The organism is Bradyrhizobium sp. LCT2, assembly GCF_009931255.1.
Lineage (GTDB): Bacteria > Pseudomonadota > Alphaproteobacteria > Rhizobiales > Xanthobacteraceae > Bradyrhizobium > Bradyrhizobium diazoefficiens.
On record NZ_CP034432.1, the window covers coordinates 6,769,793 to 6,884,248 of the forward strand.

At 65.7% G+C, this 114,456-nt stretch carries 105 protein-coding genes and 1 pseudogene (2 of these 106 only partly in view); 61 read left to right on the forward strand and 45 right to left on the reverse strand.

Annotated features, from left to right (window positions below; all coding sequences use genetic code 11):
• From EI171_RS32285 to EI171_RS32320, 8 genes are all read left to right on the forward strand, one after another.
• Positions 1-295, forward strand: the end of a protein-coding gene (locus EI171_RS32285; protein WP_161535730.1) for a fumarylacetoacetate hydrolase family protein. The gene continues 491 nt to the left of window position 1, outside the view; only the last 295 of its 786 coding nucleotides appear in the window; its start codon lies off the left edge, out of view; its stop codon occupies positions 293-295.
• A gap of 298 nt (positions 296-593) precedes the next feature.
• A complete protein-coding gene (locus EI171_RS32290) occupies positions 594-2,000 on the forward strand; it encodes a hypothetical protein (RefSeq protein ID WP_161535731.1) in 1,407 nt (468 codons plus the stop codon).
• A gap of 178 nt (positions 2,001-2,178) precedes the next feature.
• Positions 2,179-2,382 (forward strand): hypothetical protein, encoded by a 204-nt coding sequence (locus EI171_RS32295; protein WP_018647766.1) that lies wholly within the window; start codon positions 2,179-2,181, stop codon positions 2,380-2,382.
• Between the two features lie 58 nt (positions 2,383-2,440).
• Positions 2,441-3,088: a hypothetical protein gene (locus EI171_RS32300; protein ID WP_028172226.1), complete on the forward strand. Its 648-nt coding sequence runs from the start codon at positions 2,441-2,443 to the stop codon at positions 3,086-3,088.
• A gap of 1,075 nt (positions 3,089-4,163) precedes the next feature.
• Entirely contained in the window at positions 4,164-5,159 is a 996-nt protein-coding gene (locus tag EI171_RS32305) for a nitronate monooxygenase family protein (protein ID WP_161535732.1), read from the forward strand.
• A 238-nt stretch (positions 5,160-5,397) separates the two neighbouring features.
• On the forward strand, positions 5,398-6,366 hold the full coding sequence (locus EI171_RS32310) for a zinc-binding dehydrogenase (RefSeq protein ID WP_161535733.1): 969 nt from the start codon (positions 5,398-5,400) through the stop codon (positions 6,364-6,366).
• A gap of 133 nt (positions 6,367-6,499) precedes the next feature.
• Entirely contained in the window at positions 6,500-7,873 is a 1,374-nt protein-coding gene (locus EI171_RS32315; protein ID WP_161535734.1) for a cation-efflux pump, read from the forward strand.
• 227 nt (positions 7,874-8,100) lie between these two features.
• A complete protein-coding gene (locus EI171_RS32320; RefSeq protein WP_011085924.1) occupies positions 8,101-10,431 on the forward strand; it encodes a PAS domain-containing sensor histidine kinase in 2,331 nt (776 codons plus the stop codon).
• A 2-nt stretch (positions 10,432-10,433) separates the two neighbouring features.
• On the opposite strand, the gene EI171_RS32325 is transcribed toward EI171_RS32320, so the two are convergent.
• Complete coding sequence (locus EI171_RS32325) at positions 10,434-11,327, reverse strand: LysR family transcriptional regulator (protein ID WP_011085923.1); 894 nt, start codon at positions 11,325-11,327, stop codon at positions 10,434-10,436.
• A 224-nt stretch (positions 11,328-11,551) separates the two neighbouring features.
• On the opposite strand from EI171_RS32325, the gene EI171_RS32330 reads away from it, so the two are divergent.
• From EI171_RS32330 to EI171_RS32350, 5 genes are read left to right on the forward strand one after another with little or no spacing between them, the layout of a single operon-like run.
• Complete coding sequence (locus tag EI171_RS32330; RefSeq protein WP_161535735.1) at positions 11,552-12,040, forward strand: formate dehydrogenase subunit gamma; 489 nt, start codon at positions 11,552-11,554, stop codon at positions 12,038-12,040.
• Complete coding sequence (locus EI171_RS32335) at positions 12,037-13,593, forward strand: NADH-quinone oxidoreductase subunit NuoF (RefSeq protein WP_161535736.1); 1,557 nt, start codon at positions 12,037-12,039, stop codon at positions 13,591-13,593. Before EI171_RS32330 ends, EI171_RS32335 begins: the two co-directional genes overlap by 4 nt.
• Before the next feature lie 10 nt (positions 13,594-13,603).
• Positions 13,604-16,477: a formate dehydrogenase subunit alpha gene (fdhF, locus tag EI171_RS32340; protein WP_161535737.1), complete on the forward strand. Its 2,874-nt coding sequence runs from the start codon at positions 13,604-13,606 to the stop codon at positions 16,475-16,477.
• Between the two features lie 4 nt (positions 16,478-16,481).
• A complete protein-coding gene (gene fdhD / locus EI171_RS32345) occupies positions 16,482-17,309 on the forward strand; it encodes a formate dehydrogenase accessory sulfurtransferase FdhD (RefSeq protein WP_011085919.1) in 828 nt (275 codons plus the stop codon).
• Positions 17,299-17,532 carry a formate dehydrogenase subunit delta gene (locus tag EI171_RS32350; protein WP_161535738.1) on the forward strand — a complete coding sequence of 78 codons (234 nt, stop codon included), beginning with the start codon at positions 17,299-17,301 and terminating at the stop codon, positions 17,530-17,532. Before fdhD ends, EI171_RS32350 begins: the two co-directional genes overlap by 11 nt.
• Here the strand turns inward: EI171_RS32350 and EI171_RS32355 are convergent.
• From EI171_RS32355 to EI171_RS45030, 14 genes are all read right to left on the reverse strand, one after another.
• On the reverse strand, positions 17,489-20,476 hold the full coding sequence (locus EI171_RS32355) for a bifunctional [glutamine synthetase] adenylyltransferase/[glutamine synthetase]-adenylyl-L-tyrosine phosphorylase (protein WP_161535739.1): 2,988 nt from the start codon (positions 20,474-20,476) through the stop codon (positions 17,489-17,491). The two genes, EI171_RS32350 and EI171_RS32355, sit on opposite strands and share 44 nt — an antisense overlap.
• Positions 20,473-21,933, reverse strand: coding sequence for an ATP-binding protein (locus EI171_RS32360; RefSeq protein ID WP_161535740.1), 1,461 nt, complete (start codon positions 21,931-21,933; stop codon positions 20,473-20,475). Before EI171_RS32360 ends, EI171_RS32355 begins: the two co-directional genes overlap by 4 nt.
• Positions 21,917-22,597, reverse strand: coding sequence for a response regulator transcription factor (locus EI171_RS32365; RefSeq protein ID WP_038965709.1), 681 nt, complete (start codon positions 22,595-22,597; stop codon positions 21,917-21,919). Before EI171_RS32365 ends, EI171_RS32360 begins: the two co-directional genes overlap by 17 nt.
• A 271-nt stretch (positions 22,598-22,868) precedes the next feature.
• Complete coding sequence (locus tag EI171_RS32370) at positions 22,869-24,446, reverse strand: Do family serine endopeptidase (RefSeq protein WP_011085914.1); 1,578 nt, start codon at positions 24,444-24,446, stop codon at positions 22,869-22,871.
• Positions 24,447-24,669: 223 nt separating this feature from the next.
• Positions 24,670-26,013 (reverse strand): methyl-accepting chemotaxis protein, encoded by a 1,344-nt coding sequence (locus EI171_RS32375; RefSeq protein ID WP_011085913.1) that lies wholly within the window; start codon positions 26,011-26,013, stop codon positions 24,670-24,672.
• A gap of 126 nt (positions 26,014-26,139) precedes the next feature.
• Positions 26,140-26,622 (reverse strand): cytochrome c-type biogenesis protein, encoded by a 483-nt coding sequence (locus EI171_RS32380; RefSeq protein ID WP_161535741.1) that lies wholly within the window; start codon positions 26,620-26,622, stop codon positions 26,140-26,142.
• Positions 26,623-26,626: 4 nt separating this feature from the next.
• Positions 26,627-28,609 carry a heme lyase CcmF/NrfE family subunit gene (locus tag EI171_RS32385; RefSeq protein WP_028172237.1) on the reverse strand — a complete coding sequence of 661 codons (1,983 nt, stop codon included), beginning with the start codon at positions 28,607-28,609 and terminating at the stop codon, positions 26,627-26,629.
• On the reverse strand, positions 28,606-29,115 hold the full coding sequence (gene ccmE / locus EI171_RS32390) for a cytochrome c maturation protein CcmE (RefSeq protein WP_011085910.1): 510 nt from the start codon (positions 29,113-29,115) through the stop codon (positions 28,606-28,608). Before ccmE ends, EI171_RS32385 begins: the two co-directional genes overlap by 4 nt.
• Before the next feature lie 34 nt (positions 29,116-29,149).
• Positions 29,150-30,259, reverse strand: coding sequence for a c-type cytochrome biogenesis protein CcmI (gene ccmI, locus EI171_RS32395; RefSeq protein ID WP_011085909.1), 1,110 nt, complete (start codon positions 30,257-30,259; stop codon positions 29,150-29,152).
• Between the two features lie 131 nt (positions 30,260-30,390).
• Positions 30,391-30,660, reverse strand: a complete 270-nt coding sequence (locus tag EI171_RS32400; RefSeq protein ID WP_028172238.1) for a hypothetical protein — start codon at positions 30,658-30,660, stop codon at positions 30,391-30,393.
• A 100-nt stretch (positions 30,661-30,760) separates the two neighbouring features.
• The gene (locus EI171_RS32405) at positions 30,761-32,164 is read right to left on the reverse strand and encodes a hypothetical protein (RefSeq protein WP_161535742.1); all 1,404 of its coding nucleotides are present in this window, start codon (positions 32,162-32,164) and stop codon (positions 30,761-30,763) included.
• 161 nt (positions 32,165-32,325) lie between these two features.
• Positions 32,326-33,702: a sensor histidine kinase gene (locus EI171_RS32410; RefSeq protein WP_011085906.1), complete on the reverse strand. Its 1,377-nt coding sequence runs from the start codon at positions 33,700-33,702 to the stop codon at positions 32,326-32,328.
• 94 nt (positions 33,703-33,796) lie between these two features.
• Positions 33,797-34,471: a response regulator transcription factor gene (locus EI171_RS32415; RefSeq protein ID WP_011085905.1), complete on the reverse strand. Its 675-nt coding sequence runs from the start codon at positions 34,469-34,471 to the stop codon at positions 33,797-33,799.
• A 229-nt stretch (positions 34,472-34,700) separates the two neighbouring features.
• A complete protein-coding gene (locus EI171_RS45030) occupies positions 34,701-34,856 on the reverse strand; it encodes a hypothetical protein (RefSeq protein ID WP_165448146.1) in 156 nt (51 codons plus the stop codon).
• A 235-nt stretch (positions 34,857-35,091) separates the two neighbouring features.
• On the opposite strand from EI171_RS45030, the gene EI171_RS32420 reads away from it, so the two are divergent.
• The 7 genes from EI171_RS32420 (at position 35,092) to EI171_RS32450 (ending at position 41,317) form a co-directional block, all read left to right on the forward strand.
• Positions 35,092-36,075 (forward strand): Ku protein, encoded by a 984-nt coding sequence (locus EI171_RS32420; RefSeq protein ID WP_011085904.1) that lies wholly within the window; start codon positions 35,092-35,094, stop codon positions 36,073-36,075.
• A 58-nt stretch (positions 36,076-36,133) separates the two neighbouring features.
• Positions 36,134-36,370 (forward strand): hypothetical protein, encoded by a 237-nt coding sequence (locus EI171_RS32425; protein ID WP_028172241.1) that lies wholly within the window; start codon positions 36,134-36,136, stop codon positions 36,368-36,370.
• A gap of 183 nt (positions 36,371-36,553) precedes the next feature.
• Positions 36,554-36,757 carry a hypothetical protein gene (locus EI171_RS32430; protein WP_333925903.1) on the forward strand — a complete coding sequence of 68 codons (204 nt, stop codon included), beginning with the start codon at positions 36,554-36,556 and terminating at the stop codon, positions 36,755-36,757.
• A gap of 190 nt (positions 36,758-36,947) precedes the next feature.
• A complete protein-coding gene (locus tag EI171_RS32435; RefSeq protein ID WP_011085902.1) occupies positions 36,948-37,112 on the forward strand; it encodes a Flp family type IVb pilin in 165 nt (54 codons plus the stop codon).
• 154 nt (positions 37,113-37,266) lie between these two features.
• Positions 37,267-38,808: a thymidine phosphorylase family protein gene (locus tag EI171_RS32440; RefSeq protein WP_161535743.1), complete on the forward strand. Its 1,542-nt coding sequence runs from the start codon at positions 37,267-37,269 to the stop codon at positions 38,806-38,808.
• Positions 38,805-39,725 (forward strand): ribose-phosphate pyrophosphokinase, encoded by a 921-nt coding sequence (locus tag EI171_RS32445; protein WP_371740283.1) that lies wholly within the window; start codon positions 38,805-38,807, stop codon positions 39,723-39,725. Before EI171_RS32440 ends, EI171_RS32445 begins: the two co-directional genes overlap by 4 nt.
• Complete coding sequence (locus EI171_RS32450) at positions 39,722-41,317, forward strand: MBL fold metallo-hydrolase (RefSeq protein ID WP_161535745.1); 1,596 nt, start codon at positions 39,722-39,724, stop codon at positions 41,315-41,317. The genes EI171_RS32445 and EI171_RS32450 overlap by 4 nt, the downstream gene beginning before the upstream one ends.
• A gap of 34 nt (positions 41,318-41,351) precedes the next feature.
• Here EI171_RS32450 and EI171_RS32455 read toward each other — a convergent pair whose 3' ends face one another.
• Entirely contained in the window at positions 41,352-42,320 is a 969-nt protein-coding gene (locus EI171_RS32455; protein WP_049832421.1) for a phosphatase PAP2 family protein, read from the reverse strand.
• 243 nt (positions 42,321-42,563) lie between these two features.
• On the opposite strand from EI171_RS32455, the gene EI171_RS32460 reads away from it, so the two are divergent.
• From EI171_RS32460 to EI171_RS32470, 3 genes are all read left to right on the forward strand, one after another.
• Positions 42,564-44,126 (forward strand): hypothetical protein, encoded by a 1,563-nt coding sequence (locus EI171_RS32460; RefSeq protein WP_161535746.1) that lies wholly within the window; start codon positions 42,564-42,566, stop codon positions 44,124-44,126.
• 172 nt (positions 44,127-44,298) lie between these two features.
• Positions 44,299-45,297 carry a glycosyltransferase family 2 protein gene (locus tag EI171_RS32465; protein WP_028172246.1) on the forward strand — a complete coding sequence of 333 codons (999 nt, stop codon included), beginning with the start codon at positions 44,299-44,301 and terminating at the stop codon, positions 45,295-45,297.
• 8 nt (positions 45,298-45,305) lie between these two features.
• Complete coding sequence (locus EI171_RS32470) at positions 45,306-45,989, forward strand: class I SAM-dependent methyltransferase (protein WP_246740315.1); 684 nt, start codon at positions 45,306-45,308, stop codon at positions 45,987-45,989.
• 1 nt (position 45,990) lies between these two features.
• Here EI171_RS32470 and EI171_RS32475 read toward each other — a convergent pair whose 3' ends face one another.
• A complete protein-coding gene (locus EI171_RS32475) occupies positions 45,991-47,436 on the reverse strand; it encodes a hypothetical protein (RefSeq protein WP_161535748.1) in 1,446 nt (481 codons plus the stop codon).
• A 337-nt stretch (positions 47,437-47,773) separates the two neighbouring features.
• Here EI171_RS32475 and EI171_RS32480 point away from each other — a divergent pair, with 337 nt between their 5' ends.
• The 5 genes and pseudogenes from EI171_RS32480 to EI171_RS32500 all read left to right on the forward strand — a co-directional run bounded on the left by EI171_RS32480 (position 47,774) and on the right by EI171_RS32500 (position 57,841).
• Complete coding sequence (locus EI171_RS32480; protein ID WP_161535749.1) at positions 47,774-50,527, forward strand: calcium-binding protein; 2,754 nt, start codon at positions 47,774-47,776, stop codon at positions 50,525-50,527.
• Positions 50,528-50,761: 234 nt separating this feature from the next.
• A complete protein-coding gene (locus EI171_RS32485; protein ID WP_202633035.1) occupies positions 50,762-51,157 on the forward strand; it encodes a hypothetical protein in 396 nt (131 codons plus the stop codon).
• 154 nt (positions 51,158-51,311) lie between these two features.
• Positions 51,312-52,970: pseudogene (locus EI171_RS32490) on the forward strand (thiamine pyrophosphate-requiring protein); the annotation flags it as partial.
• 109 nt (positions 52,971-53,079) lie between these two features.
• Complete coding sequence (locus EI171_RS32495; RefSeq protein WP_202633036.1) at positions 53,080-56,118, forward strand: GAF domain-containing protein; 3,039 nt, start codon at positions 53,080-53,082, stop codon at positions 56,116-56,118.
• Between the two features lie 79 nt (positions 56,119-56,197).
• Positions 56,198-57,841 carry an alpha/beta-hydrolase family protein gene (locus EI171_RS32500; RefSeq protein WP_161537126.1) on the forward strand — a complete coding sequence of 548 codons (1,644 nt, stop codon included), beginning with the start codon at positions 56,198-56,200 and terminating at the stop codon, positions 57,839-57,841.
• A gap of 3 nt (positions 57,842-57,844) precedes the next feature.
• On the opposite strand, the gene EI171_RS32505 is transcribed toward EI171_RS32500, so the two are convergent.
• Positions 57,845-59,431 (reverse strand): MDR family MFS transporter, encoded by a 1,587-nt coding sequence (locus EI171_RS32505; protein WP_161535753.1) that lies wholly within the window; start codon positions 59,429-59,431, stop codon positions 57,845-57,847.
• Positions 59,432-59,582: 151 nt separating this feature from the next.
• Positions 59,583-60,098 (reverse strand): YcgN family cysteine cluster protein, encoded by a 516-nt coding sequence (locus EI171_RS32510; RefSeq protein ID WP_011085887.1) that lies wholly within the window; start codon positions 60,096-60,098, stop codon positions 59,583-59,585.
• A 294-nt stretch (positions 60,099-60,392) separates the two neighbouring features.
• Here EI171_RS32510 and EI171_RS32515 point away from each other — a divergent pair, with 294 nt between their 5' ends.
• Genes EI171_RS32515 through EI171_RS32525 form a run of 3 tightly spaced genes read left to right on the forward strand, consistent with a single transcriptional unit; the run spans position 60,393 to position 63,847 of the window.
• Positions 60,393-62,678 (forward strand): transglycosylase domain-containing protein, encoded by a 2,286-nt coding sequence (locus tag EI171_RS32515; RefSeq protein ID WP_028172255.1) that lies wholly within the window; start codon positions 60,393-60,395, stop codon positions 62,676-62,678.
• Positions 62,679-62,687: 9 nt separating this feature from the next.
• Entirely contained in the window at positions 62,688-63,266 is a 579-nt protein-coding gene (locus tag EI171_RS32520) for a DUF1214 domain-containing protein (RefSeq protein ID WP_011085885.1), read from the forward strand.
• Positions 63,263-63,847 carry a DUF1254 domain-containing protein gene (locus tag EI171_RS32525; RefSeq protein WP_161535754.1) on the forward strand — a complete coding sequence of 195 codons (585 nt, stop codon included), beginning with the start codon at positions 63,263-63,265 and terminating at the stop codon, positions 63,845-63,847. The genes EI171_RS32520 and EI171_RS32525 overlap by 4 nt, the downstream gene beginning before the upstream one ends.
• A gap of 325 nt (positions 63,848-64,172) precedes the next feature.
• On the opposite strand, the gene EI171_RS32530 is transcribed toward EI171_RS32525, so the two are convergent.
• The 5 genes from EI171_RS32530 to EI171_RS32550 form a co-directional block, all read right to left on the reverse strand.
• Positions 64,173-64,943 (reverse strand): amino acid ABC transporter ATP-binding protein, encoded by a 771-nt coding sequence (locus EI171_RS32530; protein WP_161535755.1) that lies wholly within the window; start codon positions 64,941-64,943, stop codon positions 64,173-64,175.
• A 20-nt stretch (positions 64,944-64,963) separates the two neighbouring features.
• Positions 64,964-65,659, reverse strand: coding sequence for an amino acid ABC transporter permease (locus EI171_RS32535; protein WP_161535756.1), 696 nt, complete (start codon positions 65,657-65,659; stop codon positions 64,964-64,966).
• On the reverse strand, positions 65,656-66,450 hold the full coding sequence (locus EI171_RS32540; protein ID WP_161535757.1) for an amino acid ABC transporter permease: 795 nt from the start codon (positions 66,448-66,450) through the stop codon (positions 65,656-65,658). Before EI171_RS32540 ends, EI171_RS32535 begins: the two co-directional genes overlap by 4 nt.
• Before the next feature lie 70 nt (positions 66,451-66,520).
• Positions 66,521-67,429: an amino acid ABC transporter substrate-binding protein gene (locus tag EI171_RS32545; RefSeq protein ID WP_161535758.1), complete on the reverse strand. Its 909-nt coding sequence runs from the start codon at positions 67,427-67,429 to the stop codon at positions 66,521-66,523.
• Positions 67,430-67,448: 19 nt separating this feature from the next.
• Entirely contained in the window at positions 67,449-68,609 is a 1,161-nt protein-coding gene (locus EI171_RS32550; protein WP_161535759.1) for an aminotransferase class V-fold PLP-dependent enzyme, read from the reverse strand.
• Positions 68,610-68,790: 181 nt separating this feature from the next.
• On the opposite strand from EI171_RS32550, the gene EI171_RS32555 reads away from it, so the two are divergent.
• Positions 68,791-69,591, forward strand: a complete 801-nt coding sequence (locus EI171_RS32555) for an IclR family transcriptional regulator (protein WP_161535760.1) — start codon at positions 68,791-68,793, stop codon at positions 69,589-69,591.
• Here EI171_RS32555 and EI171_RS32560 read toward each other — a convergent pair.
• From EI171_RS32560 to EI171_RS45930, 4 genes are all read right to left on the reverse strand, one after another.
• Complete coding sequence (locus tag EI171_RS32560) at positions 69,577-70,785, reverse strand: MFS transporter (protein ID WP_161537127.1); 1,209 nt, start codon at positions 70,783-70,785, stop codon at positions 69,577-69,579. The genes EI171_RS32555 and EI171_RS32560 overlap by 15 nt on opposite strands.
• A 124-nt stretch (positions 70,786-70,909) precedes the next feature.
• The gene (locus EI171_RS32565) at positions 70,910-72,280 is read right to left on the reverse strand and encodes an NAD(P)-binding domain-containing protein (protein ID WP_161535761.1); all 1,371 of its coding nucleotides are present in this window, start codon (positions 72,278-72,280) and stop codon (positions 70,910-70,912) included.
• A 48-nt stretch (positions 72,281-72,328) separates the two neighbouring features.
• Positions 72,329-72,646 carry a helix-turn-helix transcriptional regulator gene (locus tag EI171_RS32570; protein WP_060911193.1) on the reverse strand — a complete coding sequence of 106 codons (318 nt, stop codon included), beginning with the start codon at positions 72,644-72,646 and terminating at the stop codon, positions 72,329-72,331.
• 90 nt (positions 72,647-72,736) lie between these two features.
• Complete coding sequence (locus EI171_RS45930) at positions 72,737-72,937, reverse strand: GDCCVxC domain-containing (seleno)protein (protein ID WP_074077126.1); 201 nt, start codon at positions 72,935-72,937, stop codon at positions 72,737-72,739.
• Between the two features lie 156 nt (positions 72,938-73,093).
• On the opposite strand from EI171_RS45930, the gene EI171_RS32575 reads away from it, so the two are divergent.
• The 7 genes from EI171_RS32575 (at position 73,094) to arsC (ending at position 77,341) form a co-directional block, all read left to right on the forward strand.
• Positions 73,094-73,420: a helix-turn-helix transcriptional regulator gene (locus EI171_RS32575; protein WP_028172265.1), complete on the forward strand. Its 327-nt coding sequence runs from the start codon at positions 73,094-73,096 to the stop codon at positions 73,418-73,420.
• A 4-nt stretch (positions 73,421-73,424) separates the two neighbouring features.
• Entirely contained in the window at positions 73,425-74,699 is a 1,275-nt protein-coding gene (locus EI171_RS32580) for an MFS transporter (RefSeq protein ID WP_161535762.1), read from the forward strand.
• On the forward strand, positions 74,696-75,238 hold the full coding sequence (locus EI171_RS32585) for a hypothetical protein (protein WP_060911191.1): 543 nt from the start codon (positions 74,696-74,698) through the stop codon (positions 75,236-75,238). The genes EI171_RS32580 and EI171_RS32585 overlap by 4 nt, the downstream gene beginning before the upstream one ends.
• Positions 75,239-75,359: 121 nt before the next feature.
• Positions 75,360-75,722: a helix-turn-helix transcriptional regulator gene (locus EI171_RS32590; RefSeq protein WP_060911190.1), complete on the forward strand. Its 363-nt coding sequence runs from the start codon at positions 75,360-75,362 to the stop codon at positions 75,720-75,722.
• Complete coding sequence (locus EI171_RS32595; RefSeq protein ID WP_161535763.1) at positions 75,715-76,242, forward strand: arsenate reductase ArsC; 528 nt, start codon at positions 75,715-75,717, stop codon at positions 76,240-76,242. The genes EI171_RS32590 and EI171_RS32595 overlap by 8 nt, the downstream gene beginning before the upstream one ends.
• Entirely contained in the window at positions 76,242-76,943 is a 702-nt protein-coding gene (locus EI171_RS32600) for an MIP/aquaporin family protein (RefSeq protein ID WP_161535764.1), read from the forward strand. Before EI171_RS32595 ends, EI171_RS32600 begins: the two co-directional genes overlap by 1 nt.
• Positions 76,940-77,341, forward strand: coding sequence for an arsenate reductase (glutaredoxin) (gene arsC / locus EI171_RS32605; protein WP_060911187.1), 402 nt, complete (start codon positions 76,940-76,942; stop codon positions 77,339-77,341). The genes EI171_RS32600 and arsC overlap by 4 nt, the downstream gene beginning before the upstream one ends.
• Before the next feature lie 61 nt (positions 77,342-77,402).
• Here the strand turns inward: arsC and EI171_RS32610 are convergent, their stop codons facing one another.
• From EI171_RS32610 to EI171_RS32620, 3 genes are read right to left on the reverse strand one after another with little or no spacing between them, the layout of a single operon-like run.
• A complete protein-coding gene (locus EI171_RS32610) occupies positions 77,403-78,290 on the reverse strand; it encodes a DUF1259 domain-containing protein (protein ID WP_161535765.1) in 888 nt (295 codons plus the stop codon).
• Between the two features lie 37 nt (positions 78,291-78,327).
• The gene (locus EI171_RS32615; protein ID WP_161535766.1) at positions 78,328-78,561 is read right to left on the reverse strand and encodes a hypothetical protein; all 234 of its coding nucleotides are present in this window, start codon (positions 78,559-78,561) and stop codon (positions 78,328-78,330) included.
• Positions 78,562-78,575: 14 nt separating this feature from the next.
• Positions 78,576-78,809: a hypothetical protein gene (locus EI171_RS32620; protein WP_028172273.1), complete on the reverse strand. Its 234-nt coding sequence runs from the start codon at positions 78,807-78,809 to the stop codon at positions 78,576-78,578.
• A gap of 233 nt (positions 78,810-79,042) precedes the next feature.
• Here EI171_RS32620 and EI171_RS32625 point away from each other — a divergent pair, with 233 nt between their 5' ends.
• The gene (locus EI171_RS32625) at positions 79,043-80,122 is read left to right on the forward strand and encodes a Cj0069 family protein (protein WP_161535767.1); all 1,080 of its coding nucleotides are present in this window, start codon (positions 79,043-79,045) and stop codon (positions 80,120-80,122) included.
• A gap of 54 nt (positions 80,123-80,176) precedes the next feature.
• Here the strand turns inward: EI171_RS32625 and EI171_RS32630 are convergent, their stop codons facing one another.
• The 3 genes from EI171_RS32630 to EI171_RS32640 all read right to left on the reverse strand — a co-directional run bounded on the left by EI171_RS32630 (position 80,177) and on the right by EI171_RS32640 (position 83,471).
• Positions 80,177-81,157 carry a tripartite tricarboxylate transporter substrate binding protein gene (locus EI171_RS32630; protein WP_161535768.1) on the reverse strand — a complete coding sequence of 327 codons (981 nt, stop codon included), beginning with the start codon at positions 81,155-81,157 and terminating at the stop codon, positions 80,177-80,179.
• 170 nt (positions 81,158-81,327) lie between these two features.
• Positions 81,328-82,320 carry a zinc-dependent alcohol dehydrogenase family protein gene (locus tag EI171_RS32635; protein WP_161535769.1) on the reverse strand — a complete coding sequence of 331 codons (993 nt, stop codon included), beginning with the start codon at positions 82,318-82,320 and terminating at the stop codon, positions 81,328-81,330.
• 323 nt (positions 82,321-82,643) lie between these two features.
• Positions 82,644-83,471 carry an MBL fold metallo-hydrolase gene (locus EI171_RS32640; RefSeq protein WP_161535770.1) on the reverse strand — a complete coding sequence of 276 codons (828 nt, stop codon included), beginning with the start codon at positions 83,469-83,471 and terminating at the stop codon, positions 82,644-82,646.
• Positions 83,472-83,564: 93 nt separating this feature from the next.
• On the opposite strand from EI171_RS32640, the gene EI171_RS32645 reads away from it, so the two are divergent.
• Positions 83,565-84,437, forward strand: a complete 873-nt coding sequence (locus EI171_RS32645; protein WP_161535771.1) for a LysR family transcriptional regulator — start codon at positions 83,565-83,567, stop codon at positions 84,435-84,437.
• Here the strand turns inward: EI171_RS32645 and EI171_RS32650 are convergent.
• Complete coding sequence (locus tag EI171_RS32650; RefSeq protein ID WP_028172279.1) at positions 84,421-85,182, reverse strand: hypothetical protein; 762 nt, start codon at positions 85,180-85,182, stop codon at positions 84,421-84,423. The genes EI171_RS32645 and EI171_RS32650 overlap by 17 nt on opposite strands.
• Positions 85,183-85,196: 14 nt before the next feature.
• Complete coding sequence (locus tag EI171_RS32655) at positions 85,197-85,385, reverse strand: hypothetical protein (RefSeq protein WP_028172280.1); 189 nt, start codon at positions 85,383-85,385, stop codon at positions 85,197-85,199.
• Positions 85,386-85,641: 256 nt separating this feature from the next.
• Between EI171_RS32655 and EI171_RS32660 the strand changes: the two genes are divergently transcribed.
• Positions 85,642-86,619 carry a DUF2336 domain-containing protein gene (locus EI171_RS32660; protein WP_161535772.1) on the forward strand — a complete coding sequence of 326 codons (978 nt, stop codon included), beginning with the start codon at positions 85,642-85,644 and terminating at the stop codon, positions 86,617-86,619.
• Here the strand turns inward: EI171_RS32660 and EI171_RS32665 are convergent, their stop codons facing one another.
• The 4 genes from EI171_RS32665 to EI171_RS32680 form a co-directional block, all read right to left on the reverse strand.
• Entirely contained in the window at positions 86,620-86,964 is a 345-nt protein-coding gene (locus tag EI171_RS32665; protein ID WP_161535773.1) for a DUF1491 family protein, read from the reverse strand.
• A gap of 53 nt (positions 86,965-87,017) precedes the next feature.
• The gene (locus EI171_RS32670) at positions 87,018-87,227 is read right to left on the reverse strand and encodes a hypothetical protein (protein WP_028172283.1); all 210 of its coding nucleotides are present in this window, start codon (positions 87,225-87,227) and stop codon (positions 87,018-87,020) included.
• A 155-nt stretch (positions 87,228-87,382) separates the two neighbouring features.
• Entirely contained in the window at positions 87,383-88,129 is a 747-nt protein-coding gene (locus EI171_RS32675) for a peptidoglycan-binding domain-containing protein (RefSeq protein WP_161535774.1), read from the reverse strand.
• The gene (locus EI171_RS32680) at positions 88,122-90,014 is read right to left on the reverse strand and encodes an ATP-binding protein (protein WP_202633037.1); all 1,893 of its coding nucleotides are present in this window, start codon (positions 90,012-90,014) and stop codon (positions 88,122-88,124) included. Before EI171_RS32680 ends, EI171_RS32675 begins: the two co-directional genes overlap by 8 nt.
• A 389-nt stretch (positions 90,015-90,403) precedes the next feature.
• Between EI171_RS32680 and EI171_RS32685 the strand changes: the two genes are divergently transcribed.
• Both EI171_RS32685 and EI171_RS32690 read left to right on the forward strand, forming a co-directional pair.
• Positions 90,404-90,838 carry a DUF5330 domain-containing protein gene (locus tag EI171_RS32685; protein WP_028172286.1) on the forward strand — a complete coding sequence of 145 codons (435 nt, stop codon included), beginning with the start codon at positions 90,404-90,406 and terminating at the stop codon, positions 90,836-90,838.
• A gap of 68 nt (positions 90,839-90,906) precedes the next feature.
• Positions 90,907-91,335, forward strand: coding sequence for a SufE family protein (locus tag EI171_RS32690; RefSeq protein ID WP_011085853.1), 429 nt, complete (start codon positions 90,907-90,909; stop codon positions 91,333-91,335).
• A 134-nt stretch (positions 91,336-91,469) separates the two neighbouring features.
• On the opposite strand, the gene EI171_RS32695 is transcribed toward EI171_RS32690, so the two are convergent.
• Together EI171_RS32695 and EI171_RS32700 are read right to left on the reverse strand one after the other, a co-directional pair.
• Positions 91,470-91,886, reverse strand: coding sequence for a MucR family transcriptional regulator (locus EI171_RS32695; RefSeq protein ID WP_011085852.1), 417 nt, complete (start codon positions 91,884-91,886; stop codon positions 91,470-91,472).
• Between the two features lie 157 nt (positions 91,887-92,043).
• Positions 92,044-92,907 carry a DUF308 domain-containing protein gene (locus tag EI171_RS32700; protein WP_161535776.1) on the reverse strand — a complete coding sequence of 288 codons (864 nt, stop codon included), beginning with the start codon at positions 92,905-92,907 and terminating at the stop codon, positions 92,044-92,046.
• Between the two features lie 307 nt (positions 92,908-93,214).
• On the opposite strand from EI171_RS32700, the gene EI171_RS32705 reads away from it, so the two are divergent.
• Complete coding sequence (locus EI171_RS32705) at positions 93,215-94,864, forward strand: glycosyltransferase family 39 protein (RefSeq protein ID WP_161535777.1); 1,650 nt, start codon at positions 93,215-93,217, stop codon at positions 94,862-94,864.
• Between the two features lie 183 nt (positions 94,865-95,047).
• Entirely contained in the window at positions 95,048-95,827 is a 780-nt protein-coding gene (locus EI171_RS32710; RefSeq protein ID WP_011085849.1) for a class II aldolase/adducin family protein, read from the forward strand.
• Positions 95,828-96,129: 302 nt separating this feature from the next.
• Here the strand turns inward: EI171_RS32710 and EI171_RS32715 are convergent, their stop codons facing one another.
• The 3 genes from EI171_RS32715 to EI171_RS32725 all read right to left on the reverse strand — a co-directional run bounded on the left by EI171_RS32715 (position 96,130) and on the right by EI171_RS32725 (position 100,642).
• Positions 96,130-97,524, reverse strand: a complete 1,395-nt coding sequence (locus EI171_RS32715; protein ID WP_161535778.1) for a M20/M25/M40 family metallo-hydrolase — start codon at positions 97,522-97,524, stop codon at positions 96,130-96,132.
• 37 nt (positions 97,525-97,561) lie between these two features.
• Positions 97,562-98,890 (reverse strand): glycosyltransferase family 87 protein, encoded by a 1,329-nt coding sequence (locus EI171_RS32720; protein WP_161535779.1) that lies wholly within the window; start codon positions 98,888-98,890, stop codon positions 97,562-97,564.
• A 132-nt stretch (positions 98,891-99,022) separates the two neighbouring features.
• A complete protein-coding gene (locus tag EI171_RS32725; protein WP_161535780.1) occupies positions 99,023-100,642 on the reverse strand; it encodes a helicase HerA-like domain-containing protein in 1,620 nt (539 codons plus the stop codon).
• Positions 100,643-100,989: 347 nt separating this feature from the next.
• Between EI171_RS32725 and EI171_RS32730 the strand changes: the two genes are divergently transcribed.
• From EI171_RS32730 to EI171_RS32800, 15 genes are all read left to right on the forward strand, one after another.
• Complete coding sequence (locus EI171_RS32730; protein WP_011085845.1) at positions 100,990-101,355, forward strand: hypothetical protein; 366 nt, start codon at positions 100,990-100,992, stop codon at positions 101,353-101,355.
• 24 nt (positions 101,356-101,379) lie between these two features.
• On the forward strand, positions 101,380-101,787 hold the full coding sequence (locus EI171_RS32735; protein WP_011085844.1) for a DUF4332 domain-containing protein: 408 nt from the start codon (positions 101,380-101,382) through the stop codon (positions 101,785-101,787).
• A 276-nt stretch (positions 101,788-102,063) separates the two neighbouring features.
• On the forward strand, positions 102,064-102,924 hold the full coding sequence (folP, locus tag EI171_RS32740) for a dihydropteroate synthase (protein ID WP_028172291.1): 861 nt from the start codon (positions 102,064-102,066) through the stop codon (positions 102,922-102,924).
• Positions 102,921-103,289, forward strand: coding sequence for a dihydroneopterin aldolase (folB, locus tag EI171_RS32745; protein ID WP_027544155.1), 369 nt, complete (start codon positions 102,921-102,923; stop codon positions 103,287-103,289). The genes folP and folB overlap by 4 nt, the downstream gene beginning before the upstream one ends.
• 1 nt (position 103,290) lies before the next feature.
• The gene (gene folK / locus EI171_RS32750) at positions 103,291-103,782 is read left to right on the forward strand and encodes a 2-amino-4-hydroxy-6-hydroxymethyldihydropteridine diphosphokinase (RefSeq protein WP_161535781.1); all 492 of its coding nucleotides are present in this window, start codon (positions 103,291-103,293) and stop codon (positions 103,780-103,782) included.
• 81 nt (positions 103,783-103,863) lie between these two features.
• Positions 103,864-105,735 (forward strand): methylmalonyl-CoA mutase family protein, encoded by a 1,872-nt coding sequence (locus EI171_RS32755; RefSeq protein WP_161535782.1) that lies wholly within the window; start codon positions 103,864-103,866, stop codon positions 105,733-105,735.
• On the forward strand, positions 105,732-106,196 hold the full coding sequence (locus tag EI171_RS32760; RefSeq protein ID WP_011085839.1) for a GFA family protein: 465 nt from the start codon (positions 105,732-105,734) through the stop codon (positions 106,194-106,196). The genes EI171_RS32755 and EI171_RS32760 overlap by 4 nt, the downstream gene beginning before the upstream one ends.
• Before the next feature lie 23 nt (positions 106,197-106,219).
• The gene (gene scpA / locus EI171_RS32765; RefSeq protein ID WP_161537128.1) at positions 106,220-108,376 is read left to right on the forward strand and encodes a methylmalonyl-CoA mutase; all 2,157 of its coding nucleotides are present in this window, start codon (positions 106,220-106,222) and stop codon (positions 108,374-108,376) included.
• Between the two features lie 37 nt (positions 108,377-108,413).
• Entirely contained in the window at positions 108,414-108,710 is a 297-nt protein-coding gene (locus EI171_RS32770; RefSeq protein WP_011085837.1) for a nucleotidyltransferase family protein, read from the forward strand.
• Positions 108,711-108,742: 32 nt separating this feature from the next.
• The gene (locus tag EI171_RS32775; RefSeq protein ID WP_161537129.1) at positions 108,743-109,516 is read left to right on the forward strand and encodes an RsiV family protein; all 774 of its coding nucleotides are present in this window, start codon (positions 108,743-108,745) and stop codon (positions 109,514-109,516) included.
• Positions 109,517-109,644: 128 nt separating this feature from the next.
• Positions 109,645-110,637: a tripartite tricarboxylate transporter substrate binding protein gene (locus EI171_RS32780; RefSeq protein ID WP_028172295.1), complete on the forward strand. Its 993-nt coding sequence runs from the start codon at positions 109,645-109,647 to the stop codon at positions 110,635-110,637.
• A 162-nt stretch (positions 110,638-110,799) separates the two neighbouring features.
• Positions 110,800-111,291, forward strand: coding sequence for a tripartite tricarboxylate transporter TctB family protein (locus tag EI171_RS32785; protein ID WP_060911165.1), 492 nt, complete (start codon positions 110,800-110,802; stop codon positions 111,289-111,291).
• 3 nt (positions 111,292-111,294) lie between these two features.
• Positions 111,295-112,806, forward strand: coding sequence for a tripartite tricarboxylate transporter permease (locus EI171_RS32790; RefSeq protein WP_011085833.1), 1,512 nt, complete (start codon positions 111,295-111,297; stop codon positions 112,804-112,806).
• Positions 112,807-112,857: 51 nt separating this feature from the next.
• On the forward strand, positions 112,858-113,847 hold the full coding sequence (gene meaB / locus EI171_RS32795) for a methylmalonyl Co-A mutase-associated GTPase MeaB (protein ID WP_161535783.1): 990 nt from the start codon (positions 112,858-112,860) through the stop codon (positions 113,845-113,847).
• Positions 113,844-114,456, forward strand: partial view of a pyroglutamyl-peptidase I gene (locus EI171_RS32800; protein ID WP_028172297.1) — the 5' portion only. 35 nt of this gene lie beyond the right edge of the window; only the first 613 of its 648 coding nucleotides appear in the window; it begins with the start codon at positions 113,844-113,846; its stop codon lies beyond the right edge, outside the window. Before meaB ends, EI171_RS32800 begins: the two co-directional genes overlap by 4 nt.

Below are 114,456 nucleotides of genomic sequence, written 5' to 3' on the forward strand. Positions count from 1 at the left end.
GGGCATCGACGATTACGGCCCGTTCGGCCCCGTCATCGCGACCGGCCTCGATCCGGCCAAGCTCGTGGTCCGCACCATCCTCAACGGCGCGGAGCGGCAGAACTACCCGATCTCGGACATGATCTTCAGCGCGCAGGAGCTGGTGAGCAGGATCTCCCACGACATGACCCTGCTGCCCGGCGACCTCATCGCGGTCGGCACCTCGGTCGGCGTCGGCGTGATGAAGGAGCCGGAGAATACGGTCACCGTCGCGATCGACGGGATCGGCGAGCTCACCAACGAGTTTCGGCTCTAGCTCCCGTCGTCATTCCGGGGCGGCGCAAGGCGCCGAGCCCGGAATCCATTTATCCGCAGTCTCTGCCGCCCGATGGATTCCGGGCTCGCGACTTCGTCGCGCCCCGGAATGACAGCGAAGGGCCGCAGCCCCCTCGGGAAAACTCGGCACTTCATGCTGCTCTCCACCGGTCAGCTGATGCAATCAGTCGTGGATCGCGCGGCCGGATACATACCGCTCCCCCGCGCGCCCCTTGATCTCGGTTCCGCTCTCCAATAGCAATCATGGCGAAAATGTGTGCCGGCGTGAGGAAGTCACGATGTGGCTGTTTTTCCTGGTTGCCTGGTTCGTCCTGCTCGCTGCCATCGCGATCTTCGCCCAGCAGGCGTTCGGTTACGACGTCACCCACCTGCCCGCCCTGTTTGCGGGCCTTCCCATGCCGCAGCGCATCGCGACCGGCGCGCTGCTGGCCGTGGCGCTGGCGCTGATCTGCGCAACCGCCTTTCGGCTCTCGCGCCAGGATCGGCGACTGGGCAAGCTGCGCGACCGCCTGAAGAAGACCCGCGAAGACGTCGTCGTCGCCCACGCCCTGCAAAACCACCTCGACGCCACCGTCCAGCACCTGATCGAGAGCGACCCGAGGGAGGCCGTCTCCACCCTTCACGACAAGCTGGGCGAGACCGAGCAGCGCGCCCTGCTCCAGCAGGGCCGCAACGAATCCACCGACATGCACGACCAGCTCGCCGAGATCCGCCGCCGCCAGCAAGGCCTGCGCGAGATGGTCGGCAAGGTCGCCGAGCAGCGCCGCGCGGTCGAGCCGATTTTCACCGAGATCCGCGACCGCCAGAACCAGCTCGAACGGTCGCTCCACGACCTCGAGACCGACGACCGCAAGAACAACCTCGCCGACCGGCTCAAGGACATCGCGCACGACATCTCGGCGCTGCTCGCGCGGGTGAACACGGTCCAGGACACGTTCGCGACCCTGAACCAGTACAAGGAAGATCTGGCGAAATCCCACGCCGAGCTGATGCCGCTGCGATCGACGGACGCCGGTATCAACGCGCTGATCAGCGAGCTCGGCCTCAGCCACGACCGCCTCGCCAAGAGCATCGACGAGCTCGAGACCGGCGGCGAAGCGCCGCTCGGCACCCGCGTCGAGACGCTTTCGAAGAACAGGATCGAGATCGAGCAGCGCCTCGCCCGCATCGACGACAGCTTCAACATCCTCAAGGCCATCCGCCTCGACTTCGAGGAGCTCGGCCAGCGCCAGGCCCAGCTCGAACGCTCGCTTGCGGAGATCGAGACCGATCCCGACGGCAAGACCCTCGCCGACCGCCAAAACGCGCTGAACGATTTCGTCCTCCAGTCGCGCCAACGCCTCGGCGCGTTGCAGGAGACGCTGGCGACGCTGAACGCCTTCAAGACGGACTTGTCGAAGTCGCAGGCGGACCTCGTCCCGCTGAAGGCCCCGGTGTTCGGCATCGAGGCGCTGATCGCGGAAGTCGGCACCACCCGCGACCTCCTCGCCAGGACCGTCGGCGAGATCGAGGCGAACGGCGGCGTGCCCCTCGCCTCGCGCGTCGACGCGCTGGCGAAAAGCAAGCGCGAGGTCGAAGACCGCCTCGCCCGCATCTTCGACAATTTCAACGCGCTCGATGCCTTGCGCAAGGACATCGGCGGCATCTTCTCGACGATCAGGAACAGCCTGAACCGGATCGGGTGAGGAAACGCTCGCGGCCGTGGACGCTGCCGAAACATCCAGACACATCATATCTCCGCGCGCCCGACATATGCCGCCAACATGTCCCGCGCGCGCCGCAACTTGGACGCATTCGGCCGCCCTTCTGTGAGGCGTGTCTGGGGGCACGGCACTGCCGTGTTTGGACCAAACCTTCAGGGGTATGACTGTGAAGAAGATTGTATTTGTTCTGGGTGCGACGCTTGCTCTGGTGACGGCTGCGAACGCTGCTGATTTGCCGCGCCGGCAGCCCGTGCCTGTCTATCCGGCGGAGCAGGCGCCGATCGGCAAGATGCCGATTGGCAAGAGCCCCGTTGGCAAGGCCCCGATCGGCAAGGCGCCCGGCCCGGTCGCGGCGCGCTACTGACGCACGGCGACATACGCGCAGCATCTGCGTAAGCGGCCGACAGTCGAGGGGGCACAGCGTGACGAACAAACCTGATCGATCGGGATCCTGCATCCTTGCGGGGTTCGCGCTCGCGGCGATGATCGCGTGCACGACGCCCTCGGCCTCGGCCCACGAAGCGAACAAGCGCATGGCCGACGCCAATGCGCTTGCGACGACCGACACCGCATCGCGACCGGCGCCGCAGTCGCGGCGGCCCGTCGCGCGTGCGGAGAAAGGCCCCTACTACGTCGACTTCCGCGCCCGGACGGCGGCGAGCTGGGGCCACGCCTTCGTCTGGTACGGCAAGACCAGCGAGCGCGCCGTCGAGGTCGCGGGCCTGACGCCCGCCGGCGACACCCTTGCTTACGTGCTCGGTCACCTCACCTGGGTGCCGTCAGAGACCGGCGCTAGCTACGGCGATCTCGATCCGGAATATCTGACCGCGAGCTATCGCGTCTATCTGAACGAAGCCGACGCCAAGCGCGTGTTCGCCTACATCAAGAAATTGCAGTCGAGCTCGCCGGTCTGGAACGCCGAGACCACCAACTGCACAGGCTTCATCGGCGACATCGCCGAGTTCATGGGCTTGAAGGTCCCCTACCGCTGGCAGCGCCCGGAGAACTTCGTCAACAGCCTCAAGGAAATGAACGGCGGCCGGCAGATGGTGCGGCTGTCGGCGGAGTAGCCGAAGCCTCAAAGCCCTTGCGGGCTACGACATCTCGCGAACATTCGGGTCCCGTTATCACCCGCTCGCTGTCATTGCCCGCGAAGGCGGGCAATCCAGTATTCCAGAGGCGGCGCGGTAACACGGAGACGCCGCGGCGTACTGGATGCCCCGGTCAAGCCGGGGCATGACAGCGTAGGGTGGAGCGGCATCTCGCCCGTCGGGCAAGACCCCCCGCACAAATCTCCCGCCTCGCCCGTCAATCCGCCGCCGCAAATATATTCCACTTTACCGAAATTCGGATTTATCGTACACACGAAACACCCTGGCCCGAGACAAGGGGCGGATCGCGATCGTCACGAACCGCGGGCCGGGCAGCGATGGACGCGACGGCGTCGGGCGCGGGCAGCATTGCAGGGCGGGAAACCGTGAGCAAGGCGCGCTCGCACGAACGACACGGCGCCGACAGCGTCTTCGCATGGCTTCGGGCGCGAGCACACGCCAGCTCTCGAAGTCCCAGCGAGGACGTGCGCGGACGGCGAAGTCGTGTGGTCCTGACGCCCGGGGTCTGTGCGTCAAGTCTTGTGGTGATATGCGCGGCCCGACCGGACCGCGTGCATCAGCCATCCGCAAGGCGACGGGGGCAATAGTGCATCGCTCCCCGGGGAGAGCACGAAGTAAGCCGTAACCCATCGCGCAGGGAAGGCCGGGCGTCCGGCGAGACCTGTGGTCCACCCCGTGTGCATCTTTTGTAGCGCACGGACTTGCGGGTGCCAGCCGCGCCCGGCCTTCCCTGCGCCCTTGTTCCGATGAGGGCAATGCGATGAAGCAGAGCTCGGGCGGACCATGCCGCGAGAAGGCGAAGGTGTGCCTTGCGGTATGGGAGCGAGTTGCGGCCGCGAGCTTGATTTTATGACCGTCATGACGGGACGAATACTGCAGCCCCCAATTATCCGTCCCACGGAATCTCCCCACCTCCCGCATGATCGCCCCGCCCTCACCGCACGCCGGCGCAATAGACTTTTGCCGACCTCGGCGGCATCCTGCCGCCATCAATCGATAACAGGGCCTGCCACGCAGGCGGGGGAAACGCATCATGTTGCAGACACGGTTCACCAGGCTTGTCGGCGTCGAGCACCCGATCGTCCAGGGCGGCATGCAATGGGTCGGGCGCGCCGAGCTGGTCGCCGCCGTTGCGAATGCCGGCGCGCTCGGCTTCATCACGGCGCTGACCCAGCCCACGCCCGAGGATCTGACCAAGGAAATCGCGCGCTGCCGCGACCTCACCGACAAGCCGTTCGGCGTCAACCTCACCATCCTGCCCGCGATCAAGCCGCCACCCTACGCCGAATACCGCGCCGCCATCATCGAGAGCGGCATCACGGTGGTCGAGACCGCCGGCAACAAGCCGCAGGAGCATGTCGACGAGTTCAGGAAGCACGGCGTCAAGGTCGTGCACAAATGCACCAGCGTCCGCCACGCGCTCTCGGCCGAGCGCATGGGCGTCGACGCCATCTCGATCGACGGGTTCGAATGCGCCGGCCATCCCGGCGAGGACGACACGCCCGGCCTGATCCTGATCCCGGCCGCCGCCAACAAGGTCAAGATCCCGATGATCGCCTCCGGCGGCTTCGCCGACGCGCGCGGCCTCGTCGCGGCGCTGGCGCTCGGCGCCGAGGGCATCAACATGGGCACCCGCTTCATGGCCACCAAGGAGAGCCCGATCCACCAGTCCATCAAGGAGAAGATCGTCGCCAATGACGAGCGCGAGACCGAGCTGATCTTCCGCACCATGCGCAACACCTCCCGCGTCGCCAGGAACGCGGTCTCGACCAAGGTCGTCGCCATGGAGAAGGAAGGCGCCAAGTTCGAGGACATCCGCGAGCTCGTCGCCGGTGCCCGCGGCAAGATGGTCTATGCCACCGGCAACTCCGACGAAGGCATCTGGTCGGCCGGCCAGGTCCAGGGCTTGATCCACGACATCCCGAGCTGCGCCGAGCTCGTCTCCCGCATCGTGTCCGAAGCGCAAGCCATCATCAGAAGCCGGCTGGAGGGAATGATCGTTCAGCCGCAACGCGAAGCGGCGGAATAATTCGCTGAAGTGATTTGAACACGACGCCCGCCACGCCGAAGGTATGCTCCCTCGCCCCGCTTGCGGGGAGAGGGTTGGGGTGAGGGGGAGTCTCCGCGCTGACGGTGACAATTGGACTCGCGGGGACTCCCCCTCACCCGCCGCGCGTTCCGCGCGTCGGCCTCTCCCCGCAAGCGGGGAGAGGCGAAGAACGGCTCCGCTCTTCACCTACAAACTCAATTGAGCTCCGAGGTAATGCATGAAGGCTTACGTCTACGGCCCTGAGGGCGCTAGGATTTCCGACGTCGCTCAACCAAAACCTAAGGGCACACAGGTGCTCGTCCGCGTCCGTGCCTGCGGCTTGAACCGTGCCGACACCGGCATGCGCAAGGGCCACGCCCATGGCGCAGCGGGCGGGGTCGGAACCGTACTCGGCATGGAATGGGCCGGCGAGGTCGCCGAGCTCGGACCGGATGCCAAGGGCGTGAAGGTCGGCGACCGTATCATGGGCTCGGGCGGCGCGGCGTTTGCCGAGTACACGCTGGCCGATCACGGCCGGCTGTTCCGCGCGCCCTCGAACATGAATTTCGAGGAGGCCGCCACCCTTCCCGTCGCGCTCGCGACCATGCACAACGCGGTCGTCACCGTCGGCGGCGTGCAGGCGGGCCAGAGCGTGCTGATCCAGGGCGCCAGCTCCGGCGTCGGCCTGATGGCGATGCAGATCGCCAAGCTCAAGGGCGCCAAGCTGGTGATCGGCTCGTCGACCGACGCCTATCGGCGCGGCCGGCTGACGGAGTACGGCGCCGACCTCGCCGTCGACTCGTCCGATCCCAAATGGGTCGAGGAGGTGCTGAAGGCGACGAACGGCGATGGCGTCGATCTCATCGTCGACCAGGTCTCCGGCAAGGTCGCCAACCAGAACCTCGCCGCCACCAGGATCAAGGGCCGTATCGTCAATGTCGGCCGGCTCGGCGGCACCCATGCCGATTTCAACTTCGACCTGCACGCCGCGCGCCGGATCGACTATGTCGGCGTCACCTTCCGCACCCGCACCATCGAGGAAGTCCGCGAGATCTTCGAGGAGGTCCGCAAGGACATCTGGGGTGCGGTGGAATCGCGGAAGCTGCAACTGCCGATCGACAGGGTGTTTGCATTCGCCGACATCGACAAGGCGTTCGAGCACATGGAAGCGAACAAGCATCTGGGGAAGATTGTCGTGACGGTGTGAGGGTGGCCGTCATTCCGGGGCGGCTCGAAGAGCCGAACCCGGAATGACATCGTGACCGCTCCTGCAACTCACTAGCGACTACTCCTGTGGATCATCGCTTGATGTCCCGCGCCGGGCTGCTAAATCCCCCGCCATGACCTCCCAGCACAACAAGACCTCGGTCGCGGCCATCTCGATCTTCGCCAGCGGCGGCATGGCGGCGGCGAAGTTCGTGGTCGGCGTGGCGATCGGCTCGCTCGCGCTGATCTCGGAAGCCCTGCACTCCTCGGTCGACCTGGTCGCAACCATCATCACCTGGGCGGTGGTGCGGGTGTCCGACAAGCCGGCCGACGACGAGCATCACTACGGCCACGGCAAGCTGGAGAGCATCTCCGCGCTCGGCGTCACCGCCCTGCTCTACGTGCTCGCCGGCGGCATCCTGGTCGAGGCCTACAGCCGGCTGCGCGAGGGAACCCCGCCGCCGACCATTTCGGCCATACCGTTCGTGGTGCTGGTGATCGACATCGTCGTCAACCTGTGGCGCGCCCGCGCCCTGCACCGCGCCGCGCGGGAGACGCGCAGCCAGGCGCTCGCCGCCGACGCGCTGCACTTCGCCTCCGACGTCATGGGCTCCTTCGCCGTGATCGTGGGCCTGATCCTCGCCGCTCTCGGCTTCTGGTGGGGCGACGCGGCGGCTGCCGCGGCGGTCGCGGTGATGATCGCGGCGCTCGGCCTGCGCATGGCCGGCTCGACCGTGCAGACGCTGGTCGACCGCGCGCCGGAGGGCGCGCAGGAGAAGGCCACGGCCGCGATCCGCGGCGTCCCCGGCGTGATCGGCGTCGAGCGGCTGCGGGTGCGCATGGTCGGCGCGACCACCTTCATCGACACCATCGCAAAGGTGCCGCGGACCTATCCGATCGACCGCGTCGAGGAGATCAAGCGCAAGGTGCAGGCCGCCGTCGACAAGGCATTCGGCGATGCCGACCTCACCTTCACCCCGGTCCCCGTCGCCCGCGACAACGAGACCGTACGCGACCGCATCATGGTGATCGCCCGCAATTCGAGCCTCGCCGTCCACCACGTCACGGTGCACGACCTCGGCGCCAAGCTGATCGTCAGCATCGACCTCGAGGTCGACGCCGGCATGCGGCTCGACGCCGCCCACGACGTCGCCAACACGCTGGAGCGGAACATCCAGGAGGAGTTCGGCGCCGACGTCGAGGTCGACGTCCATATCGAGCCTCTGGAACCGGAACTGCCGTTCGGCGTCGATGCCGCGCCGGAACGGGTGCAGACCATCGCCGCCGCGTTGGCCGAATTCGCCGGCGAGGGCGAGATCCACGACATCCACAATGTGCGCGTCCGCAACACCGACGCCGGCGAGATCGTCAACTTCCACTGCCGCGCCACGCCGTCGATGAGCGTGATCAAGGTGCACGAGCATGTCGACGCGATCGAGCGCGCGTTGCGCCGCGCGTTCCCGAGCGTGAAGCGCGTGATCAGCCACGCCGAGCCGCCGCGCACGTGACGCAGAATGTGCGAGGAGTCACACGTTCTCGTTTCGGACTCGTCACGCACGTGAGTTTGCGGGCACGCGACGCGCAAACTGCTCATTGGATAAGAATAAATTCGCGTTAACGATTCGTTGACTCTCGACAGCCCGGCAAAACTGGATTCAAATCGGTGTGATTCGGAAGCGATGTGGGGCTGCTTCCGAACTCAAGTTGCAAGCAAGTTTTCCAGGGGGCCGAAGGCATGTCGCGTGCAGACGCCGCGAACGCGTGCGTCCAATCCGATTCGATCAAAGGATTGGCGCAATCGATCGCGAAACCTGCCTATCACCGGCTGCTGATCGCGGAGCCGGCGCTGCGTCGCGCCGTGCCGACGCTCATCATCGCGTTCCTGATCACGATCTGCCTCGGCGCGTTCGTGCAGGTCGTCGACCAGACGCGCCAGAAGCGGCTGGTGATCCGCCATGACATCTCGGCACTCGCCGATTTGCTCGCCGAGCGCATCGACCGCCTCACCTCCTCGCGGCAGGAACGGCTGAAGAACATCGAAAGCCTGCCGGCGCTGCTGCCCGACCTGATCCCGTCCTGGGGCACGGCCACGGGCCGCCATGTCATCGTCACCTCGGCCGGCGTCGACCGCCGCATCCTCGCCCGCATTCCCGTCGACAGCGATCCCTCGGGCAACGACCGCCTGCTCGATTCAATCACGACGGCGCAGTTGCTCGCGGCGCCGCCGCGCGACGGCAACATCTCCGACATGACGCTGCCGAACGGCAACGCCGCGATGGCGATCTCGCGGCAGATCAAGTCGCTGCCCGGCTTCGTCACCGTGATCCAGGAGCGCAACGAGCCGATCTGGGGCTCGGACGCCGCGCTCTCGGTGACGCTGTCGGCCACCACCGGCTTCGTCGTCCTGATCCTCGGTTTCGCCTTCCACTGGCAGTCGACCCGCGCCCGCGAGGGCGATCTCATCAACGACGCGGTGCGCGGCCGCATCGACACCGCGCTCAACCGCGGCCGCTGCGGCCTCTGGGACTGGGACCTGTCGCGCGGCCGGATCTTCTGGTCGCAGTCGATGTTCTCGATGCTGGGCCTCGACGGCCGCAACGAGCTCCTGACCTTCGGCGAGGTCAACGCGCTGGTGAAGTCCGACGACATCGACCTGTTCGAGATCGCCGACCAGCTCATCTCCGAGAAGATCGACCACATCGACCAGACCTTCCGCATGCAGCATGTCGACGGTCACTGGATCTGGCTCCGTGTCCGCTGCGAAAAGACGAGCGGTGCGACCGACTCCAGCGTTCACCTGATCGGAATCGCCGTCGACATCACCGAGCAGAAGAGCCTCGCCGAGCGCACGGTGGAAGCCGATTTGCGTCTGCGCGACGCCATCGAGACCATTCCGGAGGCCTTCGTGCTGTGGGACGCGAGCGACCGCCTCGTGCTCTGCAACTCGCACTTCCAGCGCCTGCACAAGCTGCCCGACAGCGCCGTCATTCCCGGCACCTCCTACGAGACCGTGCTCGAGGTCGGCCGCATGCCGGAGGTGCGCACCCGCCACAACGAGACGGCTGCCCAAGGCCCGGGCGCGCGCACCTTCGAGGCGCAGCTCGACGACGGCAGCTGGCTGCACATCAGCGAGCGCCGCACCAAGGACGGCGGCTACGTCTCGGTCGGCACCGACATCACCCGCATCAAGGAGCACGAGCAGAAGCTGGTCGACAACGATCTGCGCCTGCGCGCCACCGTCATCGACCTCAAGCGCTCGCAGGCCGCGCTCGAACGCCAGACCAACGAGCTCGCCGACCTCGCCGAGAAGTATCAGCGCGAGAAGACCCGCGCCGAGGAAGCCAACCAGACCAAGTCGAAATTCCTCGCCAATATGAGCCACGAGCTGCGCACGCCGCTCAACGCCATCATCGGCTTCTCCGAGATCATGGGCTCGGGCCTGTTCGGCGAGCTCGGCAGTGAGAAGTACCAGGAATATTGCCAGGACATCCTGACCAGCGGCCACTACCTCCTCGAAGTCATCAACGACATCCTCGACATGTCCAAGATCGAGGCCGGCCGCATGAAGCTCGACATGGAGGAGCTCGACCTCGCGCGGACGCTCGCGGAATCCCTGCGCGTCGTCTCCGGCCGCGCGCAGGACAAGCACCTGACGCTCGATGCCGATATCGAGAAATCGATCTCCGTCGTCGCCGACCGCCGCGCCACCAAGCAGATCATCGTCAACCTGCTCTCGAACGCGGTGAAGTTCACGCCCGACGGCGGACGCATCGTGGTACGCAGCCGGCAGCTCGACGACAGGATCGTGCTGATGATCGCCGACACCGGCATCGGGATCGCCCCGCACTCCCTGGCGCGGCTCGGACGCCCGTTCGAGCAGGTCGAGAGCCAGCTCACGAAGACCTATCACGGCTCGGGGCTGGGCCTCGCCATCGCACGCTCGCTGGCGCAACTCCACGGCGGCTCGATGCGGCTGCGCTCGAAGATCGATGTCGGCACCGTCGTCCGCGTGACGCTGCCGCGCGACGCCGTCAAGGCGGCGTCCGGGATATCGGCCGCGGCCTGAAGCTACAATTGCAGCGTCGGCGCGACCTCGCGCGCGACATTGACCAGCGCCGCGATCAGCGGCGTCATCGGATCGCGCTGCGGGATCACCATGCCGATGCTGTAATTGACCTCGGGGTCGACGATCGGGATCGAACGCACGGTATCGGACAGGCCAAGCGTCTCGGCGAGCTTGGCCGGCATCACGCTCGCCCAGCGTCCCGTCTTCACGTGCGTGAACAGCACGAGCAGCGAGTTCGAGGTCAGCGTCGGCGTCGCCTCCGCGCCGACCGAGCGCAGCGCGCGGTCGATGATGCGGCGGTTCTGCATGTCGGGCGTGAGCAGGCACAGCGGCACCTGCCCGACCTCGGTCCAGGTCACCGTCTCGCGATCACCGAACATCGCATCAGGCGCGGTGAGGAGGCGATAGCTCTCGTTGTAGAGCGGAATGGTGCGCACCTTGCCGATCGGCTCGTTCTCGATATAGGTCAGCCCCGCGTCCACCTCGAGATTTTCGAGCAGCCCGAGCACCTCCGATGACGTTGTGGACTGGATGCGGAAGCGCACCTCGGGATGCCTGGCGCGGAACGGCGTCGTCAGCGCGGCAACCATGCCGAGCACGGTCGGGATCGCCGCGATGCGGATCTCACCGGAGAGCTTGTCCTTCAGCGAGTTGATCTCCTGGCGCATCGCGCGGGCATCGCCCACGATCCGCCGCGCCCAGTCCAGCGCCCGCTCGCCCTCGGGCGTAAAGCCCTGGAAGCGGGACCCGCGCTGGACCAGCATCACGCCGAGGATCTCCTCGAGCTGCTTGAGCCCGGTCGACATCGTCGGCTGGGTGACCCCGCAGGCTTCCGCCGCGCGTCCGAAATGCCGTTCCTTCGCCAGCGCCAGCAGCAGTTCAAGCTTGTCGATCAACCGGACGTCCCCTCGAATTCTGTCGTGGCATGCAAGCTAGCACGGCAGGTCCTTGCCAACACGGAAAAACCGGCAGGCGAAATGCGATTAATTCCACTTCCGTATCGATCGATTGCATCCGCCAATCGATCTGAATTCGCAATCGCAGCATGAGACAGCTTTATTGATCTTCGAATGATTCCAAATAGTTTGCGAGGCAGGAACGCTCGGGTTGAGAACAAAGAATGACAGCGACTTACGAGCCTTGTTACGAGCCTTGGGACGAGACGCGCGGCGCCGAGATCATCGCCGAACATGCAAGGCAGGAGGGCGCGACGCTGGTCATCCTGCATGCGCTCCAGGAGGCGTTCGGCTACGTGCCGGAGGCCGCCATTCCCATGGTGGCGCAAGCGCTCAATCTGTCGCGCGCCGAAGTGCATGGCGTGTTCACCTTCTACCATGATTTCAGGCACAAGCCGGCCGGCCGCCACGTGCTGAAGCTTTGCCGCGCCGAGGCCTGCCAGGCTGCGGGCGGCGATGCGCTGGCCGCGCGTGCGGAGGCCCGGCTCGGCGTGTCGCTTGGCAACACGACGGCCGATGATGGCGTCACGCTGGAGCCGATCTACTGCCTCGGGCTCTGCGCGACCGCACCGTCCGCGATGCTCGACGGTCGCCTCGTCGGCCGGCTCGACGAGAAGCGTCTCGATGCGCTGGTTGCGGAGGCACAGCGATGAGCATGCGTCTCTTCGTCTCACGCGACGCGGGTGCGTTGGCCGTCGGCGCCGACGAGGTTGCGCTGGCGCTGGAACAGGCTGCGGCCAAGCGCGGCGTCGCCGTCGAGATCATCAGGACCGGCTCGCGGGGCATGTACTGGCTGGAGCCGCTGGTCGAGGTCGCGACGCCGCAGGGCCGGATCGCGTTCGGCCCGGTCACCGAGACCGATGTACCCTCCCTGCTCGACGCGCTCGCCAGCAATACGCCGCATCTGCTGCGGTTAGGGGCGACCGACGAGATTCCCTGGCTGAAGCGCCAGACCCGCCTCACCTTCGCCCGCTGCGGCGTGATCGATCCGCGCTCGCTCGAGGACTACCGCGCCCACGGTGGCTACAAGGGCCTGGAGCGCGCGCTGTCGCTCGGCTCGGAGGCCATCCTCACCGAGGTCACCGCATCGGGCCTGCGCGGCCGCGGCGGCGCGGGCTTTCCGACCGGCATCAAATGGAAGACGGTTGCCCAGGCCAAGGCCGACCGCAAGTTCATCGTCTGCAACGCCGACGAAGGCGACAGCGGTACCTTCGCCGACCGCATGATCATGGAAGGCGATCCCTTCCTGGTGATCGAGGGCATGACCACCGCCGGCATCACCGTCGGCGCGACCAAGGGCTACATCTACATCCGCAGCGAATATCCGCACGCGGTCGAGGCGATGAAGGCCGCCATCCAGGCTGCGAAGCGCGGCGGTTATCTCGGCGACAAGATCGGCGGCTCGACCTACAGCTTCGACCTCGAAGTCCGCGTCGGCGCCGGCGCCTATGTCTGCGGCGAGGAAACGTCGCTGCTGGAGAGCCTCGAAGGCCGCCGCGGCATCGTGCGCGCCAAGCCGCCGCTGCCGGCCCATCACGGCCTGTTCGGCAAGCCGACCGTGATCAACAACGTGCTGTCGTTCGCGGCGATCCCCTTCATCCTCGCCGAAGGCGCGAAGGCCTATGCGGATTTCGGCATGGGCCGCTCGCGCGGCACGATGCCGATCCAGCTCGCCGGCAATATCCGCCATGGCGGCCTGTTCGAGACCGCGTTCGGCGTGACGCTCGGCGAGCTCGTCGACGACATCGGCGGCGGCACGTCCACCGGCCGTCCGGTCCGCGCGGTGCAGGTCGGCGGGCCCCTTGGCGCCTACTTCCCCCGCGCGCTGTTCGACACGCCGTTCGACTACGAAGCCTTTGCCGCGCGTGACGGGCTGATCGGCCATGGCGGCATCGTCGTGTTCGACGACAGCGTCGACATGCGCAGGCAGGCACGCTTCGCGATGGAATTCTGCGCCGTCGAATCCTGCGGCAAGTGCACGCCCTGCCGGATCGGCTCGACCCGCGGCGTCGAGACCATCGAGAAGATCATCAACGGCGAACGCGTCAGCGAAAACCTCGCGCTCGTCGAAGACCTCTGCAACACCATGAAATTCGGCTCGCTCTGCGCGCTCGGCGGCTTCACGCCCTATCCTGTGCTCAGCGCATTGAAGCACTTCCGGGAGGACTTCGTCCCGGCGCCGACCACGCTTCAGGCCGCGGAATAGGAGAACGACAATGTCTCTGATCGAAGAAATCGACTTCGGCACGCCGCGCGCCAAATCGGGAACGATGGTGACGCTGACCATCGACGGCAAGGAGATCTCGGTGCCCGAGGGCACCTCGATCATGCGCGCGGCGATGGAAGCCGGCCACCAGATCCCGAAACTCTGCGCGACCGACATGGTCGATGCATTCGGCTCCTGCCGCCTCTGCCTCGTCGAGATCGAGGGCCGCGCCGGCACGCCGGCATCCTGCACTACGCCTGTGATGCCGGGCCTCGTCGTGCACACCCAGACCGACCGGCTGAAGAAGCTGCGCAAGGGCGTGATGGAGCTCTATATCTCCGATCACCCGCTCGACTGCCTCACCTGCGGCGCCAACGGCGATTGCGAGTTGCAGGACATGGCCGGCGCCGTGGGCCTGCGCGACGTGCGCTACGGCTACGAGGGCGAGAACCATGTCTTCGCGAAATCCAACGGCGAGGTCAACGCCGCCTGGATGCCGAAGGACGAGTCCAACCCCTACTTCACCTACGATCCCTCCAAGTGCATCGTCTGCTCGCGCTGCGTCCGCGCCTGCGAGGAGGTGCAAGGCACCTTCGCGCTGACGATCTCGGGCCGCGGCTTCGACAGTCGCGTCTCGCCCGGCATGAGCGAGAGCTTCCTCGGCTCCGAATGCGTCTCGTGCGGCGCCTGCGTGCAGGCCTGCCCGACCGCGACGCTGACCGAAAAATCCGTGATCGAGATCGGCCAGCCCGAGCACTCGGTCGTCACAACCTGCGCCTATTGCGGCGTCGGCTGCGCCTTCAAGGCGGAGATGCGCGGCGAGGAAGTCGTGCGCATGGTGCCGTACAAGGACGGCAAGGCCAATCGCGGCCATTCCTGCGTCAAGGGACGCTTCGCCTGGGGCTACACCAACCACAAGGAACGCATCCTCAAGCCGATGATCCGCGAACGGATCGAGGATCCCTGGCGCGAAGTGTCCTGGGATGAGGCGTTCTCCTTCGCCGCCGCCAGGATGCGCGGCATCCAGAAGAAGTACGGTCGCGACGCCATCGGCGGCATCACCTCGTCCCGTTGCACCAACGAAGAGACCTATTTGGTGCAGAAGCTGATCCGGGCCGGCTTCGGCAACAACAATGTCGATACCTGCGCCCGCGTCTGCCACTCGCCGACCGGCTATGGCCTGTCGCAGACCTTCGGCACGTCGGCCGGCACCCAGGACTTCGACTCCGTGGAGAACACCGACGTCGCCGTCGTCATCGGCGCCAATCCGGCCTCCGCACACCCCGTCTTCGCCTCGCGCCTGAAGAAGCGCCTGCGCCAGGGTGCCAAGCTGATCGTGATCGATCCGCGCCGCACCGAGATGGTGGAATCGCCGCATGTGAAGGCGCTGCATCTGCCGCTGATGCCCGGCACCAACGTCGCGGTCGTCACCGCGCTGGCGCATGTCATCGTCACCGAGGGCCTCGTCAACGAAGCCTTCGTGCGCGAGCGCTGCGACTGGACCGAGTTCGAGGAATGGGCCGCCTTCGTCGCCCAGCCGAACAACAGCCCGGAAGCAACGGCGATCCTCACCGGCGTGGACCCCAAGGCGCTGCGCGAAGCGGCCCGCATCTACGCCACCGGCGGCAACGGCGCGATCTATTACGGTCTCGGCGTCACCGAGCACAGCCAGGGTTCGACCACGGTGATCGCGATCGCCAACCTCGCGATGGCGACCGGCAATATCGGCCGTCCCGGCGTCGGCGTGAACCCGTTGCGCGGCCAGAACAACGTGCAGGGTTCCTGCGACATGGGCTCGTTCCCGCACGAGCTGCCCGGCTACCGCCACATCTCGGGCGATGCCGTGCGCGACCAGTTCGAGGCGCTCTGGAACGTCAAGCTCAACCCGGAGCCGGGCCTGCGCATTCCCAACATGTTCGATGCCGCGATCGAGGGCACGTTCATGGGCATCTACGTGCAGGGTGAGGACATCCTCCAGTCCGACCCCAACACCTCGCATGTGGTGGCGGCGCTGTCGGCGATGGAATGCGTGATCGTCCACGACCTGTTCCTGAACGAGACCGCGAACTACGCCCACGTCTTCCTGCCCGGCTCGAGCTTCCTCGAGAAGGACGGCACCTTTACCAACGCTGAACGCCGCATCCAGCGCGTGCGCAAGGTGATGACGCCGAAGAACGGCATGGCCGACTGGGAAGTCACCATCGGCCTTGCCAAGGCCATGGGCTTCGAGATGAACTACAGCCACCCGTCCGAGATCATGGACGAGATCGCGGCGCTGACGCCGACCTTCACCGGCGTCTCCTATGCCAAGCTCGACGAGCTCGGCTCGGTGCAGTGGCCGTGCAACGAGAAGGCGCCCGAGGGCACGCCGGTGATGCATATCGACGGCTTCGTCCGCGGCAAGGGCAAGTTCATCGTCACCGAATATGTCGCGACCGACGAGCGGACCGGCCCACGTTTCCCGCTGCTGCTCACCACGGGGCGCATCCTCAGCCAGTACAATGTCGGCGCGCAGACAAGGCGGACCGAGAACGTGGTCTGGCATGCCGAGGACCGGCTGGAGATCCACCCACACGACGCCGAGCAGCGCGGGGTGCGCGACGGCGACTGGGTGCGGTTGACGAGCCGCGCCGGCGAGACCACGCTGCGCGCGGAGATCACCGATCGCGTCGCGCCGGGCGTCGTCTACACCACCTTCCACCACCCGGACACACAGGCCAACGTCATCACGACGGACTATTCGGACTGGGCGACCAACTGTCCCGAATACAAGGTCACGGCGGTGCAGATCTCGCCGTCGAACGGCCCGTCCGACTGGCAGAAGTCCTATGACGCGCAGGCGCGGCACTCCCGCCGCATCGCGCCCGCCGAGGCTGCGGAGTAAGCGCATGCACGTGCCGGTCCAGGCCATCGACCGCGAGATCTGGCGCCACAGCGTTGCGTCCGAGGGCACGCGGCTGATCCCCGAGGAGACGCCGCTGGCGCTGACCTACAATGGCGGCACCTATGCCGTCATGATGGGGACGCCGCAAAACCTCGAGGACTTCGCAGTCGGCTTCAGCCTCAGCGAAGGCATCGTCAGATCGGTCGACGACATCCGGTCGCTCGAAATAGTCCGCCTCGACGACGGCATCGAGCTGCGCATGTGGCTTGCGCCGGACCAAGCCGCGCGCATCAGCGAACGGCGGCGTCATATCGCCGGCCCGACCGGCTGCGGCATCTGCGGCATCGAGTCCATTGCAGAAGCCGTGCGGCCTGCGGCCGTCGTGCCGCCGGGGCAGAACTTCACGCCCGAGCAGATCATGACGGCGATGCAGGCCATCGCGCCGCTGCAATCGATCAACATGCAAACCCGCGCCGTTCACGCCGCCGCGTTCTGGTCGCCTGCCGGCAACATCGTCGCGCTGCGCGAGGATGTCGGCCGCCACAACGCGCTGGACAAGCTTGCCGGTGCGCTGGCGCGCAGCCGGACGGATGCGCGCGGCGGCATGGTGCTGCTGACGAGCCGCGTCTCGGTCGAGATGGTGCAGAAGACCGCCGCGATCGGCGCGCCGCTGATGGTCGCGGTCTCCGCGCCGACCGCGCTCGCGGTCCGCACCGCGGAAGCCGCCGGCATCACGCTGATCGCCATTGCCCGGCAAGACGGGTTCGAAGTGTTCACGCATGGCGGCCGCATCGTCGCCTGCCATGCCACGGAGGTTGCCGATGTCGCCTGACCGCCTGATCTACATGGCCAACCAGATCGGCAGGTTCTTCCAGAGCCAGGGCCACGACAAGGCCGTGCCGGGAATCGCCGAGCATATCAAGAAGTTCTGGGATCCCCGGATGAAGCGCGCGATCTTCGCCCATCTCGACGCCGGCGGCGCGGACCTGGAGCCCAATGTCCGCGAGGCCCTCACCTCGCTGAAGCCGGCGACGTCCCTTCCAGCAACGCCCTGAACACGCGCCGCACCTCGCTCTGCGTCTCCTTCACACGCGCCTCCAGCGACGAGAAATCCGGCGCGTCGCCGGCACGCGCCATCACGCGTTGGAGATCGGTGCCGGCGGTTTCCGGCTTGAAGCGGTCGCTGACGCAGAGCCGCAGGATCTGCGTCAGGTCGTGATAGAGCCGCGCCGCGGCACGCAGGATCTCGGCCTCCGACTGCGGCAGCACGCCGAGCCTCGCCGCATTGTCCAGCACCTGAAGCGTGCTGACGTCGAGAATATCCGGCTTGTGATGGGCATGCACGAGCTGGAGATATTGCGCGATGAAGTCGATGTCGATCATGCCGCCGGCGGCATATTTGAGATCCCAATAGTCGGTCTCGCCCTTCTCCTGCGCGATCGCGCGCCGCATGTCGGCGACGTCGTTGGCGATGGTGGCAGGATCGCGGCGGCGGGTCAGGACATCGCGGATGACGCCCGCGATCCGCTCGCCGAATTCAGCCGATGCCGACACCACGCGGGCACGCGTCAGTGCCATGTGCTCCCAGGTCCAGGCCTCGTTGGCCTGATAATCCGCGAAGGAGGCAAGGCTCGAGGCCACCGGGCCGGCCCGCCCCGACGGGCGCAGCCGCATGTCGATCTCATAGAGCACGCCGTAATTGGTGCGCGTCGTGAAGGCGCTGATCAGGCGCTGGGTGAAGCGCGCGAAATAATGCGCGCCTTGAAGCGATTTCGGCCCGTCCGAGTCCGGATTCTCGCTGTCGAAATCGTACAGCAGGATCAGGTCGAGATCGGACGACGCGGTCATTTCGCGGCTGCCGAGCCGGCCCATCGCGATGATCGCCGTCTCCTGCCCCTTGATCCGGCCGTGCTGGGCGGCAAAGCGATCGGCAACGAGGTCATGCACTGTGTGGACGACGCCTTCGGCGACGTCGGCAAAGGCCGTGCTCGCCTGCTGCGCCGAGACCGTGCCGGAGAGGATGCGCGTGCCGATCAGGAACAGGCTCTCCTGCCCGAACAGGCGCAGGCGATCGAGGAATTCCTCATATGAGGCGGCATCCTGCACGGTGGCGGCGAGCCGCCCCGACAATTCCCGCCTGTCCGGCATCGCGCCGAAGAAGCGCGGATCGATCAACCCATCCATGAGCTGCGGCTGCCGCGCCAGCATCTCGCCGAGCCGCGGCGCCGCGCCCAGCACCAGCGCCACGAGCGCGACGAGATCGCGGTTCTGGCCAAGCAGCGTGATCAGCCGGCCGCCACGCTGGAGCGCCCCAAGGAATTGATCGAACGCCACGACGGCGCGGTCCGGCTCCTCGGCGAGGGCGAGGCCGTCGATCAGGGCCGGCACGAATTCGATGAAGGCGGTTCGCGTCGCCTCGTTGCGGAACACGCGATAGTCGCCCGTGATCCAGTCGCGCACGGTCTGCGCCACGGCGGCAGGCTTCTTGAAGCCGAGCGTCGTCAGGTGCTGGAACAGGCGCGGATCGTCGGGACCTGCACTGTAGTCGAGCGCCGGCAGCTTTGCCGTGCCGGTCGGGTCATCGCCCTCGAACAGCTTCTCGTAGTGCCCCTGCACGATCTCGAGCTGCCGCAGCAGGTCGCGCGCAAAGGCCTCGCGATCCGGATAGCCGAAGAACCGGGCAAAGCGCTCGACCGCTTCCCTGTCGTCGGGCAGCGCATGGGTCTGCTCGTCGGCGACCATCTGGAGGCGATGCTCGACCCGGCGCAGGAATTCGTACGCCCTGGCGAGTTCGTCACGCGCCGCAAGGGTGATCCAGTTGCTGCTGGCGAGCACATCGAGCGCGGCGAGCGTCGGCCGCACCCGCAATTCCGGATGGCGGCCGCCGGCGATCAACTGCTGGGTCTGCGCGAAAAACTCGATCTCGCGGATGCCGCCGCGGCCGACCTTGACGTTGTGGCCTTCGACCGCGACCTCACTCTGGCCGCGATAGGTCTGCATCTGCCGCTTCATGTCGTGGACGTCGGCAAGCGCGGCGAAGTCGAGATGCTTGCGCCAGACGAAGGGGGCGATCTCGGCGAGCAGCGCCTCGCCTGCCCTGGCATCGCCGGCACAGGCGCGCGCCTTGATCATCGCGGCGCGTTCCCAGGTGCGCCCTTCCCGCTCGTAGTAATGCAGCGCGGCGTCCCGTGAGATCGCCACCTGCGTCGAGGACGGATCGGGGCGCAGGCGTAGATCGACGCGGAAGACATAGCCGTCATAGGTGCGCTGCTGGAGAATGCGTGCCATGCCTTGCGTCACGCGGACGAAAAACGGCTGCGGCTCGATATCCGGCGCCAGCGTCGTGGCGTCAGGGTCGAAGAACACGATGAGGTCGATGTCGCTGGAATAGTTCAGCTCGCCCGCCCCCATCTTGCCCATCGCGAGCACGATCAGGCCGCAGCCCTCTTCCGGTGCCTCGGGATTAGGCGGGAAAAGCTTTCCTCGTGCGGCTTCCTGCCGCAGCAGGTACTGGAGCGCCGCCTGCACGGAGGAGACCGCGACATCGGTCAGCGCCGCCGTCACCCGCATCACCGGCCAGACCCCGCCGATATCGCACAACGCGGTCAGGAGCGCCGCCTCCGCCTTCATGCGGCGAAGCAGCCGCATCACCTCGGCCTCGTCAGGTGCCGCGACCACCGCGCCCCTCGCCTCCGCGATCAGTGCGGCGAGATGAGTATCCGGATCGCATTCGAGCAGCCGGATCAGGCGCAGCGGATCGGCGCGCACCAGATCGAACAGATAGGGCGAGAATTCCGCGATGCCGGCGAGGATATTCCGGGCGAAGGGATGAACCAGCAGCGCTTCGAGACGAGCCGATTGTGCCGGCTCGAGCTCGGCCAGCCAGCTTTCAAAACGTCGTTCGTCGGTTGTGGAAGCGGCAATATGGGGAGCCTCCGCGAAGCGTGCGGCCAGGCTCTCACCATGCTTGTCCGCGTTTCCCGGCGCGGAGTGGTTCATGCCACCTTCTGTGGCACATCCGGTATTGGAGGAGCAACCCTGTCGCCCGCGCCCGCGCGCGCCGACAGCACCAGCGTGGCGACGAGGCCGGGATGGGCATCGCCCAGCCGCAATTCTCCGCTATGGAGCGTCGCAACTGCGGAGGCAAGGCTGAGGCCGAGGCCGGAGCCCGGCAGCGTGCGGCTAGCTTCAAGCCGGACGAATCGTTCGACAGCATGTTTGCGGTCGGCTTCCGGAATACCGGGGCCGCGATCGGTGACGCTCAGCAGCACCTGGTCGCCCTCGCGCTTCGCCTCGATCATGATCTGCCCAGAGTCCATGCTGACCACGGTTCCGCCGGCCTGCGTGACCGGCTTGCCGTATTTGATGGCATTCTCGACCAGATTGGCGAGCGCCTGGCTGATCAGCTCGCGGTTGCCGTGAACCGGCGTCGGATCGGCCTTGACCTTCAAGGTCATGCCGTCGTCCTCGGCGAGCGGCTCGTAGAGCTCGTGGATGCCGCCCGCGACATCGGCGGCATCGAAATCGTCCATGTTGCCGCGCGCCTGGCCGGACTCGGCGCGCGCGATCATCAGCAGCGCGTTGAAGGTGCGGATCAGCCCGTCGGATTCCTCGATGGTCCGCTCCAGCGCGGCGCGGTAGTCGGCCTCGCAGCCCGATTTCGCCAACGCTTCCTCGGCGCGGTTGCGCAAGCGCGTCAGCGGCGTCTTGAGATCGTGGGCGATATTGTCGGAGACCTCCTTCAGCCCCGCCATCAGCGCCTCGATGCGCTCCAGCATGGCATTGAGGTTTTCGGCGAGGCGGTCGAGCTCGTCGCCGCTGCGCCCCACCGGCAGGCGCTCGCTGAGATCGCCGGTCATGATGCGGTGCGCCGTGCCGCTCATCGCGTCGATGCGCCTGAGCACTCTGCGCGCGACGAAGACGCCGCCGCCGAGCCCGAGCACGACCACGATCAGGACTGACCATTGCGCGGCCTTGGCGACGATGCCGAACAGACGACGCCGCTCGGCGAGGTCGCGGCCGATCAGCAGCCGGAAGCCGTTTTCGAGCTCGGTGACGCGCACGAGCGCGCGGTGATCGCGCTCGTCGGCGTCCTCGATCCGCCGATAGGCCGTCTCGGTCCAGCCGCGCGTTGCCATCACGCCCGGCGCCAGCGAGCCGACATTGCCGGCCACCGCCTGCCCCGTCGGCGTCGTCACGAGGTAGAGATTGGCGCCCGGTCGCAGCGCCCGATACTCGATCGCGCGCACGAGGCCGACGAGGCCGCGGCGGCCGTAGATCTCGTTGATCTCCGAGGTCTCGGCATTCACCGTCTGCGTGATTTCCTCGGTGATGAGCCGCCGCGTATTCCAGGCGAAATAGGCGAGCAGCGAGGCTGCGAAAATCGCGAACAGAAACAGGTAGACCAGCGTCAGCCGGAATGCCGTGGTGCGGATCAGTTTACCGAATGCCGTCACGGATCATGTACCCGGCGCCGCGGATCGTGTGCAGCAGCGGCCGCTCAAAACCCTTGTCGATCTTGGAGCGCAGCCGCGAAATGTGCACGTCGATCACGTTGGTCTGCGGATCGAAATGATAGTCCCAGACGTTCTCCAACAGCATGGTGCGCGTCACCACCTGGCCGGCGTGCTTCATGAGGTATTCGAGCAGGCGGAATTCGCGCGGCTGAAGCGTCAGTTCATCCTTGCCGCGGGCAACGCGATGGGAGAGCCGGTCGAGCTCGAGATCGCCGACACGATAGAGCGTGTCCTCGGCCGGGCCGCCGCGGCGGCGCGACAGCACCTCGACCCGCGCCAGGAGCTCGGCGAACGAATATGGCTTGGGCAGATAGTCGTCGCCGCCGGCGCGCAGGCCCTTGATGCGGTCGTCGACCTGCCCGAGCGCGGAGAGAATCAGCACCGGCGCGGTGTTGCCCTTGTCGCGCAGCGCGCCGATCAACGACAGGCCGTCGCGCTTAGGCAGCATGCGGTCGACCACCAGCACGTCGTAATCCCCGTTCTCGGCCATGGCGAGGCCTTCCTCGCCGTCGGGGGCGTGGTCGGCAATGTGTCCGACTTCGCGAAACGCCTTCACGAGGTAGTCGGCGGATTCGCGGTCGTCTTCAATGATGAGGAGGCGCATCGTGCGTTCGGCGGCGGTCAAGGAGGTCACCTTCTCTAAACATGGCGCGAGCGGCAATCGCATGCAAGCCGAGTGGGAGAGTCTCGGGTCGAGAAAAAGGCGGGCGGTGAAGCTGGGGGGACCTCACCGCCCTAGGCCTTCCGACGGAGGGGGGCGTAATTCCACCGGAAGGTAGATTGGGGAAGCGAATGTTACGCTGCTCCCCCGAAGGGCGCCGGCGGCTGGGGCGACTGATGCCGGCGACACCCTTCATTGCGTAGCCTCCTGACGCTTACCCCTTGGCGAGGGGAATCGCGACGAAGCGCGACTGGCCGCCGCTCTTCACGCGCATCAGGACGCTGTTCTTGTTGTCGGTCCGCGCCGTGTTGATGGCCTCGCGGACATCGCCGGCGGTGCTGACGCTCTTGCCGCCGACTTCGAGAATCACGTCGCCTTCCTTGAAGCCGCGTTCGGCCGCGGCGCTCTTCGGATCGACTTCGGTAACCACGACGCCTTCCTTGCCGGCGCCGGCCACGGAGTTCGCGGGCGCAACGGTCATGCCGAGCTTGGGCACGTCGGTGCCCTTGGTCGCGCCCTTGCCGCTGTCGTTATCGGTATCGGCCTTGGCCTCGACCGTGTTCGGCAGCTGGCCGAGGGTGAGGTTCACGACCTTGTCCTGGCCCTTGTGCAGCACGTTGAGCTTCACGATCGCACCGGGCGCCATGCCGCCGATGGTGCGGGCGAGCTCGCGGGCGTCCTTGACGGATTCGCCGTTGACCGAGGTGATCACGTCGCCGGACTCGATGCCGGCCTTCGCCGCCGGACCGTTCGCCTGCGGCTCCGCCACCAGCGCCCCTTCGGCCTTCTTCATGCCGAGGCTGTCGGCGATATCCGACGTCACCGGCTGAATCTGCACGCCGATCCAGCCGCGGCTGACCGAACCCTTGTCCTTGAGCTGGGCAACAACCGTCTTCACGGTGTTGGCCGGGATCGAGAACGCGATGCCGACACTGCCGCCGGAGGGCGAGTAGATCGCGGTGTTGACGCCCATCACCTCGCCGTCGGTGTTGAAGGCCGGACCGCCGGAATTGCCCTTGTTCACGGGCGCGTCGATCTGGATGAAATCGTCATAGGGACCGTTGCCGATGTCGCGGCCGCTGGCCGAGACGATGCCCGCGGTCACGGTGCCGCCGAGACCGAAGGGATTGCCGACTGCGAGCACCCAGTCGCCGATCCGCGGCTTGCCGTCGGCAAGCTTTGCGAACGGGAAGTTCGAGCCGCCCTCGACCTTGATCAGGGCAAGGTCGGTGCGCTGGTCGGTGCCGATCACCTTGGCGGTATAGGTCTTGCCGTCGTCGGTGGTGACCTCGACCTTGTCGGCGCCGTCGACCACGTGGTTGTTGGTCACGGCAAAGCCGTCAGCCGAGATGAAGAAGCCGGAACCCTGGCCCTGCACGACGCGGCCACGGCCGCCCTTCATGCCCGGGATGCCATCCGGACCGCCGAAGCGCCGGAAGAAGCGCTCCATCGGCGAGCCCGGCTGGAACGGCGAGGAGGAATCGTCGCCGTCATCGTTGCTCGCGGTCTTTTCCTTGATGTTGACCTTCACCGAGATCACCGACGGCTTCACGCGCTCGACGATGTCGGCGAAGCCGACCGGGCGTTCAACCTTCCGGACCTCGTTGTTGACCTGCGCATGCGCCGGGCTTGAGAACAGGTCGGCCGGCGACACCGACGGGCTGAAGCCGTAGACGGCTGCGCCGAAGCCGGCGACGACCGAGGCCATCAGCGCGATCTTGCGCGCGGAGAAGACCGACCGGCGCGGCTGCCGGTAGGACGGAAGGTTCGAAAGGTCGGGACGTTCGGTCATGCAGAGCTCTCCAGGGCCTTGAAATCCATTTGGTGCGGGATGGCAGCACCTTACGGACCTGAAGATGGGGGCTCGCGCCTTACCGTGCGCTGGCGGCGGGGTTAAACTTTCGTAATGAAGGGGCGGCGTTGATGCGGCAGTTTAGCGCAGACCGAAAGTTGTGGTCTCACAGGAACTTATTCGAGTTCAGGTGACCGCCTCCCCGGCAAGGTTTTAGGCGACCTCAGCTTGCCCTGACGCTGACGATGAACTCGTCGACTTCACGCTTCAGGGTCTCGGCCTGCTGCGACAGATCGACAGCGGAATCCCGGGCCTCGGCCGCCATGCGACCGGTCTCGGCGGAGGTCGAGGTGATCTGGGCGATGTGGTTGGACACGTCGAGCGTGCCGCGCGCGGCGTCCTGGACGCTGCGCGAGATGTCCTGGGTGGCGTTGCGCTGCTGGGCAGTGTCGACCTCGATGCCGGACATGATCGACGAGATCTCCGACAGCGTCTTCGAGATGCCGTCGATCGCCCCGCGCGTCTCCGCGGTGATGCCCTGGATGCTGGCGACATGGGAGGTGATCTCCTCCGTCGCCTTGCTGGTCTGGTGCGCGAGGCTCTTCACCTCGGAGGCGACGACGGCAAACCCCTTGCCGGCCTCCCCCGCCCGCGCCGCCTCGATGGTGGCGTTGAGCGCCAAAAGGTTGGTCTGCGATGCGATCGCCTGCACGAGCTGCACGACCTCGCCGATCTTGTCGGCGGCGTCCGACAGCGTGTGGATGGTGTCGCGGCTCTTCTCGGCTTGCGCCGCCGCGCCCTCGGCGCGCTGGGTCGCATCGGTGACGCGTCGGCTGATCGTGCCGATCGAATTCGTCATCTCCTCGGCGGAACCCGCGACCGTCTGCACGCTGGCGCTGGCCTGGCTCGCTCCGCTCGCCACCGCATTGGCCTTGGTGCTGGTGTCGTTGGCCGTCCGCGACAGCGTCTCGGCATTGCTCTTCAGATGCACGGCCGACGAGGCCACGCTATCGACGACGCTGGCTACGAGATCGTTGAAGCGCTTGATCCGGGCGTCCAGGAATTTCGACCGCTCGGCCTGGTGCTGCGCTTCACGCAATTGCTGCTCGGTGAGGCGGCGCCGTTCGAGCCCGTTGGTCTTGAAGACCTCCAGCGCGCCGGCGAGCAGGCCGATTTCGTTGGTGCCGCCGAGCCCCGGCACGGGGGTTTCGAACTTCTGGTCGGCGACCTCGCGCATGGCATGCACGATCGCCGCCAACGGACTGAGGATACCGTTGCGCACGGCAAACCAGGTCGTGAGGCAGATCGCGCAGGCGACGACCGCAATCACACCGCAGGCGATCAGGAAGTAGGAGAATGCGGCCTGTGCCTGCTGGTAGATCTGCATCGCGTGATCGCGTGCGGGCCCGCTCAGCGCAGCAAAGTCCGACGACAGGCTGGTGATCTCGTTGTTGAGATAGAGCACCGCGACGAATCCGGTGCCGCCGCCGATGCCCAGCAGGAACAATAATGCAGCGACGACGGCGCCGACCAGGAAGCGGATCGTCAGATTGCTGTTCGCGAACATCGGGGAACTCAGAGTCTGGAATCAAATCTCGGGACAAGCTTCCAGACAAAGGTCAACATAGCATGAAACACCCGGCGGCGGCCGGCAGATTACGTATCAATACGTAGCCGGGAGGATTTCACGTCGCTAGGACGATTTGGCCTCGTCCGACATCAATGCCGCGAGTCTCGCCTCTTCATCGGGCGTGAGCGGCGCCGCAGGTAGGTCTGCACCGCTCCGCGAGCGACGCCGGATTTGCAGCCACAGCGCCAGGCCACCGCCGGTCAGCAGCAGGGGGCCGAGCAGCCACAGCAGCAAGGTCTGCCGCTCGAAGCGCGGCTTGAGCAGCACGAACTCGCCATAGCGCGCGACCAGGAAGTCGAGCACCTGCGAGTTGCTGTCGCCGGCCGCGATGCGCTCGCGCACCAGGAGCCGCAGGTCGCGCGCCAGCGGCGCATCGGAATCGTCGATCGACTGGTTCTGGCAGACCATGCAACGCAGCTCGCGCGACAGGTCGCGCGCGCGCGTCTCCTTCGCCGGATCCGACATGATCTCGTCGGGCTGCACGGCATGCACCGCGGGCGAAGCCAGCAGCGCAAGCGCGACGAACGCGGCCATCATCCGGCGCATCGGATCACTCCGCCGGCTGCAGGCGCTGCTTGGCCCGCGCCGGTTTTGGCGCGCCGACCCGCAGGCGGCGATCGGACAGCGACAGCACGCCGCCGAAGGCCATCAGCACCGGACCCCACCAGATCAGCAGCACCAGCGGCTTGTGATAGATGCGCACGGCGATCGCGCCCTCGGCATTGGCATCGCCCAGCGAGATGTAGAGCTGGCTCGCCCCGCGGGTCAGCAGCGCGGCCTCCGTGGTGGAGGAGCCGCGGGTGGTGAAGCTGCGCTTGGACGGCGTCATGACGCTCAGTGTCTCACCGTCGCGGCTGACGTTGAACTCGGCGATCATCTCGCGGTAGTTCGGGCCCTGACGCTGAAACAACCCGTCGAGCTTCACGTCGTAGCCGGCGACATGGGCGACGTCGCTCTGCTTCATCGTCGCGATATATTCGCTGTTCCAGGTGGTCTCGCAGACGATCCCGATCAGCGCGACGCCGAGGCCGGCATGCGCCAATGCCGCGCCCCAGGCCGAGCGTGGCAGGCCGCGCGCCCGCTGCAGCGCTGTTGCGAGCGGCAGACGAACCAGGCCCGTCCGCTCGACCAGATCGGTGACGGCGCCGGCGATGACGAAGACGCCAAGTCCGATCGCGAGCGGTGCGAGCGCGCTGCCGCCACGCGTCCAGGCCCAGACGATCGCGACTACAACGAGCCCGGCAACGCCGGCCGCGAGCAGTCGCTGGGTGACGCCGAGCAGATCGCCGCGCTTCCACGCCAGCATCGGCCCGAACGGCACGGCGAGCAGCAACAGGGCAAACAGCGGTGCGAAGGTGAGGTTGTAGAACGGCGCGCCAACCGACATCTTGAAGTCGGCGAGCATCTCCATCGCCAGCGGATAGAGCGTGCCGAACAGCACGACCGCGCAAGCGACGGTCAGCAGCAGATTGTTCAGCACCAGCGCGCCCTCACGCGAGATCGGTGCGAACAGGCCGCCCTGCTTCAACGATGTCGCGCGGCCTGCGAACAGCGACAGGCTGCCGCCGATGAACAGGCAGAGGATCAGCAGAATGAACACGCCGCGGGTCGGATCGGTGGCAAAGGCATGCACGGAGGTGATGACGCCCGAGCGCACCAGGAAGGTGCCGAGCAGCGACAGCGAGAAGGTCAGAATCGACAGCAGGATGGTCCAGACCTTCAGCGCGTTGCGCTTCTCCATCACCAGCGCCGAATGGAGCAGCGCCGTCCCGGCAAGCCACGGCATCAGCGAGGCGTTCTCGACCGGATCCCAGAACCACCAGCCGCCCCAGCCGAGCTCGTAATAGGCCCAGTAGGAGCCCATCGCGATGCCGAGCGTCAGGAATATCCAGGCAACCAGCGTCCACGGCCGCACCCAGCGCGCCCAGGCGGCGTCGATCCGCCCCTCCATCAGCGCCGCGATGGCAAAGGAGAACGAGATCGAGAATCCGACATAGCCGAGATAGAGCATCGGCGGATGCACGGCGAGACCGATGTCCTGCAGCACGGGATTGAGATCGCGTCCCTCGATCGGCGGGTTGGCGATACGCAGGAACGGGTTCGAGGTCACCAGTATGAAGAGATAGAAGGCACTGGCGATCCAGGCCTGCACCGCGAGCACATGCGCGCGCAGCGACAGCGGAAGATTGTTGCCGAACGCCGCGACCAATCCGCCGAACAGCGCCAGGATCGACACCCACAGCAGCATCGAGCCTTCATGGTTTCCCCACACGCCGGTGATCTTGTAGAGCAGCGGCTTCATCGAATGCGAATTCTCGTAGACGTTGGCGACGGAGAAATCCGAATTCACATGCAGCATCACCAGCGCCACGAACGAGGCGCCGACGAACAGCAGCTGCGCCAGCGCGGTGGAGCGCGCCACGCTCATCAGCGCATCGTCGCGCAGCCGCGCGCCGATCAACGGCACGATGGATTGGATCAGTGCCAGCCCGAGCGCCAGCACCAGCGCATAATGCCCGGATTCCGCGATCACCGCACCGCTCCTTGCGGGTTGCCCTGCGCTGTCGTGGCCGCAGGCTTGACGCCATCAGAAGCCTTGCCGCCGTAATCGTCCTTCCAGTGCCCCTGCTTCTTCAGGGCATCTGCGACGTCCTTGGGCATGTAGGTCTCGTCGTGCTTGGCAAGCACCGTGTCGGCCTTGAACACGCCGTTAGCATCGAGCGCGCCTTCGGCGACAACGCCCTGCCCTTCGCGGAACAGGTCGGGCAGGATGCCCTTGTAGGCGACCGGCAGCTTGGCGTTGCCGTCGGCGACCTCGAAGCTTACCGCGAGATTGTCGCCACGCTGGAGCGAGCCCGGCTGCACCAGGCCGCCGAGGCGAAACCGCTTGCCGGCCTGAACGTGCTTCTCGGCGACCATGGTCGGGGTCGAGAAGAACACGATGGAGTCGCGCAGCGCGTTGAGCACCAGCGCGGCGGCGAGCGCGAGCACGGCGAGTGAGCCGCCGATGATGGTCATGCGTCGCTGCTTGCGGGTCATGGCGTATCCGTTCTCTCGTCTCGTCCTGACATCGTCATCCGTCGAGCCCGAGAGTTTTGAGGCCTTCATTGAGCTGGCGGAGCCGTTCGGTATCCTTGGCGACCGCTTGACGGGCATCGCTCGACGCGCCGACCGCCTTGTCGCGATCGCCCATCACGAGATAGGCACGCACGAGGCGCAGCCAACCCTCGACGTCGTCGCTGTTCTGCTTCAAGCGCGTCGCCAGTCGCTCGACCATGCCGCGGACCATGGCGCCGCGATCGCCCTCGCTCATGTCCTTCGATGCGGCGATCGTCTCATCGGACAGTGCCGGCATCGTGCCGCCGCCGACCCGCACCAGCGAGGACTGCACCAGGGGCCGCCACGGCGCATCCGCCGGAGCCTTGGCCAGCAGCGCGCGCCAGATGGTGGCGGCATCGTCCTTGCGGCCGTCCTGCTCGGCGGCGAGACCGAGGAAGTAGTTCGCCTTGGGATCGTCCGCGTTCAGGGCATGCGCCCGTTCGAACTCGGTCTTGGCCTCGGCGGTCACCACGCCGCCCGCAGCGGCCGAGATTGCTTCGCCGAGATCGGATCTGCGCTCCGGGCTCTCACCATTGTAGGTAATCGAGTTGCGATAGGCCCGCACCGCATCGTCGAAGCGGCCGAGCCGCTCCAGCACCGGCGCGAGCACGTTCCAGCCGCGTCCATCGGTCGGATTCTTTTCCAGATGTTGCTCGACCTGCACGACGAGGTTCTCCAGAGATCCCGCCATGCCGGAGCCGGACCCGCGCTCCCGCTGCGCCAGCGGAAAGTCCTGAAGCCGGGGTGAGCCGAGCGGCATGTAGACGCCGATCGCAACGAGCGGCAGACCGACAAGCGCCAGCACCGCTGCCGCGCGGCGCCATTTGAGGCTCGATTTGGGCTCCGACACAGGCTCGCTGCCGGCGGCAGCGAGCAGCCTGCGGCTGATCTCGACACGCGCAGCCTCGGCTTCAGGCGCAGCGATCAGTCCCGAGGCAAGGTCTCGCTCGATCTCGGTCAACTGGTCCTTGTAGACGACGACCTCGCTGCCCTGATTTTGCGCGCGCGCGCTGCGGCCGAGCGGCCAGAGCACGGCGAAAATCGCCGCGACCGTCATCAGCGCGAACACGAACCATAACGTCATCTGGCAAGCTTCCGGCAGCGCGCCACCCGCGCCCATAGGTGGCTTTACACCACGGCCGGACGATGCGGCAATTGACAATTGTCAATTCGGCGCGACCGGCCACAGCCCCGAAACGGCGAAAATCCAACGGCTTAGCCGATCTCGAAGTCCACACTTCGAGCCGCGTCCTCGCCGTGACCGTTGAGGGCCTTCAGGAAGTATGTTCCCGGCTCGATGGCGTCAGGCAATCTGATGCGCAACGCTCCGACCGGAACCGGAGATGCAACCCTCGTGACCGTCTCAGGCAGTTGCCGACCGCTTGCCTTCTCGACCAGCACCACCTTCGCGCCGACCATCAGTCTTTGATATTTGGCAACAATGACGCGGTTCTCGATTTCGATGGAGCTGATAACGGGTTTCATGCGCCCACAAATAGAAATTCCCCGGACTTGCACCGGGACCGTAGGGCCCGTCACCGACAGCGTCAACCACAAATTGTGATCACAAAAATATGCGCTTGAATCAGCTTGCGCGCGACGATTTGCGCTCGCCCGTGAGTGCGTTCTCCGCGGCGCGGCTCATCAGCGAGGCGTAGTCATCGCCGAACAGCACCTGGCAGAAGCGAATCGCAGCCTGCACCTGCTGTTGCCGATAGGTGCGGACCTTGAGATCGGCGGCGCGCAGCGACTGCACCAGCTGCTCGGTCGAGCGCTCGACATATTGCTGCAGGTCGGAATAGGTGCGCAGCGTCACCTCGTTGATCGCGAGCTCGCTGGCGTAGTTGCGGCAGGTCGCGACGAAATCGATCAGCGCCGCGGTTTCCTCCACCTCGGTGCTGTCGATCCGCGCGCCCGGCGGAATGTCCTTCTCGGGGCGCTGGCGCAGGATCCGGCGAACGCGGCCGGGAACGCTGTCGATCTCGGATTGCAGCGCATTGGAGATATCGGCCCGGATCGAGGTCAATTGCTTGCCCCAGGCGGAATCGTTGCGCAGGTCGAGCTCGGTGCGCAGGCCGCGCACACCGTCGTGCAGCGCCTTGAGATTGTCGGCGACGTTGTCGAACTGGCCGCGCTTGATGTCCATGCGCAGGATCGCGGCGACGCAGGACAAATCGTGCAGGGCGATCGTGACGGCGACGCCATAGGGCGTTGCCGCCACGCGGATCTCGTCGTCGGATGCGGCAATCTTGATGGCGAGGCGGATGATCTGCCACGGCGCGGTCATGCGCTGCACGACGATCGACAGCGCGAAGGGCAGCATCTGCGGCGTCTGGAGGACGGGGATGTTGAGCGCTGACGTCACCGAGGCGATCTGGGAATCGCCGAAGGCGCGCAGGAAGCGCGGCAGCTTCTCGTTCAGGGTGGCGATGGCCTCTCGGACCTGGAGTACCGCTCCGACCGAATAGAGGTCCTCGATCACGTTGGGCGGCCCGACGCGGGCCAGCGCGCGCGACTTGTCGCCGCCGCCCGGCCCCGTCAATTGGAAGATGGCGTCCGCAGCCACCGCCTGGAGCTTCTGGGCGAGCGCTTCGACCTGCCCCGCACTGTCAGCGGCCGGCATGCGCGCCAGCGCCGCCTCGAATTCGTTCACCTTGTCCGGAGCACCGTCACGGCCGAACCATTGCCAGATCGGATGCAGCGAGGAGCGGCGGATCTGTCCGACCCGGATCGGGGCGCCCGCCTCGATGAGGAACGGTTCCAGCACCTGGAACAGGAGCCGCGACAGGTCGTCCGTCCGCGGGGGTGGGGTTTCGTCGGCCTCCGTCTTGCGGACGATCCTGCGCAGCTGCTCAAGCACGAGGGTCGCCACAGCCGTGTCCTGGCCGCGCTCGAGCGCGCGCTCGAACTCCCGCATCAGCAGCGCCTGCGACTGCGGCGGGAGCTGCGCGAGATATTCCCTCAGCCGCTCGATCGATGTCTGGCTCATGCGCCCAGGTAATGCACGGTAAAGTGGCGGACATGGGATGCGTCCGAGCGCGATCATAGAAGGCTGCGCCTTAAGAAGCCGTTGAGGACGTTGGTCCGAATCCTCCTGTTTGCTTGCGGATCGGCCGTCCCGGAACCAAAAAATCCTGTTGGAACAAAGGATTATATTCCGGGGAGGACCAACTCGGCCCGCAAGCCGCCGATTGGCGCTGCGCCGAGGGAGAGGCTGCCGCCATAGAGCGCGGCAAGGTCGACCACGATGGAAAGCCCGAGCCCCGAGCCGGGCTTGGACTCGTCGAGCCGCTGGCCTCGCCGGGAGACCTGGGTGCGCTCCGCCTCCGACAGGCCGCGGCCGTCGTCGTCGACAATGATCCTCAGGCGCGGACCGGCGCCGGCCTTATGCGGCACTTCCACCAGCACCTCGATGAAGACCCGGGAGGCCGCCCATTTGCAGGCATTGTCGACGAGATTGCCGACCATCTCCTCCAGATCCTGCCGCTCGCCCCGGAATTTTGCCGACGGATCGGCCTTGGCCTCGACCATGATGCCGCGGTCGCGGTGGATCTTCTCCATCGTCCGCCGCAGCGCCTCGATGGCGGGTGCCACCTCCGTCACGGTCGCGACGACCGAGACGCGCGCGGCGATGCGCGCCCGCTCCAGGTGATGGGCGACCTGGTCGCGCATCACGTCCGCCTGCTCCATCACCTTGGCCGCGAACGGATCGGCAGCGTGAACGCCGGCTTCGTTGACGATGACCGAAAGCGGCGTCTTGATCGCATGGGCGAGATTGCCGACATGGGTGCGCGCGCGCTCGACGATCTCGCGATTGGCATCGATCAGCGCGTTTGTCTCGCGCGCGAGCGGCGCGATCTCGACCGGGAATTCGCCCTCGAGCCGCTCTGCCCGCCCGGAGCGAATGTCGGCGATCGACTCCGAGATGCGCTTGAGCGGCGCGAGGCCGAAGCGGACCTGGAACACCGTGGTCAGGAGCAGCACGATGCCGAGCGCGGTGAAGGTGCCGCCGAGGTAATAGTCGAAGCTGCGCGTCTCGTCGAAAATCTCGCTGTCGTCGCCGGCGACGCTGACCAGATATTTGCCGTCGGCGCCGAGATCGACCGGCCGTTCCACCATCCGCAGGTTCTGCCCCTCGGGACCATCGACATAGCCGAGCCGGATGCCGGCGGCGGTGAGCTCGGCACCGTGCTCCTCCAGCTTCGGCAGCTTCTTGTCCCAGAGCGAGCGCGAGGAGCGCACCTCCGGCTTTTCGGTGTCGGTGCGCGTGATCTGCCAATACCAGCCGGACAGCGGCAGCTCGAACAGGGGCTCGCCGAGCGACTGGAACTGGCGGTCCGGGGGCTCGTCCGGGGTCGCGACCTCCGCGATCAGCGTGCGGAGATAGAGATTGAGCCGGCGGTCGAAGGCGCGTTCGGTCGCGTTCTTGTAGACCGACGACAGCACCACGCCGGTGATGGCCAGGATCACCACGAGCCACGCCGTCGCCGACAGGAACAGGCGGTTGGCAAGCGAGCTAGCGGGCATCGGAACGATCCCGGGAGGCGCAGGATGGCAGGGCGTCGGACGTCATAACCGGACCAAGGCCCCCTGTTCGGCCTCCCGTCAAGCCCGCAACGCCTCAGGCGCCCGGAGCGGGCGGCGGGGTCAGGAGATAGCCGAGGCCGCGGACGGTCTGGATGATGTCGACGTCGAGCTTCTTGCGAATACGGCCGACGAAGACCTCGATGGTGTTGGAGTCGCGGTCGAAGTCCTGGTCGTAGAGATGCTCGACCAGCTCGGTGCGGGAGACCACGCGTCCGGAATGGTGCATCAGGTAGGCCAGAAGCCGATATTCGTGCGAGGTCATCTTGACGGGATTGCCGGAGACGCTGACCCGGCCGGTCCTGGTGTCGAGCGTGACCGGGCCGCAGCTGAGTTCGCTCTGGGCATGTCCGGTGGAGCGGCGCAGCAGCGCGCGGATGCGCGCCAGCACCTCCTCGAGATGGAACGGCTTTGCGACATAGTCGTCGGCGCCGGCATCGAAGCCCTGGACCTTGTCGCTCCAACGGTCGCGCGCGGTGAGGATCAGGACCGGCATGGTGCGGCCGTTGCGGCGCCAGGCCTCCAGCACCGAGATGCCGTCCTTCTTCGGCAGGCCGATGTCGAGTACGACGGCATCGTACGGCTCGTTGTCGCCGAGATAGTGCCCCTCCTCCCCGTCGAAGGCGCGGTCGACGACATAGCCGGCGTCCGTCAGCGCCTTGGTGAGCTGGCGATTGAGATCGGGGTCGTCCTCAACAACGAGCAGGCGCACGCTTCTCTCCAAAGATAGGCCGCATGAACAACAGCCTCAGATGAGCAATTCCGGCGTGAACTGAATATGAACGCGGGGAACCGGCCGCGTTACTTTTTGGTCATATACGCCCTGTCACGCGCCGACGCGACTGCGCCCGCCAGGCTGCCGGACGAGCCGGCGGCATGGCGGGCGCAATGTGCCGCGTTACGCGGCGAGTCGGAAGGCCCGTGACGTTCGGATCCGGCTGTCAGGTCCGGAAGAATACGAACCAGATGACGGCGAGGATCAGGATCGCGAGCCCGGTCGAGATGGCGAGCAGCGCGGCCACCGACGGCCCGGGTTCGCCCTGGCGCGCCTCGGTTGCAGTTTCGACGATCTGATGCTGGTCTCGTGTGGTTGCCATGATGCCCTCAATCTCTGCGTGTCGCCTCCGATGACCGCGACCGCCTCACGGCCCTGTGTCCTGAGGCAACGCCCGATCCGATACGATGTTCCGGCTTTTGCCGCGGGCTCGGGCAGCAACCGGACGCGGGGCGGCTGGTTAACGCAGTTGCAAGATTCCGCACCGCGCCGTGTTTGATTCGGTGTTCCCCGATGGTATCCTCATAAGTCTGTCCCCGTTGCGTTTGGAGTAGCCCATGGCCCCCCGCGCCAATTGGAAGGGTTTTTTGCGTTTGTCGCTCGTGACCTGCCCGGTCGCGCTCTATCCGGCCACTTCGGATACCGAGAAGGTCTCCTTCAACCAGATCAACCGCAAGACCGGCCACCGGATCAAGTACCTCAAGGTCGACGCCGAGACCGGTGACGAGGTGACCTCCGAGGACATCGTCAAGGGCTACAAGGTCGACACCGACACCTATATCGAGGTCACCAAGGACGAGCTCGACGAGATCGCGCTCGACTCGACGCACACGATCGAGATCGACGAATTCGTGCCGAAGGCCGACATCGACAATCGCTATCTGATCCGCCCCTATTATCTCGTGCCGGACGGCAAGGTCGGCCACGACGCCTTTGCGGTGATCCGCGAGACCATCCGCAGCATGGACAAGGTCGCGATCGGCCGCGTGGTGCTGACCAACCGCGAGCACATCATCGCACTGGAGCCGCTCGAGAGCGGCCTGATGGGCACGCTGCTGCGCTACCCCTACGAGGTCCGCAGCGAGAAGGAATATTTCGACGACATCCAGGACGTGAAGCTGACGAAGGACATGCTCGACCTTGCAAAACACATCGTCGAGAAGAAGTCCGGAGCGTTCGAGCCCGAGCTGTTCGAGGACCATTACGAGGCCGCGCTGATCGATCTCATCAACAAGAAGCGCTCGGGCGCCCCGATCGCGGCCAAAGCGGCGCCGAAGACGGGCGGCAACGTCATCAACCTGATGGACGCTCTCAAGAAGAGCCTCGCGAGCGAGAAGGACGCAGCTCCGATCGCGAAGGTCGTCAAGGAGACCGTCAAGGGCAAGAAGCCGAAGAAGCGCGTCGAAGGCCAGCGCGAGATGCTGCTGCCGATCGCCGGCAAGGGCGGCAAGGAAGCTGCGGCGAAAACGGCCCCCAAGGAAGCCTCGAAGAAGGCCGACAAGCCGGTGCGCGCGCCGGCGCGGGCGAAGAAGGCCGGTTAGCGGCACGCAGCTTACGATCGCGCCGTGATGTCTCCCCTCGCCCGTCGGCCGGCCTGACATGCCCTGGTCGGCGGCGTTCGACGACCCGATCTCGCTGCGCAACGGGCGCAAGCTGCGGACGCTGCAACAGGCGGCCGATCACATCATGCAGCTGCCCGAGGACGCGCAGCACGCGAGCCACTGGCAGACCGCGATCGAGACCCTGATCCACGCGGCCGAGACGGGCGGCGGCTGGACGATGTTCGCCCGCATCGCGATGTTGCGGGCGCTGAACGCGGACGTCAGTCGCAAGTAAGCCCCACCTGACGCGGCGGCGCCTTGCAGCATTCGCCTTCCCTCGCGCCGCCGAGACATAGCCTCAACAATCGGTTAAGCGGCGCCATCGCCTTCGGCGCTCGCCGGCGAGGCACCAAGTAATCCTACGGAAGACAAAATTAACCCTCGATTCCCATTGCGCACCACAAGGTCGCGCGGTCGATTGAACCAGGGTTTGCACGCGGTGCAGCAGCAGGACGCCAGAAAGAACTACATCGGCCTCGTGAACGACACGAGCGAGGACAAGCGCCTTGCAGACAGCGCGGCGCGGTCACAGCCGCGCGTCATGAGCTATCTGGTCGGACGCCTCGCAGCGGCGCTGAGACGCCCCGGCAAGGCCACCCCTGGACGCGCGATCAAGTCCTGAAAGCGACGACGCCGTCAAATCCACCCGAGTTGGGTGACGAAACCTTAAGTCAATGAATGCCAGCATATAAGGCCTGAGGTCGGGACCGCCCCGCCAGCACTTTGACGCGCGCCCTGCGAAATTTAGTGAATCAATTTACCATTCCGAAAACGGCGCCAGCCTACGCTGGACGGATGAACGGGAGTTGACGATGGCATTGCTCAAGTCCTTTCTTGCCGATGAAAGTGCAGCCACCGCTATCGAGTATTGCCTGATTGCCGCCGGCATCGCGCTCGTGATCGTCACGGTCGTGAACAACACGGGCAGCGCGCTCCTGAACAACAAGTTCAACTCGATCGACGCGGCCACGAAGTAGGCCGCATGCCCCGGCCCGAAGTCACCTTCCGACATCGGCGAGACCGTGCCGGCACGCAAGGCCCGCCGGCGTGACAGACCATGATCTGGGTCAACAGCACCAGGGTGGCGACGGCTAAGCATGGAAGCTGAGCTTCCTCTCTGCCGGCCCGTCCATGCACCCAGACCTCCCCCACTCCCAACTGAAGATCCGCCGCGTTCGCCTCGATACCGGCCGCGAGAACGTCGTCGTCATCTCCAGGCAATCGAAGGCGCTGCGCGCAGAGATCTTTCGCGGCTTCAGCCGCGTCGAGCTCCGTCTCAACGGCAAGGTGCTGCTGGCGACGCTGCTGATCACTGACGACGACACTTTGGCCGCCCAGGACGAGATCGGCCTCTCCGAGCCCGCATTCCGCCGTTTCGCCGAACCGGTCGGCACGCTGGTCGCGGTGACGCCCGCCACGCCGCCGGAGAGCCTTGAAGCGGTGCGCGCGAAGATCCGCGGGCGAACCTTGAGCCAGGCGGAGATCGGCGCGATCATCAACGACCTCGCGCATTATCGCTACTCCGACATGGAGATCGCCGCCTTCCTGATCGGTTCGGCGAGCTTCATCACCAGCGACGAGCTCCTGGCCCTCACCGGGGCGATGGCCCAGGCCGGCACCCAACTGGTGTGGCCGGACCCTGTGGTCGTCGACAAGCACTGCATCGGCGGCATTCCCGGCAATCGCACCTCGATGGTGGTGGTGCCGATCGTCGCCGCGCACGGCCTGCCGATCCCCAAGACCTCCTCGCGCGCCATCACCTCGCCCGCCGGCACCGCCGACACGATGGAGGTTCTGGCGCGGGTGAATGTCGGTGTCGAGGAGATGAAGGCGATCGTCTCGTCCTGTAACGGCTGCCTGATCTGGGGCGGCCACGTGAACCTGTCGCCGGCCGACGACGTCCTGATCTCGGTCGAGCGACCGCTGAGCCTCGATACCCGCGAGCAGATGGTCGCCTCCATCATGTCCAAGAAGATCGCGGCGGGCTCGACGCATCTGCTGATCGACATTCCGGTCGGGCCGACCGCGAAGGTCACCGGCGCCGTCGAGGCGATGCGGCTGCGAAAGCTGTTCGAATTCGTCGGCGACCGGTTCGGCCGCACGGTCGAAGTGATCACGACCGACGGCCGCCAGCCGATCGGCAACGGCATCGGGCCGGTGCTCGAGGCCAACGACGTGATGGCGGTGCTCGGTAACGATAAGGATGCCCCGCGCGACCTGCGCGAGAAATCACTGCGGCTCGCCGCCCATCTCTTGGAATACGATCCGAAGCTGCGCGGCGGCGCCGGCTACGCACGGGCGCGCGAATTGCTCGACAGCGGCACGGCGCTGAAGCAGATGCAGAAGATCATCGACGCCCAGGGCCCGTCGACATGCAGCACCGAACTGGGATCGCTCAGCTTCGACGTCAAGGCGGCGCATGACGGCACAGTGTCCGCGATCGACTGTCTGCGGTTGAACCGGCTCGCCCGCACCGCCGGCGCGCCGCTCGACAAGGGCGCCGGCATCTGCCTGTTCAAGAAGATCGGCGACCACGTCGAGCAGGGCGAGCCGCTCTACCGCGTCTACGCCTTCGACCAGCCGGAGCATGATCTCGCAGCCTCCGCCGCAGCGGCAGGGAACGGCTACGCCGTCGATGGTCACGACGCGCTCCCGGGCAAAACGGCGTCGTGAGCATGATCGCGTTCCAGACCCTGCCGTTCGGCACCGAGGCGGCGAAGCGTCTCGCGGCGCGGCTTGGGCTTGCCTGCGACCAGATGACCCTGCACCGCTTCCCGGACGGCGAGCTGCGCGTCACGGTCGCGCCCGCGGCCGACACCACCATCCTCTATGCCGCGCTCGATCAACCCAACGACAAGCTGATCGCCCTGCTGTTCGCCGCAGAGGCGCTGCGTCGCGGCGGCGCAAAGCGGCTGGTCCTGGTCGCGCCCTATCTGTGCTACATGCGGCAGGACATTGCGTTTCATGCGGGCGAGGCCATCAGCCAGCGCGCCATGGGCACTCTGCTTGCGACGATCGTCGACCGCGTCGTCACCGTGGATGCGCACCTGCACCGCACCCCCGACATCGCCGCCGTGTTTCCCGGCATCGAGGCCGAGAACCTGTCCGCGATGCCCGCGATTGCGAACGCGCTTGTCGCGGCCGGCATCGATCCCACGACCGTCGTGATCGGCCCCGACGCCGAATCCGAGCCCTGGGTGAGAGACCTCGCGGGACGGCTGGACTTGCAGCACACGGTCGCGCGAAAGCTCCGGCGCGGCGATCGCTCCGTTGAGATCGATTTTGCCGACGCCGCCCTGCTCGCGGGACGGCCGGCGTTGATGGTCGACGACATCGTCTCCTCCGGGACGACGCTGATGATCGCGGCGAAAACACTGCGAGCGATGGGCGCAAGCGCCGTCGATTCGATCGTGACGCACGCGCTGTTTCCACCCGCGATGAGCGCCGCATTCGCCGACGCAGGCATCCGCTCCATTCGCTCGAGCGACAGCGTGCCACATCCGACCAACGCGATCGCGCTCGACGAAATTCTGGCCGCGGCTCTCAAGCGCGAGCTCAACACGATACTTCCGCCGGAGACAACGACATGAGCGTGACTGTTCGATTCTGCGGCGCCGCCCGCACCGTGACCGGCTCGAGCTACCTGTTCCAGACCGCGACCGGGCGCTTCCTGGTCGACTGCGGCCTGTTCCAGGGACAGAAGACGCTCAAGGCACTCAATTACGGCGCCTTTCCCTTCCGCCCCGCCGACATCCAGGCGGTGCTGCTCACGCACGCCCATATCGACCACAGCGGGCTGCTGCCGAAACTCGTGCGCGAGGGTTTTGACGGACCGATCCTGGCGACGCGCGGCACCATCGACCTCTGCTCCTGGATGCTGCCGGACGCCGGCAGCATCCAGGAGTCCGAAGTCACGCAGCTCAACCGGCGCAACGCGGCGCGCCGACGGAAGGAGGTCGTACCGATCTACACGCAGGCCGACGCAACCGCATCGCTGCAATCGTTCCGCCCGGTCGACTATGAGCGCTGGACCGACGTGATGCCCGGCGTTCGCGCGCGCTACTGGAACGCCGGCCACCTGCTCGGCTCCGCCTCGATCGAGCTGGAATTCGGCCAGGACGGCCGGGAACGCCCGTTGCGCGTCCTGCTCTCGGGCGACGTCGGGCCGGAAGCTAAACTGCTCCAGCCCGATCCCGAGGCGCCGGTGGACCTCGACTACGTCATCTGCGAATCCACCTATGGCGACCGCGTGCGCCCCGTCACCACGCCCGAGCAGCGCCGGCAGCATCTCGCAAGCGAGATCCGCGATGCCGCCGCGGCCAAGGGCGCCCTGCTCATCCCCGCCTTCGCGGTCGAGCGGACCCAGGAGCTGATCGTCGACATCGTCCACCTGATGGAGCACGGCGAAGTTCCGGCAGCGCCGATCTTTCTGGATTCCCCGCTGGCGATCCATGCCACCGAAGTCTTCCGCGAGCATGCCGCGAGCCTCGATCCCGGCGTCGACGTCGACCGCCTGCTCAACTCGCCGCATCTCAAATTCACCGAGACGGTTGCCGAGAGCAAGGCGATCATGCGCCTGACCGGCTTTCACATCATCATCGCCGCCAGCGGAATGTGCGACGCGGGCCGCATCCGCCATCACCTCAAGCGCTGGCTGTGGAACGAGCGCGCGACTGTGCTCCTCTCCGGCTTCCAGGCGCACGGCACGCTCGGCCGCTTCCTCCAGGACGGCGCCAAGGCCGTGCGGATCCAGGGCGACGAGATCAGGGTCGCTGCGCGCATCCGGATGATCGACGAATATTCCGGACATGCCGACGCCGCCGGCATCGCCGGCTGGATCGCGGCACGCCGCCCGATCGCCCGCGGCCTGTTCCTCACCCACGGCGAGCAGGATGCAATCGCCGGGCTTGCCGAACGGCTGGGCGAACGCATTGTCCCGGCCGCAAAGATCTATCAGCCGGTGCTCGACGACATCTACGAGCTCGAGGCGCCCGAGCCGCGCGTGCTCGACGTCGACCATCGCCGCCGGCTGGCGCCCGAGGCCGTCACGCATCTCGACTGGCACAACGAAATGTCGGAGCTGATGCTCGACATCAGCGACAAGGTCGCAGCCGCCGCCGACGACCGCGCCCGCGGCGTCATCATCCGCAGGCTGCGGCGCGCGCTGCAGGATAATGAGTAGAGCGACGCGGAATGTCGCCCTTGTCGGAAAGGGGCTAAAACGCGCGCGAATACAACGCGCGAGCCGTTTCCATTCGTCCGCTCGCGGTGAGGGCACGTTGCATCGTGACCCAGCTCAGGAGTGCGATCGCCAGACCCGCGGCCACATCGGAAAAGTAATGGCTTCCATCCACCGGCGTGGCCGCAATCATCGCAACATTGAGCAGCACGGCGATCCAACCCACATATCTGACCGGCCAAAGCGCCAACAGGAAGAGAAGTCCAAGCGCGGCGTGCAAGCTCGGAAAGCTGATGATCCCTTCGGCGCCTTCCGCGACCAGATGGCGAAAGGTCCCGTCCCGCAATCCAAAGAATACGGGAAGCGGCAGATCTCGCGTCATCGGCACGATGGCGGGAGAATCGACTGCTGACAGATGCAGATGCCCCCAAACACCCTGCGCCGGCATAAAAGCGGAAACGCCGATGGTCAGAAGCGTCGTCAGAACGAAGCTCAGCATGAAGATGCGCAATCGCAGGGCATGGCCCGCCGCGGCCAATACGAGGACGACGGCCGTCGTTTGCACGGCAAAGCTCGCATACGCACCCGCCAGGATCCTATGCAGAAGCGGTGCAGCATTCATCGCCGCAAGCCACGCCATCCAGTCAAAGCCAAGCCGCTGGTCCAGTACGGCGAACTCGCTGTCCCACAGCGGAAATGCCGCGCTTGCCGCGACGTATGACAGCGGAGCTCCCACCGCCGCAAATGCGACGACCTGGGCGGCGCTGACCAGCGCGTCGGCGAGAGCCGCGTCCCTTCTGATGGTCGCATAGAACCAGCTCATCAATACGAGCAGGCCGGCAACGAGGGCGGGTTTCCAGAATGAAAGCCATTCCATCTGAAACGGCCCAAGCGTCGACGCGATCAACACAGCGCCGGCCGAGGCCCCGATCGCGATCCAGACGACACGATCGGCACGCTTCAATTGGACAAGGTGGATATCTGGCAGACTCAGCCTGTCTGGCATGGGGGCATCCGATCGCCGGCCTGGTCACCACGGCCCTGTCGCCACGCTAGCGAGGCAAAATTGAGCCTGCGTTAACGCAACAACACGAACACGGCGGAATTTCCTTTTCATTAGTGCTGTGCCGACGGCAACGGCACCCTACTGCCGCGTGACGTTTGATCTTTACGATGTTCGCGTTATGGCGTTGTGTCGTGCAATTGCACCTTTGCAGAGCGTAGGCTCGAACTCCAGCGGCCCGATCACATGGCTTCTTCCGACAGGCCGACCTTGACGATCCGGGCTCGTCTTGGCTCGGACCGATCGGTGACGATCACCGTTCTTGGAATGCTCGCCGCCGTCTCGTTTCTTCCGGTGCTGCTGACCCCTATTCCCGCGATGGTCGATTATCCCAATCACCTCGCCCGCATGTATATTTTGAGCCAGAGCGGCACTCCGTACGCCAATCCGCATTACGAGGTGGCCTGGGCATTCTATCCCAACCTTGGAATGGACCTGCTGGTCCCGCAGATGGCGCGACTGATGAGCGTCGAGAGCGCCACGCGGCTGTTCCTGCTCATTAGCCAATTGTTGATCGTCGGGGGCGCGCTTCTGCTCGGATGGGCCCGCAAGGGACGCGTCCATCTCGCCGGCTTTGCGGCGCTCGCTTTCCTCTACTGTCTGCCGTTCAGCTGGGGCTTCGTCAATTTCGAGTTCGGACTGGGCCTCGCCCTCTGCGGCATCGCCGTCTATCTGATGCTGGCAGAAGGCCCATGGCCAGCGCGCTTCGCCGTCAACGCGATCTTCGTCGCTGCGCTGTATGCGGCGCATTTCTTCTCCCTCGGCATCTACGGCGCGACGCTGGGCCTCTTCGAGCTCTGGCGCATCCGCCACCAGGGAATATCGTACCGGGTCGCGGCCGCGCGGCTTGGCGCGTTGGCCATACCAGCGCTCGTCCTGTTCGCCATCATGCAAGTGACTGCAGGCTCGATCGGAAGCGAAGGCACGAGCTGGTTCCTCGGATTCAAGCCGATCTGGCCGCTACGCATCATGAACGGCTACAGCTTGACGGTATCGGCAATGACCGGACTGGCGCTGATGATCTCGCTGCTTTTCGCCGCAAGACGCGGCGTTCTCAAGCTCGAGCCGGCCGGAATCTGGCTCGCGATCGGCTTTGCGCTCCTGTACCTGGTCATTCCCTCGAAGCTGTTCGGAACCTCGTTTGTCGACCTCCGCGTGATTCCCGCCGCGGCCCTGATCCTGCCGGCCTTCTGCTCGCTCTCGCTGCCCAGCCGTGCCTGGGGAATGGCGGCCCTCGCTGTGATCAGCGGAATCACCCTGATCAATCTCGCCGTGGTCCTCGCGGTGTGGCTGCCTTATCGCGCCGACTATGCGGCTATCGTCGCGTCATTCCACAAGATCGATCGCGGCTCACGCGTCCTCATTGGCAGCACGGGCGACGCTGGAGACCCGCCCTTCGCCGACCTCACGTCCTATCCAATGTTCTATGCGCCGACGCTGGCCGTGCACTATGCCAACGCCTTCGTGCCCAATTTATTCACGGAAGCGGGCAAGCAGCCAGTGCGGGCACGCGAGGCCGTGCGCCGTCTTGCCATTCCCTACGGAGGGCCGGTGCCGTCAGGCCTGCTAGCGGCAATTGCGACAGGCCGGCCGCCGGCGGACGCTCCGCCGTTCGTCCGGACCTGGTACCAGGATTTCGACTATCTCTATTTGCTTGGACCGCACGCCCCCAACCCGCTGCCGGATCTGCTGGACGAGCTGGACGCTTCGGAACGATTTGTCCTCTACAAGATCCGCCGCAGGTCGTAGCGCGACGCCGCGGCTGCACGGTGTGGTTAACGGGACATCACCACCCCCTCCCGCCGGCCCCCCAGCCGCCCGCATCGCCCGGGAGCTCTAGATCCTTAACAGTTGCGGCAAGGCCACCTTAACCACCCACGGATTAGGCTTCCGCCCCTGCAACCGAGTTGGACCCTCTCGCATGGCGGCCAGTTTCAAATCGATCCGCTACAGCCTCGTCATCCCCGTGTTCAACGAGGAAGCCGTGCTGCCGATCCTGCTGCGCCGGCTCGACCTGGTCTTGTCCCGGCTCGACGGGCCCGCAGAGGCGATCTTCGTCGACGACGGCAGCAGCGATTCCAGCTCTATCGTGCTACGGGCGCTCGCCACGCGCGACCCGCGCTTCCGCTATATCGGCTTGTCGCGAAATTTCGGTCATCAGGTCGCCATCACCGCCGGCATGGACGCCGCGCAAGGTGAAGCGATCATCGTCATGGATGCCGATTTGCAGGATCCTCCCGAAGTGATCGAGCAATTGATCGCAAAATGGAAGGAAGGCAACGACATCGTCCACGCCCGCCGCCTGTCGCGCGACGGCGAAAGCCGATTCAAGCGTGCGACCGCGCATCTCTTCTATCGGCTTCTCGGCAGGATGTCCTCTGTCGGCATCCCCGCCGATGTCGGCGACTTCCGCCTGATCGACCGCAAGGTGCTCGACGCACTTCGGCAGATGCCGGAGCAGGACCGCTTCGTCCGCGGCATGATCGCCTGGCTAGGCTTCCGGCAGGCCGAGGTCACCTTCCATCGTCTCGAGCGCGCGGCGGGCGAAACCAAATACCCGCTGTTCAAGATGGTGCGGCTCGCGATGAACGCCGCGCTTGGCTTTTCGGATCTGCCCTTGCGGCTTGCCATCTGGTGCGGATTGACGGTCTCCGGACTCGCACTCCTCTACGGCGGCTGGGTAATCCTGTTGTGGCTCAGCAAGGATAGTCATCTCGTGACCGGCTGGTCCTCGACGATCGTCGTCGTGTCCCTGCTGTGCGGAATCAACATGCTGATGACGGGCATCGTGGGGCTTTATGTCGGCCGCATCCATGCCGAGGTGAAACGCCGCCCGCTCTACGTGGTGCAGACGCGCGCCGGCTTCGATCGCAGCGAGGCGCCGGCCGCGGCACCCGCGATCCACGCCGTCAACGAGTGACCCGGCGCATGACCGAGCTCTTCGACGGCTATCACGACAACTATCGTGACGTAGTCCAATCATCGATCGACTTTTCGGGCTTGCCGCATCATTTCTTCATGCGCGCCAAGGCCGATCTCCTGCGCGATCTGATCGCGGAGCGGCTCGACGCAGAGCGGCCCGAAATGCTGGACGTCGGCTGCGGCGTCGGCAGCCTTCATCCCCTGCTGCACGGCATGGTCGGCCGCTTGAGCGGTATCGACGTGTCTTCGGCCAGCCTGGCGCAGGCTCGCGCCGACAACCGCGGGGTCGACTACCGTGAGTTCGACGGCCGCAGCTTTCCTTTCGACGACGCCAGCTTCGATCTGGTCACGGCCGTCTGCGTGATGCACCATATCGTGCCGGCCGAATGGGCGCAGTTCATCGCCGAGATGCGGCGAGTGACGCGCCCCGGCGGGCTCGTCTGCGTGATCGAGCACAATCCGTACAACCCGCTGACACGCCTTGCCGTTGCGCGCTGTGAGTTCGACCGGGACGCCGTCTTGCTCAGCGCCGGCACGACCCGAAAGTTGATGGCTGCGGACGGTCTACGCGAGATCGGCTCGCGCCATTTCCTGCTGCTCCCCTGGGACACCAAACCGGCGCGGCGCCTGGAAGGTGCCCTGAGTGGCGTGTCGCTCGGAGGCCAATACGCGGCCTTCGGGACCGCTTGACTTATCTCTGCGGCGCATCTCGCCGCTTGTGCACGACCGCCACATCGTCGCTGTAGACGCGCTGCCACTGGGGCAGCCGGTCGAGCATCGCGACCGCCGGCGTCCGCGGTGCGAGCAGCGTGGCGCCGATCTTGTATTCATCGAGCAACTTGAGAAAATCTCCGAGGTCGACCAGCGCTACGGCGCGGTTGTAGCGGTCGATGAACGGTCCCCCGTACAGTTCGCCGCGACCATCGATAAAGGTGGGAATGCCGGCGAAGATCAAATAGCCGCCGAAGGAATAATCGTTGAGCACGGGCCCCGCCCTGGCGAGGTCGGCCTGAGCGATGGCAGCCTGAGGGGTGATGATCGGAGCCGGCCGGATGTCACGCGCCAGGGCCGCCGCGCTCACCGCGATCAACCCGGCGAACGCGGCCAGAGTCAAACCGCGCGACGAGCCGGCCGCATCGTCGCCGGTCGGTCCGCCGAACTTCCGACCCAGCGGAGCCGCGAGGTAAAGCGGCGCCAGCATGGCCAGCAGATCCGCATTGCGTATCTGGGCCAAAGCGAAATGGAGCAGGCCGATCACCACCAGGGCCCGCACGAGCGGCAGCGTCACGCCGCGCGAGAGCGCAAAGATGCCGGCCAGCAGCAGCAGTTCGAAGCCGCCGATGCGGCTGAAATCCTGCGGCCGCCATTCCGAGATCCAGGCGAGCGCGGGGCCGAGGCCGAGTGTCGTCAGCGGCATCAGCAGCGGTTCCGGCCCGTAGGGCGTCAGGCAGGACGCAGCGAGCGCGAGCGCCGCGAATGGCAGCCATCGCAACAGCACGTGCGACCATCCGCTTCGCCCCTCGCGCAGCAGCGCCTCGAGCACCGCCGGGCCGATCAGCCCAAGCGCCAGCACCACGCTGCCGTGCAGATTGGCCCACAGGACCAGCAGCGGCAGGGCCCAGTAGGGCGGAGGCCCCCCACGATCCATACAGCGCACCAGGGCAGCCGCCCAAGTCACCATCACCGGCAGCACGAGGACGTGTGGCCGCGCCAGCATATGCGGCGCCGACAGGATGACGGCCGCGATCACCATGAGCAGCGTCAGGGTTGGCGAGAGCTCGCGCAGCAGGAAGAACGTCAGCAGGCCAAAGGCGAGCGCTATCGCCGCGGCGGCGACGACGACGACGCCCGGCCAGCCGGACAGCGCGTAGACTCCGGCGTAGACCATCTCCGAGAGCCATTCGAAGGTGATCCAGGGCGCGCCGTGCATCGAAAAGGAGAAAGGGTCGCTCGCCGGCAGGGCGCCATGCGCCATGATCCAGCGCCCGACCTCGATGTGAGAATAGCTGTCGGGATCATTGAGCAGCCGCTGTCCGAGGATCAGCACCGTGGCGTAGACGCCAAGGCTCACCAGCCAGGGGAGCGCCGCACGCGCCGAAAACGGTTGAACCTCGCTGTGCACGACCTGCTCACTCATGGCGAGCGCAACTTAAGGCCCAAGCGTTAAATTCTTCTTTGGTGCTCACCGCGCCTGGTCCAGCGCAGGGCGGGCTGGTTACGGTTTGTGAACCATGTTCTTGACGCTGGGCGGACGCATCCTACCGGCCGCGAAGATCCATCAGCCGGTAATGCGGCGGCTCTCCGGAAAATCAAGCTGTTCTCAAGACAAACAAAAGCCCTCCCGAAGGATTCCACCAAGCTGGAACTTGCGTCTCGGCCTACAGCCGTCGTCCGTTCACCCCGGTGGCATCGCAAAACGCGTCATGATCCTGCCATACGGTCCGTTCCGACGATGACGCGAGCGAGAAGCGCACATGGCTGTCACAGCAAACTTTTCCGCCGGAATTCTCACCACCTTTGGCAACGGCCAGAACAACACAATCGCGTTGGGCCGCAATGCGGCCGGAACGATCGTTGTCAACGGCGGCGCGGTCGCGATCAAAGGCGGACCCGCGACGGTCGCCAACACCAAGTTGATACAGGCCTTCGGCCAAGACGGCAACGACACCATCACGATCGACGAGAGCAACGGCGCGATGCCTGCGGCGAATCTGTTCGGTGGCGCCGGCAACGATACGCTGACCGGCGGGTCCGGCGGCGACATGCTGTTCGGGCAGTCCGGCAACGACACGCTGCTCGGCAAAGGCGGCAACGATCTGTTGTTCGGCGGCGCCGGCAATGACGTGCTGATCGGCGGCGACGGCAACGACCAGATGTTCGGTGAGGCCGGCAACGACCGCATGATCTGGAATCCCGGCGACGACAGCGACCTGATGGAAGGCGGCGAAGGCATCGACACGGCCGAGGTGAACGGCGGCAACGGCAGCGAGACCTTCGCCATCACGGCCAACGGCACGCGCGTGCGCTTCGACCGCGTCGACCCCGCGCCGTTCTCGCTGGACATCGGCACCACAGAAAACCTCGTAGTCCATGCCAATGGCGGCGACGATGTCATCACCGCCAGCGGCAATCTCGCCGCGCTCATCAATCTGACGATCGACGGCGGCGCCGGCAATGACACGATCCTCGGCGGCAACGGTGCCGACTACCTGCTGGGCGGCGACGGCAACGATTTCATCGACGGCAACCAGGGCAACGACACCGCTATGCTCGGCGCCGGCAACGATACCTTCCAGTGGGACCCGGGCGACGGCAGCGACAAGGTCGAAGGACAGGCCGGAGTCGACACCCTGTTGTTCAATGGTTCGAACATCGGCGAGAACATCGTTGTTTCCGCTGGAAATGACGGACGCACGCTGCTGACCCGCGATGTCGGCAACATCACGATGGACCTGAACGGCATCGAGACCATCACGATCAATGCGCGCGGCGGCAGCGACAACATCGTTGTCAACAATCTCGCGGGAACCGATGTCAAACAGGTCAATGTCGATCTCGGATCGACCGGGACCGGGGACGGCGCGGCCGATACGGTGACGCTCGACGGCACGAGCGCAGCCGATACGATCCAGGTGTCCGGCTCGGGCACGTCAATTTCGGTCACAGGATTGCCCGCCGCTCTCGCCATTACCAACGCGGAAGGCGCAAACGACGCGCTCGTCATCGACGGCCTCGGCGGCAACGACACGATCTCGGCGGCGACGCTTGCCGCGGGGGTCGTGCACCTGACGATCGACGGCGGCGCCGGCAACGATACGATCGTTGGCAGCGCCGGCAACGACACACTGATCGGCGGCGACGGCAATGATTCCGTCGTCGGCGGCCGCGGCGACGACCTCGTGCAGCTCGGCGCCGGCCGCGACGTGTTCCAGTGGAATCCGGGCGATGGCAGCGACACCATCGAAGGCGGCGCCGGTGTCGACACGCTGCAGTTCTCCGGTGCCAACATCGCCGAGAACCTCACCATAACGGCGAACGGCGATCACGCCCTGCTCACGCGCGACGTCGGCAACATCACGATGGACCTGCACGGGGTCGAGCACGTCGATATCCACGCGCTGGGCGGCGCCGACCATGTCGTGGTGGGCGACCTGACCGGGACGGATGTGACGCGGGTGAACATCGACCTCGGCGGTTCGGCCGGAACGCCGGACGGCGCCATCGACACCGTCACGGTCGATGCGACCCAGGGTGCCGACACGTTCGGCGTCGCAGGCAATGCCGGCGGCGTGACGGTCTTCGGCCTCCACGCGGCCACCAACCTGGCCTCCATGGACGCAACCGATCAACTGACACTCAATGGCCTCGGCGGCGACGACGTGATCGATGCGAGCGGGCTTGCGGCCGGCGTGCTGCAACTCACGATCGACGGCGGACTTGGCAACGACACCATCCGTGGCAGTCAGGGCGACGACTTGATCAATGGCGGCGACGGAAACGACGTCGCGCTGATGGGTGCGGGCAACGACACCTTCGTCTGGAATCCAGGCGACGACAACGACACGATCGAGGGCCAGGGCGGCACCGACACGCTGCTGTTCAACGGCGCCAACATCGCCGAAACCATCAACATCTTCGCGAATGGAGGGCGTGCCGAGCTGACGCGGGACGTCGCCTCGATCACGATGGACACGCACGGCGTCGAGACGATCGCGTTCAATGCCCGCGGCGGCGCCGACACGATCAATGTCGGCGACATGAGCGGCACCGACGTGACGGAGGTCAAGATCGATCTGGGCGGCGTTCCCGGCACCCCTGGCGGCGACGGCGCGGCCGACAAGATCGTGATCAACGGCACGGGCGGGGACGACGTCATCTCGCTATCGCTCAACAGCAATGGCGCGCTGGTGATTGACGGTCTCGCAAGCCAGATCGTGATCGAGAACTTCGACTTCAACGACACCATCACCATCAATGGCCTCGGCGGCGACGACGTGATCGAGGCGTCGGGCGTCGGCCCCGGCGGGCCGCACCTCGTTTTCGACGGCGGCGCCGGTGACGACCTGCTCCTCGGCAGCGCGGGCAACGATACGCTGCTTGGCGGGCTCGGCGACGACGTGCTGATCGGCGGCGGCGGCGTCGACGTGCTGGACGGAGGGCCCGGCGACAACGTCGTGATTCAGTCGTTGCTCGCCCATGCGAGCATCCACTCGGGGACGCTGATCTGAGGCCGACGATCGCGGTCGCCCGGCGATCGTGTGTTTTGCCTGTCGGGCGCAGCCCGGATGGCGCGGAAGGCAATAGGAGGCCCGCGAATCGATGCGGTCGTGTCCCGGATTGGGCCGCTCACCATCTGGGCTACGGCGCTTTGACGGCCATGTGAGTCCTGATACTCTGCACGCCGTCGTGGCTCGGCGGGCCATGCCATCGATCGTTGAACCAGAGCTGCCGAGAGGATGCGAATGAGAAGCGTGACGCTCTTGGCTCTCGGCTTCATGCTTGTCGGCGCATGGTCGTACGACAGCGCGAGAGGCCAGACTTCGGTCGCGCCGCCGGTTTCGCTTGCTCCACCCAAGGAATCGCCGCCGCGGGCGAGCGCCAAGAATTCCCCGGCAGCGTCCGACAGGGTATCGTCGACACCAGCGACTGGCGGCGTCCCACAACCGCCGAATTCTGCCGCCGACTATGACGGCTTTAGCGCCGTCGACGACAACGACACTCCGGAGCAAACGACGCGAGCCACGACGTCGCGCGCGGCAAAGGGTTCCAAGCCCAATCCGGATACGGCGCAGCAATCGATCGATCAAGAAGATGAGGCGTTAAAACGTAAGCTGACGATCTGCAAAAACTGCAAGTAGAGGCCACGGCACCGAAGCGCTGATGCAATGGCCTTACGGGTCCGTGCGGCTGGACGCCGGCGCTGCATACCTGACCTACCGCCTCCTTCGCACCCCCGCGCTTTACCCTTCCCCAAATTCCTGATCCTCTCTCCCTCAATCGGCCGGAGCAACCGGCCTCGCCAGGGAGAGAGACGCCATGAAGCTCGGCACCGCCATTGCGGAAATCATGAGGCGCGAGGGCATCGAGATCCTCTGCGGCTATCCGGTCAACCATCTGATCGAGCATGCGGCGAAGGCCGAGATCCGTCCCGTGATGGTGCGGCAGGAGCGCGTCGGCATCCACATGGCGGACGCGATCTCGCGGGTGACGTCGGGACGCACGATCGGCGCGTTCTGCATGCAGCATGGGCCGGGCGCGGAAAATGCAATGGGCGGAGTCGCGCAGTGCTTTGGCGAATCCGTGCCCGTGCTGGTGCTGCCGATGGGCTATCCGCGCCGGCTGGCGCACATCGAGCCGAACTTCAATTCCAGCGAGGCGATGAAGCCGTTCGCGAAGTCCTCGGAGCCGATCATCCTCGCGGCGGAAGTCGCCAACATCTTCCGCCGCGCCTTCACGAAGCTCAAGAACGGCCGCGGCGGGCCCGTCATCGTCGAAATCCCCTCCGACATGTGGAACGAGGAGGTCCCGGAGCCGCTGAACTACACGCCGGCGCTGCGCACCCGCTACGGCGCCGATCCCGTGCATGTGAAGGAAGCGGCCGCCCTGCTCGTCAACGCCAAACGGCCGGTGATCTATGCCGGCCAGGGCGTGCACTATGCGCAGGCGTGGCCGCAACTGAAACGGCTCGCCGAGCGGCTCGCCATTCCCGTCACCACCAGCTTGGGAGGCAAGTCGTCGTTTCCGGAGACGCATCCGCTCTCGCTCGGCTCCGGCGGTCTTGCGGTGCCGCGCGCGGTTCCGAAGTTCCTCAGCGAGGCCGACGTCATCTTCGGCATCGGCTGCTCCTTCACCGAGACCAGTTTTGGCGTCGCGATGCCGAAGGGCAGGACCATCATCCATTCCACGCTCGATCCGAACCATCTCAACAAGGACGTGGAAGCCAGGATCGGCCTCGTCGGCGATGCCGGCCTCGTGCTCGATGCGCTGCTGGAGGAGGTAGGCAAGACCATCACGAAGGATCGCGATGCCTCGGCCGTCGCGGCGGAGATCGCCGCCTCTCACAAGGAGTGGTTGGCAAAGTGGATGCCGAAACTCACCAGCAACGACGCGCCGCTGAGCCCCTATCGCGTGCTGTGGGACCTCCAACACACCGTCGACATCAGCAACACCATCATCACGCACGATGCCGGCAGCCCGCGCGACCAGCTCTCGCCGTTCTGGAAAGCCGTGGAACCCCTCTCCTATCTCGGCTGGGGCAAGACGACGCAGCTCGGCTACGGCCTTGGCCTCGCGATGGGCGCCAAGCTCGCAAAGCCCGACAAGCTCTGCATCAATGTCTGGGGCGATGCCGCGATCGGTTTCACCGGCATGGATTTCGAGACCGCGGTGCGCGAGCGCATCCCGATCATGTCGATCCTGCTCAACAATTTCTCCATGGCGATCGAGTTGAAGGTGATGCCGGTCTCGACCGAGAAATATCGCTCGACCGACATTTCCGGCGACTATGCCGCGATGGCGCGCGCCTTCGGCGGCTATGGCGAGCGCGTGACCAGACCGGAGGACATCATCCCGGCGATCCAGCGCGGCATCCAGAAGACGAAGGAAGGCGTGCCGGTGCTGCTGGAGTTCATCACCAGCAAGGAGACCGAGGTGTCGCGGCCGGGCACGTGAGGCAGCCCGGTCTCAGCGGCAGGGCCGCGGGCGGCGCTGGCTCCGGCCGCAGGAGATGTGATAATCCGGCCCGGTGCGGCGCCCGTCGCGGCACCAGGCCGGATTGCGAATGACCACCCCTTCTAACGATGTCGCCGGGATCGACGAGCTCAAACGGCAACTGCAGTCGGCCGCAGCTGAGAATGCGCGCCTGCACGATCGGCAAAACGCCAGTGCCGAGATTCTGCGCACCATTGCGGCATTTCCCTCGGATGCCCGGCCGGTGTTCGCCGCGATCGCGTCCAGCTCGAAGCGCCTGCTCGGCGGCTTCTCCGCCACCGTGCTTCAGTTCATCGGCGACGAGCTGCACCTCGTGGCGTTCACGCCGACCAGCCCGGACGCGGACGAAGGGCTGAAGGCATCGTTCCCGCGCCGGATCGAGGATTTTCCGACCTTTGCCCTCGTTCGCGGCGGCGAGACGATCCAGTTTCCCGACAGCGAGGCCGAGCACGTCCCGGAGCTGAACCGCAATCTGGCGCGGCTGCGCGGCTTCCGCAGCGTCCTCTTCATGCCGCTGATGAACCGGGGCGCGGCGGTCGGCATGATCAGTGTTACACGCGCCGAGCCCGGCGCGTTCGCGCCCGATCTCGTACAGCTACTCCAGACCTTCGCCGACCAGGCCGTGATCGCGATCGAGAATGCGCGGCTGTTCAACGAGACGAAGGAAACGCTGGAGCGCCAGACCGCGACCGCCGACATCTTGAAGGTGATGGCCGGCTCGCCCTCGGACGTGCAGCCGGTGTTCGACGCCATCGCCGCCAACGCCAACCGGCTGATCGGCGGCTTCTCCACGGCGGTGCTGCGCTATCTCGACGGCGCCGCGCACCTTGCGGCGTTCACGCCGACCGATCCGGTCGGCGATCGCGTGCTCCAATCCTCGTTCCCGGTGCCGTTCGCACGGTTTCCGCCCTACCCGCTTGTGGCCAATGGTGCGGCGGCGCAATTGCCCGACACCGAGCTCGAGCCGGCCGCACGCGACATCGCGCGCGCCCGCGGCTACCGCAGCATGCTGTTCGCACCCCTGATGAGCGAGGGCGAGGCGATCGGCGTCATCATCGCCACGCGCCGGGAGACCGGCGCGCTCGGCGAGCACCATGTCAGGCTGCTCCAGACCTTCGCCGACCAGGCCGTGATCGCGATCGAGAACGCGCGGCTGTTCAACGAGGTGCAGCAGCGCACGAATGAGCTCACCGAAGCGCTCGAGCAACAGACAGCGACGGCCGAAGTCCTGAGCGTCATCTCCAGCTCGGGCGGTGACCTCGTTCCGGTCTTCGATGCGATGCTCGCCAAGGCGATGCAGCTTTGCGGCGCCAATTTCGGCGTGCTCAACACTTTTGACGGCAAGTCGTTCCACAGCGCTGCGACCTACGGCTTGCCGCCCGCCTACGACGAATACCGGCGCATGCAGCCGCTCGAATACGGCCCGGGCACGGCGCCGGCTCGCCTGCTGCTGGGCGAGCCGTATGTCGAGATCGACAATCTCGACGATACGGCGGCCTATCGAAGCGGCGACGCCAATCGCCGGGCATTGGTCGATCTCGGCGGCGCGCGCTGCCTGCTGACCGTGCCTCTGATCAAAGACGACCGCGTCGTCGGCAATGTGATGATCTTCAGGCAGGAGCAGCGCCGATTCACCGACAAGCAGATCAGGCTGCTCCAGCAGTTCGCCGCGCAGGCCGTGATCGCCATCGAGAATACCCGGTTGCTCCGCGAATTGCGCGGGAGCACCGAGGAATTGACCGAGGCGCTGAGACACCAGACCGGCAGCGCCAACATCCTGAAGGTGATCGCGTCCTCGCCGACCGATGTCGGACCGGCTCTGAAAGCGATCGTCGAGAGCGCCTGCGAGCTCTGCGATGCCTATGACGCCGCCGTAGCGCTGAAGGACGGCGACAGCTTGCGCTTCAGCGCCCACCATGGGCCGATTCCGATCAACCTCGAGAAATGGCCGATCAATAGCAACTGGACCGCGGGCCGTGCCTTCGTCGACCGGCTTCCCGTGCATGTCGCCGATCTCAGCGAGAGCGATGAGTTCCCGGAAGGACGCGCACACGCGCTGCGCATGGGCCACCGCAGCATTCTGAGCGTGCCTCTGTTGCAGGAGAACGAGAGCATCGGCGCGATCGTGCTCCGCCGCAACGAGGTGCATCCGTTCACCGACAAGCAGGTCGCTCTGCTGCAGACCTTTGCCGACCAGGCCGTGATCGCGATCGGCAATGTGCGGCTGTTCGAGCAAGTGCAGGCCCGCACCCGGGAGCTTGCAAAATCGCTCGACGACCTGCGCGCCGCGCAGGATCGCCTGGTGCAAACCGAGAAGCTTGCTTCGCTGGGCCAGCTCACGGCCGGCATCGCGCACGAGATCAAGAACCCGCTGAACTTCGTCAACAATTTCGCGGCAGTTTCCGCGGAACTGATGGACGAGCTGAACCGGTCGCTTGCGGACACAAAGCTCACCGACACGACCCGCGAGGAGGTCGACGAACTGTCCGGAATGCTCAAGGGCAACCTGCAGAAGATCGTGCAGCACGGAAGGCGCGCCGATTCCATCGTCAAGAACATGCTGCTGCATTCGCGCGAGGGCGGCGGCGAGCATCGGCTGAGCGACATCAACGCGCTGGTCGAGGAGAGCCTCAACCTCGCCTATCACGGCGCGCGTGCCGAGAAGCCGCTCTTCGACGTGACGCTGAAGAGCGAGCTCGACCCGGCGGCAGGTTCGGCAGAGGTGTTTCCGCAGGAGATTTCCCGGGTGCTTTTGAACCTGATCTCGAACGGCTTCTATGCGGTGACCAAGCGCCAGATGGGCAGCGGCGCCGCCGGTTACGAGCCGGTGGTGATCGCCACGACGCGCGATCGCGGCGATAGCATCGAGATCCGCATCCGCGACAACGGCACCGGCATCGCGGACGAGGTGAAGGAGAAGATGTTCAATCCGTTCTTCACGACCAAGCCGGCCGGCGAAGGTACCGGTCTCGGGCTGTCGATGAGCCACGACATCATCGTGAAGCAGCACGGCGGCACGATCGACGTCACGACAGAGCCCGGCAAGTTCACGGAATTCACGATCCTGCTGCCGCGCAAGAGCAGCTTTGCGGAGAACAACAAGAAATAGCATCACCCCGGAGGATGTCTTGAAGAGTCTCGCGTGGTTCATTCGGCGACAACTCCTCTCGCTATCAGGTATCGGCCTCATGCTGGGCGCGCTGTTCTTCGCGGCCGCGCTGACGCCGACGCTGATCCCGCGCAGCTATCTCACGCAAGGTGCCCTCGCCGGTGGCTGCTTTGCGATCGGCTATTTCGCCGGAATCCTGTGGCGCCGGCTGTGGCATTATCTCGAACTGCCCGAGCCTTCGGCGCGGGCGCGATCGATCGCGAATGCGCTGGCCGCAGCAATCTGCCTGCTCATCGTCATCGTCTTCCTGTGGCGCGCCGCCGAATGGCAGAACTCGATCCGGACTGTCATGAGGATGGCTCCGGTCGAGACCGCACATCCACTCAAGGTCTGCGTCATCGCCCTGATCACGTTCGCAGTGCTGCTGGTGCTGGGGCGGCTGTTCGCGGTTGTCGTCCGCTTCCTCGCTACGCGCGCGAGGCTCGTGATTCCGCGGAAGGTCGCCAACGTCCTCGGCGTGCTGGTCGCAGGCCTGCTGTTCTGGTCGATCGCCAGCAATGTCCTGATCCGTACGGCGTTCAACGCGCTCGACTCCTCCTTCCGCGAGCTCGACGCGTTGCAAGAGCCCGAGCGGCCGCAACCGGCCGCCCCGGATCAAACAGGAAGTTCTGCGTCGCTGGTGAAGTGGACGGAGCTCGGGCGCATGGGGCGCAGATTCATTGCCTCGGGTCCGACCGCAGCGGAGATCAGCGCCGTTACGGGAGGGCCCGCGCATGACCCCGTGCGCGTCTATGTGGGCCTCGCTAGCCGCGACACGGCGCAGGCGCGCGCCAAGCTTGCGCTCGAGGAGCTCAAGCGCCAACACGGCTTCGAGCGAAAGATTCTGATCGTCATTACACCGACCGGCACCGGCTGGATCGATCCGTCCGCGATGGACACGGTCGAATATCTCCATCATGGCGACGTCGCGAGCGTCGCGATGCAATATTCCTATCTCAACAGCCCGCTGTCATTGATGTTTCAGCCCGAGTACGGCGCGGAGGCGGCGCGCGCCCTGTTCGCGGAGATCTACGGCTACTGGACGGGCTTGCCGAAGGACAAGCGGCCGAAGCTGTATTTGCACGGACTGAGCCTCGGCGCCATGAACTCGGAAAAATCCGCGGAACTGTTCGAGACGATCGGCGATCCCATTGCCGGCGCGCTGTGGAGCGGGGCGCCGTTCGAGAGCCGCATCTGGCGCTCGGTCACCACGAACCGCAATCCGGGTACGCCGGCCTGGCTACCTGAGTTCCGCGACAGCCGCTTCGTCCGCTTCATGAACCAGAACGGACCTACGGTGCCAGCAGATGCGCCCTGGGGTCCGATGCGCGTCGTCTATCTGCAATATGCCAGCGACGCGATCACCTTCTTCGCCTACCGCGATGCCTATCAGGCTCCAGCCTGGATGAGCGCACCGCGCGGACCCGACGTGTCGCCCGAGCTGCGATGGTATCCGATCGTCACGATGCTGCAGCTCGCGCTCGACATGGCGGTCGCGACCAATACGCCGATGGGCTTCGGCCATGTCTACGCGCCCGAGCATTACGTCGATGCCTGGGTCGCGGTGACCGATGTCCGTGATTGGTCTGCCGACGCGCTGGCGCAGCTCAGGGAGCAGCTTGCTGCGAAAGCGCGGAAGACCGGCGCAGGCAATGCCGACGATGATCCCGATCGCGGCGGCTAATCGCTACTCCGCCATCTCCACCTGCTGCGTGACGGTCGGGCCGGCCAGCGGCCGCTCCTCCATCATGATCAGGCAGAGCGAGGCGGTGGTCATCAGCGCGGTCGCGGCGCCGAAGACGTAGCGGAACGCGTGCCGCATGTCGTCGGCGGGGATCGCGGGGATGCCGCCGGCCGCGTGATGCTCGCCCGCGAGCGGAATGTCGGTGCCGAGCGCGATCAGCAGGATGGCGGCGAAGGCCGCGACCGTGAACGAGGACATCAGCGAGCGGAAGAAGTTCATCGCGCCGGTGATGGTGCCGACCTGCGGACGCGCGACCGAATTCTGCAGCGAGACCACGCAGACCGGGAAGGTCGTGCCGAGCCCGAGCGCGAACGCGGCCATCAGCGTCAGCAGGCCCCAGAGCGGCAAGGTGGTGAGCGTCAGGCCCAGCGCGCAAATCGCGGCCCAGGACGTGCCGACAATGGCGACGCGCTTGTAATGCTTGGCGCGCGCCATGGTGCGGCCGGCAATCGCCGCGCCGCAGGTCGAGACCGCAGCGAGCGGAATCAGCGCAAGCCCCGCCTCGCTGGCGCTGAGGTGATAGACCGACTCGTAATAGAGCGGGAGCTGCACGGTGAGGCCCGTGATCGCGCCGAGCCCGCAGCCGCCGGCCGTCAGCGCGAACGGCGCCACCGATCCCGTCAGCAGCTTCAGCGGCAGGAACGGCTCGTCGGCGCGGCGCGCGTGCCAGACGAAGGTGACCGCGAGCGCGACAGCGCCGCCCACCATCGCAAGCACGGTCGGCGAGAGCCACGGATAGCGCGTGCCGCCCCAGGTCAGCACCAGCATGAAGACGACCGCGGAGGCCATCAGCAGAACGCCGCCGAGCCAGTCGACCTTGCGCTTGCGGTGGAACACCGGAATCTTCTTCATCTTCGGCAGCAGCATCGCGATCGCCGCGGCGGCGAGCGGTAGATTGATCCAGAAGATCATCGACCAGTGCAGATGCTCGGCGAACACGCCGCCGATGACCGGGCCGAGGATGCCGCCCACCATCCAGACGCTGGAGAAATAGGCCTGGTACTGGCCGCGCTCGCGCGGGCTCACGACGTCGGAGATCACCGTCTGCACGACAGGCATGATGCCGCCGCCACCCAGTCCCTGGAGACCGCGCGCCAGGATCAGCATCGGCATGTTCGGCGCGATCGCGCACAGCACCGAGCCGGCGACGAACAGGCTGAGCGAGATGATGATCATGACGCGGCGGCCGTAGATGTCGCTCAGCGTGCCGAACACCGGTGCGACCGCGGTCGAGGCGAGCAGATAGGCCGTGATGACCCAGGACAGATTGGAGACGTCGTTGAACTGGCGCCCGATGGTCGGCAGCGCGGTCGCGACGATGGTCTGGTCGAGGGCTGCCAGAAACATCGTCAGCATCAGGCTGATCACGATGGTGCGGACCTCGTCGGAGGTCAGCGGCACCGGCGGCGCGATGGACGGCGCGTCATCGACGCTGATGACCTCGCTCGGAAGGCGGGACAGCTCTTCGGCAATGTCGTCGGGCAACGCCTGGATGTCGGCAGAACTGCTCTGCCGGTCGAACTTGTTCATCTCGATCGGAAGCCGTGAGGCGGCGCAACGCCGCGAAGGATTCGTTCTATGCAGTCCAATGTAGACAGCAAAGTTCTTCCCAGGCAGGCACCGCGGCGCATGGGTGCATCCCGCCGCCGGGTCATCCCGAACACGTGATCCGTGCGGCAGATCAGTCCTTCGGACGTCGCTTCAGGCGTGCCCGTTTCGGCAGCAGGGCCGGCCATTGCACGATGTGGTCCTCGAGGTCCGCGTCCGGGATCTCCTCCTCGCTGCCCTCGACCCGGCCGCGCACGGAGACGCCCGCCTCATGCACGGTGTTGGGATCACCCGATACCAGCGGATGCCACCAATAGAGGTCGCGGCCCTCGGCGACGAGCTTGTAGCCGCAGCTCGGCGGCAGCCAGTTCAGGGTGCGGACATTGGCCGGGGTCAGGCGGACGCAGTCCGGAACCTTGTCGGAACGATTCGGGTAGTCCTTGCAGCCGCAAGTCCCGGCATCGAGCAGCTTGCAGCCGACATGGGTGAAATAGATGTCGCCGGTGTCCTCATCCTCGAGCTTGTTCAGGCAGCAGCGGCCGCAGCCGTCGCACAGGCTCTCCCATTCGGCCCCCGACATCTCTTCCAACGTCTTGGTTTTCCAGAAGAATCCTTCCTGGCCTGAAGGTCGTTTGGGAGCTGCGGTCATGCGCCTCAACAAGAGTTCGAAAGAGCTACGGTTAACCCATCTAGGCCGTGTGCCTGCGATGCTGCAAGCAACGCCCCCGGGAGGCCCGTAATGACCCGGGGTCAATTAGGCCTGTTGTTCAAAATCGCGAGCCTGACCATTGGTTTATAGGCCCTGCTCGGCTAGAAGGAACAGCAAGTCCCCAAAGGACGCGAACCGGGCGCCTTGGGTTTGCCGCAACATTCCCTCAAGACGTCCCGATGCCGCCCCGGCCGGGTGCTTGAACGGTTTCGAACCGAGCCTCAAGGGTTCTAGGTGCGCCAGATCATACCACCGCATTGGAAGCAGAAGGTCCGGAATTTCTTCCTGGATCTCGATGCGCGCATCGACTCCTCGCTGTTCTCCTCGGCCAAGGGCATCCGCGAGCTCTACGAGCGCTACTCGACCTTCATGGACCGCTTCTATGTCGGGCGGTGGAAGCGCTGGGTGTTCATCGAGCCGCTGTCGGAAGCCGCGACCCTCGGGCTCGGCGGCCTCGTCGTGATGCTCACGCTCGCCATCCCCGCCTTCCGCGAGACCGCGGACGAGGACTGGCTGAAGAAATCCGACCTCGCGGTGACCTTCCTCGACCGCTACGGCAACCCGATCGGCAGCCGCGGCATCAAGCACAACGACTCGATCCCGCTGGAAGATTTTCCTGACGTGCTGATCAAGGCGACGCTGGCGACCGAGGACCGCCGCTTCTATGAGCATTTCGGCATCGACATCGCCGGCACCGCGCGCGCGCTCGTCACCAACGCCCAGGCCGGCGGCGTCCGCCAGGGCGGCTCCTCGATCACCCAGCAGCTCGCCAAGAACCTGTTCCTGAGCAACGAGCGCACCATCGAGCGCAAGGTCAACGAAGCCTTCCTCGCGGTCTGGCTGGAATGGCGCCTGACCAAGAACGAGATCCTCAAGCTCTATCTCGACCGCGCCTATATGGGCGGCGGCACGTTCGGCGTCGACGGCGCGGCGCATTTCTACTTCAACAAATCCGCGCGCGACGTGACGCTGGCGGAGGCTGCGATGCTCGCCGGCCTGTTCAAGGCGCCGACCAAATACGCCCCCCACATCAACCTGCCTGCCGCGCGCGCCCGCGCCAACGTCGTGCTCGACAACCTCGTCGATGCCGGCTTCATGACCGAGGGCCAGGTGTTCGGCGCCCGCCGCAACCCCGCCTTCGCGGTCGACCGCCGCGACGAGGCTTCGCCGAACTACTATCTCGACTACGCCTTCGACGAGATGCGCAAGCTGGTCGACACCTTCCCGAAGTCCTACACCGAGCGCGTCTTCGTGGTCCGCCTCGCCATCGACGCCAACGTGCAGAAGGCCGCGGAAGACGCGATCGAGAACCAGCTGCGCCAGTTCGGCCGCGACTATCACGCGACCCAGGCCGCGACCGTCGTCTCCGATCTCGACGGCGGCATCCGCGCCATGGTCGGCGGCCGCGACTACGGCGCCAGCCAGTTCAACCGCGCCACCGACGCCTATCGCCAGCCCGGCTCCTCGTTCAAGCCCTACGTCTACACCACCGCGCTTCTGAACGGCTTCACGCCGAACTCGATCGTGGTCGACGGCCCGGTCTGCATCGGCAATTGGTGTCCGCAGAACTATGGCCATTCCTATTCCGGCGCGGTGACGCTGACGCAGGCGATCACGCGCTCGATCAACGTGGTGCCGGTCAAGCTCTCGATCGCGATCGGGCAGAAGGAGCAGCCGAAGGCGCCGAACCCGGCCAAGATCGGTCGCGCCAAGATCGTCGAGGTCGCCCGCCGCTTCGGCCTCAAGGCGCCGCTGCCCGACACGCCCTCGCTGCCGATCGGCTCGGACGAAGTCACCGTGCTCGAGCACGCGGTTGCCTACGCGACCTTCCCCAATCGCGGCAAGTCGGTGACGCCGCATTCGGTGCTGGAGGTGCGCACCGGCGCCGGTGATCTCGTCTGGCGCTGGGACCGCGACGGCCCGAAGCCGAAGCAGGCCATTCCGCCGAACATCGCCGCCGACATGGCCGGGATGATGAGCCACGTCGTCAGCGAAGGCACGGCGCGCCGCGCCGCGCTCGACGGCATTCCGACCGCGGGCAAAACCGGCACGACCAATGCGTATCGCGATGCCTGGTTCGTCGGCTACACCGGCAATTTCACCTGCGCGGTCTGGTACGGCAACGACGACTATTCGCCGACCAACCGCATGACCGGCGGCTCGCTGCCGGCGCAGACCTGGCACGACATCATGGTCGCGGCGCATCAAGGCGTCGAGGTCCGGGAAATCCCCGGCATCGGCATGGGCCAGAAGCTGCCGCCGCAGCCGATGGCCGCGCAAGCCAATGCCGCGCCGAAGGTGCTGGAGACCAAGCCCGGTCCGCCGCCCGTGCTGACCAAGCGCGGCGCCGACATCCTGGTGCGCGTCGAGAAGCTGCTGGATGACGCGGCCAAGACCGCGAACAAGTCGGCCGCGAGCGACGGCAAGCCCGCCAGGCCGGCCTCATCGACAAGCGCGCTCGCCTTCCCGCAGAACTATGCGGAAGAGAATGCGAACGCATCCGCCCCGCGTAAGAACTGATCGAAACCCGTGCGGCTGATCCTAACCACATTGACTGCCCTCCTGCTCGCGACCGTGGTGGGCGTCGGCGCGACCTGGATGACGACGACGCGCGGCACCGAGATCGGCGCGCTGACCATCGGCCCCTGGACCGCGCGCCCGCGCACCGGCACCGCCGACGTCGACCCCTATTCGCGCGCCACCATCGTGCGCAACGGCGAGTTGCCGATCGGCACCGGCGACGGGGTCGCCTTCACCGCCACCGCCGACGACAAGAAGAAGGCGCTCGACGGCCGCTGCGATGTGATCGTCTCCGGCGTGACGCCGCCGGCGCGGTTCTGGACGCTGACGCTGTACGACCGCAAGGGGCATCTCGTCGCCAATTCGCTGCAGCGCTACGGCTTCACCAGCCAGGAGATCGTGCGGCAGTCCGACGGCACATTCGAGATCCGCATCGCCTCGCGCTCGCGCTCCGGCAACTGGCTGCCGACCGGCGGCATCGAGCGCTACGCCCTGATGCTGCGCCTCTACGACACCCCGGTCGGCGTTGCGACGCGCACCCAGCGCGATGCGCCGATGCCGACGATCTCGACGGTGGGCTGCTCATGATCCGGCTCGCCTTCACCATCGTTGCCGGCGTGGTGCTCGGCCTCGTCGTCCATCTCGTCAGCGTGCTGGCGCTGCCGCGCATCGCGACGCAGGACGCCTATTCGCGGCTGACGCCGATGACCAAGCTCAACGGCGTCACCCAGCTTCCGCTTGCCGATCCCAACACCTCGCCGATGCCGTTCATGGACCCGGCCTTTGCGCTGGCGATCTGCCGCTATGACCTGTCGGGCGGGCCGATCAAGCTCACCGTCCCCGTCAGCCAGGCCTACACCTCGGTGTCGTTCTACACCCGCAACGAGATCGCCTATTACGCCATCAACGACCGCTCCGCGGGCAAGAAGGTGATCGAGCTCGACCTGATGACGGAAGCGCAGCACAACGAGCTGCCCGAGGACGAGGAGATCACCGCGGCCGACCGCCTGATCATCGATTCCCCTGCTACCACCGGCCTGATCGTGATGAAGGCGCTCGCCGCCGAGCCGGGCCTGATGCCGCAGGCGCAAGCGACGCTTGCGGCCGCGACCTGCGCGCCGCAGACCGAGGTGCCGGCCAAGGCCGAGACGCCGCGCGGACAGCGGTGAGCACGGCCGTTTCGGACGCCTCAAAACAAAAACTGAAAAAACAACCCCATGCACAGTAGCGGGGGCATTGAAACCGTTAGCTAATTTAAGCGACCCATCAGCAGCCGCGCGACCTCAGCCACGCGACCATTTTGCCGCCTTTGACTTGTCGGGCAAAACACTGGCAGAATGGCAAGATCGAAAGTTCGTAACACCCGCGCGGAGCAATCCGCCGCGGGTGTTTTCATGTCGGAGCCTAGAGTTGGATTTGGATGCCAGGCTCCCGCAAGCATACGAATTCGCAGTCGCGTGCCGCCATCTTCCTGAAACCTGACGCCGCTCCCGATCAATGAATGATCTGGCCGAGGAACGCCCTCGCCCGCTCCGTCCTCGGCGCGCGGAAGAAGGTTTCGGGATCAGCCTCCTCGACGATGGCGCCGCGATCCATGAAGACCACCCGGTCAGCGACTTCGCGGGCAAAGCCCATCTCGTGCGTGACGCACACCATGGTCATTCCGTCGCGCGCGAGCTCCACCATGGTGTCGAGCACCTCCTTGACCATCTCCGGATCGAGTGCGGAGGTCGGCTCGTCGAACAGCATGATCTTCGGCTGCATGCAGAGGGCGCGGGCAATGGCAACGCGCTGCTGCTGGCCGCCGGAGAGCTGTCCCGGATATTTGTTCGCCTGGTCGTGGATGCGCACCTTGCGCAAGACGCCGATCGCACGCTCATGCGCCGCCGCGCGCGACAGACCGCGCACCTTGATCGGGGCCAGCATGCAGTTCTCGACGACTGAGAGATGCGGAAACAGGTTAAAGCTCTGGAACACCATGCCGACCTCGCGGCGGACGTCGTTGATGTCGCTCATCCGGTCCGACAGCTCGATGCCGTCGACGACGATGCGGCCGCCGTCATGCTTCTCGATGTGGTTGATGCAACGGATCAGCGTCGACTTGCCCGAGCCCGAAGGTCCGCAAAGCACGATCTTCTCGCCTGCCCTCACGCTGAGATTGACGTCACTCAGGGCCGTGAAGCGGCCGAACCGCTTCACCACGTTTTCTACGGCGACGATGGCCGCGGATCGGCTCGGCTCGTTCGTGGCAATCTCCCGAACCATCTTCGTCCCCCTAGGATTTTTCATCGGCGTGCTCCGGCGATCGCATAGCGCTTGCGCAACAGCGCGACGCCTTGCGATGCCGCCGAACTGATGGCGAGGTAGACCACGACGACCACGAGATACATCTCGACGAGACGGCCGTTGAGCTGCGCAAGCTTCGAGGCCGCGCCGAGCAGGTCGGTGAGCGAGAGCACGTAGACCAGCGAGGTATCCTGGAACAGGATGATGGTCTGGCTCAGGATGATCGGGCTCGCCACGCGGAGCACCTGCGGCAGGATCACGCTGCGATAGGTCTCGAAGGTGGACAGTGCGAGCGCCTGGCACGCCTCGAACTGTCCGCGGTTCACGGCGCGCAATCCGACGCGGATGATTTCCGAATAATAGGCCGCCTCGAACAGGCCGAAGGTAATGAAGGCGGTCCAGGTGGCGCCGATCGGAATCGGGCGACCGTTTCCGCTGAGATGGCCGAGCACGATCGGCACCAGGAAGAAGAACCAGAACAGGACGAGGATCAGGGGGATCGAGCGGATCAGGGCGATGTAGCCGCGCACGACCTTCCCGATCACCGGCACCTCGAAGTGCTGCAACAGCGCAAGGCAGGTGCCCAGGGTCATGCCGACCACGAAGGCCACCGCGGTCAGCGCCAGCGAAAACAGCAATCCGGACCAGAGATAGGGCCACGCCTGCAGAACAATCGAGAAATCGAGGCTGTTCATTTCACGACCTCCATCCCTGAGGGCAACGAGCCGGCCTGCCCGACGTCGTCGGCCAGGCTCGGCTCGATCGCATCCTCCGCACGCCCTGTGCCCGGAATGCGCACGGCCCTGTCGATCAGCGCCATCCCCTGATAGGCGATCAGCGCCAGCGCGAGATAGATCAGGGTCGCGGCGCCGAAAGCCGTGAAGGTCTGGAACGTCGCCTCGCTGATCTGGCGCGCCTGAGCCGTGAGCTCCATCAGCCCGATCGTCAGTGCGACCGAGGTGTTCTTGTAGATGCCCATCACCTCGCTGGTGAGGCTTGGCACGATCAAGCGCAGCGCCTGCGGCACGATGATATGGCGGTAGGTCAGATAGGCGGTGAGTCCGAGTGCGCTTGCCGCCTCGGTCTGCCCTCTCGGCAGGGCCTCGATCCCGGCCCGAACCTGCTCGGCGATCCGGGCCGCGGTGTAGAGGCCGAGGCACAGAAGTGCGGGGACGAATGATCCCCAGGGCGGCGGAATCTGCTTGATGGCATCTCCGAGCGTGACGGGAAGAATCTCCGGCAGGACGAAGTACCAGAGAAACATCTGCGCCAGGACGGGGATGTTGCGGAAGATCTCCACATACAGGCGCGCAAGCGCAGCGATGGCCCGGTTCTGCACGGTGCGGCCGATCCCGACGACGATCCCGATCGCAAAGGCAATCCACCAGCCGAAGAACGCCAGGGCCAGGGTCCAGCCGAGGCCCGACAGAAGCCAGTCGATGTAGCGCTGGCCATCCGCCGTCTGTTCAAAGAGCACCGCGAACATGGCGAACCTCGAAGCTCCGGATACAAGAGAGGATCAGCGTGCGGAAAGATTCCGCGATATGGTGCTCCGACTAATCGACGGCATCGCTGGGATGCGCGATCCGTTCCTTCAGTTCGTCGGTCAGCGGAAAGGCAAGATTCTCGCCCTTTGGCGGAATCCCCCGCGTGAACCACTTCGCGTAGATCTTTTCGAAATGCCCCGACGCCATCTGCTTCGACAGGACGTCGTCGACGAGCGCCTTGAAGCCGGCATCGCCCTTCGTGAACATCAGACCATAATAGATCTTCGCGTAACCCTCGGGGAGAAATATCAGCGCGTCCGGCTTCGGAGCCGCGGCCTTGAGGCCGGCGAGCAGGATATCGTCCTCCATGAAGGCGGCCGCGCGGCCGGTGTTGAGCATCAGGAAGGATTCCGCATGGTCTTTCGCCTGGACGATGTTGAATCCGAGCTGCTCCTTTGCATTCACGCCTTGCGCGAAGCCGACGGCATTGGAACCCTGGGTCACGACGATCGTCTTGCCCTTGAGATCGCCGGCCGTCTTCAGGCCGCTGTCCGCCTTGACCAGCCAGCGCGGCTGGCTGACGAAGGTGGCGACCGAGAACGAGACCTGCTCCTGCCGCTTCCTGTCGTTCGCCGTGCCGCCACACTCGATGTCGACGGTGCCGCTTTGGATGAGCGGGATACGGTTGGACGAGTTCACCGGCGTGTAGTTGACGGCGAGATTGGGCAGGCTGAGCTCCGCCTTGATACGCTCGACGATGCCGGCGCAGAGGTCCAGTGAAAAGCCGATCGGCTTTTGATCGGGACCGAGATACGAGAACGGAATGGAGGCCTCGCGGTGACCGATGGTGATGGCACCGCTCGACTTGATCTTGGCGAGCGTGGGACTGTCGGCCGCGATCGACGGCCCAGCGAGGGTGCCGACGGCCGCAAGGCCGATTAGGCCGCCCCATACACGCGCAAAAATCGTCATGTGCATCTCCCCTCTGAAGAACAGCCTAGGCGGCCCTGGACGACGGCTTCACGCCGCGCCGCTTGATGATGTCGATCAGGCGATCGACATCGGCGAAAGTGTTGAACATCCCGAACGACACGCGAATGCCATCGCGCTCCGGCGAGACGCGCACACCGTTCTGCTCGAAATGGCCGAGCCATTCGGCGGCGGGAAGCGCGATGACGTAGATGTGCGGCGCGCGGTGCTGCCGATCGCGGGGACCGACGAGACGAACGTCCAGCGCGTCGAGCCCCGCGATGAGATGATCGCCGAGATCGAGACAATGGTTCTGGATGTTCTGCACGCCCAGCGCTTCGATCATGTCGAGGGAGGCACCGAGCGCATGGATCGCCGGAAGATTGAAATTGCCGAGCTCGAAGCGGCGCGCGCTCGGGGCCAGCTCGAGTTGGTCGGGCCGGGCGATGAGATCGGCCGGGACCTCCGCAAGGCTGGCGGCGGCGAGATAGGCGGGCTCGAGCTCGATCCTCGATTTGTCCCAATACAGCAGCCCAAGCCCTTGCGGCACGAGCAGCCCCTTGTGACTGCCCGACCCGATGAAGGTCGCACGCATCGCCTTGGCGTCGATCGGCACGACGCCGATCGCCTGCATGACGTCGACGACGAAATAGAGCCCCTTCTCGTCACAGAGGGCGCCGATGCTTTCGACGTCAAAACGATGACCGGCGTGGAAGGTCACCTGCGACATCGAGATCGCCCGCGTGCTCGCGTCGATGTGCGGACGAAGGCTGTCGGCGTTCACGATCTCCGTCATCGGTACGAACTCGACCGTCACGCCCTTGCGCCGCAGATTGAGGAACGCATAGGCGTTGTTGGGATGATCGCCATGGATCATCAGCACCTTGTCGCCGGCGCGCAGGGGCAGCGCGTTGGCGGCAATGTTCATGCTTTCCGAGGTGTTCTTGGTGAAGGCGATCTCGTCGGCCGCTACGCCGAGAAACCGCGCCAGCTTCTCGCGGGTCAGCTCGACGCGATCGAGCCACACGCTCTTGGGGCCGGCCGTCTCAAGGCCCTCGCGGAGGAAGCGATCGATCGCCGCCTTGACCGGGCGCGCGAGCGGCGTCTGGAAGCCGGCGTCGAGATAGGTGATGCGCTCGACAGCCGGAAATTCCTTCCGCACGGCACCGACGTCGTAATGGCGAGACATCCCACTCTCCTGATGAGCGCGCCCGGCAGGGCTCTGGCTGCGCTGCACAAATCCTGATCACCTTTCGGCGGCGCCAACGATATGAGCAATCCGCCGGTGCGGCCAAGAGTAATTTTCATATTTCAATAGTATTTATTCCGAAAAATGATAATTATATAGAATGTCACGCAAGGATGAGTAGATGCCGCAAGCCAATTCCGACGGACCACTCGACCGGGCCTTCGCCATCGTTGGCCATGTCGCCGGTCAAGTCAGAGCTGTCTCGGTCGCGGAAATCGCCAACGCGCTGGCTCTCCCGCTGCCGACGGCGCATCGCCTGATCGGCAATCTGGAGCAGCGCGGGCTGCTTCAGAAGGCGCTGGGAACGAAGCGCTACGTGGTCGGCAATCAGCTGGTCACGCTGTCGGCCAAGGTCATCGGCGCAGCTTTCCGCACCGCGCGCCGGCACGCCGTGCTCCGCGCAGTCGCGGCCGAAATCGGCGAGCAATGCGAGATCGGTGTCGTGCGGGACAATGTCGTCGCCTACGTCGACAGCGTCCGCGTGTCGCAACCGCAGGGGCTCCAGTTCAATCCGGGCGAAGCGGCACCGCTCCACTGCACGTCGACCGGCAAGATCTACATGAGCCGATTGCCGGAGCGAGCGCGCGAGAAGCTGTGCCGCGCACTCACGCTCACCAAATACACCGAGACGACGATCGTCGACGTCGAAAGCCTGATGAAAGTCCTCGACGAGACGCGCAAACGCGGCTGGGCCAAGACCAACGAAGAGTACGTGCGAGGGGTCGTCGGCTGCGCCGTTCCCATCCTGTCTCCGGATCGCGAACTGATCGCGTGCCTCGGCGTCTCCGTTCCCGTGGCCCGCGTGAGCTTCGCCGAGCTGGATCGGTTCATCGCTCCGCTGCAGAAAGCCGCTGCGCTGCTGTCGGAGACCATCCTCCAGGCCGACGATGACGGCCTGAGCGAGGCATCAGAGACGTTCTAGTCCTGCCCGTTTGATTGTCCGCTTCCGGCCCCCGTCGGCGCCGCTCCGCGCCCACAGCAGCGCGAGCGGCCCCAGCGCGATGCCGGCGGCGAGGACGATGAACGCCAGCAGCCAGCCGGTCGCGCTCTGCGGGCCTCCGGCAAGGTCGAGCGCAGCGCCGGTCCCCCACGCGCCAACCGCTGACAGGCCGAAACCAACCGTCGAGTGCAAGGCGAGCGTCGCGCCGCGATGTTCGGATGCGGCGGCGGCCGACATGCCCGCGGTCAACGCGCCGGAATCGGCCGGCACGGTCAGGCCATAGAGGAGCAGCAGCAGTGCGAGCAGCCATGCCGGGGCAGTCGCATTGAGGCCAATGACCAGCGCGACGCAAGCCGACGCGATCATCACGATCGTGATCGCGCGATGGCGGCCGAATTTCAGCGCCGCCTCGTTGCCAAGGATGCTAGCGGGCATCGAGATCACCGCGAAGCAGAAGCTCAGCACAACGGGGCTCAACCAGGCCGGCGCGCCCTGATGAGCGACGACGAAGGTCCATAACCCCACCAGCCAGGTGCGGATGCCATAGAGCTCGAAGCAGTGCGCACCATAGCCGAGGATGTATCCGAGCGCCTCGCGGTTGGCGAAGACGGGAGCGAAGTTCAGCAGACGCCCGGCTTTCGGCACGGGTCGCCGCGGGTCGATCAGGAGGCACGCGCCGACCATTGCGACCGGACCGAAGCCGGTCACGAGGAAAGCCGTCCGCCAACCCCACCTGTCGGCGATCAGTTGCGCCACCAGGAACGAGAGGCCGACACCCACCGAGAAGCTCGACGTGTACAGCGTGACGGCCCGCGAGGTGTCGCCCGCGGGAAGCCGGTCCGTCAGGGCTTTCAGGCCGGGCATGTAGGCGCCCGCAAATCCGAGCCCTGCAAGCGACCAGATCGCCGTGCCCGACCAGAACCCCTGCGCGAACATGCCGAACGCCGCGGTGGCGAGCCCGCTGACGATCGAGCCCCAGAGCAGGACCAGCCGCGCATCGATCCGGTCGGTCAGCGTCGTCAGCACCGGCACTGCGAGCATGTAGCCGAACGCATAGCCGCTTGCCATCAGCCCGCCTTCGGCCGCGGAAAGTCCCCACGCCGGCATCAGGTGCTGCGCCAGGTTCGCGGACAGCGTCACATGCGGCAGCAGGTTGCCGACCTGGCCGATGCACATCACCGCAATCAGAGACCGGCCGCTCAAGCTTCGAATTTTGCCCTCCATTGCGGGGAAGACAGCGCCGGGGTTGGCAGGGTGCCGAGCGCCGGTCCTTCGGCGAGCGGGTGCGGAGCGGAGTGCCTCATGAACAGCCACACCCCGGAGCGCCGGACGTCTTCGCGGTTTCGTCGGCGGCGCAGCACGCCGACGAAACGTCCTTCGCCGGCCCGCCGCAGCATCCCGACGCGGCGGCAGCGGTCTCAAGGCCGCCGCGCGTACAGACGCCGGTCTCGGGCAGCACAAGCTCGACTCTCGCTGCGGCGCGCTTGTCGCCGGCGATATCGGCCGCGATCGAGCGGACCTGCTCATAGCCCGTCATCATGAGGAAGGTCGGGGCCCTGCCATATGACTTCATGCCGGCCAGGTAGAAACCCGGCTCGTCATGCGCGAGCTCGCGGGCGCCGTGCGGGCGCACCGTGCCGCAGCTATGCTCGTTGGGATCGATCAGCGGCGCCAGGGCGACCGGTGCCTCGATGGCAGGATCGAGCCGCAGGCGCAGCTCGGACAGGAACGAAAAGTCGGGACGGAAACCGGTCGACACGATCAATTCGTCCGCGATCACGTGTCGCGCACCGCTCGAGGCGCCGGCGGCGATCTTGAGCCGGCCTTCGGAGTCCGAAAGGTGCGTGACGCCGAATTCGGTTTCGATCCTGATCTTCCCGGCGGCAACGAGCGCGGCGAAGGCGCTGCCGAGCTCGCCGCGCGCGGCCAGCTTGTCGTTGCGGCCGCCGCCGAAAGCCTTGGCGGGATCGGCGCCACGCAAGAGCCAGACGGGTTGCGTACCCGGCACCTCGCCCGCGAGATGCACGAGATCGATCAGCGTACCCACGGCGGAATGGCCGGCGCCCAGGACGGCAACTGTCTTCCCGGCATATCTGGAACGAGCGGCGCCTCGCACATCCGGCATGCCGTAGGCGACGCGGCCGGCGCACTCGGGCTCGCCGATCGCCGGCAAACCGTTGCTCCCGGCCGGATTGGGGGAGAACCATGTGCCTGACGTATCGATCACAGCATCCGCGCGCAGCACCTCGGGGCCGCTGCCGTTCCGGTAGCGAATCTCGAACGGCGCCTGCTCGCGTCCCCTGGTCCTGGCCTTGTCGAAGCCGACACGGCTGATCGCCGAGACGCGGCTGGAGGTCCGGATCGCCTCACGCAGCGGCGTTCGCGTCGCAAGCGGCGTGAGATATCGATCGAGCAGCTCGCCGCCGGTCGGATAGGACTGAGGGTCCGGCGAATTCCATCCCGTCGGCGCGAGCAGACGCGCGGCGGCCTTGTCGATGTTGTACTCCCACGGCGAGAACAGCTGCACGTGCTGCCACTGGCGGATCGCATGTCCAGCCTCCGGCCCGGCCTCCAGCACGACGGGCGACATGCCCCGTGCGAGCACATGCGCGGCCGCAGCGAGGCCGACGGGCCCTGCCCCGACGATAGCTACCATCTTCCCATCACGCATCTTGTCATCCTATAATTCTAGAAATTTCGAATAACCGAGCCGAAAAAATCAGGCCGCCGTCCGGGCGCCCTTGCATCCGGCTTCGTCCGCACAGCACTCCGCCGCCAGGAAATCGACCAGGCCCCGCATCAAGTCATAGTTCGCGTGACAGACCAGGGTCGTCGATTCGCGGACCTGGCTGATGAGTCCGACCGCGACCAGAGACTTGATGTGATGCGACAGCGTCGAGGCCGGGATCTTCAGCTTGTCCTGCAAGCGGCCGACGGGCATGCCCGACCGTCCGGCCCGGACCAGGGCCCGATAGATCTGAAGCCGTGTCCGGTTACCCAGGGCTTCCAGGCGCGCTGCTGCGTCGTCGATCTTCATGACGAGACAATGCACCGAGCCGCCGGCGCGGTCAACTATATTTCTAGAATATTGGAAATACAGTTGAGACCGCTCCGGCGGAGGCTGGCATCAACAGCACTTTCCGTTCTGCTGGATCGGCGGACAAGGGACCGATCCGTACGAACAAAAGACGCAGCAATCGCCGCTCTTGGGCTTGAGCCGGGCCCCGCACCCCTTGCAATCGTAGAAGAACTGGCAGGCGTCAGTCGGCATGGTCTCGGCTGACGCGTGATGACAGACCGGACACGTAATAACCGATTGCGTTTGCATTGCCGGCTTTCCTCGATCGCAAGACAAGACCCATTCTAGTCGTTTGGCGCCAACGCGCCAACAAAGGTCGCGTTACTTTCGGAGCTCGATCTCCATCAGACCATAAAACTAGCATTATAGTTGTAATTCCCTAGGGTTTGCGGTATCGTGGAACCCATGAACCGGAAAATCGCTGCGCGCTGTCTGGCGGAACTAGGCAATTTGACGCGCCTCGACATATATCGGCTGCTGGTTCGAGCCGGGCCGCCCGGCCTTAGCATCACCGATATCCAGACCCGCCTCGACGTACCGGCCTCGACGCTCGCCTTTCATCTCCGCGGGCTGGTCACCGCTGGCCTCGTCGCACAGGAAAAAAACGGGCGCACGGTGATCTGCCGCGCTCGATACGATCGCATGGACGGAGTCATCGCGTTCTTGCGCGAGCATTGCTGCGAGGGATTTGCGAGTGACGCGCCGGCGGCGGCGACACGCCGGGCGAGTTGATCAGATGCGGATGGTGAGCCCCCGAACGTCGGCTCTCCATTATGGCTGGATCGTACTGGGCGCGGGCACATTCGGCTCGTTCATGACGCTGCCCGGCCAAACGGCAGGCGTTTCCGTTTTCTTCGACCCCATCACCGCCGATCTCGGCATCTCTCGCACACCAGCCTCAATCGCTTATGCAATGGGGACGCTTGCGGGAATCCTCCCGGCACCCGTGATCGGTCGCTGGATCGACCGGCGCGGACCGCGCCTAACGGCGACCATCATCGCCGGTGGCCTCGCCCTGGCCTGCACGCTCATGGCGGCTGTTCAAACAGCAATGATGTTGCTCATCGGCTTCGCGCTGTTGCGCGGCGCTGCGATCGGCGGCCTCAGCCTCGTCAGTCAGCAGGTCGTCAATCTATGGTTCGTACGTCGGCGCGGGATTGCCGCTGCAGCAGCCAGTCTCGGACTCGCGGCCGGTTCCATGACCTTCCCGAAGCTGATCGATAGCCTGATCTCGCTCTACGGCTGGCGAGGCGCCTATCTCGCCCTCGCCGGACTTGTTGCACTCACCATTCTGCCGGTTGCGGCTGCCCTGTTTCGCGATCGGCCGGAGAAATACGGCCTCAGCACGGACGCCGGGCTGCCGCCGACTATGCAAGATCTACGGGAGGAGCCTTCGTTTACGCGCAAGCAGGCGCTCCGTACCGGCGTATTCTGGCTGCTGTGCGCGGCAGGCTTTCTCACCAATGCCATCGGCACCGCGCTCTTGCTCAATCACTTCTCAATCATGCGGACGGCCGGGATCGCACACAGCGACGCGCTGCTACTGCTGTCGCTTCTTGCCGGCGTTCAAGCCGTTGCGACACTCGGCACCGGATTTCTGGTGGATCGCCATGAACCCCGGCACCTGGTTCCGCTCGCGATGTTCATGCTTGCGCTGGCGACGGCTCTTCCGGCGCTTAGCAGCGGCGTCGCCATCAGTGTGCTGTACGCGCTCAGCCTGGGAGGGGCGTACGGTTCGCAGCAAGCCATCAACGCCGCCGGCTATGCGCAGTATTTCGGCCGCGACCATCTCGGCGCAATCAGGGGGGCGTCGTTCGTCTTCGGCATTGCCGGCGCAGCGTTCGGCCCGCTGCCTTTCGCGGCAAGCGTCGATTGGGCCGGAAGCTATGCGGCCGTCCTGATCGGCTGCTGCATGCTTTGCATTATCTGCGGCGCCGGAGCATTCGCCGTCAAACGACCGTTCTCGTCGGCCGAGTCGATGATGAACTGCAAGATGGGAGCAACGCCATGACAGGCGGAGAAACGACCATCGTGGCTGGCATCGAAATTCCTTCGACCGACGCCTTCTTTCTGGCGGTGGTCCTGGGGCTGCATATTCCCCTGGGCCTTGCGTGCGTTGCGATCGGCGCAATCGCGATGTTGAGTGAGAAGCGTCGCGGGCGTCATTCGAGGCTTGGGACGACCTATTTCTGGTCCCTGCTGGCGCTCGTCGCGTCCGCGACGTTACTGTCACTTATGCGCTGGGCCGAAAACTATCACTTGTTCGTACTCGGTGTGTTGTCATTCACTTGCGCCTGGATCGGGCGCACCGCGCTCCGGCGCCGCTGGTGGTATTGGGTCAGGCTGCATATAGCTGGGATGGGCCTGTCGTACATACTGGTGCTGGTTGCTTTCTACGTAGACAACGGAAGGCAGCTTCCGCTTTGGAAGGACCTGCCCCATTTCATGTACTGGCTGATACCGCTGGCCGTTGGTATTCCGCTTATCGTTCGCGCGCTTCTGTGGCCGCCGTTGGCACCCGCCCGCCATGATTTCCACTTGATGCGGTAATTTGCGATGCGCGCCAATCGATGCCCTCAAGCCAATGCGGCCGAATAGCTCCTTCCGACGCTTGACGGGCCCTCCGGATTTCGGATTGACGAGCATCTTATAATTCCATAAATCTGGATATATGGAAGCTGAAGAAGCCGTTCTCGCCCTCGCGGCGCTGTCCCAATCGACCCGTCTGGAGGCCTTCCGGACGTTGGTCAAACATGAGCCCGATGGCCTTGCGGCAGGCGACCTCGCGCGCCAGCTGGAAGTGCCGCCCAACACGCTTTCGGCCCATCTGTCGATCTTGACGCGCGCGCGCCTCGTGACCTCCGAGCGGCGCAGCCGTTCGATCGTCTATCGCGCCAACCTCGCCGAGTTTCGCGACGTCGCGGTTTTCCTGCTTCGGGATTGCTGCGGCGGGCGACCGGAAGTTTGCGAGCCGGTCGTCGAAAGCCTCCAAGCCTGCTGCTCTCCAAAGCGAAAGGGGCGTATCCGTGCCTGATCAAATCTACAATGTCCTGTTCCTGTGTACCGGCAATTCAGCACGCTCGATCCTCGCCGAGTCGATCCTCAGGAAGGACGGAGCCAGCCGCTTTCAGGCATTCTCCGCCGGAAGCACCCCGAAAGGCGCGGTCCACCCGCTGGCGCTGCGCACGCTGGAAAGCATGGACTATCCCACCGACGGGATGCGCTCGAAGAGCTGGCTGGAGTTCGCTGCTCCCGATGCGCCGGTGATGGATTTCGTCTTCACCGTTTGTGACAATGCCGCCGGCGAGGCCTGCCCCATCTGGCCGGGGCAGCCGATGACCGCGCACTGGGGTATCGAGGATCCCGCCGCAGCCGAGGGCACCGATCTGGAGAAGCAGGCGGCGTTCGTCACAGCGTTCCGCTACCTCAAGAATCGGATCGATACCTTCGTGAACCTCCCATTGAGAAGTATCGACGGGCTTTCACTTGGCACGAAGCTGCGCGAGATCGGCCGCGCCGAGGGCGCAGCACGTCCAGCGCCAAAGGCCGGCTGATGGACACGTTCGACCTTTCCCGACGCCTGGTCGCCGAAGCGCTCGGCACCGGCATTCTCGTCGCCACCGTCGTCGGGTCCGGCATCATGGCCGAGACGCTGACCAAGGACGTGGCTCTTGCGCTCCTCTGCAATACGTTGCCGACCGGGGCCATTCTCGTTGTCCTGATCACCGTGCTCGGTCCGATCTCCGGCGCGCATTTCAATCCGGCAGTGACGCTGGTCTTCACCGGCAAGCGCGAGCTGCCGGCGAATGAAGCCGCGCTATACGTCATCGCTCAGATCGTCGGTGGCGCGATCGGGACGATTGCGGCGCACCTGATGTTTGCGCACCCCGTGATCGACCTGTCGATGAAGGTCCGGACCGGCGGAGCGCAGTGGTTCGCGGAAGCCGTCGCCGCTTTCGGACTGATCGTCACGATCCTCGCCGGCATCCGCTTTCAGCGCGCGGCCGTTCCCTGGCTGGTCGGCCTCTACATCACGGCCGCATATTGGTTCACCGCATCGACGTCGTTTGCAAATCCGGCGGTCGCAATTGCGCGTTCGCTCACGAACACCTTTTCCGGCATCCGGCCCGTCGATCTTCCCGGGTTCATTCTCGCGGAGCTCTGCGGAGCGATCGCCGGCATGCTGCTGATGAATTGGCTGCTCGGGCGCGCCGAGGTGCGCGGCCCGGTTGCTGTTGCGGAGACCCGATCATGAGCGTCACGATCTATCACAACCCGGATTGCGGAACCTCGCGCAACACGCTCGCGATGATCCGGCAGAGCGGTGCCGAGCCCACCGTTATTGAATACCTCAAGACCCCACCATCGCGCGAAACGCTCAAGCAACTTATCGCAGCGATGGGAATATCGGTCCGCGCATTGCTGCGCGAGAAGGGGACGCCGTACAAGGAGCTCGGCCTTGCCGACCCCAAATGGACGGACGATGAACTGCTCGACGCGATGATGGCACATCCCATTCTGATCAATCGTCCGATCGTGGTGACGGCGAAGGGCACGCGACTGTGCCGGCCCTCCGAAGCCGTCGTCGACCTCCTGGACAATCCCCTCGGCCGGTTTGTGAAGGAGGACGGCGAGGTGATCGAAGCCAGGTAGGCACGAACGAAGAACGCATTTTACCCCGACGGCCCGATCAGAGACCGAGACAGATCGGACATCAGTTCTTCGTACTCGCCGTCTTGTCGAGCGCGGCACGCACGCCATTGGCGAGCTTGATCGCGTCGTCGTTCGCCCAGAAGTGCATGAAGAAAAGACGCGGCTGCTCGTCCAGCATGTGGCTATGAAGCGCCGTTACGGAGATGCCATGGGACCGGAGCGCCATGATCACGGGATTCACCTCGTCGCCGATCAGCACGAAGTCGCCGGTGATGGCCGCCCTGCCGCCGCCGGTCGGCTGGAAGTTCACACCGGTCGCAACGCCCATGGGGCCGACGGGACTTAACTGCATTCCGTGCTCGGTAATCGGATCGCGGCGGGGAACGTTGAACTGATAGACACCGCCGTTGGCCTGCCCCTTGACGCCGATGATCTGATCGAGCTTGGCCGTGTCGAGATCAATGGCAGGCGGCGGGACCGCCGGAGCCGGCGCCAACATAGGCGTCTTGCTCTCGGCAAGCGCGGTCCTGATGGCGGTCGCGATCTTGAGCGGATCACCGTGCCCAGCCACATGCATGTAGAATGTCGCCGGAACCGCGCCGAGCAGATGGTTGTGAACAGCCGTAATCTCCAACCCGCTCTCGATCATCTTCTGCATGACCGGGTTGATTTCCGATTCGAGCAGCACCAGATCGCCCATTGCCATGACGGCGCCATGCGCGGGCTTGAACGCGACCCAGCCGCCCAGCGCCAGCGAAGGCTTGATGGTGACGCCGTCGAGCGTCACCGTGAGGTCGGTGCGGGGAAAGCCATAACGATGCACGTCGCCGGCGACGGCCGGCTTTCGGCCCAGCGCATCATCGACCTTCTGCCAGTCGACATCCTGCGCGTGAGCGGTCGCGATGAAGCATGCGCCGATGCCCATCAGCGGCAGAATTGCACTTCGCATTGATCTGCTCCCTCGAGCGAAATCCGGTTTCCGGAGTTCAGTTCTGCTCTTTGATCTGGCCGGCACCGTCGATAAGGAGCCGCACCGGCTTGCCGTTCTTGACCGCCTTGGCGGTCGTCCCCTCCGCCGTCGACTTGATCTCGCTGACCTGCGTGTAGCCAGCCGCCTGGATCCTGGCGATCAACTCATCTTGGGTCAGCGCGCGTGCGGTCGGCACGCCAGCCACGATCGCCAGAAACAGGAAGGTGTGAAGGATTGTCCATGTTCGCATGGTCGTTCTCCCGATCATGTCCCGCCCCAGGTGAAGTCCGCTTTTGCGACGCTGCCCTTCCAAATGGCGCAGATCGAGAGGTCACGCCCCTGACGCAGGTCCGCCGGGACGCCCTTGTCGGTATGCGCGCCGACAGGCTCCGGCGCGCCGCGCTGGAGCGATGAGCCGAAACGATCTGTCGGATGAATTCGGAGTGTGGGGTGACATGCTGCGCCCTTGGTGACGATCAGGACGCGATTCTTGGGCATGACGCCTCACGGGGAGATCGCACATCCCCGTTGCCTGAAATAGAAAACCCGGAACGCCGAGCTGTCAACCTGCGCGTCGCGCGAAAGCACCGGGCAGGCCCCGGGTGGAACCGCGCGACCGTCTTGAAAGCCGAGGCCGATCTCACGTAAGGTCGTCCGCATGGGGGCAATGCAGACCCCCCATGAGACTTCGGTCCAAGCTCTGCGCAGCACGCACTTCGTGGAGCTTGCGCATGGATACCGAACAACACTTTCCTCTCCGATCCACCGTTGCCATCCTCTCACGCGGCGATGCCGCCGCGCGGGCGGATGCCACACCGCAGAACAGCCGCTTCGTCCGCGTCTTCGAGGCACTCGCCGCCGCCGGCATCGAAGCCCGGCCCGTCATCTACGACGAAACCTTTGCCGACGCCGTCCGCGATCAATTGCTTGCGGTCGACGGCGTGCTCGTCTGGGTCGACCCGATCCATCAAGGCAAGACACGCGCTGACCTCGATCCCCTGCTCCGCGACGTCGCGGCGCGAGGGCCATGGGTGAGCGCGCACCCGGACGTCATCCTGAAGATGGGCGTCAAGGAAGTCCTTTACAGAACGCGCCACCTGGGCTGGGGCGCCGACACGCATCGCTACGACACGGCCGCAAGCTTCCGCGCCGAGTTTCCGTCGCGCCTTCAGACCGACGGACCGCGCGTGCTGAAACAAAACCGCGGCAATGGAGGCCAGGGCGTCTGGAAAGTGGAGGCCATTGCAGAGGCGAGCGCCATGGTTCGCGTCCTCCATGCAACGCGCGGCAGCCTGCCTGAGGACATGCCGCTCGATGCCTTCATCGCCCGGTGCGAACCCTATTTCGGCTGGGGCGGCTGCATCATCGATCAGGCATTTCAATCGCGCCTGCCCGACGGGATGATCCGCTGCTACATGAGCGGCTCCAAGGTCGCGGGCTTTGGCCAGCAACGGATCAAGGCCTTGATCCCGCCGCCGCCGGAAGGCCCCGATGCAGCGGAGGCGCAACCCGGCCCGCGCATCATGCACGGACCCGATGCTCCACCGTTCCAGGCGCTGCGAAGATCGATGGAGAACGAATGGACGCCGCAGATGATGGACACGCTCGACATCGATGAATCCTCGCTGCCGGTGATCTGGGACGCGGACTTCCTCTACGGACCTCGCAACGCGGCAGGCGCCGACACTTACGTCCTGTGCGAGATCAACGCGAGTTCCTGTTTTGCGATTCCCGAAGAGGCACCTGCGGCGATTGCGCGGACGGTGAAGCACCGCCTGCTGACAACCCAGGAGGCCGGCTCCGGCAGATAGGAGAAGACGGCATCTGACGGGGGCCGCAGCAGCGGCGCTGCGGCCTCCCGTGGATCAGATCTTCGGGATCTTCGCCCGCTCGACCACGCCCGACCATTTGGTGATCTCGGTTTCGATCAGCGCCTTCATCTCCGCCGGCGAGCTGCCACGGACCTCGCCGCCGACGGCCGTCTCCAGACGTTGCCTGAGGTCTGGGTCCTTGAGCGCATCGAGCGTCGCTGCATTGAGCGCGGCGATGATGGCGGGCGGCGTTCCCTTCGGGGCCAGCAGGCCGGCCCAGGTGCGCACGTCGTATCCCTTGATGCCGGCCTCCTGAACCGTCGGGACGTCAGGCAATAGCGCAGTCCGCGTCGGCGAGGTCACCGCAAAGCCGCGGATCGCGCCGCTCTGGATTTGCGGCGCGAGCAGGACCGGCGTGCCGACGATGACCGGAACCTCTCCGCCGAGAAGCGCGGTGACGGATTGCGAATCGCCGCGATACGGCACATGCACGATCTCGATGCCGGCCGTTGCGTTCAGCAGCTCGCCCGCAAGGTGATGCGTGCTGCCGAAACCGACCGAACCGAAGCTGAGCGAGCCGGGCTTCTCCTTCGCCATGGCGACGAGCTCGCCCAGCGACTTCGCCGGGTAGTCACTGCGCACGGCAATGACGAGCGCGTAGTAGACCAGCGTCGAGATCATCTCGAAACTGTCCGCGGGCTGGTAGGCGAGGCTCTTGTAGGTCGCCGCGGAAATCGCGTGGGCGCCTGTGACGAGCCCGAGCGTGTAGCCGTCAGGCGCCGCCTTGGCGACGGCATCCGCCGCGAGGTTGCCGCCGGCGCCCGGTTTGGCCTCGACGATGATCGGCTGCCCGAGCCGCTTCGCGAGCCCGTCGGCGATGATGCGCGACAGCGTGTCGGCCGCGCCGCCTGCGGCAAATCCGTGCAGCAGGCGGATCGGGCGCGACGGATAATTGTCCGCAAGTACCACTGTGCCGGCGGCGAGAAACCCGCCAAGCAGAAACGTTGCCGCAGCAAGCCGTCTCATCCATCGCATGGATGCGTTCTCCCTTTTTTGACCGTTCTATCGTTGGCCGCAGCGAAGGCGGCGTTCTCCGGGCCGGGCTGCCCAACGGGCGAACCCGGCGCATTCAGGCGATGGCGGCATGCTCCGAACGGGCGCACGGGCGAAGTTCGGCGTGTGATGTCATCGTGCCGTCCACCTCCTCATGGCGTCATGATGATCTTGCCGAGCGCCGAGCCCTGCTCGAGCAGCGCGTGGGCCTGCCTGACCTGGTCCAGCTTCAGGACCGCCGAGACGGCCGGCTTGATGGCATTGCGGCTCAGGGCCTCGATCACGCTGCGCATCAGGGCGCGGCGGCCGTCGCGATCGTGGTCGTAGATGTGGAAGGAGAAGGTGCGCACGGCGGGACAGATGTCGAGGTGATTGCGCATCGCCGCCATCAGGTTCTCTTCCGGAAGGCCCGCGAAGGCGTTGTAGGAGAGCAGCGTCCCCCATTTGCCGAGCGCGCCGAGATAGGCGGTGAACTCCGGCCCGCAGACGTGATCGAGCACGAGGCCGACGCCCTCGCCGTTGGTCAGCTCGCGGGTTCGCGCCACGACATCCTCGCGGCGGTAGAAGATGATGTGATCGGCACCGTTCGCCTTCGCGAACTCCGCCTTCTCTTCGGTCGAGACCGTGCCGATCACGGTCATCTGCGCGAGCTTGGCGAGCTGCACCAGCGCGGTGCCGACGCCGCCGGCCGCGCCGATCACCAGCACGCTTGTCGGCGCGCGCGGGTGGCGGCATTCGTGCAGGAGTGCGTAGGCGACCTGATAGTTCGACAGGCACACGGCGGCTTGCAGATCGACATGGTCGGGCAATGCGTGAACGGCGTCCGCGGGGGCAACCACGTAGTCGGCGTAGCAGCCGCCACGTTGCGACAGGTCGCGCGCGCTCAGCAGCACCTTCTGGCCGACGGCAAGCCCCTCCATGCCGGGCCCGAGCGCGGAAATGCGGCCCGCGACATCATTGCCGGGATTGGCCGGCAGCGGCGGCATCCATTTGTAGACGCCGCGCCGGATCAGCGCGTCGGGCTGCCCGACCCCGAACGCCTCGGCCCGGATCTGCACCTGCCCGGCGCCCGGCACGGGCACCGGGAGCTCGACCAATTCGAGTGCATCCGGCCCACCCGGCTGACGCACCAGCACCGCCCTCATGATTTCGCCCCGCCTCCCCAAACTGCATTTTCGAAAATAATACTGTTTACGAAAATTATTGCAAGGCGGTCGTCGCGCGAAGATCTCTCCTGAAGTGGAATCGGCCGGCTACCATCGGAAGGACGAAGATAGGAAATCGCCGTGATCCCGACGCGCGGCGGCTGGCGTCCCGGTCATTTTCGAAAATAACACGCCAGCCGGAAAAAGCCGGCGCGCCGTTCGGGCTTGCGAGGGCGGCCGGCGGCCGCCTCACGCGCGCGCATCGGGGGACCTAAGGCGTCGGACGTCTGCGCGCATGAAGCGTTGACGGGTCCGGCGCGCACTCAGTGCGTCCCGCACCGGCAGTTCTCGTAATCGACGGGATCGTGGCTGTTGACGATCCTCACGCGGCCGCCGTGAGAGAGCTTCAGCGCGCGCAGCCGCGCCTGGTTGGCGATCCGCTGCGTGCGGTCCATGTCGGCGCGGCGCTGGAAATAGCCGAGCACCAGCGGCATGCGCGGGGATGCCGCGAGCTGGCCGTGATGGAAATAGCTGTCGCCGGCATGCAGCAGCCATGTGTCGCCTGATCGGACCGCGATGCCGCAATGGCCGAGCGTATGGCCGGCGAGCGGGATCATCAGGATGTCCGCCTCCTTGTCGCCGAGCGCGCGCACGCCCTTGAAGCCGAACCAGTCTTCGCCGGCTTCGCCATAGAACGTCCAGCTCGGTCCATGGCTCCACTGCCCGGTGACATAGCGCCCTTCCGGCGGCGCCGGCCTGCTCTGCACCGCCATGTCGTATTCGGCGCGATGGACGTGGATCGCGGCATGGGGAAAGTCGGGCACGCCGCCGGCGTGATCACGATCGAGATGCGTCAGCAGCACGTGGCGCACGTCGGCGGGCGAATAGCCGAGCGCCTTCACCTGCTCGAGCGCCGTCTCGGACGGATCGAGCCTTGGCGCGGTCTGGCGCAGCCATCGCCGTCCGAGCCGGTCAGGGGCTGCGATATCGCCAAGCCCGATGCCGGTATCGACCAGGGCAAGCCCGTCACCCGTTTCGACCAGCAGGCAGTGGCAGACCATGCGGGCACGCTGGAACAGGCCGCCGGTGCCGTTTACCAGGCGGCGGCCCATCGGGCACATCGTCCCGGTGTTGAGATGATGGATTTTCATGGAGGACCTCGCCCGTTGTGAACAGGGCGTTCTTGTCATCGTCCGATCCATAGGTAAAATATTGAATATTGATCATATCTCTAGGCTCATCCTATGGACCTCCGCGAGCTCCGCTACTTCGCCGCCGTCTATCGCGCGCGCAACCTGACCGCCGCGGCGCGGGCCTGCTTCGTGTCGCAGCCATCGATCTCGACCGCGATCACCAATCTGGAAGCCGAGCTCGGCACCACGCTTTTCATCCGGCACAAGAAGGGCGTCGCGCCCACCGCCTCGGCCGAGCAGTTTCACGCGCTGGCCCGCCGCATCATCGACGAGGCGGACGCCGCGCGCGGCCTGTTCAGGAAGCCGGCGACCAGGACGATTGTCACGCTCGGCCTGATGCGCACGCTCGACGTGCCCCGAACGATCGCGCTGCTGAAGCCGCTGACGGCGCGCAGCGACATCGCGCTGCGCCTCGTCGGCAGCGACGAGCGCGCCGATGCGCGGATCATCTCGAAGACCATGCTGCGCGCTGACGAGCATTTCGTCGCGCTGTGGAGCGAGCGCTATGTCGCCGCGCTGCCGCCGTCGCATCCGCTGACGCTGAAGGAGAAGCTCCGTGCCGCCGATCTCGCCGGCGCTGCCATGATCGACCGCTGCCATTGCGAGCAAAGCCAATTCTTCGGCCGCGCCGCGCAGCGGCGCCAGACCGCGGCGATCGCGCAATCGGAAGACTGGGCCATGGCGCTGGTCGCCGCGGGCGTCGGCATCGCCATCGTCCCCGAGGGCGTGGCGAAGGGCAATCCTGACGTCGCGGTGCGTGAGATCGAGGTCAAGGTCAAGCGCGAGGTCGGCCTCGCCTACCGCGCATCAGTGCCGCTGGCGGATGCGCTGAAGGATCTTGTCGGGAAGCTTCAGAAGCAGCGCAAGCCCGATCGGACTGCGCGCCAGCGCAGTGCGCGCAAAACGCTCAGCCCTTCGAGATGACCGCGCGGCCGTAGGGTGGCTGCGCCTGGACCGGCGGGTTGGCGGTCTGGGCCGCGAGCTCGCCGATCAGGCGGTCGGCATCGGCGGCCATGCCGTCGGGCGCCTGGATCACCAGGCGCTCCAGCGCCCAGCGATAGGAGGAGACGCGCTGCTCCAGGCACTGCTGCACCCACTGGATGATCAGCGAGTTCTCCTGCATGCGCGCGACCGCGTCGTCTCTCTCCCTCGGAGAGAGGCCGGAGACGCGCGCCATGCTGGCATCGCGCTTCCTGTCGAGGTCGATGACCTTGATCGCGGAGGCGAAGAACGGCTCGAAGCGGGTGGTGTCGTTGCGCACGTCCTCGATCAGCTGCGCATAGCGCGAGGAGTGCGAGCGGTGCGGCTCGTCGATCAGCGTGCGCCCGTACATGGTGCGGTCGAACACGACCTTCTGCCGCCACGGTGACGGCAAGGCCTTGTAGTCGCCGAACACGCTCTTCCATGCGGGGCGCGACAGCGGCGGCTCGATCAGGGGATAGGCGAGGTCGCGAAGCTGGCGCTCCTCGTCGGTGAGCTGGAATTGCGACGGTCTCAACCCGACGCTGCCGGTGGCCTCGGTGCCGAGCCAGCGATGCATGTCGTCGCTGCGCATATCGGCGCGGGTGCGGCCGAAATCGCCGCCGCTACAGGCCCCGAGCGTGGCGCCGAGCAGCGCGAGCAGGACGGCCGATACGAAGGGCCGGATCTTGTGGATGGTGTCCGGCATTGCAAAAGCCGGATCTAGCGGCGACGACGACGGCGCCCCGGCGCTGTGCCCGCTTCCGGCCCACGATCGCCGCTGGTTTCGTCCGCCTCGCGCTCGATGCGGATCACGGGAAGGATCAGAATCGTCCCCATGTCCGCGCGCGGTGCGACGTCCCCCGACGAGCCTACCCGGCGACCGGCCGGAAATTCGATGATGGTCCCCATGTCAGCTCTCTTCAATTGCCGCGCGACCGAATGCGCCCCTGCAACATGCGGATCATTAAGATCAGCTCATGGTTAACGGGGTGTAAAGATGTGCTCTGGACCGTAACCGCACGGAACCCGCCGCGCCGTCCCGTTGCGGCACGACAATGCCTTGAATTGCGGGGGCGGCTTCACGCCTCGTTTTCCTTAACGAGGCTTTAAAAGAACCTGCGCTAGGCTCACTCGCAAGTCTCTTTTCCGAGTTGCGTACGCCTCCATGACCAAGTCGCTGTTTCCCGGATTCGACGGGCTGATGACCCTCTCCCGTCGCGAAGGCGTCGATGTTCGCCCGACGCTGCTGCGCGTGCTGACCGACCTCTATGTCCAGACGCGCGTCCACAGCGAGGACGAACAGCGGCAATTCGTCGAACTCGCCACGCGACTGATCGACCAGGTCGACGATGCGACGCGCGCCGCCGTCAAGGCGCGGCTTGCGGTCTATCCGCAGACGCCCGTCCCTATCCTGCAGAAGCTCGGGCTGGTCGCCGCCCAGGAAGGCCGCAGGGTTCCGCTCGCGCGCGAAATCGCGGCGCCCCCGCCCGCGCCCTCCCCGGTCCGCGCGCCGACCGAGGCCGAGCAGCGTATGGCCTCGAACATGGCGATGCAGCCGACGGACGCCGCCGAAATCCACGACATGTTCTTTCACGCCGATGCGTCCCAGCGCGCGCTGATCCTGCACAATCTGGAGCAGACGCCGCTGAAGGCCGCGCCGCGGATTCCGACCGTGCGCGCCAAGCGCGCGATCCAGATCCTGGAGATGGCGGCGATCGCGGGCGACGTCGAGAATTTCACCTACGAGCTCGGCGACAGCCTGATCCTGCCCTCGCGCGTCGCGGCCCAGATCGTCGACGATCCCGGCGGCGAAGCGCTCGCGGTCGCCGCGCGCGCGCTCGACATGCCGAGCCCGAACTTCCAGCGCATCCTCTTATTCTTCAAGCCGGAGATCGGCAACTCCGTGAACAACGTGTACCGGCTGTCGCGGCTCTACGATCGCCTCGGCGAGCGCTCCGCGCTGGTGATGCTGGCCGCCTGGCGCGGCTCCACGCTCGCGGTGACGCGGGCAAAGTATCAGTCGTCGCTGCACGATGGCGAACGCCAGCGTGCGCGTGCGGGCGCAAGCCAGACGCGGCCCGGCGTGCAGCCCGGCTCCAGCCCAACGGTGCGGACCGGCACCGGCGGGTCGTCGGATCACTAGTCAGGTCTTCGCCAATTCCAGGAAGTGCCGTCCGGCGCGGTCTTCGGTCTCGACGATCCAGGCATCCGAATCGAAGCGGATTTCCTTGGTCAGCCGTTCCTCGACGGCGGGCTCCGGCAGCGGCTGCGGTGCAACCGGCACGAAGAAGCGGTCGACGGGCCGGCCGTCGTCATAGACGGTCTGCGGCGCCGGCACGTAGAGCATCGCATTGCCGTCGAGCAGCGACACCTTCACGAACACCGCGCCCGCCTCCTCGGCGCCGCGACGGCGCACCGCCCCGAACACGCCCTCGCTCTGGCACCGGCGCAAATAGGCCGCGACCCATATGTTGGATTTCAAACGCATGAATCGGACGATAGGCCAGTACGATGCGTCCCGCCAGTCTCGGCGCGCGTTCGCTACGCCTTGCCTGCACCCTGTCCCCCGCCGATCTGGCGTGCGACGAGATATGACAGCGGCATCGCAAGCGCAAACCCGATGGCCGCGGCATAGGGGATGTTCTTGATCGCCTCCGCGGCAAGGCTCGGCACCATCAGCACCACGATCAGGCTGACGCCCGCCAGCACGGTACCCAGCATGATCCAGACGAGAATCGAGACCTTGAACATGATGACCTCTCTTCCTTGATGAGGATGAGCGATCATCTTCCCTGACGCCGCCGACAGTCATTGATCCCGGACAAATCACGCCGGCGCAGGGCTGGCATCCCCTTGCGGATCACGCGCGGCCAATTGATCCGCGTCAATGACGACGACAAATGTCGCTATTCGACGGGATGGCCGATCGCGGCGGCGAGCTCGCGCAGCAGGCGATCGGACACCTGGCCGGTGACCTGCATCTTGTGCTCGCGCTCGAATTTCTGGATCGCGGACTGGGTCTCGCCGCTCATCGCGCCCGTGACCTTCAAATTGCCGTAGCCGTATTCGGACAGCGCGCGCTGCACGCCGGCGATACGCCGTACGGCCGGGCTCTGCTGCGCCGGGATCGGTGCCGGCGGACGCGCGACAGCAATGGACGGCGGCGTCGAGGTCGTCGCCTTGACCAGATTTGTCATGGGATCGCTGGCCGAGCGCGGCGTCGATGCGGTCGCCTCGACCGGCTTCTCCGGCGCCCTCTCGGCAACTCTCTCGACAGGCTTGGGCTCGACAGGCCGGGGCTCTACGGACTTGGGCTCGGCGCGGAACTCCGTCGCTCTCGGCTCGAGCGGCGAAGTATCGGCGCCGACGGGGCGCGGACGCGGCAAGGGGTTCGACAGCGGCACGGACGACGGCGCGGGAAGGTTGATCACGGTGCCGAACATCGGTGCCGGATGCCTTCCGGTCTGGAGGAACAGCGCATTGGCAACGATCGCGCTGATGGCGGCAACGGCGACGAGGCCGGCCAGCGTATCCTTGGGACTGTGCAGCAGCACGCGCATCACGAGGTTGCGCTCGGTCTCGATGTCGACAGCCGCAGCCTTGGCGCCACGACGGCGCGGTGCAGCTTCGCCCTTTGCAGACTTCTTAGGCACTTTTCTTCACCAGAGCAGGTTGGTCCTGAAGTTGGTCGTGATGTTCCTGGCGCGGCACCGGCGTCAAAGTCGCGATCTTGCTCTCGGCCGGCATTCTATCGGCAGGCTTGGCTTGCGGCGACGTGTAAACCAGCGGCAGCTTGACGGTGACGGCGGTGCCCTCGCCGAGCCTGCTTTGTACCGTCAAATCGCCGAGATGCAACGCCACAAGACTCTTCACGATCGAAAGTCCGAGTCCGGTGCCTTCGTGACGGCGCTGATAGGTCTTGCCGGCCTGGAAGAACGGCGCACCGATACGCTTGAGGTCGTCGGGCGCGATGCCGACGCCGGTATCGCTGATACGCAGCGTGAGGTGCGACCCCGACACCGCGGCTGATACGGAGACCTGGCCGCCGCGCTCGGTGAACTTGATGGCGTTGGCGACGAGGTTGAGCACGATCTGCTTGAAGGCTCTGGGATCGCCGGTCATGACAGGCAGGTCCTGCGGCGCGTCGGTGATGAGGTCGATGCCGTTCTCCCGCGCCTTCAGCGCCAGCAGATTGCAGCAATGCATGAGCGAGGCGCGCGGCGCGAACGGCTCCGACGCAATCTCGAAATTGCCCGATTCCATCTTGGACATGTCGAGGATGCCGTTGACGACCGACAGCAAATGCTGGCCGGAATCGTTGATCAGTTGGGCATATTCCTTGCGCTGGGCCGCACCCAGCATCAGGGCCTGCTCCTGGGCGATCATGTCGGAGAAGCCGATGATGGCGTTGAGCGGCGTGCGCAGCTCGTGGCTCATGGTGGCGAGGAAGCGCGTCTTGGCGGCGTCGGCCGCTTCGGCGGCGCTGCGGGCCTGATCGAGCGCCTGCTCGGAGAGCTTGCGATCGGTGACGTCGCGCATCACGGCGACGACCTCCGTCTCGCGTGCGACATCACGGTCAATATCCTGGCGGCCGAGATCCTGGTCGAGCGGCCGGCAGCGCATCTCGACCCAGATGAAGTCAACCTGGCCGCGCTCCGAGCCGGTCGGCTCCCGCCGCAGCCGGAACTCGACGCTGCGCACATTACCGCGCGCGGCATCGGACAAAGCGGTGAGATAGGCCGGCCGGTCGGCGACATGGACGCGATCGAACAGGCCGTGGCCGTGCAGCTGCGCGACGGGCATTCCGAGCATGGCCTCGGCGGCCGGCGAGATGAACTGCACCGCGCCGTTGCGCCGATGCCGCGAGATGACGTCGCTCATGTTGCGCGCAAGCAGGCGATAACGCTCCTCCTCACGCGACAGCAGCGCAACGCCGGTGCGTGCGAGCGACTCCGCGCCGAAAGCGAGGCCTGCAGCATAGAGGGTGGCCGAGGCGACGCCAAACGCCATCAGCAGGCTACGCTCCGCGGCAACCGGCGCGTCCAGCGGCAGCCAGCCGAGCTGGCCGACGAAAATTAGTATCCCCGCGCAGAAGAGCGCGAGCAGCGAGGCAAAGGCGGCGACGCGGCGCGAGGCCGACAGCGCAGCCTCGAGGGGAACGACGATCAGCCACACCGCGGCGAATGATTCGATGCCGCCGGTCGTGATTGCGACCGCCATGATCAGGCCGGCGAGCGCCAGCGACGACAGCACATGCGCGCCTTCGTAGCGGCCGGTGCGCGACAGGAACCAGGACAACATGATCGGCGCGATCAGCCAGGCAAAGGCCGCGACCTCGACCGCGCTCGGCGCGCCACGCATGGCGAGATAGATCGGGAATGCGGCAAACGCTGCCAGGCTGCCGAGTAGGCGCGGCGCCATGAAGGCACGATGGCGCGCTCGCGTCAGCGCGTCGTAACGCGCGGAGGGATGCAGCAGCGCATCGAGACAATCGCGGATGATACTCAAAACTGTCACGGGTCTCGCGCTTCGGCTCATTCGTCGGAGAGACGCGCCGGAACGCCTCCTTGTCGTTGAGCCACCGTGTCAGAGCGACCTTAAACGAGTGCTAAGGCGGCACGGCCCGGCGCCGGACAGCGTGTCATCGCGGAGCTTTTTAGACGATTTGACGACGTCTTCGGCGAGGATGGTGAACACAGGGTTTCACCCCGGCCGGCATGGTTTCGAATTAGTAGATGCGGAAGACCGCAAGATCACGGGGGCTCGGCATCAATGGAAAATTTACGAGGCCGCCATTTTCGAAGTTTTTTGCGTAAAAATTCCGCGAATTAAGCTCAAGGCAATCACTTGCGATTTATCGAGAGTTGCTAGGTCCGACGCGCTCTGCGGAAATCGCCGCGGCGGGATCTAACATACAGGTCGATAAGATGCGCTTTCTGCTCCGCATCACATTCTGGCTCGGGCTGGTGCTGGTGCTCCTGCCGCGAGACAAGACGCCCGAATCGGAGAAGCTGCCACAGATCGGCGCCGCCGACGCGGTGCAGGCTGCGACCGCGGCCGTCTCCGACATGACCCAGTTCTGCAAGCGCCAGCCGGCGGCCTGCGAGGTCGGCGGACAGGCCGCGTCGATCATTGGCCAGCGCGCCCAGGACGGCGCGAAGAAGATCTATCAGATCATCAACGACAAGAAAGAGCAGATCACCAACGAGAAGAACGAGAAGAGCGACAAGAAGGCGCCCGACCACACCGGCTCGATCACGCTGGCCGGCGAAGGCGACACCGCTGCGAGCGAGGCGCCGCGCGACACCCTGACCCAGGACGACCTCGCGCTGGAATGGCGCGGACCGGGGCTCGCGAATTAGCCCCCAAACCCTATCGATTTCACGGCTTCGCGTCCTTATATTGGGTTGAACGGGAACGATAGGCCAGCATGACGACGATCGACGAAATCAGGGACAATTTCGAGATTCTGGACGAGTGGGACGACCGCTACCGGTACGTCATCGAGCTTGGCCGCACCCTGGAACCGATGCCCGAGGCCGAGCATTCGGCCGCCAACAAGGTGAATGGCTGCGTCAGCCAGGTCTGGCTCCAGAAGCTGGTCGAGCGCGATGGCGGCGCGCCGATCCTGAAATATCGCGGCGACAGTGACGCTCATATCGTGCGCGGCCTGGTCGCGATCGTGCTCGCGCTCTATTCGGGCCGCACGCCGCAGCAGATCCTCGCGACCGACGCGATCGCGGTGTTCGACGAGTTCGGCTTTCGCGATCACCTGACGCCGCAGCGCTCCAACGGCCTGCGCTCGATGGTCGAGCGCATCAAGACCGACGCGAAAGAGGCGCTGGCGGAAGCCACCTGAAGATCCTCATGGTGGGAAGCGCTGCGTAGGGTGGGCAAAGGCGCACTTGCGCCGTGCCCACCATCTATCAACAATTGTGAGCCGGATGGTGGGCACGCTTCGCTTTGCCCACCCTACGAGATTCGAGGCCGGCTCTACTTCCGCTTCCGCTGCTGCTGTCCCAAACCCATCTGCTTCGCCAATTGCGAGCGCGCCACCGCGTAGTTCGGCGCGACCATGGGATAGTCGGCCGGCAGGCCCCATTTCTCGCGGTACTGCTCGGGCGTCATGTTGTACTGGGTGCGCAGATGGCGCTTCAGCGACTTGAAGCGCTTGCCGTCTTCCAGGCAGACCAGATAGTCCGGCGCGATCGACTTCTTCAGCGACACCGCCGGCTTGGCCGGCTCGAGCGGCGCCGCCTCGACGCGGCCCGACGAGACCCGCACCAGCGCGCCGTGCACCTGGCTGATCAGGTTCGGGATCTCCGCGGCCGGCGTCGGGTTGTTGCCGAGATAGGCCGAGACGATGCTCGCTGTCAGCTCAATGAAATTCTTAGCCCCGGCATCCGACATGGGCCCGACCTTTCTCCACCTTGCGTCTCACGGGAGAGACGACTTCGAAGTATTCCGTGTCAACAATACGTTCGGCCAAAATACAGGACTGACGACTATGGGCTGATGACTGGCGAAGTGACAAGAAAGCTGGCGCTTTACTTGGCCCCGGCAGTCCTCAGGAGCGCTGGTCAAGATGCGCGCGCAACTCGTCGATCGAGGCAAAGCGCATCATGCCTTCCGGCATCTGCGCTTCGATCGAGCCGTCGGAATAGAGCGAATAGGCCATGCCGTCGACGACACCGGATTTGAGCACGGTCACGGGCGCCTGCTCGACCGCCGGCTCCGACTCCGGCTCGGGTGCAGGCGGCGGGGTAGCCTCGACAAAGGTCGAGGGCGAGCGCGGTGGCGGGCGGCGCGAGGCGGCCGGCGGTTCCGGCGGGCGCATACGATCCGGCTTCGGCCAGGCGTCGTCGAAGCTTGCAGGCGGCGTGTCCGGGCCGGCAGGCGCCGCGGGCTCGGCATGCGGCGGCGGGCCCTCGGTGGCCTTGGCCTCCGCACGCTCGCGTTCCTTTCGCGAGGTCGAGGCGAACAGCAGGTTGCGCCGGCGCGGCGCTTCCGGAGCTGCGGGCGGCGCCGGAGGTTCCGGCTCCGGTGGCGGCTCGACGCGCGGCCGCTCGCGCATCGGTGCCTCGCCTTGCCATGGCGGCGGCGCGGCCGGCGATGGCGGGGCCGTCGGCTCGGCGCGCATCGCCGGAGCAGGCTCGGGCGCAGGCGCGCCGGGCAGCGCGAGACCCGGCAGCACGGGCCTGACGCGCACTTCGGACGGTGCGGCGGCACCGGCCAGCCGGCGGGCAATGCCCTTCAGTTCCAGCACCACCAAATGGAGGCCCGCCAGTAACATTCCGGAGCAGACGCCGATCGTGCCCGAGATTATGAGGGTACTGCCGAGGCTGAACTCCCTGACGGTGAAGCCAAACAGGATCGCAAGGAGGCCCGCCAGGACGGCGACAATCCCCGCGATCAATAATGCCAACGTCATCGAACTCACCCCCGGCCGCGCATCCATACGCGACACACGCCACGATACCGTCTTCCTGTGTTGCTCGCCAACGACGAATTGCGATCAGCGTTCCTAAAGGGAAGGAAATCAGGGACTTATTCACATTCCCTTCAGCTACGGATCGCTACTGCTAGAATGCTCTTGAGTTTCTGGATTTGCTGCGTCGCATCAGGAATTTAGCCATAATGCCCAATTACTTGGTAATGGAACTGCGCTATACGGAGTCCGGGGAGCAGGCCCGCGCGCACCAGCAGGGCCGAGAGGGGATTCCGGGTCACCAATAGCCATGACATCCATCACGACTTCGGCGATCGACACGCCTCTGCGGCGCTCGGTCGAACGGACTTGCGACGATCTCGCCATGCTGGTGCTGGCCGCGGTCGCCGTCATCGCAGGCTTGACCTTCCGCGATTACGGGCTCGGCTGGGACGACTACACCCACGCTGAATATGCCGATCTGTTGCTGCGCATGTTCGGTTCCGGCTTCAAGGACACCGCGGCGCTCTCCTTCGCCAACCTCTATATGTATGGCGGCGGCTTCGACATGGTCGCGGCCCTCCTGCACAAGGTCATTCCGCTCGAGCTGTTCGAGACCCGCCGCCTGGTCGGCGCGATCGTCGGCGTGATCGGGCTTGCCGTGACGTGGCGGCTCGGCCGCCGCATCGGCGGGCCGCTCGCAGGCCTCGCTGCGCTGCTTCTGCTCGCGCTCTGCCCGATCTTCTACGGCCACATGTTCATGAACCCGAAGGACGCGCCCTTCGCGGTCGCCATGATCATCCTGATGCTGGGCCTCGTCCGGCTCGCGGAGGAATATCCGCAGCCTTCGCCGCGCACGATCCTGATCGTCGGCTTAGGTGCCGGCCTGTCGATCGGCTGCCGCATCCTCGGCGGGCTTGCGCTGGTCTACGCCGTGATCGGCTTCATCCCGCTGTTCCTGGAGGAACTGCGCACCGAAGGCGTTCGCGAGGCGGCCCGCCGCTTCGCCCATGTCGTCTACCTGCTGCTGCCCGGCCTTGTGTTCGGCTATCTCGTGATGGGCCTGATCTGGCCGTGGTCGATCATGGAGCCCGGCAATCCCTTCGAGGCGCTGACCTACTTCTCGCACTTCTTCGAGAAGCCCTGGAAGGAGATGTTCGACGGCGCGATCGTGTCGGTCCCCGACATGCCCTGGTCCTATCTGCCGACGCTGTTCGCGCTTCAGTTGCCCGAGGTGATGCTGGTGCTGATGACCGGCGCCGTGGTCAGCACCTTCGCGCTGCTGCCGCGCGGCGAGGTTCCGGCCCGCCGCAAGACCATCCTGCTGATGCTGACGCTCGCCGCGACCCTGCCGCTCGCGATCGCGATGGTGAAGCGGCCCGCGCTGTACAACGGCATCCGCCATTTCGTCTTCGTGATCCCGCCGATGGCAGTGCTCGGCGGCGTCGCCTTCGCCTGGACCATGGAGCGCCTGCGCGCCAACCACCGCACCTGGCAGCCGGTCGTGCTCGCCACCTTCTGCTTTGGCCTCGCGCTCCCGCTCGCCGAGATGATCCGGCTGCATCCCTATCAATACACCCACTTCAACCACATCGCCGGCACGGTGCGCGCCGCCGACGACCGCTTCATGCTGGACTATTGGGGCCTCGCGCTGAAGCAGGCCTCCGACGAGCTGCGCGAGCAGCTGGTCGAGCGCCAGGAAGTGCCGCCGCGCAACCGCAAATGGAAGGTCGCGGTATGCGGTCCGCAGCGTCCGGCGCAGGTCGCGCTCGGGCCCGACTTCACCATCGGCTGGGACTCCAATGCCGCCGATTTCGCCATGACGCTCGGCGAGTTCTACTGCAAGGGCCTGACCGCGCCCGTCATGGTCGAGATCAAGCGCGACGACGTGGTGTTCGCCCGCGTCTACGACATCCGCGGCAGCAGCATTTCCAGCCTGCTCTCGATCCCGGCACCGTAAGATCATTGTCCGATCGGACGGCCGCGTAGACGAAACGTCGCGTCGGACGGTTCTGAAATCCGGAACCTCAAACGCGCACTCCATGCGGGCGACGCTGAACTGCCGCGCTTTGAGCGCCTTGCCGCCGACCTCACCCGAGACTAGGCTCTCGCTCCGCAACAACGAGGTTCGGAGAGATTTGCCATGTCACCAGCGGAAGCGCGCCTGAAGGAAGTGCCGTCGAACATGACGGAGGCCGAGTGGCAGCAACGGGTCAACCTCGCCGCCTGCTATCGCCTCGTCTCGCTGTACGGCTGGGACGATCTGGTCGACACCCACATCTCCGCCCGCGTGCCCGGCCCCGAGCATCACTTCCTCATCAACCCCTACGGGCTGATGTTCGACGAGATCACGGCCTCGAGCCTCGTCAAGGTCGACCTGCACGGCAACCAGCTCTCCGAGAGCGAGTACAGCATCAACCCGGCCGGCTTCACCATCCATTCGGCGATCCACGAGGTGCGCGAGGACGCGATCTGCGTGCTGCATCTCCACACCCTCGACGGCACCGCGGTGTCGAGCAGCGCCGAAGGGCTGCTGCCGCTGAACCAGACCGCCCAGCTCGTCACCCACGACCTTGCCTATCACGACTATGAAGGCATCGCGCTCGACCACGACGAGCGGCCGCGGCTGCAGAAGGACCTCGGCGACCACAACCACATGCTCCTGCGCAACCACGGTACGCTGACGGTCGGCCGCTCGGTCGCCTCGGCCTTCGAGCGCATGTATCACCTCGAGCGCGCCTGCTCGATGCAGGTGCGCACGCGCGCGCTCGGCACGCCGGTCTATCCGGTCGAGGAGATTGCGATCGAGAAGAACACCGAGCTGCTCGCCAACCGCGACCGCGCCGAGCTGCGTGCGACCAACCTCGTCTGGCCGCCCCTGCTGCGCAAGCTCGACCGCGAGCTGCCGGGCTATCGGTCTTGAGATTTTCGGGATTTCGTGTAAGGTAGCTCTCAACTACCTCTGCACGTTCTGGAATGAAACGCCGCCCAATTCCGGGCGGCGTTTTTATTTGGCCCCGCTGTCATTGCGAGGAGCTCTTGCGACGAAGCAATCCAGACTGTTTCCGCGGAGGGATTCTGGATTGCTTCGCTCGCAATGACGAAGATAGAGATTTCGTAGGGTGGGCAAAGCGAAGCGTGCCCACCCCTTCGATCGCAATCGCGGAGAGATGGTGGGCGCGGCGCGCGAAGAGCGCGCCTTTGCCCACCCTACGGCACCGTGTGCTACTTCACCTCGGCCAGCGCGGCGAGGATGCGCGCCCAGGAGCGGATGCCCTTCTGGAAGCTGCGGAGGTCGTACTTCTCGTTCGGCGAGTGGATGTTGTCGTCATCCAAGCCGAAGCCGACCAGCAGCGAGTCCAGTCCCAGCGTGCGCTTGAAGTCGGCGACGATCGGGATCGAGGCGCCCGAGCCCATCAGCACGGTCTCCTTGCCCCATTCCTCGGTCAGCGCCTTGCTGGCGGCGGCGAGCGGCTTCATGTTCCAGTCGAGCGCGACCGCGGGCGCGGCGGAATGGTCGCCGAACTCGACCTTGCAGTCGCCCGGAAGCCGTGCCGTCACGTAGTCGCGGAAGGCCTTACGGATCTTTGCGGGGTCCTGTCCCTCGACCAGACGGAACGAGACCTTGGCGGACGCATGCGACGGGATCACCGTCTTGGAGCCCTCGCCGATATAGCCGCCCCAGATGCCGTTGACGTCGCAGGTCGGACGCGAGGAGGCCTGCTCGATCAGGAGCCGGCCCTTCTCGCCGGCCGGGATCGACAGGCCGATCGGCTTCAGGAACATCTCCGGCGTCAGGTTGAGCTTCTTCCACTGCTCCAGGATATCAGGCGGCAGGTCCTTCACCCCGTCATAAAAGCCGGGGATGGTGATGCGGTTATCGTCGTCGAACAGCCCACCGAGAATTTTCGTGAGCACCCGGATCGGGTTCATCGCGCTGCCGCCGAACACGCCGGAATGCAAATCGCGATTGGCGGCGGTGATCTTCAGCTCTTCATAGAACAGGCCGCGCAGCGACGTCGTGATCGCCGGCGTGTTGCGGTCCCACATGCCGGTGTCGCAGACCAGCACGTAATCGGCTTTGAACTCGTCCTTGTTGGCCTCGATGAAAGGCACGAAATTCTTCGAGCCGACCTCCTCCTCGCCTTCGATCAGGAAGGTGACGTCGATCGGCAGCGAGCCCGTCACCTTCTTCCAGGCGCGGCAGGCCTCGACGAAGGTCATTACCTGGCCCTTGTCGTCCTCGGCGCCGCGGGCGACGATGATCTTGCGGCCATCGGCATGATCGGTGACGGCAGGCTCGAACGGCGGACGGTGCCAGAGGTCCAGCGGATCGACCGGCTGCACGTCGTAATGGCCATAGAAGATCACATGCGGCCGCCCGCCCGCTCCGGTCTTGCCGACGATGGCGGGATGGCCGGCGGTCGGCCTCACTTCGGTGGCGACACCCAGGCTCGCGATATCCTTGGCGAGATGCTCGGCCGCGGCCTTGCAGTCGTTGGCAAAGGCCGGATCCGCCGAGATCGACTTGATCCGCAACAGCGAGAACAGGCGCTCAAGGCTGTTGTCGAAATCCTTGTCGATGTGGTCGAGCACGGATTGAAGCTGGGCATTGGCCATGGTCGGATTCCTGACTTTCGAGTCTCAAGATGGCTTCTCAAGAGGTCTTGGGTTTTAGCGCTGCCGCGGCGCCGGAGCCAGCCGTAACCGGCGGATGCCGGATGTGCCATGCGAGGCTCCCCGCGAGGATGGCGGTGGCGAGGAGGTTGTTGCCCCAGGCCTGGAAGGCATTGGGAAACCACGGCAGTGCCAGCAGCATGAGACATCCGCCCGCGCCGAGGGCAAGCCAGGTTCCCAGCCGCACATTCGCCCGCTCGTCGAAGGCGGCGCGATGCATCAGCACCGTCATCGGGAAGAACAGCCACATGAAGTAGTATTGCCGCGCCAGGGGCGATGCCACCGTCATCAGGCAGAACAGAATGCCGAGCTCCTCGGCATCCGAGCGCGCCGTTCGAAGCCGTTGCGGCGGCATGACCGCGACGAAGCCGAGCCCGAGCAACGCCGACAGCGCGAGCACGATCCAGTTCGCCGTCCTGTAATCGACGTCGATGATATTCATCGTGCGCGGCGGCTTGCTGGGATCCTCCTGATTGTAGTTGATCGGACGAACCAGGCGGTGCGTGACGGCAATGATGGATTGGTTGACCCACGACCAGTTCTGCTCGTCGCGCTGGCCAAAGCCCTTTTCCGAGCTCGCCCCGACCATGCCCTGATACCAGGTCGCAAGCTCGGCCGCGTTGCGCTCGAAGCCGCGAATGGGCGCCGGCACAACATAGAGAAGGATGCCGGTGAAGGCGACCGTAGCGACGGCAGCCGCCCACTTCCGCCGCCAGACCAGATAGGGCAGCACCGCAATCGGAAACACCTTGATGGCGGTGGCGAGCGCGAACATCAAGCCCGCGAGCCAGACGCGCTGATGCTGCAAGCACCAAAAACCGTAGAGCATCATCGCCAGCAGGACGAGGTTCGGCTGGCCGAGATCGAACATGTCGAACACGAAGGTCACGGTGACGAAGGCGGGCAGTGCCTCCAACCAGGGGCCGGGCTTGCGGCCCGAGCCGGTCATGACATTGGAGAGTGTCCCGGTGTACCACCACGCCAGCGCATTCAGGACCGACAGCACGATGTAGAGCGGGATCTTGCCGAACCAGCTCGGGATCGCCAGCAGGATCGCCGGCAGGGGTGGATAGATGAATTCGAACGGATAACGGAAGTCGCTCGGATAGAGCGAGCCACCATGCAGCACCTGCTGCCCGGCCCAATACCAAAGCGCATAGTCCTTGGTCTTGCCGTGGCCGAAAATCTCCGGGCCGAGGACGTCCGCGATCAGGATGAAGCAGCAAAAGAGGAAGAGCAGGTCCAGCGGCGCGCGCAGCGACAGGCGTCTCGGCGCATCAGGTTTGGCTAGCGGGTCGGTTGAGGTCACAATAGGGTCCAGTCCAGCGTCGACATAGCACGTAGCAGACCGACGAACGGTTGGAGAGCACCTCACCTGAAATTGTACCCGTGACGAGGCGGCCGCGCCAGCGCGCGGATTGCCTCCAATCGGGCTTTCTGCCTACCGACGCAGCAAGCCGCCGAGCGCGCCGCGGACCAAGGTGCGGCCGATCGAGCCGCCGAGCTGGCCGCCGACCGACTTGCCGAGATTGGCGGCCATCCCTCCGATCACCTGGTTGGTCACCGATCGCGTCACGTCGCGCGCAATGACCTGGCCGGCCGACAGGCGGCCGCGCTTGACATTGGTGCCGAAGATGGTGCCGACGATCGAGCCGATCTGGCCGAGGATGCCGCCGCCTCCGCCCGCCGGAGCATCCGCCGTCGCCGCGGTGCCGGCGATGCGCTTCTGGATCATCTCGTAGGCGGACTCTTCATCAACGGCGGTGTCGTATTTGCCCTTCACCGGGCTCGCATCCATGATCGCCTTGCGCTCTTCCGGCGTGATCGATCCGATCCGGGCCGATGGCGGCCGGATCATCACCCGCTCGACCATCGCCGGCGTGCCGTTGCCTTCGAGGAAGGACACAAGCGCTTCGCCCTTGCCGAGCTCCATGATCACCTTGGCGGTGTCGAGCTTCGGGTTGGGCCGGAAGGTCTGGGCCGCGGCAGCGACCGCCTTCTGGTCGCGCGGGGTGAAGGCGCGCAACGCGTGCTGCACCCGGTTACCGAGCTGACCGAGCACGCGGTCGGGCACGTCGATCGGGTTCTGCGTCACGAAGTAGACGCCGACGCCCTTGGAGCGGATCAGGCGGACCACCTGCTCGATCTTGTCCATCAGCGCCTTGGGCGCGTCGTTGAACAGCAGATGCGCCTCGTCGAAGAAGAACACCAGCTTCGGCTTCGGCAGGTCGCCGGCCTCAGGCAGCTCCTCGAACAGCTCCGACAGCATCCACAACAGGAATGTCGCGTAAAGCCGCGGGCTCTGGAGCAGCTTGTCGGCGACGAGGATGTTGACCATGCCGCGGCCGTCGCGGTCGGTCCTCATGAAGTCCTTCAGCGTCAGCGCCGGCTCGCCGAAGAACTTGGTGGCGCCCTGGTTCTCCAGCACCAGGAGCTGGCGCTGGATGGTGCCGACGGTGGCCTTGGTGACGTTGCCAAATCCCTGGGCGGCCTTGCGGATGTCGGCAAGCGGATCGTCGGCGGCGTCCGGCCCCTTCTTGCTGCTGTCGGGCACGATGGCATCGAGCAACGCCCGCAGATCCTTCATGTCGATCAGGACAAGGCCGTTGTCGTCGGCGACACGGAAGGCGACGTTGAGCACGCCCTCCTGCACGTCGTTGAGGTCGAGCATGCGCGCGAGCAGAAGCGGCCCCATCTCGGTGACGGTCGCCCGCACCGGGTGGCCCTGCTCACCGAACACATCCCAGAACACCGTCGAGAACTGGTCGGGCTGGAACGTCAGCCCCATCTCGGTGGCGCGCTTGACGATGAAGTCCGCGGGCACGCCGACCTCGGAGATGCCGGAGAGGTCGCCCTTGATGTCGGCCGCGAAGACCGGAACACCGGCGCGCGCAAATCCCTCTGCCATGACTTGCAGCGATACCGTCTTGCCGGTTCCGGTTGCACCTGTGACGAGGCCGTGGCGATTGGCGAGCGCCAGCGTCAGCCATGCCTGCTCGTCTCCCTTGCCGACGAAGATCTTGTCGTCGGTGTCGCCGAGCTTGCTGTTCTGTGCGGTCATTATTCTCTCTGATCCGTCTGCCGTATTTCGCGTATTGAAACTCAAATGCCAGTTCCGTAGTTTAACGCATGTCGCGCGCCGATTGAAACCGTTCAACGCGACCTGATCATGCGACATTGTCGGAAAACAAGTGCACGACATCCGCCGAAAGTAGGAACTGCGCGTTCGCACCGCGGTAATTTACTGCTGATTTCGTCTCCGCTCTTGCATCGCTGCAACACTTTTCGCGCGTTCTAAGCTGAATCGCATGTTCGCCTCCGTTCATAGCTTGTATTTCACACCACACCGGCTCAAGATCATTTTGAAAACAATACTCCGGCATGTGAACCGGCTGAGGGGCAGGCCATATGGACGAGCTGATCGGGCGGCTGGCGACGAACGCCAGCATAGATAGTGCTGTCGCTGAAAAGACGGTCGGCATTATCCTGGGCTTCCTTCGCAACGAAGGCCCTTCCGAGAACGTCGAAGCCCTGATCAATCATATTCCCGGCGCGGAAGCGGCGATCGAGGCGTCCAAAAGCGGTGGCGGACTGTCGCGGCTGATGGGCGGCGGCCTGATGGCGGTTGGCACGCGCCTGATGGGCTTGGGACTTGGCATGTCCGAGATTCAGACCATTGCCCGTGAACTTTTTCGCTTCGGCCGAGACAAAATCGGAGCGGATCAGATGGGCAAGATCATCGCAGGGACGCCGGGCCTCAGCCAATTTGCCTGAGCTACGCTTTTCATATCGAGCATCATGACATATCCGATTTCCGAGATTGAGGGCCTGCCGGCCTTTGCCGCCAACAAGTTGAAGGCGCAAGGAATCCGCACGACGGACGCGCTGCTCGAGGCGGCCTCAACCGTGAAGGGCCGCAAGGCGCTGTCCGCCAAGACCGGCATCAGCGAGCAGCAGCTTCTGGAATGGGCCAACGTCTCCGACTACATGCGCATTCCCGGGATGGGCCGTGCCAAGGTCGGCCTGGTCCGTGCCGCCGGCGTCACCACCGTGCGCGAGCTCGCCTATCGGAATCCGGCAAGACTCGCCCAGAGCATGCGCGAAGCCAACGAGAAGAAGAAGCTCCTCCGCATCCTGCCCTCGGAGAAATCGGTCGGCGACATCATCGCCAAGGCCAAGAAGCTGCCGCCGAAGATCACGTATTAGGCCTGCTGCTCACTGCATACGAGCGCTGAAGCCACACCTTCGCCGGGACGACACCGGGGGTAAGAGTGGACGGCTGTCTCAACAACGTCATTGCGAGCGCAGCGAAGCAATTCAGACTGCCGCCGCGGAAAGATTCTGGATTGCTTCGCTGCGCTCGCAATGACGGAGCGTGGGCAAGAGCATCGTTCCCTCACTGGCCCCGGAACGGATCGGAGCGACCGGATCGCCCCCAATCCCGTCTTGACTCCCCCTCCCCGACCGCGCACATCCACGCGCATGAATGCCTTGCCATCCCCTTCCGTCCCGCCGGCCGGCTCGGCCGGGCGTGACGTGCTGCGGACACTGCTGGAACGGCCACTCCCGGCGGTGATGGGCGTGCTCAACGTCACCCCGGATTCCTTCTCCGACGGCGGCGATTTCATCGCGCCCGACCTGGCGCTCGAACGGGCCCGGGCAATGATCGCCGATGGCGTCGACATCATCGACATCGGCGCGGAGTCCACCCGGCCCTACAAGGGCGCCAAGGCCGTCACGGCCGAGGACGAGCTTGCCCGGCTGAGGCCGGTGCTATCGGGCGTGGTTGCGCTCGGCGTGCCGGTCTCGATCGACAGCATGAAGGCGGAGGTGGTGGCCTTCGCGCTCGACCAGGGCGCGGCGATCGCCAACGACGTCTGGGGCCTGCAACGCGATGCCGGCATGGCGCCGCTGGTGGCCGCCAGAGGCGTCCCCGTCATCGTCATGCACAACCGCGAGAGCGTTGATTCCGCCATCGACATCATCGCGGACATGAAGGCGTTCTTCCTGCGCTCGCTGGATATCGCCGCCAAGGCCGGCATCGCACGCGACAAGATCGTGCTCGATCCCGGCATCGGCTTCGGCAAGACCGCCGAGCAGAGCATGACCGCGCTGGCGCGGCTGCGCGAATTCGACATGTTCGGCCTGCCGATCCTGGTCGGCGCCTCGCGCAAGCGCTTCATCGCCTCGGTGTCGCCGTCGGAACCGAAAGAGCGGCTCGCCGGCTCGATCGCGGCGCATCTCATCGCCGCGCAGCGCGGCGCCAGGATCATCCGGACCCATGACGTCGCCGAGACCTTGCAGGCCCTGCGGGTCGCGAACGCAATCGAGAGCAAGCAATGACCGATACGATCTTCGTGACCGGCCTGTCGATCCACGCTCGCCACGGCGTCATGGATCACGAAACCGAAGTCGGCCAGCGTTTCGTGATTGATCTCGAGCTCTATACCGACCTGTCGGAGCCTTCGCGCACCGACCGGCTCGCCGATACGGTGTCCTACGCCGAAGTCGTGGCGACCACGACGGCGGCGTTCAAGAACACCAATTACAAGCTCTTGGAACGCGCCGCCGGCGCGGTGGCCGACGCCATCCTGTCGCACTTCCCGCGCATCCGCGCCGTGAAGATCACCGTGCACAAGCCGCATGCGCCGATCGCGGCGATCTTCGACGATGTCGGCATCATGCTGACGCGCTCGCGGCACCCTTGATATGGCGAGCGTGCTGATCGCACTGGGCGGCAATGTCGGCGATGTCCGCGCGACGTTCGGCAAGGCGATCGCGCACATCTGCGGCATGGCACAGGCCGCGCTGATCGCGCGCTCCTCGGACTATGCAACGCCGCCCTGGGGCGATGAGGAGCAGGATCCCTTCATCAATGCCTGCATCGAGATCGAAACCGGCCTCGATCCGCACGCGCTGCTGTTCGTGCTGCAGAAGGTCGAGCAGAAATTCGGCCGTACGCGGGCCAAGGAGCGGCCCTGGGGGCCGCGCACGCTCGATCTCGACATGATCGCCTATGACGATGTCAGGCTGCGGAAGCCCGACCTGACCTTGCCGCATCCGCGTCTGTTCGAGCGCGCCTTCGTGCTGGTGCCGCTGGCCGAGATCGCGCCCGACCGCGTGATCTCGGGCATTCGCGTACGTGACGGGCTTTCCAGCGTCTCGACGCAAGGCATTGAGCGGCTTCCGGATACCGGTTAACCAAAAACAACCGTTTGCAGGGACGGTCCGCCGTGGCAATTTCGCTTGCGAACAACAAGATTTTCGGGAGCCCCTCGCCGCATGACCTCCGTGACTGACGACCTGCCGCTGGCGGCGGATTTTCCCAAGGCAACGGTCGAAGACTGGCGCAAGCTGGTCGATGGCGTGCTCAAGGGCGCGCCGTTCGAGAAGCTGGTCGGCAAGACCTATGACGGCCTGAAGATCGATCCGCTCTATCCGCGCGCCAGGGGCGTTGCGCCCGTGGTCGGGCGGGCTGCTGCCGCGCCGTGGCAGATCATGCAGCGGATCGACCATCCCGACGCGGCGGCCGCGAACGCGCAGGCCTTGCAGGATCTGGAGAATGGCGCGACCGGGCTCGCGCTGGTGTTCGCCGGTGGCAATGGCGCCCACGGTTTCGGCCTGGAACCGACAGCCGACGCGGTCGCAAAGGTCTTGAAGGACATTCATCTCGATGCCGGCATCGGCATCGAGCTTCAAATCGGTCCGCAATCGCGGATGGCCGCGATCCATGTCGCGGAATATGTAAAGAGCAAGGGCCTCGATCCCGCGGCCTGCGACATCCGCTTCGGTCTCGATCCGCTCGCCGCCTGCGCGGCGTGGGGCCACAGCCCTTACACCTGGGAGGAGATCGCTCCTGCCCTCACCGGCGGCATCAAGGGCCTCGCCGCGCTCGGCTTCAAGGGGCCGTTTGCGTCCGCCGACGGACGCGTGATCCACGATGCCGGCGGCTCGGAAGTGCAGGAGCTCGCCTTCGTGCTCGCCTGTGGCGTCGCCTATCTTCGCGCGATCGAAGGCGCCGGCGTTCCGCTGGAAGCCGCGCAGGGCATGGTCTATGCGCGGCTCGCCGCGGACGCCGACCAGTTCCTGACCATGGCAAAATTCCGCGCGCTGCGGCTCTTGTGGGCGCGCATCGAGACGGCATGCGGACTGACGCCGAAGCCGTTGTTCATCGCCGCCGATACGGCCTGGCGCATGCTGACGCAGCGCGACCCCTATGTGAACATGCTGCGCGCGACCATGGCGACGTTCGCGGCGGGGCTTGCCGGCGCCAACGCGATCACGGTGCTGCCGCACACGCTGGCGCTCGGACTACCCGATCCGTTCGCGCGGCGCGTGGCGCGCAACACGCAACTGCTGCTGCTGGAGGAGAGCAACCTCGCCAAGGTCAGCGATCCCGCGGCGGGCGCAGGCGGCATCGAGACGCTCACGGCGCAGCTTTGCGAGGCGGCCTGGGCGCTGTTCCAGGAGAGCGAGAAGGCCGGCGGCGCCTTTGCCGCGCTTCAGCAGGGCCTGTTTCAGAGCATGGTCGCGGCCGCCCGCAAAGCGCGCGATGCCAACATTGCAAAACGCCGCGACGTCCTGACCGGCGCGAGCGAGTTTCCGAACCTGCATGAGCGCGAGACGGCGGTGCTGAAGGCGACGCCGGTCGCGCTCGCACCCTACGGCGAACAGAAATACAAGTTCGACGCGCTGCCGCCGATCCGGCTGTCGGAACCGTTCGAAGCGCTGCGCGACAAATCCGACGCGGCGTTGAAGGCGCGCGGCGCGCGGCCAAAGGTGTTCCTGGCCAATCTCGGCACGCCCGCCGATTTCACGGCACGCGCGACCTTTGCGAAAAGCTTCTTCGAGGCCGGCGGCATCCAGGCCGTCGACAGCGAGGGCTTTGCCGATCCGGCCAAGCTGGCGGCCGCCTTCAAGGCGTCGGGTGCAGAGCTTGCCTGCCTTTGTTCCAGCGACAAGGTCTATGCGGAACACGCCGAAGCCGCGGCGAAGGCCCTGCAAACCGCAGGCACCAGACATATCTATTTGGCAGGCCGCCCGACCGAGGCCGAGGCAGGTTTACGGGCCGCCGGCGTCACGGGTTTTGTCTTCGCCGGGGGCGATGCGCTTGCCACGCTGCAAGACGCCTATCGACGGATGGAGCAGGCATGACCGAGCCAGGCAAACCAGTTCTCACCGGCGGCTGCCAATGCGGCGCCATCCGCTTTGCGGTCTTGGCAGCGCCGGCGAAGATCAGCATCTGTCATTGCCGGATGTGCCAGAAGGCGACCGGTGCGCCGTTCGCCTCCTACGCCGACATCGAGAAGGGTGATTTCGCCTGGACCAAGGGCACGCCCTCTGCGTTCCGCTCCTCGTCCATCGCGATGCGCGATTTCTGCGCCGCCTGCGGCACGCCGCTGAGCTTCCGCCGCATCGACGGCCCGCGCATCGAGATCATGACCGGTACGTTCGATCGTCCGGATCACGTGGTGCCGACACGGCAATATGGAACCGAATCCCGCCTCGGCTGGGTGGTCGGGATCGCCAATTTGCCGAGCCAGACCACGCAACAGAATTACGGGCCGGAGAAGATGGCGACAATCGTCAGCCATCAGCATCCGGACCATGATTGAGCGTCTATGATATGGTCGAAACCATGAGCCGCATTCCCAATTTCGCCGATGTCGCCTTCGAGAGAGCAACCACCGCCGCGCCGGCCGGCAGCGCCGAGCCGTGGCTGACGCCCGAGGGCATCCTGGTGAAGCCCGCCTATGGCGAGGCCGACCTCGCCGGGCTCGATTTCCTCGAGACCTATCCGGGCATCGCGCCCTACCTGCGCGGCCCCTACCCGACCATGTATGTCAACCAGCCCTGGACGGTCCGGCAATATGCCGGCTTCTCCACGGCGGAGGATTCCAACGCATTCTACCGCCGCAACTTAGCTGCCGGACAGAAGGGCCTCTCGGTCGCCTTCGACCTCGCCACCCATCGCGGCTATGACAGCGATCATCCGCGCGTCGGCGGCGACGTCGGCATGGCCGGCGTGGCCATCGATTCCATCTACGACATGCGCACGCTGTTTGCGGGCATCCCGCTCGACCAGATGAGCGTGTCCATGACCATGAACGGCGCGGTGCTTCCGATCCTCGCGCTGTTCGTCGCCGCCGCGGGCGAACAGGGCGTGCCGCCGGAAAAACTCTCGGGCACCATTCAGAACGACATTCTGAAAGAGTTCATGGTGCGCAACACCTATATCTATCCGCCTGCGCCCTCGATGCGGATCATCTCCGACATCTTCGCCTACACCTCCACGAAGATGCCGAAATACAATTCGATCTCGATCTCCGGCTATCACATGCAGGAGGCCGGCGCGACGCAGGATCTCGAGCTCGCCTATACGCTCGCCGACGGCGTCGAATATTTGCGCGCCGGACTTGCCGCAGGCCTCGACGTCGACCGCTTCGCGCCGCGGCTGTCGTTCTTCTGGGCGATCGGCATGAACTTCTTCATGGAAGTCGCCAAGATGCGCGCCGCGCGCCTGTTGTGGGCGAAGCTGCTCAAGCCGTTCAACCCGAATGACCCGCGCTCGCTCTCGCTGCGCACGCATTGCCAGACCTCGGGCTGGTCGCTGACCGCGCAAGACGTCTTCAACAACGTGATGCGGACGACGGTCGAGGCGATGGCGGCCACGCAAGGCCACACCCAGTCGCTGCACACCAACGCGCTCGACGAGGCGCTGGCCCTGCCAACCGATTTCTCGGCCCGCATCGCCCGCAACACCCAGCTCTTCCTCCAGCAGGAGAGCGGCACCACCCGCATCATCGATCCCTGGGGCGGCTCGTATTATGTCGAGCGCCTGACGCGCGATCTCGCCGCGAAGGCGTGGAGCCACATCCAGGAGGTCGAGGAGCTCGGCGGCATGGCGAAAGCCATCGAGGCCGGCGTGCCCAAGCTGCGCATCGAGGAGGCTTCCGCCAAGACCCAGGCCCGCATCGACGCCGGCAAGCAGGCGGTGATCGGCGTCAACAAGTACAAGCCGACCGACGAGGCACCGATCGATATCCTCAAGGTCGACAACACCAACGTCCGCCGGCTCCAGATCGACAAGCTGACGCGGCTGAAGTCCGAGCGCAACCAGAAGGACGTCGATGCCGCGCTCGCCGCGCTGACGCGCTCGGCCGGCGAAGGCAACGGCAACCTGCTCGCGCTCGCCATCGACGCGGCGCGGGCCAAGGCGACCGTCGGCGAAATCTCGGACGCGATGGAGAAGGTGTTCGGCCGGCACCGCGCCGAGATCAAGTCCATCACCGGCGTCTACAAGCGGGAGGCGTCCAGCATGGGTAACCGGGTCGAGAAGGTTCAGGCGCTGATCGACGCCTTCGAGGAGGCGGAAGGCCGCCGCCCGCGCATCCTGGTCGCCAAGATCGGCCAGGACGGCCACGACCGTGGCCAGAAGGTGATCGCCTCGGCGTTCGCCGATATCGGCTTCGACGTCGACATCGGGCCGCTGTTTGCCACCGCCGATGAAGCGGCGCGACAGGCCGTCGAGAACGACGTGCACATCCTCGGCGTCTCTTCGCTTGCCGCGGCCCACCTCACCGCCGTGCCTGAGCTCAAGGCCGCGCTGAAGAAGCAGGGCCGCGACGACATCATGATCATCGTCGGCGGCGTGGTGCCGCCGCAGGATTACGAGGCGCTCTACGCGGCCGGTGCCGAAGCGATCTTCCCGCCCGGCACGGTGATCGCCGACGCCGCCGAGGAGCTGATCCGCAAGCTGAACGCCCGGCTCGGGCATAGCGAGGCGGCGGAGTAGATGCTACGCTGGCCGTATCACCGGTCGGGTTGTCTTCATGACACGTGATGAGATCATCGCTGCGATCCGCAAGAACGCCGATGCCATCAAAGCCAAGGGCGTCTCGAAGCTCGCCATCGTCGGCTCGCGGGCCGACGCCGACTATCGGCCGGACAGCGACATCGATGTCCTGGTCGAGGTCGAACCGGAGGCCTCTTTCTCGCTGCTCAACCTGATCGACGTCGAGCAGATCATCGAGGACGCGACCGGCTTGCAGGCGCAGGCGACTGTCCGGCGCTCCGCCTCCCCCCACTCTGCGCAGCAGATCGCAGACGACATCCTCGAAATATTCTGACGCTCACGTAAGGAGCACTCCCCTTGAAGTTCATGATCGGTTTGAGCGTCGCCATGGCGCTTGGCGCAACGTGCGTGATCTCCGCCTTCGCCGCGGATCCAAAGCCCGACGCCGTCGTCAAGACCAAGAGCATCGAGGCGCGCGTCTTCCTCGACGACAGGATCAAGGCGGATGCAGCGCTCGCGGCGGATTGCCTGGCCGAAGGCAGGAAGTGGCTCGACAAGAACGCGGCCGAGGCCGCCGCCGCGCGCAAAGAAGATCCGCAGTTCTTCAAGGACGGCGGCTGGGACTTCGAGCGCAAATATGCGATCCGCTCGGTCGTTGCCGACCGCTATGCCAGCATCCTGCGCAACGACTACATGGACACCCACGGCGCCCATCCCAATTCGGACGTGAACACGATCCTCTGGGACAAGACCGAGCGCAAGCGCATCTCGATCCGCCCGTTCTTCAACGAGACCGCCGATGGCGGCCCGACCATGAAGGCGATGCTGAAAGCCGTGATCGCCTCGCTCAAGGCCGAGAAGAAGAAACGCGACACCAGCGAGACCGCAACCGACGAGTGGTTCAAGAGCGTGGAGCCGAGCCTGCTCAAGATCGGCGCCGTGACGCTCGCCCCGTCGACCGAGGCCGGCAAGAGTTCCGGGCTCACGTTCCACTATCCGCCTTACGCGGTCGGTCCCTACGCCGAAGGCGAATATGTCGCATTCGTGCCGTGGGAGACGCTGAAGCCTTACCTCACCGCGGAAGGCACGCGCATTTTCGGCGGCGCACGGCCGAAGGGCGATGCGGAGGAGCCGCAATGATCGTCGTGTGAGCAGCGACACATTGCTCACAGTGCTCTGGTAGCGCTACCTTGCAGCCGCGCTGCAAAGCTGACTAGAATGCCGTCATTAAGAGCGCCCGGTGTCACGGGCGCCGCTGGGAGGCATTCATGTCCAAGATTACGCGCCGCGCTTTTGCGGCTTCATCCGCCGCGGTCGCGGCGTCCGCCGCATTCGGTCTCACGCCCGCCCGCGCCCAAGCCTATCCGGCGCGGCCGGTCACCGTGATCGTGCCCTGGGGCGCCGGCGGCGGCACCGACGCGACTGCGCGCATTGTCGCAGCCCTGTTGGAAAAGGACCTTGGCCAGCCCTTCAACGTGGTGAACCGCACCGGCGGCTCCGGCGTCGTCGGCCATACCGCGATCGCGACTGCGCAGCCCGACGGCTACACGATCGGCATGCTCACGGTCGAGATCTCGATGATGCACTGGCAGGGCCTCACCGAGCTGACGCCGAAGAGCTACACCCCGCTGGCGTTGATGAACGAGGACCCGCCCGGCATCCAGGTCTCCTCCTCCTCGCCCTACAAGACGGTCAAGGACCTTGCCGAAGCGATCAAGGCCGCGCCGCCCGGCAAGTTCAAGGCCTCGGGCACCGGCCAGGGCGGCATCTGGCATCTGGCGCTGGTCGGCTGGATGCAGGCGATGGGCCTGCCCGCCAACCAGGTCGCCTGGGTGCCGTCGAACGGCGCCGCGCCCGCGATGCAGGATCTCGCCGCCGGCGGCCTCGACCTCACCACCTGCTCGGTGCCGGAAGCGCGCGCCATCATCGAGGCCGGCAAGGCCAGAAGCCTTGCCATCATGGCACCGGCGCGCAACCCGATCTTCCCGGACGTGCCGACGCTGAAGGAGGCGATGGGCATCGAATACGCGACCGGCGCCTGGCGCGGCATCGGCGCGCCCAAGAACCTGCCCCCGGAGCTCGCAACGAAGCTCACCGCGGCGCTGAAGAAGGTCTACGACTCCGCCGAGTTCAAGGACTTCATGAGCAATCGCGGCTTCGGCACGGTGTGGGGCGATGCCGGCCAGTTCGCTGGCTTCATGGACAAGGGCGACGCCCAGATGGGCGAAGCGATGAAGGCCGCAGGTTTGAGCAAGGCGTGAACCTTCACCTCTCCCCGCGTGCGGGGAGAGGTCGAATTCGAGCTCCGCTCGAATTCGGGTGAGGGGGGTCTCCGCGAGTCCAACTCTCACCGTCCGCGCGGAAAGTCTCCCTCTCCCCGTAAGAACGGGGAGAGGGAGAAGAAACCCCACAGGACTCCTCCCATGCGTCTTCCCGACTCCGTCACGGGCTCGTTTCTCGTCGTGCTCGGCGCGGCCGCAGCCTATGGCGGCTACATCTTGCCGCCGGTGCCGGGGCAGCCGGTCGGCCCCAACGTATTTCCGCTCGTGATCGGCACCGGGCTTGCGCTGTGCGGGCTCGCGATCGTGTTCGGCATCGGTCATTCCTTCGAGGAGGAGGAAGAGCTGATCCCGCTGGAGGGCGGCCAGGCCGCAAGCCCGCCGCCGCAGGGCAAGCTCTACGGCCTGCGTGCGCTGCTGCCGCCGGCGCTGCTGCTGTTCTACGTGGTCGCCGCCGACCGGCTCGGCTTCATCATCACCGCGGCGATCATGGTCTACGTGACCTCGACCGCGCTCGGCGCGAAGTGGAAGCTGGCGCTGCCGCTCGCCGCGCTGTCGCCCTTCGCCATCCACCTCATCTTCGGCAAGCTGCTGCGCGTGCCGCTTCCTGCCGGCCTGCTGCCGACGCCCTGGTGATCCATGCTGAAGACCCTGATTGAAGCGTTCGCGCTGATCTCCACCTGGGAGGTGGTCATCGCGATGTTCGCGGCCTCCGTGTACGGCCTCGTCATCGGCTCGCTGCCGGGCCTGTCGGCGACGATGGCGACCGCCCTGCTCGTCCCCGTCACCTTCTATCTGTCGCCGATCGCGGCGATCGCGACCATCGTCGCGGCGTCCTCGATGGCGATCTTCTCCGGCGACATTCCCGGCGCCCTACTGCGCATTCCCGGAACGCCCGCGTCCGCAGCCTATGCGGACGAAGCCTATGCCATGACGCGCAAGGGCCAGGCCGAGCTGGCGCTCGGGGCCGGCGTCTGGTTCTCAGCGGTCGGCGGCATCGCCGGCGTGCTGTCGCTGATGATCTTGGCGCCGCCGCTCGCCGAGGTCGCGCTGTCGTTCTCCACCTTCGAATATTTCTGGCTGGCGCTGCTCGGCCTGATGTGCGCCACCCTGGTCGCGCGTTCCTCGCCGGTGAAGGCGATCGCCGGCATGTTCCTCGGCCTGCTCGTCTCCTGCATCGGCATCGAGAATCCGGGCGGCGTGCCGCGCTTCACCTTCGGCATCACCGACCTGTTCGGCGGCATCGAGCCGATCCCGGCGCTGGTCGGCGTGTTCGCGGTGGCGCAGGTGATGCGCGCGATGCTGACGCCGGAACCACCTCCACTGCCGCGTCGAAAATTCGGAAGCATCATGGCCGGCCAGTGGAAGCTGACCAGGAAATACCATTGGCAGATGACGCGCGGAAACATCGTCGGCATCATCATCGGGGTTCTGCCCGGCGCCGGCGCCGACATGGCCGCCTGGGTCAGCTACGCGATGTCCAAGCGCTTCTCCAAGGAGCCGGAGAAATTCGGCACCGGCCATGTCGAAGGCCTGGTCGAGGCCGGCGCCAGCAACAATGCCAGCATCGCCTCGGGCTGGGTGCCCTCGCTGCTGTTCGGCATCCCCGGCGACACCATCGCCGCGATCGCGATCGGCGTGCTCTACATGAAGGGGCTCAATCCCGGCCCGACGCTGTTCACCGAGAAGGCGTCGAGCATGTACGCGATCTACCTGATGTTCATCATCGCGAACATCCTGATGATCCCGCTCGGCATCGCCATGATCCGGATCGCCGCCTACATCCTGCTGGCACCGCGCTCCGCCATCATGCCGATCATCATGCTGTGCTGCGCGGTCGGCTCGTTCGCGATCGGCAACAACATGTTCGGCGTCGTCACCGTCGCCGCCTTCGGGGTGATCGGCTACGTGATGGAGGCGAACGGCTATCCCGTCGCCGCGATGGTGCTCGGCATCGTCATGGGCACCATGGTCGAGCAGGCCTTCGTGACCTCGCTGATCAAGTCCGACGGCAGTATCCTGCCGTTCTTCGAACGCCCCGTCGCCGCCATCCTCGCCGCCATGGCGATCGGCGCGCTGCTGTGGCCGGTGATGGTATGGGTCTGGCGCAAGGTGAAACCGGTGCAGACGGCGGCAGCAACATCCCGGTGATAGGGGGCGGGCGGCCCTCGCCTGCCCCGCCGGGGCGTTGTAAAGCAAGGCATGGTTGAGAAGAAGGTTTCACTGGACATCAAATCCCTCGCGCGCGACCTCCGCTCCGGCAGTCGCGCGGCCCTCGCCCGGGCCATCACGCTGGTGGAGAGCCGGCGCGGCGACCACCAGGCGCTGGCGCGGGAGCTCGTGCAAATGCTGCTGCCCGACACCGGCAAGGCGTTTCGCGTCGGCATCACCGGCTCGCCCGGGGTCGGCAAGTCCACCACCATCGACGCGCTCGGCACCTATCTGATCGAGCAGGGCAACAAGGTCGCAGTGCTCGCGGTCGATCCGTCCTCGGCGCGCAGCGGCGGATCGATCCTGGGCGACAAGACGCGGATGGCGCGGCTATCGGCGTCGGATGACGCCTTCATCCGCCCCTCGCCATCCTCGGGCACGCTCGGGGGCGTCGCCGCGAAAACGCGCGAGGCGATGCTGCTATGCGAGGCGGCCGGCTTCGGCGTCGTGCTGGTCGAGACCGTCGGCATCGGCCAGTCCGAGACGGCGGTCTGCGACATGACCGACTTCTTCCTCGCATTGATGCTGCCCGGCGGCGGGGACGAGCTCCAGGGCATCAAGAAGGGCCTGGTCGAGCTCGCCGACATGATCGCGATCAACAAGGCCGACGGCGACAATCTCAAGCGCGCCAACATCACCGCCGCCGACTATCGCAGCGCGCTGCATATTTTGGCGCCGCGGTCCGAGCATTGGCACCCGCCGGTCGAGACCTATTCGGCGCTGACCGGCGACGGCATCGCAAAGATCTGGCAAAAGGTCCTCGATCACCACAAGGCGATGAACGCGTCCGGCGATTTCGCCGCGCGCCGGCGCGAGCAGCAGGTGAAATGGATGTGGTCGATGCTGGAGCAGCGCATGCTGGCGCGGCTGCGCAGCGAGGCATCGGTCCGCACGAAGGTTCGGAAGATCGAGGCCGAAGTCGCCGACGGCCATCTCACGCCGGCGCTCGCCGCCGAGCAGATTCTGGGGCTGCTGCAATGAGCCAAAAGCTCCGCGTTCTCCTGACCGGCTTCGGTCCCTTCCCCGGCGCGCCCTATAACCCGACACAGCCGCTGGTGGCACGGCTGGCGCGGCTGCGCCGCCCGGCACTCGACGACGTCGAACTTGCGACCCACATTTTCCCTGTGACCTATGCCGCCGTTGACCGGCAATTGCCGGAGGTGCTCGCGGCGCAAAAGCCCGACGCGCTGCTGATGTTCGGCCTTGCGGCGCGGACCTCGTACCTGCGCGTCGAGACCCGCGCGCGCAACGCGGTCACCATGCTCTGGCCCGATGCCGCGAACACGCGCTCGAGCAAGCGCGGCATCGCCGGCCATGCGGATGCGATGCTGTTCGGCCCGCACACCGCAAGGCTGCTGCGCGCCGCACGCCTCACCGGCATCGATGCACGCGCCTCGCGCGATGCCGGCGCCTATCTCTGCAACTACTTAAGCTGGCGCGCGATCGAGAACGCGAGGGACGGCGGGCCACGGCTGGCGGCGTTCATCCATATTCCGCTGCTTGCGCGCAGCGGTACAGTGCGGCTCAAGGGTGCGCCACGGATCACGCTGGAGGAACTGGTGGATGCCGGGGAAGCCATGCTGATGGAAA

Coding starts and splice junctions, on each gene's coding strand:
- EI171_RS32365 (WP_038965709.1), bottom strand. CDS start 22,597: ATGCGCCTCCTCATCATTGAAGACGACCGCGAATCCGCCGACTACCTC.
- EI171_RS32645 (WP_161535771.1), top strand. CDS start 83,565: ATGGACCTCCGCGAGCTCCGCTACTTCGCCGCCGTCTATCGCGCGCGC.
- EI171_RS32705 (WP_161535777.1), top strand. CDS start 93,215: ATGACATCCATCACGACTTCGGCGATCGACACGCCTCTGCGGCGCTCG.
- EI171_RS32535 (WP_161535756.1), bottom strand. CDS start 65,659: ATGAACAGCCTCGATTTCTCGATTGTTCTGCAGGCGTGGCCCTATCTC.
- EI171_RS32500 (WP_161537126.1), top strand. CDS start 56,198: ATGCTGGGCGCGCTGTTCTTCGCGGCCGCGCTGACGCCGACGCTGATC.
- EI171_RS32350 (WP_161535738.1), top strand. CDS start 17,299: ATGTCGCCTGACCGCCTGATCTACATGGCCAACCAGATCGGCAGGTTC.
- EI171_RS32755 (WP_161535782.1), top strand. CDS start 103,864: ATGACCTCCGTGACTGACGACCTGCCGCTGGCGGCGGATTTTCCCAAG.
- EI171_RS32625 (WP_161535767.1), top strand. CDS start 79,043: ATGGATACCGAACAACACTTTCCTCTCCGATCCACCGTTGCCATCCTC.
- EI171_RS32700 (WP_161535776.1), bottom strand. CDS start 92,907: ATGACGTTGGCATTATTGATCGCGGGGATTGTCGCCGTCCTGGCGGGC.
- EI171_RS32695 (WP_011085852.1), bottom strand. CDS start 91,886: ATGTCGGATGCCGGGGCTAAGAATTTCATTGAGCTGACAGCGAGCATC.
- EI171_RS32550 (WP_161535759.1), bottom strand. CDS start 68,609: ATGTCTCGCCATTACGACGTCGGTGCCGTGCGGAAGGAATTTCCGGCT.
- EI171_RS32495 (WP_202633036.1), top strand. CDS start 53,080: ATGACCACCCCTTCTAACGATGTCGCCGGGATCGACGAGCTCAAACGG.
- EI171_RS32590 (WP_060911190.1), top strand. CDS start 75,360: ATGGAAGCTGAAGAAGCCGTTCTCGCCCTCGCGGCGCTGTCCCAATCG.
- EI171_RS32460 (WP_161535746.1), top strand. CDS start 42,564: ATGGCTTCTTCCGACAGGCCGACCTTGACGATCCGGGCTCGTCTTGGC.
- EI171_RS32785 (WP_060911165.1), top strand. CDS start 110,800: ATGCGTCTTCCCGACTCCGTCACGGGCTCGTTTCTCGTCGTGCTCGGC.
- EI171_RS32615 (WP_161535766.1), bottom strand. CDS start 78,561: ATGCGAACATGGACAATCCTTCACACCTTCCTGTTTCTGGCGATCGTG.
- EI171_RS32530 (WP_161535755.1), bottom strand. CDS start 64,943: ATGGTTCGGGAGATTGCCACGAACGAGCCGAGCCGATCCGCGGCCATC.
- arsC (WP_060911187.1), top strand. CDS start 76,940: ATGAGCGTCACGATCTATCACAACCCGGATTGCGGAACCTCGCGCAAC.
- EI171_RS32655 (WP_028172280.1), bottom strand. CDS start 85,385: ATGGGGACCATCATCGAATTTCCGGCCGGTCGCCGGGTAGGCTCGTCG.
- EI171_RS32680 (WP_202633037.1), bottom strand. CDS start 90,014: ATGAGCCGAAGCGCGAGACCCGTGACAGTTTTGAGTATCATCCGCGAT.
- EI171_RS32480 (WP_161535749.1), top strand. CDS start 47,774: ATGGCTGTCACAGCAAACTTTTCCGCCGGAATTCTCACCACCTTTGGC.
- EI171_RS32760 (WP_011085839.1), top strand. CDS start 105,732: ATGACCGAGCCAGGCAAACCAGTTCTCACCGGCGGCTGCCAATGCGGC.
- EI171_RS32485 (WP_202633035.1), top strand. CDS start 50,762: ATGAGAAGCGTGACGCTCTTGGCTCTCGGCTTCATGCTTGTCGGCGCA.
- EI171_RS32555 (WP_161535760.1), top strand. CDS start 68,791: ATGCCGCAAGCCAATTCCGACGGACCACTCGACCGGGCCTTCGCCATC.
- EI171_RS32295 (WP_018647766.1), top strand. CDS start 2,179: ATGACTGTGAAGAAGATTGTATTTGTTCTGGGTGCGACGCTTGCTCTG.
- EI171_RS32635 (WP_161535769.1), bottom strand. CDS start 82,320: ATGAGGGCGGTGCTGGTGCGTCAGCCGGGTGGGCCGGATGCACTCGAA.
- EI171_RS32425 (WP_028172241.1), top strand. CDS start 36,134: ATGCCCTGGTCGGCGGCGTTCGACGACCCGATCTCGCTGCGCAACGGG.
- EI171_RS32320 (WP_011085924.1), top strand. CDS start 8,101: ATGTCGCGTGCAGACGCCGCGAACGCGTGCGTCCAATCCGATTCGATC.
- EI171_RS32505 (WP_161535753.1), bottom strand. CDS start 59,431: ATGAACAAGTTCGACCGGCAGAGCAGTTCTGCCGACATCCAGGCGTTG.
- EI171_RS32640 (WP_161535770.1), bottom strand. CDS start 83,471: ATGAAAATCCATCATCTCAACACCGGGACGATGTGCCCGATGGGCCGC.
- EI171_RS32665 (WP_161535773.1), bottom strand. CDS start 86,964: ATGCGTTTGAAATCCAACATATGGGTCGCGGCCTATTTGCGCCGGTGC.
- EI171_RS32315 (WP_161535734.1), top strand. CDS start 6,500: ATGACCTCCCAGCACAACAAGACCTCGGTCGCGGCCATCTCGATCTTC.
- EI171_RS32735 (WP_011085844.1), top strand. CDS start 101,380: ATGACATATCCGATTTCCGAGATTGAGGGCCTGCCGGCCTTTGCCGCC.
- EI171_RS32570 (WP_060911193.1), bottom strand. CDS start 72,646: ATGAAGATCGACGACGCAGCAGCGCGCCTGGAAGCCCTGGGTAACCGG.
- EI171_RS32455 (WP_049832421.1), bottom strand. CDS start 42,320: ATGCCAGACAGGCTGAGTCTGCCAGATATCCACCTTGTCCAATTGAAG.
- EI171_RS32310 (WP_161535733.1), top strand. CDS start 5,398: ATGAAGGCTTACGTCTACGGCCCTGAGGGCGCTAGGATTTCCGACGTC.
- EI171_RS32600 (WP_161535764.1), top strand. CDS start 76,242: ATGGACACGTTCGACCTTTCCCGACGCCTGGTCGCCGAAGCGCTCGGC.
- EI171_RS32620 (WP_028172273.1), bottom strand. CDS start 78,809: ATGCCCAAGAATCGCGTCCTGATCGTCACCAAGGGCGCAGCATGTCAC.
- EI171_RS32355 (WP_161535739.1), bottom strand. CDS start 20,476: ATGAACCACTCCGCGCCGGGAAACGCGGACAAGCATGGTGAGAGCCTG.
- EI171_RS32290 (WP_161535731.1), top strand. CDS start 594: ATGTGGCTGTTTTTCCTGGTTGCCTGGTTCGTCCTGCTCGCTGCCATC.
- EI171_RS32380 (WP_161535741.1), bottom strand. CDS start 26,622: ATGCGCCGGATGATGGCCGCGTTCGTCGCGCTTGCGCTGCTGGCTTCG.
- EI171_RS32405 (WP_161535742.1), bottom strand. CDS start 32,164: ATGAGCCAGACATCGATCGAGCGGCTGAGGGAATATCTCGCGCAGCTC.
- EI171_RS32580 (WP_161535762.1), top strand. CDS start 73,425: ATGCGGATGGTGAGCCCCCGAACGTCGGCTCTCCATTATGGCTGGATC.
- folP (WP_028172291.1), top strand. CDS start 102,064: ATGAATGCCTTGCCATCCCCTTCCGTCCCGCCGGCCGGCTCGGCCGGG.
- EI171_RS32690 (WP_011085853.1), top strand. CDS start 90,907: ATGACGACGATCGACGAAATCAGGGACAATTTCGAGATTCTGGACGAG.
- EI171_RS32470 (WP_246740315.1), top strand. CDS start 45,306: ATGACCGAGCTCTTCGACGGCTATCACGACAACTATCGTGACGTAGTC.
- EI171_RS32770 (WP_011085837.1), top strand. CDS start 108,414: ATGACACGTGATGAGATCATCGCTGCGATCCGCAAGAACGCCGATGCC.
- EI171_RS32710 (WP_011085849.1), top strand. CDS start 95,048: ATGTCACCAGCGGAAGCGCGCCTGAAGGAAGTGCCGTCGAACATGACG.
- EI171_RS32725 (WP_161535780.1), bottom strand. CDS start 100,642: ATGACCGCACAGAACAGCAAGCTCGGCGACACCGACGACAAGATCTTC.
- EI171_RS45930 (WP_074077126.1), bottom strand. CDS start 72,937: ATGCAAACGCAATCGGTTATTACGTGTCCGGTCTGTCATCACGCGTCA.
- EI171_RS32375 (WP_011085913.1), bottom strand. CDS start 26,013: ATGTTCGCGAACAGCAATCTGACGATCCGCTTCCTGGTCGGCGCCGTC.
- EI171_RS32370 (WP_011085914.1), bottom strand. CDS start 24,446: ATGACCGAACGTCCCGACCTTTCGAACCTTCCGTCCTACCGGCAGCCG.
- ccmE (WP_011085910.1), bottom strand. CDS start 29,115: ATGACCCGCAAGCAGCGACGCATGACCATCATCGGCGGCTCACTCGCC.
- EI171_RS32610 (WP_161535765.1), bottom strand. CDS start 78,290: ATGCGAAGTGCAATTCTGCCGCTGATGGGCATCGGCGCATGCTTCATC.
- EI171_RS32400 (WP_028172238.1), bottom strand. CDS start 30,660: ATGAAACCCGTTATCAGCTCCATCGAAATCGAGAACCGCGTCATTGTT.
- EI171_RS32560 (WP_161537127.1), bottom strand. CDS start 70,785: ATGTGCATCGGCCAGGTCGGCAACCTGCTGCCGCATGTGACGCTGTCC.
- EI171_RS32780 (WP_028172295.1), top strand. CDS start 109,645: ATGTCCAAGATTACGCGCCGCGCTTTTGCGGCTTCATCCGCCGCGGTC.
- EI171_RS32685 (WP_028172286.1), top strand. CDS start 90,404: ATGCGCTTTCTGCTCCGCATCACATTCTGGCTCGGGCTGGTGCTGGTG.
- EI171_RS32450 (WP_161535745.1), top strand. CDS start 39,722: ATGAGCGTGACTGTTCGATTCTGCGGCGCCGCCCGCACCGTGACCGGC.
- EI171_RS32790 (WP_011085833.1), top strand. CDS start 111,295: ATGCTGAAGACCCTGATTGAAGCGTTCGCGCTGATCTCCACCTGGGAG.
- EI171_RS32475 (WP_161535748.1), bottom strand. CDS start 47,436: ATGAGTGAGCAGGTCGTGCACAGCGAGGTTCAACCGTTTTCGGCGCGT.
- EI171_RS32525 (WP_161535754.1), top strand. CDS start 63,263: ATGATCCGGCTCGCCTTCACCATCGTTGCCGGCGTGGTGCTCGGCCTC.
- EI171_RS32545 (WP_161535758.1), bottom strand. CDS start 67,429: ATGCACATGACGATTTTTGCGCGTGTATGGGGCGGCCTAATCGGCCTT.
- EI171_RS32670 (WP_028172283.1), bottom strand. CDS start 87,227: ATGTTCAAGGTCTCGATTCTCGTCTGGATCATGCTGGGTACCGTGCTG.
- EI171_RS32330 (WP_161535735.1), top strand. CDS start 11,552: ATGACAGCGACTTACGAGCCTTGTTACGAGCCTTGGGACGAGACGCGC.
- folK (WP_161535781.1), top strand. CDS start 103,291: ATGGCGAGCGTGCTGATCGCACTGGGCGGCAATGTCGGCGATGTCCGC.
- fdhD (WP_011085919.1), top strand. CDS start 16,482: ATGCACGTGCCGGTCCAGGCCATCGACCGCGAGATCTGGCGCCACAGC.
- EI171_RS32465 (WP_028172246.1), top strand. CDS start 44,299: ATGGCGGCCAGTTTCAAATCGATCCGCTACAGCCTCGTCATCCCCGTG.
- EI171_RS32575 (WP_028172265.1), top strand. CDS start 73,094: ATGAACCGGAAAATCGCTGCGCGCTGTCTGGCGGAACTAGGCAATTTG.
- EI171_RS32540 (WP_161535757.1), bottom strand. CDS start 66,450: ATGTTCGCGGTGCTCTTTGAACAGACGGCGGATGGCCAGCGCTACATC.
- EI171_RS32650 (WP_028172279.1), bottom strand. CDS start 85,182: ATGCCGGACACCATCCACAAGATCCGGCCCTTCGTATCGGCCGTCCTG.
- EI171_RS32410 (WP_011085906.1), bottom strand. CDS start 33,702: ATGCCCGCTAGCTCGCTTGCCAACCGCCTGTTCCTGTCGGCGACGGCG.
- EI171_RS32715 (WP_161535778.1), bottom strand. CDS start 97,524: ATGGCCAATGCCCAGCTTCAATCCGTGCTCGACCACATCGACAAGGAT.
- folB (WP_027544155.1), top strand. CDS start 102,921: ATGACCGATACGATCTTCGTGACCGGCCTGTCGATCCACGCTCGCCAC.
- EI171_RS45030 (WP_165448146.1), bottom strand. CDS start 34,856: ATGGCAACCACACGAGACCAGCATCAGATCGTCGAAACTGCAACCGAG.
- EI171_RS32585 (WP_060911191.1), top strand. CDS start 74,696: ATGACAGGCGGAGAAACGACCATCGTGGCTGGCATCGAAATTCCTTCG.
- EI171_RS32730 (WP_011085845.1), top strand. CDS start 100,990: ATGGACGAGCTGATCGGGCGGCTGGCGACGAACGCCAGCATAGATAGT.
- fdhF (WP_161535737.1), top strand. CDS start 13,604: ATGTCTCTGATCGAAGAAATCGACTTCGGCACGCCGCGCGCCAAATCG.
- EI171_RS32565 (WP_161535761.1), bottom strand. CDS start 72,280: ATGCGTGATGGGAAGATGGTAGCTATCGTCGGGGCAGGGCCCGTCGGC.
- scpA (WP_161537128.1), top strand. CDS start 106,220: ATGAGCCGCATTCCCAATTTCGCCGATGTCGCCTTCGAGAGAGCAACC.
- EI171_RS32420 (WP_011085904.1), top strand. CDS start 35,092: ATGGCCCCCCGCGCCAATTGGAAGGGTTTTTTGCGTTTGTCGCTCGTG.
- EI171_RS32630 (WP_161535768.1), bottom strand. CDS start 81,157: ATGCGATGGATGAGACGGCTTGCTGCGGCAACGTTTCTGCTTGGCGGG.
- meaB (WP_161535783.1), top strand. CDS start 112,858: ATGGTTGAGAAGAAGGTTTCACTGGACATCAAATCCCTCGCGCGCGAC.
- EI171_RS32435 (WP_011085902.1), top strand. CDS start 36,948: ATGGCATTGCTCAAGTCCTTTCTTGCCGATGAAAGTGCAGCCACCGCT.
- ccmI (WP_011085909.1), bottom strand. CDS start 30,259: ATGACGTTATGGTTCGTGTTCGCGCTGATGACGGTCGCGGCGATTTTC.
- EI171_RS32510 (WP_011085887.1), bottom strand. CDS start 60,098: ATGACCGCAGCTCCCAAACGACCTTCAGGCCAGGAAGGATTCTTCTGG.
- EI171_RS32335 (WP_161535736.1), top strand. CDS start 12,037: ATGAGCATGCGTCTCTTCGTCTCACGCGACGCGGGTGCGTTGGCCGTC.
- EI171_RS32775 (WP_161537129.1), top strand. CDS start 108,743: ATGATCGGTTTGAGCGTCGCCATGGCGCTTGGCGCAACGTGCGTGATC.
- EI171_RS32660 (WP_161535772.1), top strand. CDS start 85,642: ATGACCAAGTCGCTGTTTCCCGGATTCGACGGGCTGATGACCCTCTCC.
- EI171_RS32305 (WP_161535732.1), top strand. CDS start 4,164: ATGTTGCAGACACGGTTCACCAGGCTTGTCGGCGTCGAGCACCCGATC.
- EI171_RS32440 (WP_161535743.1), top strand. CDS start 37,267: ATGCACCCAGACCTCCCCCACTCCCAACTGAAGATCCGCCGCGTTCGC.